General features: G+C 58.0%; 106 protein-coding genes, 3 tRNA genes, 1 pseudogene and 1 riboswitch (2 of these 111 only partly in view). Of the genes and pseudogenes, 49 read left to right on the forward strand and 61 right to left on the reverse strand.

Annotated features, from left to right (window positions below; all coding sequences use genetic code 11):
- The 8 genes from ACQZ6D_RS15165 to ACQZ6D_RS15200 form a co-directional block, all read left to right on the forward strand.
- Positions 1-95, forward strand: the 3' end of a protein-coding gene (locus ACQZ6D_RS15165) for a DUF2948 family protein (RefSeq protein ID WP_065703811.1). Its footprint begins 346 nt before the window's first position; the window shows 95 of its 441 coding nt (coding positions 347-441); its start codon lies beyond the left edge, outside the window; the stop codon is at positions 93-95.
- A gap of 131 nt (positions 96-226) precedes the next feature.
- On the forward strand, positions 227-1,525 hold the full coding sequence (gene hisD, locus ACQZ6D_RS15170; RefSeq protein WP_003515053.1) for a histidinol dehydrogenase: 1,299 nt from the start codon (positions 227-229) through the stop codon (positions 1,523-1,525).
- A gap of 3 nt (positions 1,526-1,528) precedes the next feature.
- A complete protein-coding gene (locus ACQZ6D_RS15175; protein WP_003515052.1) occupies positions 1,529-2,002 on the forward strand; it encodes a UPF0262 family protein in 474 nt (157 codons plus the stop codon).
- Between the two features lie 2 nt (positions 2,003-2,004).
- Positions 2,005-2,493, forward strand: coding sequence for an arsenate-mycothiol transferase ArsC (locus ACQZ6D_RS15180; protein ID WP_013635463.1), 489 nt, complete (start codon positions 2,005-2,007; stop codon positions 2,491-2,493).
- A gap of 210 nt (positions 2,494-2,703) precedes the next feature.
- Positions 2,704-2,922 (forward strand): translation initiation factor IF-1, encoded by a 219-nt coding sequence (infA, locus tag ACQZ6D_RS15185; protein WP_003493814.1) that lies wholly within the window; start codon positions 2,704-2,706, stop codon positions 2,920-2,922.
- A gap of 34 nt (positions 2,923-2,956) precedes the next feature.
- Positions 2,957-3,580, forward strand: coding sequence for a Maf-like protein (locus tag ACQZ6D_RS15190; protein ID WP_003515050.1), 624 nt, complete (start codon positions 2,957-2,959; stop codon positions 3,578-3,580).
- A gap of 3 nt (positions 3,581-3,583) precedes the next feature.
- A complete protein-coding gene (yacG, locus tag ACQZ6D_RS15195) occupies positions 3,584-3,811 on the forward strand; it encodes a DNA gyrase inhibitor YacG (protein ID WP_003515047.1) in 228 nt (75 codons plus the stop codon).
- A 148-nt stretch (positions 3,812-3,959) separates the two neighbouring features.
- The gene (locus ACQZ6D_RS15200) at positions 3,960-4,781 is read left to right on the forward strand and encodes a DUF6030 family protein (protein ID WP_448729796.1); all 822 of its coding nucleotides are present in this window, start codon (positions 3,960-3,962) and stop codon (positions 4,779-4,781) included.
- A gap of 27 nt (positions 4,782-4,808) precedes the next feature.
- Here the strand turns inward: ACQZ6D_RS15200 and galE are convergent, their stop codons facing one another.
- From galE to mscL, 3 genes are all read right to left on the reverse strand, one after another.
- Positions 4,809-5,840, reverse strand: coding sequence for a UDP-glucose 4-epimerase GalE (galE, locus tag ACQZ6D_RS15205; RefSeq protein WP_112154766.1), 1,032 nt, complete (start codon positions 5,838-5,840; stop codon positions 4,809-4,811).
- 326 nt (positions 5,841-6,166) lie between these two features.
- Positions 6,167-7,333: a pyridoxal phosphate-dependent aminotransferase gene (locus ACQZ6D_RS15210; protein WP_448729797.1), complete on the reverse strand. Its 1,167-nt coding sequence runs from the start codon at positions 7,331-7,333 to the stop codon at positions 6,167-6,169.
- 152 nt (positions 7,334-7,485) lie between these two features.
- The gene (gene mscL / locus ACQZ6D_RS15215) at positions 7,486-7,914 is read right to left on the reverse strand and encodes a large conductance mechanosensitive channel protein MscL (protein ID WP_003515034.1); all 429 of its coding nucleotides are present in this window, start codon (positions 7,912-7,914) and stop codon (positions 7,486-7,488) included.
- 216 nt (positions 7,915-8,130) lie between these two features.
- On the opposite strand from mscL, the gene ACQZ6D_RS15220 reads away from it, so the two are divergent.
- Complete coding sequence (locus ACQZ6D_RS15220) at positions 8,131-11,640, forward strand: PAS domain-containing hybrid sensor histidine kinase/response regulator (protein ID WP_003515030.1); 3,510 nt, start codon at positions 8,131-8,133, stop codon at positions 11,638-11,640.
- A gap of 55 nt (positions 11,641-11,695) precedes the next feature.
- On the opposite strand, the gene ACQZ6D_RS15225 is transcribed toward ACQZ6D_RS15220, so the two are convergent.
- The 13 genes from ACQZ6D_RS15225 to ACQZ6D_RS15285 all read right to left on the reverse strand — a co-directional run bounded on the left by ACQZ6D_RS15225 (position 11,696) and on the right by ACQZ6D_RS15285 (position 25,215).
- Positions 11,696-13,543, reverse strand: coding sequence for a methyl-accepting chemotaxis protein (locus tag ACQZ6D_RS15225; RefSeq protein ID WP_065703805.1), 1,848 nt, complete (start codon positions 13,541-13,543; stop codon positions 11,696-11,698).
- Between the two features lie 150 nt (positions 13,544-13,693).
- Entirely contained in the window at positions 13,694-14,395 is a 702-nt protein-coding gene (gene visR / locus ACQZ6D_RS15230; protein ID WP_003515015.1) for a transcriptional regulator VisR, read from the reverse strand.
- Between the two features lie 58 nt (positions 14,396-14,453).
- Positions 14,454-15,185, reverse strand: coding sequence for a transcriptional regulator VisN (gene visN / locus ACQZ6D_RS15235; RefSeq protein WP_003515014.1), 732 nt, complete (start codon positions 15,183-15,185; stop codon positions 14,454-14,456).
- Between the two features lie 372 nt (positions 15,186-15,557).
- Positions 15,558-17,240 carry a flagellar basal-body MS-ring/collar protein FliF gene (fliF, locus tag ACQZ6D_RS15240; RefSeq protein ID WP_003515013.1) on the reverse strand — a complete coding sequence of 561 codons (1,683 nt, stop codon included), beginning with the start codon at positions 17,238-17,240 and terminating at the stop codon, positions 15,558-15,560.
- A 131-nt stretch (positions 17,241-17,371) separates the two neighbouring features.
- The gene (gene cheT, locus ACQZ6D_RS15245; RefSeq protein WP_003515012.1) at positions 17,372-17,755 is read right to left on the reverse strand and encodes a chemotaxis protein CheT; all 384 of its coding nucleotides are present in this window, start codon (positions 17,753-17,755) and stop codon (positions 17,372-17,374) included.
- A gap of 14 nt (positions 17,756-17,769) precedes the next feature.
- A complete protein-coding gene (cheD, locus tag ACQZ6D_RS15250; protein ID WP_003515010.1) occupies positions 17,770-18,315 on the reverse strand; it encodes a chemoreceptor glutamine deamidase CheD in 546 nt (181 codons plus the stop codon).
- Complete coding sequence (gene cheY2 / locus ACQZ6D_RS15255) at positions 18,312-18,701, reverse strand: chemotaxis response regulator CheY2 (protein ID WP_003515008.1); 390 nt, start codon at positions 18,699-18,701, stop codon at positions 18,312-18,314. Before cheY2 ends, cheD begins: the two co-directional genes overlap by 4 nt.
- Positions 18,701-19,756 carry a protein-glutamate O-methylesterase CheB gene (gene cheB / locus ACQZ6D_RS15260; RefSeq protein ID WP_013635453.1) on the reverse strand — a complete coding sequence of 352 codons (1,056 nt, stop codon included), beginning with the start codon at positions 19,754-19,756 and terminating at the stop codon, positions 18,701-18,703. The genes cheY2 and cheB overlap by 1 nt, the downstream gene beginning before the upstream one ends.
- The gene (gene cheR / locus ACQZ6D_RS15265; RefSeq protein WP_019564320.1) at positions 19,753-20,661 is read right to left on the reverse strand and encodes a protein-glutamate O-methyltransferase CheR; all 909 of its coding nucleotides are present in this window, start codon (positions 20,659-20,661) and stop codon (positions 19,753-19,755) included. The genes cheB and cheR overlap by 4 nt, the downstream gene beginning before the upstream one ends.
- A gap of 13 nt (positions 20,662-20,674) precedes the next feature.
- Positions 20,675-22,942 (reverse strand): chemotaxis protein CheA, encoded by a 2,268-nt coding sequence (locus tag ACQZ6D_RS15270; protein ID WP_065703804.1) that lies wholly within the window; start codon positions 22,940-22,942, stop codon positions 20,675-20,677.
- 16 nt (positions 22,943-22,958) lie between these two features.
- A complete protein-coding gene (gene cheY1, locus ACQZ6D_RS15275; protein ID WP_003493773.1) occupies positions 22,959-23,324 on the reverse strand; it encodes a chemotaxis response regulator CheY1 in 366 nt (121 codons plus the stop codon).
- Positions 23,321-23,620 (reverse strand): STAS domain-containing protein, encoded by a 300-nt coding sequence (locus tag ACQZ6D_RS15280; protein WP_013635450.1) that lies wholly within the window; start codon positions 23,618-23,620, stop codon positions 23,321-23,323. The genes cheY1 and ACQZ6D_RS15280 overlap by 4 nt, the downstream gene beginning before the upstream one ends.
- Positions 23,620-25,215: a globin-coupled sensor protein gene (locus ACQZ6D_RS15285; RefSeq protein WP_236768914.1), complete on the reverse strand. Its 1,596-nt coding sequence runs from the start codon at positions 25,213-25,215 to the stop codon at positions 23,620-23,622. Before ACQZ6D_RS15285 ends, ACQZ6D_RS15280 begins: the two co-directional genes overlap by 1 nt.
- A 516-nt stretch (positions 25,216-25,731) precedes the next feature.
- Here ACQZ6D_RS15285 and ACQZ6D_RS15290 point away from each other — a divergent pair.
- The 13 genes and pseudogenes from ACQZ6D_RS15290 to ACQZ6D_RS15350 all read left to right on the forward strand — a co-directional run bounded on the left by ACQZ6D_RS15290 (position 25,732) and on the right by ACQZ6D_RS15350 (position 36,611).
- The gene (locus ACQZ6D_RS15290; protein WP_065703800.1) at positions 25,732-26,109 is read left to right on the forward strand and encodes a hypothetical protein; all 378 of its coding nucleotides are present in this window, start codon (positions 25,732-25,734) and stop codon (positions 26,107-26,109) included.
- 106 nt (positions 26,110-26,215) lie between these two features.
- Positions 26,216-29,134, forward strand: a complete 2,919-nt coding sequence (locus tag ACQZ6D_RS15295; protein WP_065658358.1) for a monovalent cation/H+ antiporter subunit A — start codon at positions 26,216-26,218, stop codon at positions 29,132-29,134.
- Positions 29,134-29,469 (forward strand): Na+/H+ antiporter subunit C, encoded by a 336-nt coding sequence (locus tag ACQZ6D_RS15300; RefSeq protein ID WP_003514993.1) that lies wholly within the window; start codon positions 29,134-29,136, stop codon positions 29,467-29,469. The genes ACQZ6D_RS15295 and ACQZ6D_RS15300 overlap by 1 nt, the downstream gene beginning before the upstream one ends.
- Positions 29,466-31,112 (forward strand): monovalent cation/H+ antiporter subunit D, encoded by a 1,647-nt coding sequence (locus ACQZ6D_RS15305; protein WP_003514992.1) that lies wholly within the window; start codon positions 29,466-29,468, stop codon positions 31,110-31,112. Before ACQZ6D_RS15300 ends, ACQZ6D_RS15305 begins: the two co-directional genes overlap by 4 nt.
- Positions 31,109-31,597 carry a Na+/H+ antiporter subunit E gene (locus tag ACQZ6D_RS15310; RefSeq protein WP_003514990.1) on the forward strand — a complete coding sequence of 163 codons (489 nt, stop codon included), beginning with the start codon at positions 31,109-31,111 and terminating at the stop codon, positions 31,595-31,597. Before ACQZ6D_RS15305 ends, ACQZ6D_RS15310 begins: the two co-directional genes overlap by 4 nt.
- Complete coding sequence (locus tag ACQZ6D_RS15315; RefSeq protein ID WP_003514989.1) at positions 31,594-31,875, forward strand: K+/H+ antiporter subunit F; 282 nt, start codon at positions 31,594-31,596, stop codon at positions 31,873-31,875. The genes ACQZ6D_RS15310 and ACQZ6D_RS15315 overlap by 4 nt, the downstream gene beginning before the upstream one ends.
- On the forward strand, positions 31,872-32,216 hold the full coding sequence (gene mnhG / locus ACQZ6D_RS15320; protein ID WP_003514988.1) for a monovalent cation/H(+) antiporter subunit G: 345 nt from the start codon (positions 31,872-31,874) through the stop codon (positions 32,214-32,216). The genes ACQZ6D_RS15315 and mnhG overlap by 4 nt, the downstream gene beginning before the upstream one ends.
- Before the next feature lie 414 nt (positions 32,217-32,630).
- Complete coding sequence (locus ACQZ6D_RS15325; protein WP_448729798.1) at positions 32,631-33,827, forward strand: tyrosine-type recombinase/integrase; 1,197 nt, start codon at positions 32,631-32,633, stop codon at positions 33,825-33,827.
- A 177-nt stretch (positions 33,828-34,004) separates the two neighbouring features.
- Positions 34,005-34,631, forward strand: a complete 627-nt coding sequence (locus tag ACQZ6D_RS15330; protein WP_448729799.1) for a hypothetical protein — start codon at positions 34,005-34,007, stop codon at positions 34,629-34,631.
- Between the two features lie 117 nt (positions 34,632-34,748).
- A complete protein-coding gene (locus tag ACQZ6D_RS15335) occupies positions 34,749-34,961 on the forward strand; it encodes a helix-turn-helix transcriptional regulator (RefSeq protein WP_448729800.1) in 213 nt (70 codons plus the stop codon).
- A 9-nt stretch (positions 34,962-34,970) separates the two neighbouring features.
- Positions 34,971-35,186 carry a hypothetical protein gene (locus ACQZ6D_RS15340; RefSeq protein WP_448729801.1) on the forward strand — a complete coding sequence of 72 codons (216 nt, stop codon included), beginning with the start codon at positions 34,971-34,973 and terminating at the stop codon, positions 35,184-35,186.
- Positions 35,183-35,338 (forward strand): annotated as a pseudogene (locus tag ACQZ6D_RS15345) (winged helix domain-containing protein); the annotation flags it as partial. The gene ACQZ6D_RS15340 and the pseudogene ACQZ6D_RS15345, both read left to right, overlap by 4 nt.
- Positions 35,307-36,611 (forward strand): hypothetical protein, encoded by a 1,305-nt coding sequence (locus ACQZ6D_RS15350; RefSeq protein ID WP_448729802.1) that lies wholly within the window; start codon positions 35,307-35,309, stop codon positions 36,609-36,611. The pseudogene ACQZ6D_RS15345 and the gene ACQZ6D_RS15350, both read left to right, overlap by 32 nt.
- On the opposite strand, the gene ACQZ6D_RS15355 is transcribed toward ACQZ6D_RS15350, so the two are convergent.
- The 5 genes from ACQZ6D_RS15355 to ACQZ6D_RS15375 form a co-directional block, all read right to left on the reverse strand.
- A complete protein-coding gene (locus ACQZ6D_RS15355; protein ID WP_448729803.1) occupies positions 36,579-36,812 on the reverse strand; it encodes a hypothetical protein in 234 nt (77 codons plus the stop codon). The two genes, ACQZ6D_RS15350 and ACQZ6D_RS15355, sit on opposite strands and share 33 nt — an antisense overlap.
- Before the next feature lie 6 nt (positions 36,813-36,818).
- Positions 36,819-37,277: a hypothetical protein gene (locus tag ACQZ6D_RS15360; RefSeq protein ID WP_448729804.1), complete on the reverse strand. Its 459-nt coding sequence runs from the start codon at positions 37,275-37,277 to the stop codon at positions 36,819-36,821.
- 782 nt (positions 37,278-38,059) lie between these two features.
- Positions 38,060-38,485, reverse strand: a complete 426-nt coding sequence (locus tag ACQZ6D_RS15365; protein ID WP_448729805.1) for a hypothetical protein — start codon at positions 38,483-38,485, stop codon at positions 38,060-38,062.
- Positions 38,486-38,947: a helix-turn-helix domain-containing protein gene (locus tag ACQZ6D_RS15370; RefSeq protein ID WP_448729806.1), complete on the reverse strand. Its 462-nt coding sequence runs from the start codon at positions 38,945-38,947 to the stop codon at positions 38,486-38,488. It abuts the gene before it with no gap.
- The gene (locus ACQZ6D_RS15375) at positions 38,937-39,413 is read right to left on the reverse strand and encodes a hypothetical protein (protein ID WP_448729807.1); all 477 of its coding nucleotides are present in this window, start codon (positions 39,411-39,413) and stop codon (positions 38,937-38,939) included. Before ACQZ6D_RS15375 ends, ACQZ6D_RS15370 begins: the two co-directional genes overlap by 11 nt.
- A 473-nt stretch (positions 39,414-39,886) precedes the next feature.
- Here ACQZ6D_RS15375 and ACQZ6D_RS15380 point away from each other — a divergent pair, with 473 nt between their 5' ends.
- The gene (locus ACQZ6D_RS15380) at positions 39,887-40,573 is read left to right on the forward strand and encodes an acyl-homoserine-lactone synthase (RefSeq protein WP_448729808.1); all 687 of its coding nucleotides are present in this window, start codon (positions 39,887-39,889) and stop codon (positions 40,571-40,573) included.
- Complete coding sequence (locus tag ACQZ6D_RS15385) at positions 40,566-40,787, forward strand: hypothetical protein (RefSeq protein WP_448729809.1); 222 nt, start codon at positions 40,566-40,568, stop codon at positions 40,785-40,787. Before ACQZ6D_RS15380 ends, ACQZ6D_RS15385 begins: the two co-directional genes overlap by 8 nt.
- 465 nt (positions 40,788-41,252) lie before the next feature.
- On the opposite strand, the gene ACQZ6D_RS15390 is transcribed toward ACQZ6D_RS15385, so the two are convergent.
- The gene (locus ACQZ6D_RS15390; protein WP_448729810.1) at positions 41,253-41,786 is read right to left on the reverse strand and encodes a hypothetical protein; all 534 of its coding nucleotides are present in this window, start codon (positions 41,784-41,786) and stop codon (positions 41,253-41,255) included.
- Between the two features lie 171 nt (positions 41,787-41,957).
- Entirely contained in the window at positions 41,958-42,239 is a 282-nt protein-coding gene (locus tag ACQZ6D_RS15395) for a DUF5334 family protein (protein ID WP_448729811.1), read from the reverse strand.
- A 724-nt stretch (positions 42,240-42,963) separates the two neighbouring features.
- Here ACQZ6D_RS15395 and ACQZ6D_RS15400 point away from each other — a divergent pair.
- Complete coding sequence (locus ACQZ6D_RS15400; RefSeq protein WP_448729812.1) at positions 42,964-43,563, forward strand: hypothetical protein; 600 nt, start codon at positions 42,964-42,966, stop codon at positions 43,561-43,563.
- 96 nt (positions 43,564-43,659) lie between these two features.
- Positions 43,660-44,364 carry a hypothetical protein gene (locus ACQZ6D_RS15405; protein ID WP_448729813.1) on the forward strand — a complete coding sequence of 235 codons (705 nt, stop codon included), beginning with the start codon at positions 43,660-43,662 and terminating at the stop codon, positions 44,362-44,364.
- 1,382 nt (positions 44,365-45,746) lie between these two features.
- Here the strand turns inward: ACQZ6D_RS15405 and ACQZ6D_RS15410 are convergent.
- From ACQZ6D_RS15410 to ACQZ6D_RS15435, 6 genes are all read right to left on the reverse strand, one after another.
- Positions 45,747-47,030 carry a hypothetical protein gene (locus ACQZ6D_RS15410; RefSeq protein ID WP_448729814.1) on the reverse strand — a complete coding sequence of 428 codons (1,284 nt, stop codon included), beginning with the start codon at positions 47,028-47,030 and terminating at the stop codon, positions 45,747-45,749.
- A 409-nt stretch (positions 47,031-47,439) separates the two neighbouring features.
- Positions 47,440-47,515: transfer RNA gene (locus ACQZ6D_RS15415), tRNA-Phe, on the reverse strand.
- Positions 47,516-47,800: 285 nt separating this feature from the next.
- Entirely contained in the window at positions 47,801-48,223 is a 423-nt protein-coding gene (locus ACQZ6D_RS15420) for a hypothetical protein (protein ID WP_065703798.1), read from the reverse strand.
- Between the two features lie 169 nt (positions 48,224-48,392).
- Positions 48,393-50,609 carry a 3-hydroxyacyl-CoA dehydrogenase NAD-binding domain-containing protein gene (locus ACQZ6D_RS15425; RefSeq protein ID WP_111790155.1) on the reverse strand — a complete coding sequence of 739 codons (2,217 nt, stop codon included), beginning with the start codon at positions 50,607-50,609 and terminating at the stop codon, positions 48,393-48,395.
- A gap of 186 nt (positions 50,610-50,795) precedes the next feature.
- Positions 50,796-52,004: an acetyl-CoA C-acetyltransferase gene (locus tag ACQZ6D_RS15430; protein ID WP_065703794.1), complete on the reverse strand. Its 1,209-nt coding sequence runs from the start codon at positions 52,002-52,004 to the stop codon at positions 50,796-50,798.
- Positions 52,005-52,036: 32 nt separating this feature from the next.
- On the reverse strand, positions 52,037-53,833 hold the full coding sequence (locus tag ACQZ6D_RS15435; RefSeq protein WP_065658363.1) for an acyl-CoA dehydrogenase C-terminal domain-containing protein: 1,797 nt from the start codon (positions 53,831-53,833) through the stop codon (positions 52,037-52,039).
- Positions 53,834-54,209: 376 nt separating this feature from the next.
- On the opposite strand from ACQZ6D_RS15435, the gene podJ reads away from it, so the two are divergent.
- The 4 genes from podJ (at position 54,210) to ACQZ6D_RS15455 (ending at position 60,592) form a co-directional block, all read left to right on the forward strand.
- Complete coding sequence (gene podJ, locus ACQZ6D_RS15440) at positions 54,210-57,983, forward strand: cell division protein PodJ (RefSeq protein WP_083211596.1); 3,774 nt, start codon at positions 54,210-54,212, stop codon at positions 57,981-57,983.
- Between the two features lie 263 nt (positions 57,984-58,246).
- The gene (locus tag ACQZ6D_RS15445) at positions 58,247-59,173 is read left to right on the forward strand and encodes a sulfite exporter TauE/SafE family protein (RefSeq protein ID WP_003514964.1); all 927 of its coding nucleotides are present in this window, start codon (positions 58,247-58,249) and stop codon (positions 59,171-59,173) included.
- Positions 59,170-59,994 (forward strand): TIGR02186 family protein, encoded by an 825-nt coding sequence (locus ACQZ6D_RS15450; protein WP_013635439.1) that lies wholly within the window; start codon positions 59,170-59,172, stop codon positions 59,992-59,994. Before ACQZ6D_RS15445 ends, ACQZ6D_RS15450 begins: the two co-directional genes overlap by 4 nt.
- Before the next feature lie 160 nt (positions 59,995-60,154).
- The gene (locus tag ACQZ6D_RS15455; RefSeq protein ID WP_003514961.1) at positions 60,155-60,592 is read left to right on the forward strand and encodes a universal stress protein; all 438 of its coding nucleotides are present in this window, start codon (positions 60,155-60,157) and stop codon (positions 60,590-60,592) included.
- 18 nt (positions 60,593-60,610) lie between these two features.
- On the opposite strand, the gene pdeM is transcribed toward ACQZ6D_RS15455, so the two are convergent.
- The gene (gene pdeM / locus ACQZ6D_RS15460; protein WP_025592414.1) at positions 60,611-61,339 is read right to left on the reverse strand and encodes a ligase-associated DNA damage response endonuclease PdeM; all 729 of its coding nucleotides are present in this window, start codon (positions 61,337-61,339) and stop codon (positions 60,611-60,613) included.
- A gap of 34 nt (positions 61,340-61,373) precedes the next feature.
- A complete protein-coding gene (locus tag ACQZ6D_RS15465) occupies positions 61,374-63,965 on the reverse strand; it encodes a ligase-associated DNA damage response DEXH box helicase (RefSeq protein ID WP_233284929.1) in 2,592 nt (863 codons plus the stop codon).
- A 50-nt stretch (positions 63,966-64,015) separates the two neighbouring features.
- Here ACQZ6D_RS15465 and ACQZ6D_RS15470 point away from each other — a divergent pair, with 50 nt between their 5' ends.
- Positions 64,016-64,519: an RrF2 family transcriptional regulator gene (locus ACQZ6D_RS15470; RefSeq protein ID WP_013635435.1), complete on the forward strand. Its 504-nt coding sequence runs from the start codon at positions 64,016-64,018 to the stop codon at positions 64,517-64,519.
- Between the two features lie 101 nt (positions 64,520-64,620).
- Positions 64,621-65,082 (forward strand): carboxymuconolactone decarboxylase family protein, encoded by a 462-nt coding sequence (locus tag ACQZ6D_RS15475; RefSeq protein ID WP_448729815.1) that lies wholly within the window; start codon positions 64,621-64,623, stop codon positions 65,080-65,082.
- Positions 65,083-65,108: 26 nt separating this feature from the next.
- Here ACQZ6D_RS15475 and ACQZ6D_RS15480 read toward each other — a convergent pair whose 3' ends face one another.
- From ACQZ6D_RS15480 to ACQZ6D_RS15490, 3 genes are all read right to left on the reverse strand, one after another.
- Positions 65,109-65,750, reverse strand: coding sequence for a YitT family protein (locus ACQZ6D_RS15480; protein ID WP_003514952.1), 642 nt, complete (start codon positions 65,748-65,750; stop codon positions 65,109-65,111).
- Positions 65,751-65,823: 73 nt separating this feature from the next.
- Positions 65,824-66,435, reverse strand: a complete 612-nt coding sequence (locus tag ACQZ6D_RS15485; RefSeq protein WP_448729846.1) for a YitT family protein — start codon at positions 66,433-66,435, stop codon at positions 65,824-65,826.
- Between the two features lie 134 nt (positions 66,436-66,569).
- The gene (locus ACQZ6D_RS15490; protein WP_448729816.1) at positions 66,570-67,511 is read right to left on the reverse strand and encodes a methyltransferase; all 942 of its coding nucleotides are present in this window, start codon (positions 67,509-67,511) and stop codon (positions 66,570-66,572) included.
- A 168-nt stretch (positions 67,512-67,679) separates the two neighbouring features.
- On the opposite strand from ACQZ6D_RS15490, the gene ACQZ6D_RS15495 reads away from it, so the two are divergent.
- Both ACQZ6D_RS15495 and ACQZ6D_RS15500 read left to right on the forward strand, forming a co-directional pair.
- Positions 67,680-67,946, forward strand: coding sequence for a DUF6460 domain-containing protein (locus tag ACQZ6D_RS15495; protein WP_003514949.1), 267 nt, complete (start codon positions 67,680-67,682; stop codon positions 67,944-67,946).
- 1 nt (position 67,947) lies between these two features.
- Positions 67,948-68,445 (forward strand): CAP domain-containing protein, encoded by a 498-nt coding sequence (locus tag ACQZ6D_RS15500; protein WP_065661379.1) that lies wholly within the window; start codon positions 67,948-67,950, stop codon positions 68,443-68,445.
- 124 nt (positions 68,446-68,569) lie between these two features.
- Here ACQZ6D_RS15500 and ACQZ6D_RS15505 read toward each other — a convergent pair whose 3' ends face one another.
- On the reverse strand, positions 68,570-69,661 hold the full coding sequence (locus ACQZ6D_RS15505; RefSeq protein WP_448729817.1) for a quinone-dependent dihydroorotate dehydrogenase: 1,092 nt from the start codon (positions 69,659-69,661) through the stop codon (positions 68,570-68,572).
- Positions 69,661-70,014 carry a DUF952 domain-containing protein gene (locus tag ACQZ6D_RS15510; RefSeq protein WP_003514946.1) on the reverse strand — a complete coding sequence of 118 codons (354 nt, stop codon included), beginning with the start codon at positions 70,012-70,014 and terminating at the stop codon, positions 69,661-69,663. Before ACQZ6D_RS15510 ends, ACQZ6D_RS15505 begins: the two co-directional genes overlap by 1 nt.
- A 244-nt stretch (positions 70,015-70,258) precedes the next feature.
- Here ACQZ6D_RS15510 and ACQZ6D_RS15515 point away from each other — a divergent pair, with 244 nt between their 5' ends.
- Positions 70,259-70,909, forward strand: a complete 651-nt coding sequence (locus ACQZ6D_RS15515) for a response regulator (protein ID WP_003514945.1) — start codon at positions 70,259-70,261, stop codon at positions 70,907-70,909.
- Between the two features lie 111 nt (positions 70,910-71,020).
- Positions 71,021-71,671 carry a S24 family peptidase gene (locus tag ACQZ6D_RS15520; RefSeq protein ID WP_003514944.1) on the forward strand — a complete coding sequence of 217 codons (651 nt, stop codon included), beginning with the start codon at positions 71,021-71,023 and terminating at the stop codon, positions 71,669-71,671.
- Positions 71,672-71,745: 74 nt separating this feature from the next.
- Here ACQZ6D_RS15520 and ACQZ6D_RS15525 read toward each other — a convergent pair whose 3' ends face one another.
- Together ACQZ6D_RS15525 and uppY are read right to left on the reverse strand one after the other, a co-directional pair.
- Complete coding sequence (locus tag ACQZ6D_RS15525; RefSeq protein WP_065658369.1) at positions 71,746-72,498, reverse strand: polysaccharide deacetylase family protein; 753 nt, start codon at positions 72,496-72,498, stop codon at positions 71,746-71,748.
- 27 nt (positions 72,499-72,525) lie between these two features.
- On the reverse strand, positions 72,526-73,821 hold the full coding sequence (uppY, locus tag ACQZ6D_RS15530; protein ID WP_065703913.1) for a Wzy-type polysaccharide biosynthesis protein UppY: 1,296 nt from the start codon (positions 73,819-73,821) through the stop codon (positions 72,526-72,528).
- A gap of 350 nt (positions 73,822-74,171) precedes the next feature.
- Here uppY and uppX point away from each other — a divergent pair, with 350 nt between their 5' ends.
- A complete protein-coding gene (uppX, locus tag ACQZ6D_RS15535; RefSeq protein WP_003514941.1) occupies positions 74,172-75,398 on the forward strand; it encodes a Wzx-type polysaccharide biosynthesis protein UppX in 1,227 nt (408 codons plus the stop codon).
- Between the two features lie 40 nt (positions 75,399-75,438).
- Here uppX and ACQZ6D_RS15540 read toward each other — a convergent pair whose 3' ends face one another.
- Positions 75,439-76,200 carry a transporter substrate-binding domain-containing protein gene (locus ACQZ6D_RS15540; RefSeq protein WP_019564339.1) on the reverse strand — a complete coding sequence of 254 codons (762 nt, stop codon included), beginning with the start codon at positions 76,198-76,200 and terminating at the stop codon, positions 75,439-75,441.
- A 170-nt stretch (positions 76,201-76,370) separates the two neighbouring features.
- Between ACQZ6D_RS15540 and ACQZ6D_RS15545 the strand changes: the two genes are divergently transcribed.
- Positions 76,371-78,308, forward strand: coding sequence for a glycosyltransferase family 2 protein (locus ACQZ6D_RS15545; RefSeq protein ID WP_162695629.1), 1,938 nt, complete (start codon positions 76,371-76,373; stop codon positions 78,306-78,308).
- A 135-nt stretch (positions 78,309-78,443) separates the two neighbouring features.
- Here the strand turns inward: ACQZ6D_RS15545 and ACQZ6D_RS15550 are convergent, their stop codons facing one another.
- The 4 genes from ACQZ6D_RS15550 to ACQZ6D_RS15565 form a co-directional block, all read right to left on the reverse strand.
- Positions 78,444-78,737: a hypothetical protein gene (locus ACQZ6D_RS15550; protein ID WP_065703781.1), complete on the reverse strand. Its 294-nt coding sequence runs from the start codon at positions 78,735-78,737 to the stop codon at positions 78,444-78,446.
- Positions 78,738-78,827: 90 nt separating this feature from the next.
- Entirely contained in the window at positions 78,828-79,514 is a 687-nt protein-coding gene (aqpZ, locus tag ACQZ6D_RS15555) for an aquaporin Z (protein WP_065703780.1), read from the reverse strand.
- A gap of 154 nt (positions 79,515-79,668) precedes the next feature.
- Positions 79,669-79,742 (reverse strand) — tRNA-Gly (locus tag ACQZ6D_RS15560).
- Positions 79,743-79,798: 56 nt separating this feature from the next.
- A complete protein-coding gene (locus tag ACQZ6D_RS15565) occupies positions 79,799-80,896 on the reverse strand; it encodes a 2'-deoxycytidine 5'-triphosphate deaminase (protein WP_111804437.1) in 1,098 nt (365 codons plus the stop codon).
- Positions 80,897-80,969: 73 nt separating this feature from the next.
- A riboswitch (SAM riboswitch) is annotated at positions 80,970-81,048 on the forward strand.
- Positions 81,049-81,090: 42 nt separating this feature from the next.
- Here ACQZ6D_RS15565 and ACQZ6D_RS15570 point away from each other — a divergent pair.
- Both ACQZ6D_RS15570 and apaG read left to right on the forward strand, forming a co-directional pair.
- Positions 81,091-82,275 (forward strand): O-succinylhomoserine sulfhydrylase, encoded by a 1,185-nt coding sequence (locus ACQZ6D_RS15570; RefSeq protein ID WP_003514934.1) that lies wholly within the window; start codon positions 81,091-81,093, stop codon positions 82,273-82,275.
- Between the two features lie 236 nt (positions 82,276-82,511).
- Positions 82,512-82,904: a Co2+/Mg2+ efflux protein ApaG gene (apaG, locus tag ACQZ6D_RS15575; protein WP_003514932.1), complete on the forward strand. Its 393-nt coding sequence runs from the start codon at positions 82,512-82,514 to the stop codon at positions 82,902-82,904.
- A gap of 38 nt (positions 82,905-82,942) precedes the next feature.
- On the opposite strand, the gene ACQZ6D_RS15580 is transcribed toward apaG, so the two are convergent.
- The 3 genes from ACQZ6D_RS15580 to ACQZ6D_RS15590 form a co-directional block, all read right to left on the reverse strand.
- Positions 82,943-83,932, reverse strand: a complete 990-nt coding sequence (locus ACQZ6D_RS15580) for an Hsp33 family molecular chaperone (RefSeq protein ID WP_003514930.1) — start codon at positions 83,930-83,932, stop codon at positions 82,943-82,945.
- A gap of 223 nt (positions 83,933-84,155) precedes the next feature.
- Positions 84,156-85,073, reverse strand: coding sequence for an ornithine carbamoyltransferase (gene argF / locus ACQZ6D_RS15585; RefSeq protein ID WP_174047376.1), 918 nt, complete (start codon positions 85,071-85,073; stop codon positions 84,156-84,158).
- A 54-nt stretch (positions 85,074-85,127) separates the two neighbouring features.
- Positions 85,128-86,330: an aspartate aminotransferase family protein gene (locus tag ACQZ6D_RS15590; RefSeq protein ID WP_174047374.1), complete on the reverse strand. Its 1,203-nt coding sequence runs from the start codon at positions 86,328-86,330 to the stop codon at positions 85,128-85,130.
- Between the two features lie 430 nt (positions 86,331-86,760).
- On the opposite strand from ACQZ6D_RS15590, the gene ACQZ6D_RS15595 reads away from it, so the two are divergent.
- Positions 86,761-87,294 (forward strand): GcrA family cell cycle regulator, encoded by a 534-nt coding sequence (locus tag ACQZ6D_RS15595; protein ID WP_003514924.1) that lies wholly within the window; start codon positions 86,761-86,763, stop codon positions 87,292-87,294.
- Positions 87,295-87,593: 299 nt separating this feature from the next.
- Here the strand turns inward: ACQZ6D_RS15595 and phoB are convergent, their stop codons facing one another.
- From phoB to phoR, 7 genes are all read right to left on the reverse strand, one after another.
- Positions 87,594-88,277, reverse strand: a complete 684-nt coding sequence (gene phoB / locus ACQZ6D_RS15600) for a phosphate regulon transcriptional regulator PhoB (protein ID WP_003493692.1) — start codon at positions 88,275-88,277, stop codon at positions 87,594-87,596.
- Positions 88,278-88,308: 31 nt separating this feature from the next.
- A complete protein-coding gene (gene phoU, locus ACQZ6D_RS15605; RefSeq protein ID WP_003514921.1) occupies positions 88,309-89,034 on the reverse strand; it encodes a phosphate signaling complex protein PhoU in 726 nt (241 codons plus the stop codon).
- Positions 89,035-89,132: 98 nt separating this feature from the next.
- Entirely contained in the window at positions 89,133-89,948 is an 816-nt protein-coding gene (gene pstB, locus ACQZ6D_RS15610) for a phosphate ABC transporter ATP-binding protein PstB (RefSeq protein WP_003514913.1), read from the reverse strand.
- 14 nt (positions 89,949-89,962) lie between these two features.
- The gene (gene pstA / locus ACQZ6D_RS15615; RefSeq protein ID WP_003514911.1) at positions 89,963-91,285 is read right to left on the reverse strand and encodes a phosphate ABC transporter permease PstA; all 1,323 of its coding nucleotides are present in this window, start codon (positions 91,283-91,285) and stop codon (positions 89,963-89,965) included.
- Positions 91,282-92,766, reverse strand: a complete 1,485-nt coding sequence (gene pstC, locus ACQZ6D_RS15620) for a phosphate ABC transporter permease subunit PstC (RefSeq protein WP_003514909.1) — start codon at positions 92,764-92,766, stop codon at positions 91,282-91,284. Before pstC ends, pstA begins: the two co-directional genes overlap by 4 nt.
- 274 nt (positions 92,767-93,040) lie before the next feature.
- On the reverse strand, positions 93,041-94,075 hold the full coding sequence (locus ACQZ6D_RS15625; RefSeq protein WP_111799289.1) for a substrate-binding domain-containing protein: 1,035 nt from the start codon (positions 94,073-94,075) through the stop codon (positions 93,041-93,043).
- Positions 94,076-94,270: 195 nt separating this feature from the next.
- The gene (gene phoR / locus ACQZ6D_RS15630) at positions 94,271-95,530 is read right to left on the reverse strand and encodes a phosphate regulon sensor histidine kinase PhoR (RefSeq protein ID WP_046205579.1); all 1,260 of its coding nucleotides are present in this window, start codon (positions 95,528-95,530) and stop codon (positions 94,271-94,273) included.
- A gap of 240 nt (positions 95,531-95,770) precedes the next feature.
- On the opposite strand from phoR, the gene ppk2 reads away from it, so the two are divergent.
- Entirely contained in the window at positions 95,771-96,652 is an 882-nt protein-coding gene (ppk2, locus tag ACQZ6D_RS15635) for a polyphosphate kinase 2 (protein ID WP_448729818.1), read from the forward strand.
- 61 nt (positions 96,653-96,713) lie between these two features.
- On the opposite strand, the gene ACQZ6D_RS15640 is transcribed toward ppk2, so the two are convergent.
- Complete coding sequence (locus ACQZ6D_RS15640) at positions 96,714-97,859, reverse strand: hypothetical protein (protein WP_019564345.1); 1,146 nt, start codon at positions 97,857-97,859, stop codon at positions 96,714-96,716.
- A gap of 255 nt (positions 97,860-98,114) precedes the next feature.
- Between ACQZ6D_RS15640 and ACQZ6D_RS15645 the strand changes: the two genes are divergently transcribed.
- From ACQZ6D_RS15645 to ACQZ6D_RS15660, 4 genes are all read left to right on the forward strand, one after another.
- Positions 98,115-99,077 (forward strand): NAD(P)H-dependent flavin oxidoreductase, encoded by a 963-nt coding sequence (locus ACQZ6D_RS15645; protein ID WP_065703777.1) that lies wholly within the window; start codon positions 98,115-98,117, stop codon positions 99,075-99,077.
- Between the two features lie 132 nt (positions 99,078-99,209).
- Positions 99,210-99,285, forward strand: a tRNA-Thr gene (locus tag ACQZ6D_RS15650).
- Between the two features lie 168 nt (positions 99,286-99,453).
- Entirely contained in the window at positions 99,454-99,612 is a 159-nt protein-coding gene (locus ACQZ6D_RS15655; RefSeq protein WP_003514897.1) for a YqaE/Pmp3 family membrane protein, read from the forward strand.
- 327 nt (positions 99,613-99,939) lie between these two features.
- Complete coding sequence (locus ACQZ6D_RS15660; protein ID WP_003514896.1) at positions 99,940-100,182, forward strand: DUF982 domain-containing protein; 243 nt, start codon at positions 99,940-99,942, stop codon at positions 100,180-100,182.
- Between the two features lie 66 nt (positions 100,183-100,248).
- On the opposite strand, the gene ACQZ6D_RS15665 is transcribed toward ACQZ6D_RS15660, so the two are convergent.
- The 6 genes from ACQZ6D_RS15665 to ACQZ6D_RS15690 all read right to left on the reverse strand — a co-directional run bounded on the left by ACQZ6D_RS15665 (position 100,249) and on the right by ACQZ6D_RS15690 (position 108,084).
- Positions 100,249-100,641 (reverse strand): PRC-barrel domain-containing protein, encoded by a 393-nt coding sequence (locus ACQZ6D_RS15665; RefSeq protein ID WP_003514894.1) that lies wholly within the window; start codon positions 100,639-100,641, stop codon positions 100,249-100,251.
- A 127-nt stretch (positions 100,642-100,768) separates the two neighbouring features.
- The gene (locus tag ACQZ6D_RS15670; RefSeq protein WP_003514892.1) at positions 100,769-101,650 is read right to left on the reverse strand and encodes a helix-turn-helix transcriptional regulator; all 882 of its coding nucleotides are present in this window, start codon (positions 101,648-101,650) and stop codon (positions 100,769-100,771) included.
- A gap of 102 nt (positions 101,651-101,752) precedes the next feature.
- Positions 101,753-103,942 (reverse strand): TonB-dependent siderophore receptor, encoded by a 2,190-nt coding sequence (locus ACQZ6D_RS15675; RefSeq protein WP_083211594.1) that lies wholly within the window; start codon positions 103,940-103,942, stop codon positions 101,753-101,755.
- 172 nt (positions 103,943-104,114) lie between these two features.
- Entirely contained in the window at positions 104,115-105,791 is a 1,677-nt protein-coding gene (locus ACQZ6D_RS15680) for an ABC transporter permease (protein WP_373465143.1), read from the reverse strand.
- A gap of 72 nt (positions 105,792-105,863) precedes the next feature.
- Positions 105,864-106,880 (reverse strand): extracellular solute-binding protein, encoded by a 1,017-nt coding sequence (locus ACQZ6D_RS15685; RefSeq protein WP_448729819.1) that lies wholly within the window; start codon positions 106,878-106,880, stop codon positions 105,864-105,866.
- Positions 106,881-107,034: 154 nt separating this feature from the next.
- Positions 107,035-108,084, reverse strand: coding sequence for an ABC transporter ATP-binding protein (locus ACQZ6D_RS15690; RefSeq protein WP_111790142.1), 1,050 nt, complete (start codon positions 108,082-108,084; stop codon positions 107,035-107,037).
- A 353-nt stretch (positions 108,085-108,437) separates the two neighbouring features.
- Here ACQZ6D_RS15690 and ACQZ6D_RS15695 point away from each other — a divergent pair, with 353 nt between their 5' ends.
- From ACQZ6D_RS15695 to ACQZ6D_RS15705, 3 genes are all read left to right on the forward strand, one after another.
- Positions 108,438-110,150, forward strand: coding sequence for a long-chain fatty acid--CoA ligase (locus tag ACQZ6D_RS15695; protein WP_003514883.1), 1,713 nt, complete (start codon positions 108,438-108,440; stop codon positions 110,148-110,150).
- Between the two features lie 127 nt (positions 110,151-110,277).
- Positions 110,278-111,903, forward strand: coding sequence for a glucose-6-phosphate isomerase (pgi, locus tag ACQZ6D_RS15700; RefSeq protein WP_038489735.1), 1,626 nt, complete (start codon positions 110,278-110,280; stop codon positions 111,901-111,903).
- Positions 111,904-111,993: 90 nt separating this feature from the next.
- On the forward strand, positions 111,994-112,863 hold the full coding sequence (locus tag ACQZ6D_RS15705; RefSeq protein ID WP_019564396.1) for an ornithine carbamoyltransferase: 870 nt from the start codon (positions 111,994-111,996) through the stop codon (positions 112,861-112,863).
- A 16-nt stretch (positions 112,864-112,879) separates the two neighbouring features.
- Here ACQZ6D_RS15705 and ACQZ6D_RS15710 read toward each other — a convergent pair whose 3' ends face one another.
- Positions 112,880-113,536, reverse strand: partial view of an esterase family protein gene (locus ACQZ6D_RS15710; protein WP_448729820.1) — the 3' portion only. The gene runs 72 nt beyond the window's last position; 657 of the gene's 729 nt are visible here — the last part of the coding sequence; the start codon falls outside the window, past its right edge — the gene reads right to left on this strand; its stop codon occupies positions 112,880-112,882.

Below are 113,536 nucleotides of genomic sequence, written 5' to 3' on the forward strand. Positions count from 1 at the left end.
TCGCACTCGATGTCGAATGCATCGAGGCGCAGCTGACGGATGTGAGCGGCGCCTGGGAAACTGCCGCCAAACCGCATCATCCCGATAGCGAATAAGCTCTCCACGCCATTGCAACGGTTGCCTTTCGTCACTGTTTCGATTTATGCCACATACCAGAGCCGCATTTTTCTGCGGTGAGTTCGTGCACCTCGCGGGATCGCCGCGAGGAAAATGAGAGGGTAATGGCGTGGCAATCTGGCTGGAGCGGGCATCGGCTGATTTCGAACAGAAATTCGCTGCCTTCCTGACAACCAAGAGGGAAGTTTCGGAAGACGTCAACGCGACCGTTCGCGACATCATCGATGACGTCCGCAATCGCGGCGATGCGGCCCTGGCCCACTACTCCATTAAATTCGACGGGATCGATTTCTCGAAGGTCTCGATGCGGGTGACAGCGGAAGAGATCGATGCGGCCGTCGCAGCCGTTGACAGAAGTGTCATCGAAGCTCTCGAACTCGCAGCCCGGCGCATTGAAAAACACCATGCGCGGCAGATGCCGAAGGACGATATCTACGAAGACGAGATCGGTGTGGGCCTCGGTTCACGCTGGACGGCGATCGAAGCTGTCGGCCTTTATGTGCCCGGCGGCACCGCGAGCTATCCAAGTTCCGTCCTTATGAATGCCGTCCCGGCCAAGGTTGCCGGTGTAGAGCGTATCGTCATGGTCGTGCCGGCGAATGGCGGCGTGATAAACCCCGCCGTTCTTGCCGCCGCGCGCATCGCAGGTGTTGAGGAAATCTACCGCATTGGCGGCGCACAGGCCGTGGCTGCACTCGCCTACGGCACGGAAACAATCACGCCTGTCGCCAAGATTGTCGGCCCCGGCAATGCCTATGTGGCGGCCGCGAAACGGCATGTCTTCGGAACTGTCGGCATCGACATGATCGCCGGGCCTTCCGAAGTGCTTGTCATTGCCGACAAGGACAACGATCCGGACTGGCTGGCCGCCGATCTTCTGGCGCAGGCGGAGCATGACCGTGGCGCGCAGTCCATCCTCATCACCGACAATGCAGAACTCGGCAAGGCGGTGGAGGCGGCGGTGGAACGGCAGCTGAAACGGCTGTCGCGCGCCGAGACGGCAGCGGCGAGCTGGGCGGATTTCGGTGCGATCATTCTCGTCGAAAAGCTCACCGATGCCATTCCCTTGGCCAACCGCATTGCGGCCGAGCATCTGGAGCTTGCCGTTGACGATCCGGACGCGCTGATGGCGCATATCCGCAATGCCGGCGCGATCTTCGTCGGGCGCCATACGCCTGAGGTGATCGGCGATTATGTCGGCGGCTCCAACCACGTTCTGCCGACGGCGCGCTCAGCGCGCTTCTCTTCCGGCCTTTCAGTGCTGGATTTCGTCAAACGTACCTCGATCCTGCGTCTCGGGCCTGAGCAGCTGCGGCAGCTTGCGCCGGCGGCGATCACCCTTGCCCGTTCGGAGGGGCTGGACGCGCATGCGCGCTCCGTCTCCATTCGCCTCAACCCGGAAAGTTAAGAGATGGCTTCAGGCGATTTCCGGCTCTGCGATGTGGTTCTGGACGATAGCATCGGCCGGTCCACGCCGGACGTGGAGCATGAACGCGCCGTCGCCATTTTCGATCTGATAGAGGAAAACACGTTCGAACCATTCGGCCATGAGGGCGGCCCATACCGGCTGCACATATCGCTGGTCGATGCCAAGCTGGTTTTCTCGATCAAGACCGAAGACGAGAAGGACGTCTCGACCCATATCCTGTCGCTGACGCCGTTTCGCCGCATCATCAAGGATTATTTCCTGATCTGCGAAAGCTATTACGAGGCGATACGCTCCTCCACTCCAAGCCAGATCGAGGCGATCGACATGGGCAGGCGGGGCATTCACAATGACGGCTCGCAGACTTTGATGGACCGGCTTTCCGGCAAGATCAAAATCGATTTCGATACTGCGCGCCGTCTCTTCACCCTTGTCTGTGTGCTTTATTGGCGGGGTTAGAGATGAGAGATCCCGCCACGGCTCCAAATGGGGGACAGGCTCCCAAATCGGTCCTCTTCATGTGCGGTATGAACTCCATCCGTTCTCCCATGGCCGAGGTCATCGCCAAACGACTGGTGGCACCCGGCATCTACATCCAGTCGGCCGGCGTGCGGGCGGGCGAGCGTGACCCCTTTGTGGATGCGGTGCTGGAAGAACAGGGATTTTCGCTCGGCAAACACAAACCGCGCACATTGGACGAGATCGAGGATGATTTTTTCGATCTGATCATTACATTGACACCCGAAGCTCATCACGCAGCACTTGAACTGACACGCTCGAACTCACTCGACGTTGTCTATTGGCCAACCATGGACCCAACCGTCATCACCGGCACGCGGGACCAGATTCTCGATGCCTATCGCGAGGTGCGGGACCATCTTGCCAGGCTGATTGCCGAACGCCTGCCAGGTAGGCCGCAGCCGGCGGCGGATACGCTTTCAAAAGACTGAGGTTGAGTGTCCGTTTCGATCGGACCAGATACTTCAAACGCCGCACAGGACAGGCATTTATTCGATCCGCACCTCTCACCTGGCGAAAATCGGTTCCGATTTTCGCCGTGATGCTTTAGAGGTTCACAAATGTGCCGGGATTGTGTAGTTTCCGCGCAATTTTCCCGGACACGACAGGTCCGGCACTATCAACAGGAAGAAAACCCTTACATGACAAAAGAAGAAGTCCTCGAATTCCCGGGCATCGTAACCGAATTGCTGCCGAACGCAACATTCCGCGTGAAGCTTGAGAACGAACACGAAATCATCGCCCACACTGCCGGCCGCATGCGCAAGAACCGTATCCGTGTTCTGGCGGGCGACAAGGTGCTGGTCGAAATGACGCCTTACGACCTGAGCAAGGGCCGCATCACCTATCGCTTCAAGTAATCCGTTTTCGGCATTCGGAAGCCCGGGCAGCGCAATGACCAACTCAAAACAAAAGCTCGTTCTGGCATCCGGTTCGCCGCGGCGTCTGGAACTGTTGCATCAGATCGGCATCGAGCCGGCACGTCTGATGCCGATGGATATAGACGAAACGCCCGTAAAGCTTGAGCATCCGCGCACGCTGTGCCGTCGCCTGTCGCTACAGAAGGCCGAGGCTGCGCATGCGGCGCTGAAGAGCGAGCAGACGTGGAAAGACGCCTATGTTCTCGGCTCCGACACCGTGGTGGCCGTGGGTCGCCGCATTGTCGGCAAGGCGGAATATACCGAGGAGGCTTCCGCAGCGCTGCATCTTCTCTCGGGGCGCAGCCATTGGGTCTATACCGGCATCTGCCTTGTGACGCCCGGCGGCAAGATCCGTCAGAAGGTTGTGGAAACCAAGGTGCGTTTCAAACGCCTTACTACGCGCGAGATCGACGCCTATATCGCCTCCGGGCAATGGCGCGGCAAAGCCGGGGCCTATGGTATCCAGGGCATTGCCGGCTCATTCGTGCAGAAACTGACCGGCTCCTACACCAATGTCGTCGGCCTGCCGCTGTATGAGACCATGTCGCTTCTTTCCGGTGAAGGATTCGAGGTGACGTCGGGCTGGCTCGAAGGATAGACCATGACAAAATCATCTCCTGAAGGTTCGGGAAATGTCACGCCGCTTCGGAAAACGAAGCCATGTCCGGAGTGCGGGCGGCCCTCGACACGGGAAGACTATCCGTTCTGTTCGGATCGCTGCCGCTCGCTCGATCTCGCCCGCTGGCTGAACGGTTCCTACGCCATTCCTGTCGCCGACGACGAAAGCAGCGCGGACGAGCAGGACTCGTTCAAAAATTCCTCCGAGTAACGTTGCGCCGCCGGAAAATCCGGCGGTGGAATACAGAATATTTTTAATGACCTTCAGCTCGCAGTATATTCACCGGGTTACCGACAGCCCGAAAGCCATATCAAAAACCGGTTGACGCCCCTCCCCCGGCAGCCATTAGGGTTCCCCGATGGACGCAAGCCTGCAAAAAAGAGTAAGGCCTGGCGCGCTGCTGTTTGCGGTGCTGGCAGTTTGTCTTGCCATATTGGCAACGGTGCTGCTTGCCAATGACAAGAAACATCTCAAAAGCCTGCTGAGCTATCTCAACCTTGCGCCTGCCACACGCTCCGCCGAGCAGCCAGCGCGGATGAAGCCCGTCAAGCGGCAAAAGGTTACCGCCCAAAAGCTCAATCTACCGCCGCATCTGCTGAAATTCGAGCAAGGCGGCGACAGGGCATCCTTTGCCCGCGACTTCGTTCTGTCCGGCAAGGACCTCTGCGACCGCTTTACCGCGGCGGGCTTTTCCAACCCGCAAGGCTGGCACGCAAGCCCGGTGAAGATCCGCGATTTCGAATGCATGGCCGATCTTGTGGTCGGGGACACGGCGAACGCGTCGGAACGGGCATCGCTTTTTCTCGACATCAGAGGCGAGGCGTCCGACGAGGTTCGCTCTATCAGGATGAAAGTAGTTGCGCCGCAGACACCTGATGGTGCCGTTATTTTGACAAAGCTTGAGGACGCGTTGGCGATGATCATCGAGCAGACCCGCTGGGCCGACCTTGCCAGCATGCTTGAGCCGGCACGCAGGCTGCAACCCTATCAGGCAGAGCATTTCGGTATTTCGGTCTCCCTAAAGCCGGAGCCGTCTGCGCCGCATCGGCTGAACCTGATTTTGCTGGCAACGGAACAATTGCCGGGACTGAAGCTCACGCGCAGCTTTTTCGACAGCGAGAAATGGCTTCCCGCTGCCACTCTTTCGGATCGACCGGTCCTCTATTTTTCCGTCAGGTAGAACCGCATCCCGAAAACCAACGGCTACTCAGCCTATCGCTGCCAGTTTATGCTGCCCAGGCAGAATCCTGTCGCTTCGCTGGGCTTGACGTTTGGCCTCCCACTGAAGGGCCGTGCGAACGATGGTTGTGAGATCATTGAAACGCGGCGACCATCCGAGTTCCGACTGGATACGGCTCGAATCCGCAACCATCGCGGCAATGTCGCCGGCGCGGCGGGGACAGTGGATAACCGGGAAATCGTTTCCAGATTCCCGCTGCACGGCATGCAGCACGTCCAGTACCGAATAGCCGACGCCATAACCGCAATTGAGCGTTCGTGTGCCGCCACCAGCACGCAGATGCGCCATGGCGAGCATATGCGCGTCGATCAGATCGCTGACATGGATATAGTCGCGAACGCCGGTGCCGTCAGCGGTCGGATAATCGGTTCCGTAAACCTCCACCTTGTCGCGCCGGCCGGTTGCCGCTTCGCACGCTACCTTGATGAGGTTCGCCACACCCGTGGGGGACGGCCCGGCACGGCCCTTCGGGTCGGCGCCGGCAACATTGAAATAACGCAGCGCCACATAGTTGAAATCATGCGCCTGCACGACATCGCGCAACATGATTTCTGAGGCGAGTTTCGACAGGCCGTAGGGATTTTCCGGGCTGAGAACTGCCGTTTCCGGCACCGGGCCATCAAAGGGTTGGTTCCCATAGACCGCGGCAGTTGAAGAGAAGATGAAATTGCGGATACCATGACCGACTGCCGCCGCAACAAGGGCGCGGGTTGTGCCGGTATTGTTTTCGTAATATTCCAGCGGCTGGCTGATCGATTCAGGGACGCTGACGGAGCCAGCGAAGTGGAAAATGGTCTCGATCTGGTTGTGTTCGAAAATCTGGCCGAGCAAGTCGCGATCGGCGACGTCGCCGAGATAGAAACGCGCCGCTGGCGCGACCGCCCAACGTGATCCGGTCGAAAGACGGTCGACAACAACGACGTCTTCACCGGCGTCGAGCAAAGCCCACACCATGTGGCTTCCTATATAACCGGCCCCACCGGTGACCAGAACAGCCATGACATTACTTCCCTGTTTGCTTTTGTTGCGTCCATCAAAGCCAATAATTCTTCATCATTGATTACTTGCACAGCAAATACCCCACCTATCCCTTGCCCCTATGAAAAGGTGGCTTACGATTGGTTAGCGCAATGAAGTGTGTTTTATTTATTAGATGAAAATGTTCTCATAAATGGAACACAAGGCGCATAGCACAGAAAAGCCTGCACGTCGATTGGTACGCCGTGAGGTTGTAGTTTTAGCGGCTCGCCATGATTCTTTTGGCAGAAAATCTGCCTGCCGCGGCCAAATTCGGCGCGGCAGGGCGGGCTATCGCAGGATTGCGGTTATCTGCCGAGAATATAGGACGCAAGCCGATCGGCTGCGTCTTCGATCTGCTTTGGGTTGCGCAGGAAGCAGGCACGGAGAAACAGCTCTCCGCCTTGGCCGAAGGCGGTGCCCGGCGCGAGGCCGACGCCGGTCTTGTCAACGATATCCAGAGCCGTGGCGCGGCTGTCGGTCACGCCGTCCACCTTGAGGAAGGCATAAAGAGCGCCATCCGGCTTCAATGTTTCCACGCGGTTCGTCGCGATCAGCGCATCGCAGAGAATGTCGCGGGATGTCAGAGCGCGTTCGTAGTTCTCGCGGACGAAACCGTCACCATGGTCGAGAGCCGCGACTGCGCCGCGCTGCATGAACTGCGCCACGCCGGAGGTGGAATATTGAATAAGGTTCTCGATCACCTGGCCGATTGCGGGCGGCGCCACAAGCCAGCCAACACGCCAGCCCGTCATGGACCAGTTCTTCGAAAAAGAATTGGCGAAGACGATTTTGTCATCCGGTTCCATCACGTCGAGGAACGACGGCGCACGGGTGCCGGTATAGTGATAAAGTGCGTAAATCTCATCCGCCACGATCCAGAGGTCGTGCTTGCGGGCGAGTGCCAGAACATCGCGAAGATTGTCTCGCGTTGCGGTCCAGCCGGTCGGGTTGGACGGCGTGTTGATAAAGAGCGCCTTCGTCTTACCGGTGATCGCACTTTCCAGCTTGCCGATATCGAGATCCCAGCGACCATCGTGGAAATCGATGCCGGCTGCGACCGCCTTTGCGCCCGCCACGCCGATGGCGGCAACAATATTGGGCCAGGTGGGCGTGAGATAGATCATCTCGTCGCCCGGCGAGGTCAGCGCCTGCACCGCAAGCGCAATCGCCTGCATGCCGGAACCTGTTACGTAAAAATGATCTGCGGATAGAGAGGCTGAAAAGTGACGCTCGTAGTAGCTGCTGAGCGCCTGGCGCAATTCGGGAATGCCGCGTTGCCAGGTATAGAAGGTCTCGCCATTGTTGAGCCCGTCGATGGCCGCCCTGTTGATGAAATCCGGGCTTGGCAGATCGCCTTCGCCGACCCAAAGCGGCAGAAGATTGTCCCGTCCCCGGGCATAATTCACGACCTCGACAATGCCGCTCTCGGGAGCCGCCAGAGAGCGCGCACTCAGACTGTTCAAAATGGACATTAAAGACACTCCGTTTGGTGTCTTCTTATCGCATCGAACGGGCGATATGCATGATATTCCGTGCAACAGTCATGGATTTTCTTTATGGATGGATGCCCGGCGAGAGGGAGCTGACCCATGGTCAGCAATATCGCGCCGGGACAATCTAAGCTTCAACGCGTCTTCAGCAGATCGCGGATTTCGGTGAGAAGCTTGACGTCTTCCGGCGGCGGAGCCGGTTCCGACTTTTCCTCGATCTTTTTCCGGTCGACAGAAGCGCGAAGCTTGTTGACCCCTTTTACCATCAGGAAAATGATCCAGGCGAGAATGAGGAAGTTGATGAGGACCGTGAGAAAGTTACCATAAGCGAAGACAGCGCCCTGATCGCGCGCGGCGGCAAGCGAGCTGGCGGTGACGCTGGAACTGAGTGGCAGGAAGTAGTTCGAAAAATCGAACCCGCCGAAAATCGCACCGACGATCGGCATGATAAGGTCGTTGACGACGGAATCGACGATCTTGCTGAACGCCGCCCCGATAATAACACCCACGGCCAGATCCATGACATTGCCACGGGCAATGAAGGTTTTAAATTCGTTAAGCATCAGATGGTCCCTCTCCTGCTTCGCGAGCTGAAGCTATGTGACTGTCCCTACGGGTTCAACCATATAGATTCCCTGTCCCATTTGGAATTCGTCAAGATTGCATTTATTAGGCTTTTTGCACGGTAGTCTTGAACTTTATGATCAGACCGCGCTCATTCTCAACGGCCCGGAATTCGCCTATGCTCGTTTTCAGGGATTGTTGCATGGGGAGGATGCGTGCTTCCTGGGTGGATCATATTCGGTTCGGCCTTCGCTTATGTCCTGCTGCTGTTTGCGGTTGCAAGTTATGGGGACAGGAACAGCCGGAAAAGAAACGCTCCCAAAAAGGGGCGGCCGTTCGTCTATGCGCTTAGTCTGGCGATCTATTGCACCTCCTGGACCTATTTCGGCGGCGTCGGGCTTGCGGCGGACAAGGGGCTGGAATTCCTTGGCATCTATACCGGGCCGATCCTTGCCTTCACCATCGGCATGCCGATCATTCGCCGCATCGTGGAGCTTGCCAAAACCGAAAAGCTGACGTCGGTTGCCGATTTCATTGCTGCCCGCTACGGCAAGAACTCCACCGTGGCGATGATTGTCGCCATCATCGCGCTTGTCGGCGCCATTCCCTATATCGCGCTGCAATTGAAGGCCGTCTCCAGTTCGGTGGCGACGATGGTCGATCCCGGCGATTACGGCATTGGCAGCGGCAACCTCTATTTCCTCGATCTGCCGCTGCTCGTCACCATCGTCATGGCGGGCTTCGCCGTCATGTTCGGCACCCGGCATACCGACGCCACCGAACACCAGGACGGGCTTATTCTGGCGATTTCAATGGAATCGCTCGTCAAGCTCGTCGCCATGTGCACCGTCGGCTTTTACGTTCTGTTCGTCCTCTTCGACGGCCCCTCGCATTTGTGGGAACTTGCGTCGGGCAATGAACGGGCCATGCGGGCCATATCCTATCACACGCCCATCAGCCGCTGGATCGTGATGACCCTGCTTTCCGGTTTCGCGATCATCCTGTTGCCGCGCCAGTTCCATGTCACCGTGGTTGAAAATCGCACGCCGGAAGAGCTGCGCATGGCGGGGTTCCTGCTGCCGCTTTATCTGATTGCGATCAACATCTTCGTGCTGCCGATAGCGCTTGCCGGAATTTTGACGCTCGGCGCCAATGGCAACGCCGATCTTTACGTCCTGCAATTGCCGCTTGCGCATCAAATGCCGGTCGTTTCGCTGATTACCTTCATCGGCGGATTTTCAGCGGCGACCGCCATGGTGATCGTTGCCTCGGTCGCGCTGTCGATCATGATTTCCAACGACATCGTCATGCCGATCTTTTTGCGGCAGAAGCTGTTGAACCGTTCGCCGCACCGGGACAACTTCGCCAAAACGCTTCTCAACATCCGCAGAACAGCGATCTTTGCGGTGATGCTTCTGGGCTACGGCTATTACCGTGCGGCCGATAGCGCCACCGGGCTTGCCTCCATCGGCCTCCTGGCATTTGCCGCCATCGCCCAGATGGCACCTGCCCTTTTCGGCGGGTTGTTCTGGCGGCGCGCCAATGCGCGCGGTGCGATTGCCGGTTTGAGTTCAGGCTTTTTCGTCTGGGCCTACCTGCTGTTTCTGCCAAGCTTCGGCGGGCCTGATAACTCAGAGGTCGCGGCCACCGTTCTCGGCTTCCTGTTTTCCGGCAGTACGGTCTTCAACGGTCCCGAGGCCGACCCTTTTGTGAACGCGGTCATCCTCAGCCTGCTCGTCAACAGCATGGCTTTCGTGCTTGGCTCGCTTTCACGCAACCCACGACCCGTGGAGCGCATCCAGTCCGGCATCTTCGTGAAGCGCCATTCGAAATCACAATTCGCCACGCGCGGCTGGAAAACCCGCGTCAGCGTCGGCGATCTCAAAAGCGCGATTGCCCGTTATCTCGGTGAAGAGCGCATGCTGCGCTCATTGGCGACCTATGAAAAGACGGCGGGCAGGAAGCTCAATGACGACCAGCCCGCCGACATGGCGCTGATCCATTTCTCCGAACAATTGCTGGGCAGCGCCATCGGCTCCTCCTCAGCCCGCCTCGTGCTTTCGATCATTCTCCAGAAGGCGGAGGACACCAGCGCCGACACGGCCTGGCTGCTGGATCAGGCAAGCGAGGCGCTGCAATATAATCAGGACATGCTGCAAACGGCGCTGGCGCAGATGGACCAGGGCATCGCCGTTTTCGACAGCTCGCAGCAGCTGACGATCTGGAACCGGCGCTTCCGCACCCTTCTCGATCTACCTGAGCAATTCGGGCAGGTGGGGTTGCCGCTGACGGACATCGTTTCCATGCTGCAGGAGCGCGGCGACATGCCGCCGGGCGACACGGAACAGCTGATCACCAGTTTCCTGACCATGGACCTGCCTTTCTCGCTGGTGCTTGGCGGCGGCGAGCGCATCATTGAAGTGCGCTCCAACACCATGCCGGACAAGGGTATCGTCGCCACCTTCACCGATATCACGCAGAGAGTGGCGAGCGATCAGGCACTGAAACAGGCCAATGAAACGCTGGAACAGCGGGTGGCGGAACGAACCGTCGAGCTTACCCGCGTCAACCGCGAACTTGCGGAGGCAAGGGCATCCGCCGACGAGGCGAACATCGGCAAGACACGGTTTTTTGCTGCCGCCGGCCACGATATCCTCCAGCCGCTGAATGCCGCGCGGCTTTATTCCTCCTCGCTGGTCGAGCGGCTTGGCGCCTCGGGGGAAAGCGATCTCGTCCAGAACATCGATTCGGCGCTCGAGTCGGTAGAGACCATTCTCGGCGCGGTGCTCGATATTTCCCGCCTCGACACCGGTTCGATGAAAGCGCGCATGACATCGGTGCCGCTGAACGAGCTGCTGAAACGCATCGAAACCGATTTCGCGCCGATGGCGCAGGAAAAGAACCTCGATCTCGTGGTCATGCCCACCTCGCTCACCGTCCGCTCCGACCCCAACCTGTTGCGGCGACTGATACAAAACCTCGTCTCCAATGCCATCAAATACACGCTGAGTGGCAAGGTCATCGTTGGCGCGCGCCGCCGGGGAGGCGATGTCGTCATTCAGGTGACGGATTCCGGAATCGGCATTCCCGCATCCAAATTCCGCACGGTTTTCAAGGAATTCGCCCGGCTGGATGAGGGTGCAAAAACGGCCTCCGGCCTCGGACTTGGCCTTTCCATTGTCGACCGGCTGTCGCGCATGCTGCACCATCCGGTACAGCTGATTTCCACACCCGGAAAAGGTACGACATTCCGTATCCACCTGCCGCGCGAGGCAGACCGCCTGACGCCAGCCAAGGCCGCTGGCGGGATCGCCAATCCGGTGGCGAGCGACCGGCTTGCCGGCGTCAGGGTACTCTGCATCGATAACGAGCCGAAAATCCTCGAGGGCATGACGTTATTGCTGACGGGATGGGGCTGTGAGGTCTTACCCGCAGGTTCGGTGGCCACACTCGAAGAACCGTTCCTGACAATGTCAGCGGCACCGGATGTCATCATTGCCGATTATCATCTCGACGACGGCGACGGTATCAGCGCCATCCGCCTGATCAGGACATTCTACGGCAAAACGATCCCTGCCCTGCTTGTGACGGCGGACCGCAGCCCGGAAGTGCGCAGCGATGCGGAAAAATATGGGATTTCCGTCCAGCATAAGCCGGTCAAACCGGCCGCGCTGCGGGCCTATATCAACCAGATATCCAGCACGGCCCGCGCGGCGGCAGAATAAAAAAGCTCCCGGACCTTGCGATCCGGGAGCTCTTTGACTTTCAAAAATTCTATTGTCAGGCTGCGCGGCTCAGTCGATCCTGGCCGGTCGCCGAGCCCTGCTCCATCTGAAAACGCTGAACCAGATCGAGCAACGCTTCCACTTCGCCCGACAGCACCCGGCTGGCTGCGCTCGACTGTTGGGCAAGCGCCGCGTTCTGCTGGGTCATCTGATCCATCTGGTTGACGGACCCGTTGACATTGTGGAGCGCGGAGGACTGATCCTGCGTCGCCGTCGCGATGGTTTCGACATGCTGGCTGACGGCGACAATCTGATGGCTGATGGCTGAAAGGACCGTGCCCGCTTCCTGCACCAGCTTCGATCCAGAGCTCACCTCATGCGTTGACTGGTTGATGAGCTGCTTGATTTCACGGGCCGCGTCCGCGGAGCGTTGTGCAAGTTCACGCACTTCCTGCGCCACGACCGCAAAACCTTTGCCCGCCTCGCCCGCACGCGCAGCCTCGATGCCGGCATTGAGGGCGAGAAGGTTGGTCTGGAACGCGATGTCATCGATGACCTCGATGATCTGCTCGATCTTGCGCGAGGCGTCTTCGATACGGCCCATGGCGTCCACGGCATTGCTGACGACCGAACCGGAACTGTCGGCGCTCTGTTTGGTGATGCGGACGGCCTCGTTGGCTTCGCGCGCCCGCTCGGCCGACGATCTGACCGTTGCGGTGATTTCCTCGACAGCGGCTGCCGTCTCTTCCAGCGAGGCGGCCTGATTCTCCGTGCGCTTCGACAGATCGACCGACGATTGCTCGATTTCAAAACCGCTATGCTGGATGACCAGGGTGCGCTCGCGGATTTGCCCCAGCGCATCGCGCAGGTTGAGAAGGGATTCGTTGAAGTCCGTGCGCAGACGATCCAGACGGCCGTTAAAGGGTGTCTCGATCGTGCGGCTCAGATCACCGCGCGAAAGCCTGCCGAGGCCGGACGCGATCTCGCTGACTGCGAATTCGATCTGGCCGTCCAGCTCCTGCTTCTCGGCATCGTTGCGGTGACGCTCCGATTCCGCCACGGACCGTTCCTCGGCGCTTTTGCCCTCGATCGCGAGTTTCTCAAGCGCATTCTCGCGAAATATCACGAGAGCGCGGGCGATGTTGCCGAATTCATTGGTATTGGTGGCATAGGGGATCGGCGTATCGAGATTGCCGTCCGAAAGGGACTTAACCGCATCGGTAAGCTTGCCTAGAGGCTGCAGGGTGCGCCGGATGACGAAATAGGCGAGCAATCCCACGCCGACCATGGCGAGCGCGCCACAGATCAGCATCAGGTCGCGCAGGCCGAAAATCTGGGCTTCGTAGACGGCCATGGGAACGCCCACGAAAAGAATACCGACGGTCGCTCCGGACTTGTTGAGAACCGGCATGTATCCGGTCATGTAATTGGTGCCGAAAAGCGTGGCGGCGCCGAAATAACCCTCACCCTTGGAAACCTTTTCGAAAGCGGGATGGTCGGTGGCGAGCTTCGTGCCCGCTGCTCTCTCGCCCTTTTCGTTCTTCAGATTGGTGGTCATGCGAATATAATCGCCGGCCTTGGCTTCAAAAACCGTCGCGATGCCGCCATTACCGGCAGCCGTGCGGTCGACGAGATCATTGTCGCGCAGTGTCCCGATGCTGGCGCGGCCGATACTCTTGAGCTCTCCATCCACCATTTCGAGGGCCACGCCGCCGACCTTCATCTCGTAAAGGATCGCCATGCCGCGCATCGCGCTGTGCGTGTCACGCAGCGCAGTGGTGATGATATTGTCCTTCAGGCGAATGTATGTCGAAAAACCAACTGCCGCGACGCTGAGCGCAATCAGGCCGATCGTCAGCACGACGACCTTACCCGCAACGGACTTAAAGAGCCGGTTGTGCATGAAACAGTTCCCCAAAACCAAACTTATAAAAGTTCTAGTTGGCAACTGTTAAAAAAACGCGAAGTACCGATAGCAGCTTTTAGGGTGGATTACACAAGCCGCGCCGGCGCCTGCCGGCTTACAGGGACGGGAAGCCCGCCCCCTCCCCAATCAATGGATATATCCGAGCCGGATGGCCTTTGCGATCGCCTGGATACGGTTGACGGAATCGAGCTTGATCGTCGCTGAACCCAGATAGGCGTTGACGGTGTGTACCGAAAGCCCGAGCTTCACCGCGATTTCTTCGCTGATACGGCCATCACCCGCCAGTTGCAGACAGGCGATTTCCCTTTCGCTCAACGCTTCAGACGGTGCCACCTTGCGCTCATCCAGCGCCAGCATATCGACCATGATCTCGCAGCATTTAATGTGCTGTTCGATGACGACCTCGTTGTCGAGAACGAGGTTGCTGCCACAGAAAACGATGTAGCCGTTGCCAATCGTGCCGAGCCGCACCGGCAAAGCCAGTCCCGCATAGGGCAATGTATCGTTCTCGATCCGGCGCATCAAAGCCGGCACGTCAGGAAGATCGGCAAAACCGCCGGCGTTCTTGTTACGCCAGATGACCGGCAGCAGCGATGTCTCGATATGATCCAAAAGAATATCGCCGACCGCGCGGATGAACTGCGCGCTCTGTTCGGCGGCATTCATGCCCCAGTTCTCCAGCTCGCAGGTCAGCTTCTTCTTGTTGGGGAAGCCGGAGGCGGCAGCCTTCGTCACCACGAAATTACGTGCGCCGACCAGTTTCTGCATGGCGACCAGCTTCGGAAACAGATCCGACCGGCTTGTCACAACAGGGCTGCGGTAAAACATACCGCTGCTTTGACTCGTACCCTCATTATCTTTCGTCTGTACCATGGGTCCCGACCATCTATACGAGGTTGTTGCGCACGGCGTAGGCGATTGCCTCCGAGCGGGTTTTCGTCGCGGTTTTCCGCATCACGCTTGTAATGTAATTATTGATCGTATTGCGCGAAATGCCAAGTATCATCGCAATTTCGTCGCTTGTCTTGCCTTCCGCGATCCAGAACAGGCACTCAAGCTCACGTTCTGTGAGGTCGATGTCACGCACGGCCTTTGCTTCGCTGGCAATGCCGAAGCTGACGCAATAGCCGGTCAGAAGCGCGATTTCGCGCAGACGGTCCGGCGAAGGAACCGAGTGTTCTGGAAACAGCAGCAGAAGCGAAAGACGGATGCGGCCCACACAGAAGGAAAGCGCCGAATATTGCCGGTCGATGCCGAAGGGGACAGAAACGTCGTCCGGAAGAACAAGCAATCGCGGCTGCAGAAGCGAAAGGCACTTTTCCATTTCGCTCGATCTGTTCTGGCTGTTGGCGAGTTCGGCACCAAGCCTGCGCACCAGATCGAAAGGCCAGTCGGATGTGATGATGAATTTCAGTCCGGTTTCTTCGAGAAGATCCTCCCGCGCCAGCAGATAATGCGAGGCGCCGGCGTAGGTTACGAGCAGATCCAGCGCGCCTGAAACGTTGCCGGCAGCGGCCGAGGCTGCGACGTTCTTGGCAAGCTGGTCGCGTGGCAAGGGCTTACCCATGCCCTCCATAGGCTTGGCAGACAGCCTGCGGATATCAACATCGACTTTCAATCGCCTACGCCCTCTTGCTCCCAATGGGGAGATTATACCTCGGGATGGAATCATTCCATTCGAGAAGCTTACCAAAATGGGATGGTGAGCCCCCGGAGACCGAATCACTTCATTTTATGGAACGGACTGGGATTTGCCATTACCTGACACCAGCCTTTCCACGTATTTCCTTGTTCGTCTATTCCTAAAAAACATACTGAAAAGCTGACCAATCCATAAACGGCATTCTCAGCCTATTCCCAGCAAACTGTATCGTTGCTGAATTTTTTGTAAACAGTGTCCCAAAGCGGGAATGCGACGGCGCGCGGCGCCAAGATACCAAAGAACCCGGAAATGCGCAAAAGGCCGGGATAACCCCGGCCTTTTTCAAAATCATGCAGCTTTTTCCACTGCCCATTTGCGAAGTATCTTGGCTGCGCGTTCTTCGCTGATTTCCACCATGCGGGAGAGCCTGCGCTCGGGTCCTTCGCGAACCCGGCGGTTGAAGGTGCCTTCGCTGTCGCCGCCTGCCAGAAGATCGTCGGTGCTGTCGAAGCCGAAATCCGCCCCAAACCCTTCCATGAGACCACCAGCACCCGCATCCATGCCGGGAGAGAAATCCGGCAGTTCGAGGCCTGCGGTCTCCTGGCTGATCTGGCCTGCTGCCGCGCCGTTGCCGGTGACCGTACGAACCAGAGGGCGTACACCGAGCCAGACCACGAGGAAAGCAACAGCGACGAAGGCGAGCGAGTTGATGATGCCTGCCGAATTGCGGCTGAGCACTTCCATGATGCCCGGCCCGCTTGCGGCTTCGTCGAGCAGCTGCGTTTCGAGGAAGTCCATCGCCGTCAGCGTGACGATATCGCCGCGATCGGAGGAAACCCCCGCAGCCGAGGTGACGATCTTCTGCATTTCGGCAAGATAGGCGTCGATCTTGGCCTGGTCGACGGGTTCGCCGACCATCTTGGCGATGCGACCCTTGTTGACGACCACGGCGACCGAAATCTTCTCGACGGTATAGCCATTCTTGACGGTGGCGACCGTTTTGGAATTGATTTCGTAGTTGGTCTGCTCTTCCTTCTTGGCAGACTGGTCGGAAGACTGCGGGCCACCTGCGCCGCCCTGGGGCGCTGCCTGCGGTACGTTCTGTTCCACGGTCGCGGCCGTATCGGGCTGCGTTTCCTGGGACTTCTGGTCTTCCTTAACGGTGCGGACGGAGCGCTCGACGCGCGATTCCGGATCGTAGACAGTTTCCTGAATCTGCCGGCTGTCGGTATTGAGCTGCGCCGTCACGCTGGAGCGGAAATTATCCATGCCGAGGAAAGGCGCCAGCGCCTTGTCGATATTGGTGGTGATTTCCTGCTGAACGTTCTGCGCCAGCGTCAGCGAGCGGTTCATGGCGGCGTTGGTGACGTCGTCACCGGAAGCGAGGAGCTGGCCGGTGGAATCGAGCAGCGTCACGTCATCGACTTCAAGGCCGGGAACGGCCGAGGCGACGAGATGACGGATGGAAGCGGACGCCTTGCGCCCGGCGGTGGCATTGGCTCGAATCATGACCGATGCGGTGGGCTTCTGCTCACCGCGGCGGAAATTACCGACATCCGGCATGACGATATGGACGCGTGCGGCCGCAATTCCGTCGATCTGCTGAATGGAGCGGCTGATCTCACCCTCAAGCGCGCGAACCCGGGTCACTTCCTGCATGAAGGAAGTCAGGCCGAGAGAACCGACATTGTCGAAAAGCTCATAACCGGCATTGGCACTGTCAGGCAGGCCGCGCTCGGCCAGAAGCAGCCTTGCCTTGCTGGTGAGGCCGACCGGAACCTGGAGGCTGGCGCCATCCGTTCCAACCTGAAAGTCCAGCCCCGCTTCGGCGAGTGCAATGCTGATCTTGTTGAGGTCGCTTTTTTCAAGTCCCACATAAAGGGTCTCGTAAGCGGGACGGTTCACGTAAAGTGCTGCTGCAAGGATAATGGCCATGGACAAAATGCCCACGCCGCCCAGCATCAACAACCGTGTCTGACCCAGCGCCGCGAAATTCTTCAAGACCTGAGGGATTTGATTTAACAGATTCATTCTGTTCCGCACCGTCATTCATAGAGTCCGAGACCTTTTGGCCCCGTAATGACAATAGGGTGCGAAGCTTGCGCGAGCGTTGCCTTTATCCGCAATCCGCGAAACGAAGGGAACCGCCAGATAAATGCTGTCTAGAACAGATCGAAGTCTCCGGCGACCTTGTCCAGCGGCTGCGAATGGCCGTGGCGGATGGCTGCGCCCAGCGCCTTTTGCATTTCGGCCAGCTTGACGAGGCTGAGCGCGGTCGAGACATCCACGATCCAATCACCGGGAATAGAGCCGGTGACGGTATCGATGAACTCGGCAAGGCCGCGGGTTTTCTGGACGGCAAGGTCGATGCCCTGCAAGAGCTTGACGCCATCGCTGGACAATTCGCCGCTTGTCGCTTCCAGCAGTTGCGGCTCGATGCGCTCGATCAGATAGGCGACATCGTGCAGTTCCGATACCACGCGCATCAGAACGTCGGGCAAGGCTTCTTCGAACGGAGTGGTGCCGGTGTTGTTTGCAATCTGCATTGGAAACTCCGTGACTAAAAAAATTCGATGTCGTTGGCGACGGGCTTGGGTGCCGGCACCGGACGCGTTTCCATGGCGACCGTCTTCTGGGTTTCCGCGCCGCTCAGCGGATGCTGTCGTGCACGGCCCGAAACCGGCCAGAACTCGATCTTGCGGCCATGATCCCCGCCCGTGGAGGAGCTGATGACCGGTATGCCTTCATCCTTCAGAAACTGCATGGCAAAGATGGCGTTCTGCTCACCGACATTGGAGAAGCTGGCAATCGTTTTTGCGCCGCCGAAAACCTTCGCCTCCAGCCGGTCGCGGCGTGCGCCCTTCTTCAGAAGACCGTTGATCAGCAGTTCCATAAGATGCACGCCATAACGCGTCGCATCCCCACCGGTCACGTTGCCCGTTCCCGGCAGCAGGAAGTGGTTCATTCCTCCAATGCCGGCAACGGGGTCTCTCAGACAGGCGGCCACGCACGAACCGAGTATCGTCGTCATGACCACGTCGGGATCGCTGACAACCTTGTACTCGCCCTGAATGATATGTACGCGCTTGGCCGCAGCTTCAATCATTTCAGCGATCCGAAAACCGCTTCGATGGCTGCGCGCATCTTGTCGATGGTGAAGGGCTTGGCCAGCACGTTGTTTGCGCCGAGCTGCGCTGCCTTCTGCACCAGCGCACGGTCGCCCTGTGCGGTGAGGATGATGAAGGCCGCCTTTTTGAGGGTCGGGTTGGCCCGCACGGCGTGCAGGAAACCGAGACCGTCCATCTTGGGCATGTTGAAGTCGGAGATAACGAGATGATGGGGCTGCTGCTCCATGATCTTCAATCCCTGCTCGCCGTCGCCAGCGGCAGTGATCTGCTTGAAGCCGAGCTGTGTCAGCGCATCGCTGAGCAGCAGCCGGCTGGTCACCTGATCGTCGACGATCAGAACTTTGATCTTTTCTGCGAGAGACATTAGTCAGCACCTTCTTTGCGGGCAGTGGTTAGTTTCAGGATTTCTTCGCCGATTGAGGCCAGCGGCAATTGCAGTTCAACGGCGCCAAGTTCAAAGGCCACTCTGGGCATGCCGTAGACGACACATGTTTTTTCGTTCTGGCCGACGGTTCGCGCACCGGCATGCCGCATTTTCAGCAGCCCGGCCGCGCCATCCCGGCCCATGCCGGTGAGAATGACGCCGACGGCGTTGCGTCCGGCAAGCTCGGCGACCGAATCGAACAGCACATCAACTGAAGGGCGATGGCCGTTGACGGGATCGCGCTCGATAAGCCGGCAGCACGGCGCGTTGCGATTGGAAATCTGCAAATGGCGTTCACCGCCCGGCGCAAGGTAGATCTTGCCGGTCTGCAGGCGCGCGCCATCCGTCGCCTCTTCCACGACGGGTGCGCAGATGCGGTTCAGCCGTTCCGCGAAACTCTTGGTGAAAGTCGGCGGCATGTGCTGGGTGATGACCGTCGGCGGACAATTGGCCGGAAACTTCTGGAGCACGGCAATCAGTGCCTCGACACCGCCGGTGGAGGAGCCGATGGCGACGACTTTGCGGCCGGCACGATAATCGCTGACCGGGGTCGGCTGGGCTGCGACAACGGGTTCCGGGCGCGCCGCGCGGTAAGCTGCGTGTTGCGACCGTGCGGCGGCCTTCACCTTGTCGGCCAAGTCGCCGAAGGGGCGCGCATCGCCTGGAGCCGGCTTGCCGACACAGTCGAAAGCACCGATTTCAAGCGCGGCGAGCGAGGCATCCGCGCCGCGGTGCGTCAGGGACGAGACCATGATGACCGGCATCGGCCGCAGTCGCATGATCTTTTCGAGAAACTCGAGGCCGTTCATTTCCGGCATCTCGATGTCGAGCGTCACGACATCGGGATTGAGCTGCTTGATGGCGGCGCGCGCTTCCATGGCATTGCCGGCCTGCCCAACCACCTCAACCTCCGGATCGGCCTTGAGGACGGCGGAAATCAGGCCACGCATGGTGGGGGAATCATCGACGACGAGGACCCGTGCGAGTGCGCTCATGCCTTCCTCCCGGACGTGTGACCAATGTAGCGGTAGGTGGTGATGCCGGTATTGTCGAACAGGTTCTTGGCGTCGCCGGACACTCTTTCGGAATGGCCGATGTAAAGATGACCGCCTTCCGGCAGCAGGCCTGCAAAACGCGTCCAGATACGCATCTGGGTCGGCTCGTCGAAATAGATGACGACGTTGCGGCAGAAGATGACGTCGAAATTGCCCTTGAAGGGCCATTGCGTCATCAGGTTCAGTTCATTGAAGGTGATGAGGCGCTTGACCTTGTCATCGATGCGGAACTTGCGGCGACCGCCAGCATCAACTTCCGTGAACCATTGCTTGCGCATGGCGGGAGACACGGTTTCGAGCGCGTTGTCGTCGTAAACACCGGCACGGGCCTGCGCCAGGATCTTCGGATCGATGTCCGTCGCCAGGATCTTGAAATCGTAGTCCGCCGCATTGGGAAACATGGCGAGCACGGTGAGCGCAATCGAATAGGGCTCCTGCCCGTCTGAGCAGGCGGCCGACCAGATGCGGACGCGCCCGCCAGTCTTTGCCCTTGCAATGAGGCCCGGCAGGACCTCGTCGCGCAGGTGTTCGAAATGGTGGTTCTCGCGGAAGAAGCGCGTGAAATTCGTCGTCAGGTGCGACAGCATTTCGCGGCGTGCAGCCGCTCCATCGGGCGATGACACCAGTGCGCAATATTCCCGAAACCCGGCCAGTCCGAGATTGCGGATATGCTTGGACAAGCGCGAATAGACCAGCGACGCCTTGGTGTCGTTGAGATAGATGCCCGCATCCGCGTAGATCATCGCAGCGATCTCCGACAAATCGCGTCTCGTCAGCGGATATTCGCCGCTGGCAAGAACGTCATCGGGAGACTGTCGCTGATCGCTGAGATTAAGTGCTGCCATTGGATATCCGCCTTCAACCCGTCGCCGCGAGTGACATTTCCTGTTTCAGTGGCTGCCCGCGCGAAGCGCTGACGATGGCGTCGACATCCAGAATGAGCGCAACGCGTCCGTCACCCAGAATGGTGGCGGCGGCAATGCCTGGAACATGGGTATAGTTGGCTTCCAAAGACTTGATGACGACCTGGCGCTGTCCCTGGATCGCATCGACCATCAGGGCGCGCTGGCCGCCGCCTTCCGATTCCACCAGAAGCGCCACACCTTCCACAGGATCGGCCTGGGTCGGACGGAAGTTCAGAACGCGTCCGACATCGACCAGCGGGCAGAAAGAGTTGCGGATGGAAATCAGCCGCTGGTTGGCGCCGAAGGAGTGAATGTTCTTCGCTTCCGGCTGCAGGGTTTCCACGATCGCCGTCAACGGAACGACAAGCGTCTGCCCGGCCACGGTTACCACCATGCCGTCGAGAACGGCAAGCGTCAGCGGCAGGCTCATGGTGAAGGTCGAGCCAAGACCGGGGCGCGAGGAGATGTTGATACGGCCGCCAAGCGCCTGAATGGAACGCTTGACCACATCCATGCCGACGCCACGGCCGGAAATGTCGGAAATCTTGTCCGCGGTAGAGAAGCCCGGCGCGAAGATCAGATTGTCGATCTCCTCATCGGTGAGGTTCGCATCGGCGGCAATGAGATCATTGTCGATCGCCTTCTGGCGAACACGCTCGCGGTTGATGCCCGCGCCATCGTCCTGAAGCTCGATCAGGATGCGGCCCGACCGGTGCTTGGCCGAAAGCTTGATGGTGCCTTCCGGGTTCTTGCCAGCGGCTTCGCGTTTTTCCGGCGTTTCGATCCCGTGGTCCACCGCATTGCGGATCATGTGCGTCAGGGGTTCGGCCAGCTTGTCGATGACCGTCTTGTCGACTTCCGTGTTCTCGCCTTCGGTAACGAGGCGGATCTGCTTGCCGATCATGTCGGCAACTTCGCGAACGATACGCGACATGCGCTGGAAGACAGGCTTCACCGGCTGCGCACGGATCGCCATGACGCTGTCCTGGATTTCGCGCGTCAATTGCTGGAGTTCGTCGAGACCCATGTTGACGGCAGACGTGCCACTCGCATCGTTTTCGATGACGCTCTGCGACAGCATCGCCTGATTGATGACAAGCTCGCCGACGAGGTTGATCAGGCGGTCAACACGGTCGAGATCGACACGGATGGTCTGGCCGGCGCTTGCATTGGCCGCGGCATTGGCATTCGCCTGCGCTGCGGCCGGCGCTGCCGCAGCCTCACGCTTTTCGATGGCGGCGTTGACGCTCTGGGCGATCTGCGTCGTTGCGACGGCAGCCTCGACGACTGCGGCAACGTAGGGCTCTTCCGCCCCGGCGGTCACAACGGCCGTTTCCCCTTCCGCATCACCGTCGAGAGCCGACAGGTCGAACGGAACCGGGATCATCGGCAGCTCTTCCGCATCCGCAGCGGTTTCCGAGAGAATCGGGGTGATTTCGAGATCGCAATCCCATTCGGCGAATTCGAAGACGCTGCGGATACCCTCTTCACCCTTGTCGGTCGAGATCGAAACCGTCCAGGAGAAATAGGACGCTTCTGGATCGAGCTTGTCGAGCGAGGGGAGTTCCGACAGGTCGCAATTGACGCTCATCTCACCGATGCGCGAGAGATCGCGCAGGAGAAGGGCTGCTTCATTGCCTTTCGAATAAAGCGATGCGTGCGGCTTGAAGGTTATCTGGAAAGACGGCATCTCCATCAACGGCGTCGTTTCATCGGCAAAGTCCGAGAAGGAGAACGGGATCGGCTCGAAACCGCTATCGTCCGTCGGCTTGGGCGCGACGGGTTCCGGCATCTTTGCGACAACCGGCGCTGCCACCGGCGCGGATGCGTGGACGGTTTCGCCGTTGGCCAGGGCTTCCAGTTCCTTGACGAGGCCACGGGTGCGGCTTTCGTCGACGCTGCCGCCGTCTCTTGCCGCATTGGTCAGGTCCGCCAGCACGTCGGCGGAACGCAGCATGACTTTCAGGACGTCCTGTGTCGGTTCCAGCTTGTTGGAGCGAACGCAGTCGAGGGTCGTTTCAAAAACGTGGGCGAAGGCCACGAGATCATCCAGACCGAAGGCACCCGCCCCGCCCTTGATGGAATGAACGGCACGGAAAACGGCGTTGACGGTTTCCGGATCACGGTCACCGTCATTCAATTTAAGAAGCCCCGATTCCAGTTCCGCGAGTTGTTCCTCGCATTCCTGGAAAAAGATTTCCTTGATTTCGTTCATATCCATCGTGAAATGTCCCGTATCAGGCAGTTACGCGTTCAATGGCATCGATGAGCTTCGCAGGATCGAACGGCTTGACGATCCAGCCGGTCGCACCGGCCTGACGGGCGCGGTTCTTCTTCTCTGCGTCGCTTTCGGTCGTCAGAACGAGGATCGGTATGGCCCGGTACTTCTCGTTGCGACGCACACCCTCGATGAAGCCGAAACCGTCAAGACGGGGCATGTTGATATCGGTCACGATAACGTCGGGGTTGCTCTGCTCCAGCACTTCGAGACCCTCAATGCCGTCTTCGGCCTGAATTGTCTCGAAACCGGCATTGTTGAGCGTGACCAGGAGCATGTTCCTGATCGTTCTGGAATCATCCACGGTAAGAACTTTTTTCTTCACTTCTTGATCTCCTTCAGGAGCAAATGATCGATTTCGACGCCTATCAGTTTCATGGTCTTGTCGAATGCATCGGACACTCTGGCAAAACCGAACGGCTTGCCGTCCTCTTCCCAGGACTTCGCACCGGCCATCAGGACCTGGGCGCAAAGCGCACCGATACGTTCCACCTCGGACGCATCCACCGACAAAGGTGCTCCTCTCAGCGTCATCAGCTTGCCGTGCAGCGCCGATGCCTCGTTGAGATCCAGCACCGGTGACAGTTTCAGCGTCGCCTCAGCTGCTTTTCTGGCTGCCATTACATGACTCCTTGGCGTCTGAATTGTTGGTAATCCTGGCCGTAATCCGTGCGGTTATCCGCACGGGCCACAAATGATGTGTCCTGCCGAGCCGTAGCGGCGACAGCTGCCGCCTGTCCCTGACGGGCAATGCGGAATTCGCGAATGGTGCGGCCGAGTTCCAGAATGACAGTGTGAAGCGTATCGGCCTCCGAGGAGCCATTGCCCATATCGGCAAGGTTCCGGTCAGCCTGTCTTTGCTGTTCACCGATGTCGGCAGCGACTGATTGCAATTCGCCGGCGTGCTCTGCCGCGTGCCGGGAGACCTCGGTGATCATGTCGTTGATGCCGGATACCTGCCGGACAACACCGCCGATTGCGTCCTGCGTGCGGTTGACCATGTGCACGCCGCCTTCGACCTGCTTTTTCGTGGAGCCAACGAGGCTTTTGATCTCTCTTGCAGCGTCTGCGGAACGCTGGGCCAATGCCCGGACCTCCTGCGCGACAACGGCAAAACCGCGTCCGCTGTCACCGGCGCGTGCTGCCTCGATGCCGGCGTTGAGGGCGAGAAGGTTCGTCTGGAAAGCGATCTCGTCAATCGTGCCGATGATCCGTCCGATCTGCTCGGCGGATTGCTCGATATCCGACATGGCGTTTATCGCCTCACCGATTGCCTTGCCGCTTTCGACCGCCGCCTCACGGGCATGGGAAACCGCCGTCTCCGCCGCCGAAATGCGGGCGCCGTTTTCGGCCACATCCCCGATCATCGTCTGGATCGCACGGGAGGTGTCGGCAAGGGCTGCGGCCTGCTGGCGGGAGCGCTCCGCCATGGAACGGCCAATGTCGGCAAACCGCGCGCTCAGCGCCTCGGCTTCACCGATGCTGTTTTGCGCCGATGTCAGTGACGCGCCAATCGTCTCGAGTGCCGCATTGAAAGTGGCAGCAACGTCGCGGTAGGCGTCGGGCACGTCGCCGCCGATGCGGGCCTGCAAATCGCCTGCGGCAAATGCCGTCAACGCTTCGCCCAGCAACCTTGCAGCTTCAGAGCGGTCATTGTCACGCTGTTCTGCCAGTTCCCGGCCATGGCGCAGGCGCAATTCATTGAAGCGCAACGATACGGCAATCTCGGTATCGACCATCACCAGACGGACGACGTTCTTGACGGCTTCCGCCAGTTCGCGGCTCTTTTTACGGTTGCCGGGCAGGATGGAGCGCGGCGCGTGCTCAGTCACCAGACCGCCCAGAAGATGTTCCAGAACGACGGCATGGCTGGCGATCTGCCAGCGAGGATCGAGACCCATGCGACCGGCATTGTCGGAAAGCACTTTCACCCGCTCGGCATAAAGCCCATCGAAACGCGCATCGGTCAGCACGCTCCAGTGCGAGGATTGCAAATCGTGCAGGCGGTCGAGCTGGTTTTCGCTTTCGAAAGACGGCGAACAGTCCGGCATGGACTGGAAACGGTTCATCACATCGCGCAGGCCAGCCTTAACGTAAGGCTCCAGCATGCTGCGATAATTGCGCAGGAAATCGGATTGCGTCTCGTCGAGGCCGGCAAAGCGCAACCGCCCCGCCAGGCTTGCGCCTGCCGATCTCCGCGCTTGTTCTGATGGCAAGTCCTGCCCCAACCGACGACCCCAATAATATGACGGCCGGTAAAACCCGGCCAAATGGCAAGGTTCAGAACGCCAGCACCCTTAAGGGGGATTTTTGAACGAACATACCCATCGCGGACGATGCGGCATCGACGCTTGCCTGACCTTCTTGAACCAAGAAACGAAATACCGGATCGGGCCCGGTACGGCAGTGCGGCGTCATGCCTGGAAGGGGAGATAACCCCATTCCGCCGTGGAAATACCATCAATCTTTATGGTTAATTCCTTGCTTGAAAGTTAAGAAACATCAGCACCGGCGTCAAACGGTAAAATTTGTAAAAGCTTTTAGCCATTGTCGCCCCTACTTTGCCGCAAACGGGCAAAAACGAAAAGGAATCGGACGCGACGGGCGGTTTTTCCAGCCTGTGCGCTGGACAAGCGTGTCCGCCTTCCCCTAAAACAAATCAACGGGATATTCGCTCAGCGGTGATGCTTTAGAGAGACCTTTACGATCAAGGAGACGCCAACTTGTTACGGATGGAGAAATGCCGCTGTTCAAGGCGCCATCCGCAAGTGTTGATCGGTCTTGTGGTTGCGAGCCTGCTCGTCATCATCGGCTTTCAGGCGCCATCCGGCATCAAGGCAATCTCAAAGATCAGCCGTCTGGAACGATTGCAGACGGCTGACCTAAGCCACTCCCCCTCGCTTCGCGATAAGGACTGCACCACCGGCGACGATCACGGCTGCAAGGCTCACAACGGTGCTCCGGGGCTTCGCCCCGTCGGTTTTCCCTCGACCATCCTGCGGATCGTGGCTGACGCCAAACCGGCCGTCACGCCTGTTGCCATCGCGCCACAAACTTTCCGAGACTTTGCGAACGTGGTTCCAAGAGCACCTCCGCATATTATCTCTTAGTCATTCCGGCGGTCCTCATCATTCGGTTCCTTGCGAACCTTGAGGGATCGGAGTCGTCGGAAACCCGCCGTAGGCTCCAATTCCAGAGAGAAAACCGCCGCCGCATATGACACTTGCAACCGTTCTACCATTTATTATCGCATTGCCGTTCGTCGGCGCTCTCATAACGGCCTTCATGCCGCGCGAAGGCGCGGCCGCAAGCGCGGCCTACGTAGCAAGCGCCGTAGCCCTCTTCGGCCTCGTCGGCAGCATCCTTCTTTATCCAAATGTCAGTGGCGGTGGCGTGCTGAAATACGATGTGGAATGGCTGCCACAGCTGGGGCTTAATTTTACCCTGCGGCTGGATGGCTTCGCCTGGATTTTCGCGATCCTCATTACCGGCATCGGCCTGCTCGTGGTTCTCTACGCCCGATATTACATGTCGGCCCAGGACCCTATTCCACGGTTTTTTGCCTTTCTGCTCGCCTTCATGGGCTCGATGCTCGGCATAGTGCTGTCCGGCAACGTCATTTTGCTGTCGATCTTCTGGGAAATGACCAGCATCTTCTCGTTCCTGCTGATCGGCTACTGGCACCAGAATGCCGGCGCGCGCGATGGCGCCCGCATGGCGCTGACCGTGACCGGCATCGGCGGCTTCAGCCTGCTCGCCGGGCTTCTGATACTCGGCCACATGGCGGGAAGCTACGATCTGGACAAGATCATCGCGGCCGGTGCCGATATCCGCGCCCATTCCCTTTATCTGCCCGCACTTATTCTCATCCTTGGCGGCGCGCTGACGAAAAGCGCACAGTTTCCGTTTCATTTCTGGCTGCCCAATGCCATGGCGGCGCCCACGCCCGTTTCCGCCTATCTGCACTCGGCCACCATGGTGAAGGCCGGGGTTTTCCTGCTGGCGCGGTTCTGGCCGGTGCTGGCAGGCACGCCGGAATGGTTCTGGCTGGTGGGTGCTGCAGGCGTCATCACCCTGCTGCTCGGCGCCTATTTCGCCATGTTCCAGCAGGACCTGAAAGGCTTGCTCGCCTATTCCACCATCAGCCATCTGGGGCTCATTACCACGCTTTTGAGCCTGGGCAGCCCGCTTGCGGCGGTTGCGGCGATCTTCCACATGGTCAACCACGCCACCTTCAAGGCATCGCTGTTCATGGCGGCCGGCATCATCGACCATGAAACCGGCACGCGCGACATGCGGCGGCTGAGCGGGCTTTACACCTATATGCCGGCAACCGCGACGCTCGCCATGGCGGCGAGCGCTGCAATGGCCGGCGTACCCCTGTTCAACGGCTTCCTCTCCAAGGAAATGTTCTTTGCCGAGGCCGTCGAAACCCACGCGGACTCGCTGCTGGACCGGGCTTTGCCATACGTCGCGACGTTGTCAGGCGCCTTCGCCGTCGCCTACTCGCTACGCTTCATCCACACGGTCTTCTTCGGCCCCAAGCCGGTTGACCTGCCGAACCCCAATCCGCATGAGCCGCCGCGCTGGATGCGTTTCCCGATCGAGTTCCTGGTTTTCGCCTGCCTGATCGTCGGCATCGTTCCGAGCCTGTCGATCGGCCCGTTCCTGCATTCGGCTGTGCTTTCCGTTCTCGGTCCGCAAACGCCCGTCTACAGCCTGTCGATCTGGCACGGTTTCAACCTGCCGCTCATCATGAGTATTGCGGCACTCGGCGGCGGCGTTGCCATCTATGCCCTGCTCGGCGGCTATTTCTCCCGCTGCGACGACGGCCCGCCGATCTTCCGGCATCTTCGGGGACAGCGCATCTTCGAGCGCATTCTCGTCACCGTGTCCTGGAAGTGGGCGCGGTGGCTGGAAAGCACGCTCGGCACCCGGCGCCTGCAGCCGCAGCTGAGGCTTCTGATCCTCGTGGCGATTCTTGCCGGTTTCTCGCCGCTTTTCCTCTCGGAATTTTCATTGTCGCTGCCGCGCGTGACGTCCTTCGATCCGATCTTTGCCATTCTGTGGCTGATCGGCATGATCGCCGCGCTGGGTGCCGCCTGGCAGGCGAAATATCATCGTCTCGCCGCACTCATCATGCTCGGCGTCTCCGGCCTTGTCACCTGCCTCACATTCGTCTGGCTTTCTGCACCCGATCTCGCGATCACCCAGTTGCTGGTCGAAATCGTGACCACCGTTCTGATCCTGCTCGGTCTCAGATGGCTGCCGAAACGCTTCGAGAAGGTGGACAGCAGCGATGAATTGCCGGCGCAGCTTCGCCGCGCCCGTGACTTCCTGCTGGCCGCAGCAAGCGGCATTGGCATGTCCGTCATCGCCTATGCGGTCATGACCCTGCCCGTGCCGAACGCCATCGCGACCTATTTCCTCGAGCGCGCTTATTCGGAAGGCGGCGGCACCAATGTCGTCAACGTCATCCTCGTCGATTTCCGCGGCTTCGACACGTTCGGCGAAATCGCGGTGCTGGCGATCGTGGCGCTGACGGTCTTTGCGCTGCTTCGCCGTTTCCGCCCTGCGCATGAAAGCATCGGGGTGCCGGAACAGCAGCAGATGCAAAACGCCTTCGATGCGGAGCGGCCCGACCGCAGCAAGGGCGATACGGTGCGCGATTATCTCTATGTACCGTCCATCGTCATGCAATGGATGTTCCCGGTTATCGTCACCTTTTCGATCTTCCTGTTCATACGCGGCCACGATCTGCCCGGCGGCGGCTTTGCGGCCGGCATCACCATGGCAATCGCGTTCCTGCTGCAATATCTCGCCGGCGGCGCGCGCTGGGCGGAGGATCGCATCCGCATCCTGCCGCTGCGCTGGATGGGCTTCGGCCTTCTGATGGCGGCGGCAACCGGCATGGGGTCATGGTACTTCGGCTATCCGTTCCTGACCTCTTATTTCCAGTACACGGAGATACCCTATATCGGCAAAATGCCGACAGCATCCGCCTTGCTGTTCGACCTCGGCGTCTTCTCGCTGGTCGTCGGCTCCACCGTTCTTATTCTTATAGCACTGGCACACCAATCGTTGCGTAACTACCGCGTTCGCACGCCTGAAGCCGCAAAAGCGGAGGACGTGTAATGGAACTCATTCTTTCAATCGGCATCGGCATCATGACTGGCTCCGGCGTCTGGCTGATCCTGCGCCCGCGCACTTATCAGGTCATCGTCGGGCTTTCCCTGCTGTCCTATGCCGTCAACCTGTTCATCTTCGGCGTCGGCGGCATCAAGACCAATGCGCCGCCGGTGCTGGTAAACGGCGTCGACAGTTCCACGCTTGCCGACCCCGTGCCGCAGGCGCTGGTGTTGACGGCAATCGTCATCGGCTTTGCGACGACTGCGCTGTTCCTCGTCGTGCTTTTGGCCGCCCGTGGGCTTACCGGCACCGACCATGTGGACGGGAGGGAATCGAAATGATGTCGTTCCCCTTCCACATCGTCATCGCGCCCATTCTGGTGCCGCTGATCACCGCAGCCCTCCTGTTGTTCTTCGACGAGCGCCAGCGCGTGGCGAAGGCCGCCATCAGCCTTGCCTCGACCGTGATATTGCTTGTTGTCGCCATCCTGCTGTTTCGCGAGGTGAACTCGACGGTCAATACCGAGATCGCGGCGGTGGTTTCGAGCGGGGTCTATCTGCTCGGCAACTGGCCGGCGCCCTTCGGCATCGTGCTCGTTGCCGATCGCCTCTCCGGGCTGATGGTGCTTTTGACGGCACTGCTTGCCATTCCCTCGCTGATCTATTCGCTGGCGAAATGGCATAAGGCAGGCGCGCATTTCCATTCGCTGTTCCAGATGATGCTGATGGGCGTCAACGGCGCTTTCCTGACCGGTGACCTCTTCAACCTCTTCGTTTTCTTCGAGGTTATGCTCGCGGCATCCTATGGTTTGCTGTTGCATGGCTCCGGTCAGCAGCGCGTCAAGGCGGGGCTGCATTACATCGCCATCAACCTCGTCGCCGCATTGTTCTTCCTGATCGGCGTTAGCCTCATTTATGGCGTCACCGGCACGCTGAACATGGGTGACCTTGCCCACCGCATCGACGGCCTCAACCCGGACCAGCGCATGCTGCTTGAAACCGGCGCTGCGGTTCTCGGCATCGCGTTCCTGGTCAAGGCTGGCATGTGGCCGCTGAATTTCTGGCTGCCTTCCGCCTATGGCTCGGCTTCAGCACCTGTCGGCGGGCTGTTTGCTATCATGAGCAAGGTCGGCATCTATGTCATTGCCCGCCTGTCCTTCCTGCTTTTCGGGCAGACGGCCGGGGAATCGGCCGGTTTTGGCCATGATGCCCTGCTTGTCGGCGGGATCGCCACCATCATCTTCGGCGCAATCGGCGTACTCGCCTCGCAGGCGCTTGGGCGGCTGGCCGGGTTTTCGGTTCTGGTGTCCTCGGGAACGCTTCTCGCGGCCATGGGCACCGGCAATCCCACGGTTGCAGCCGGCGCGCTCTATTATCTCGTCAGTTCCACACTCACCATCAGCGCTTTCTTCATGCTGATCGAACTGGTGGAACGCGGGCAGGATGCCGGCGCGAACGTTCTTGCCGTAACCATGGAAGCCTATGGCGAGGGCGAAGAGGAGGAAGAGGAAGAGGAAGTCGGCGTGACCATGCCCGGCACCATGGCGGTGCTCGGGGCGTGTTTTGCAGCCTGCGGCATTCTCCTCGCCGGTCTGCCGCCGCTCTCGGGCTTCATCGCCAAATTCTCCATGCTGACCGCCATTCTCAACCCTTCAGGGCTGGGGGCCAATGACAGCGTCTCCACCCTTTCCTGGTGGCTGGTCTTCCTGATTGTCTTTGCAGGTTTCGCCTCGCTGATCTCGATGACCCGCGCGGGCATCCGCACCTTCTGGGCCTCCCTCGAAGGCACAGTACCGCGTGTTCTCGTCATCGAAATAGCGCCCATCATGCTGCTGCTGGGACTGACACTCGCCATGACCGTGCAAGCGGGGCCGGTGATGCGTTACATGCAGGAGACGGCGCGTATTCTCGATCTGCCGGCCAGCTACATTCAGGGCGTCATTTCCGCCCCAAGAGCGGGAACCAATCCGGAGGCGCAGCCATGATAAGCCGTGTCCTGCCCTACCCGCTGCTGACGGTGTCGCTGATCATCTTCTGGATGACGATCAACAGCTTTTCAGCCGGACATCTGCTGCTAGGCACCGGTGTGGCCCTCATCGCCTCCTGGGCTATGGCGTCGCTCCGGCCGGCAAAACCGCGCATCCGCAACTGGCACAAGCTCGTCAAGCTGATCGCGATCGTGCTTTACGACATCGTCCTGTCCAATATTTCCGTCGTGAAGATCATTCTGTTCCAGCGCGAGAGAGATCGCAAATCCGGTTTCCTCGCGGTGCCGCTCGATATTCGCGATCCGATGGGATTGGCCGTTCTGGCGACAATCCTCACCTCGACACCGGGAAGCGCCTGGCTCGAATATAATTCCAGCCAGGGCACGCTTCTGCTTCATGTTCTCGACGATGAGGATGAGGCGGCCTGGATAAGCCTCATCAAGAACCGATATGAAAAACTTTTGATGGAGATATTCGAATGAGTTCGATTATCCTTTTCTGGTCCTTTTCGCTCGCGCAGCTGATGCTCGCCATTGCCATGACGATTTCCGTTTACCGCATCGCCATCGGCCCACGCGCCCAGGACCGGGTGCTCGGCGTCGACACGCTCTATGTCAACGCCATGCTGCTTCTCTTGACCTTCGGCCTGCGCACCGGCAACGACATCTATTTCGAGGCCTCGTTGCTCATTGCGATCCTCGGCTTCGTCTCCACCGTTGCCCTTTCCAAATTCATGATGCGTGGCGAGGTGATTGAATGAACAATGCCGCAGAATTTCCGCTCTGGGCCGCCATTCTGGTGGCGTTCTTCGTCCTTCTGGGCGCCTCGCTGACGCTGATCGGCACCATCGGCTTTGCCAAGCTCAACAGCTTCTACGAGCGCCTGCACGCACCGACGCTCGGCACCAGCTGGGGCACCGGCGGCATCGTCATGGCCTCCATCATCTATTTCTCCGTCTCCGGCGACCGTTTCGCCTTCCACGAGATCTTCATCGGCATCTTCGTGACGGTGACGACGCCAGTGTCGCTGATGCTGCTGGGGCGTGCCGCACTTTATCGGGACCGGGCGGAGCAGAATACGGATAACCGGGAGCATCTGTAGCACCGCGGACTCAGACAAGTTTTGCGTGAATTACCTTCCTGAAGGTCAAGGAAACTCTCCTGCGACGGGTCTTATCCGATGATCCACTTGCGGGCGGCTTTCCGATTGTTGGACAAGTAGGCAGACGTAACGCATCGAGTTACATCGTCCGCGCTAAAAAACTGATGACAACGGAAGCAATCTAATCTCGCCAGCGCGGAGGAGGCAACACGCATTCAATTCAGGAGAAAATGAAATTAAGAAGAATGGTGCCCGGAGGCTGCATTGAATTGAAGTATAGCGACGTTTAACGTCGTTTAGCTCCGTCTAACAAGCCTTGACTATCAAACATTCATGATGCCTAACGCCGTCGAACGGTGTATAAAATGATCCATCCTAGTCTAGCTGCTTCGGGTGGATTGAAAGGTGGATTGAATGCCCCGCACTTTGAACAAGCTTTCCGCCCTTGCGGTCAAGAATGCCGGTGCCGGTAAATACGCCGATGGTGGCGGCTTGTGGCTCATCAAGCGCGAGGATGGCGGCGGCCAATGGGTACTGCGTTTCACGATCCACGGCAGACGCCGAGAGATGGGCTTAGGCTCGATCGGTGAAGTCTCATTGAAAGAAGCCCGCGAGGAATCGGAACGCTGGCGTGCGGTTGCGCGGTCCGGCCTAGATCCGATCAGCCAGCGAGAGAAAAATAAGCGGGAAGCGGTCAAGCGCCTGCATCTCCTAAAGGACGTGGCCGAAGACGCCTTTGAGAGCCGCAAGGCCGAACTGAAGGGCGACGGCAAGGCAGGGCGATGGTTCAGCCCACTTGAGCTTCATATCCTGCCTAAGCTTGGCAAGACGCCAGTTGCCGAAATCGACCAAACCCAAATCCGCGACGTGCTTTCGCCAATATGGCACACAAAGGCAGAGACCGCCCGTAAAGCACTCAACCGTCTCGACATCTGCATGCGTCATGCCGCCGCTCTCGGCCTTGAGGTTGATATTCAGGCCGTCGCCAAAGCTCGGGCGCTCCTTGGTCAGCAGCGACACGAGGCAACAAACATCCCGGCGATGCCCTGGCACGAGGTGCCGACCTTCTACAAGCGCCTTTCCGATGGCTCCATAACCCATCTCGCCTTGCGCCTTCTCATCCTTACCGGCGTTCGCTCCGGGCCGCTGCGCTTCCTGCATGTTGACCAGATCGACGGCGACGTGTGGACGATACCGGGGGCAGCCATGAAGGGCAGGAAGGGGAAGACGCAGGATTTCCGCGTGCCGCTCACCCCGGAGGCGCTGGACATCATCAAAGCCGCGTTGCCGCTCTCCCGCGATGGATTCCTATTCCCCAGCATCAAGAAGGGCGTCATTTCCGACGCTACTATGTCGAGGCTTATGGAGCGTGATGAAATCGCTTACCGGCCGCACGGCTTTCGTTCTTCCTTGCGGGACTGGATAGCCGAAGCGACGGACACCCCGCACGATATCGCAGAAACCACGCTAGGGCATATCGTGGGCGGCAAGGTAGAGCGCGCATATAGGCGAACCGATTTTTTGGAGCAGCGCCGTAAGCTTCTTGAGCGCTGGGAAAAGCATGTGACCGGCAAGGGCGGGCAAGTCCTGCGGCTGGTTGCGGAGGGGTAGAGCTTTCGAATCCGCAGGGATAGGCCGGCCAGCCGACAAGCCAAACGCACCTTTGGTTTCCCTGCGGTATCTGGTGCTTTCGCGGAGTGCAGCGAATTGGCATATTATCCAGCAGTAAGTAGAAGTTCGTTTTGGTTCGACAGTAGCCGACCACGCGACGCCCCGGATGGCAACTATGTGTTTATCGGCACTGCTGTCGATATCCTTGGCCGCGCCATTTTTGCCGACTGGCAGGAAGATACGCCCCGGAAAGCGTTTGCGTCTGTAGGGAAGGATAAAAACGCGATCGATCGAATATCCCAGATTATGGACTTGCTGGGACCTGCCATAGCCCGAGGGCAGGTTAAATTTGCGCTCCGCGCGGCGAAGGGCGGTGACTTTAAACTGCCACGTGAGGAGCTTGGCATGCGAGAGGGCGCCTTTATTCAGTTCAGCCGTTCATCTTGGAACGTTGACGATTTCACGCCACTTTTTAAATTTGGGCAAATGTCAGACGGCATTTTTCGCCCTGACTATAGCGTTCCAGATTGGATTTACGTTGAGCGGGAGAGTCTAGAGTCATTTGCTGAACTCACAACCCGCGCTCAGCCCGTAAGGGAGTCTGATTTAACCCCGCCTGACACCCTTGTGGTTGAACGTGCTCAAAAAATTATAGGGATCAAAAAAGAAAATCCTACGCATTCAAAAGAGCAGATCAGGTTGGAATTGGGCTTATCAAAAACGGCCTTTATTAGCTCGTGGGCATATGCAAGAGAGATTCACCCGCCCTTAATGAAAGCTGGCGCTCCAAAAAAGAAGCGTTGATTTTCATATAGATAAATCCTCCCCCACCATTAATTTTAATCCCCCCCAAATATTTAAGCGGCTCCGTATTTGTCATCGTTCACCTCGTAGCAACAACGCCCACGAGGGACCAAAACGATGATTACCCAACAGGCCAACCAAAATGCCTCTGAAAGGCTGCTGACTGACAAAGAGGTTGGTGACCTTCTCGGCATGTGCCGCACATCCGTCTGGAACCGCGTGAAAGACGGAACGCTGCCGAAGCCGATCAAGCTCGGTCGTCTTTCCCGATTTTCGCATTCTGACATTCTCGGCTTCATCTCTGCCGCGAAACAGCAGCGCGCCGCTTGAGGGTTCCACATGAAAACGGAAAACCCGGCAGCGCTGGCAGGCGCAAAACCGGGTTTCAATATCAACGCTTTCACAGGGCTTGATACTTGGAACCCTACAGAAATCACCCCCGAAAATCAATCTGAATTGCTGGCGGTCAAGTCCGTCATGCGTCGGTGCCGCGTGTCCTTTTGGCATGCGAAGACCATTTGCCAGCTCACAGGTCTTGGAGGTCTGGCAGCATGACGAAACGCATCATAACGACCGCTCGTGTTCTCCCCGATGGGCAACCGTTCAAACTTGTCGGCCGCTATGGCTGGGCGCTTAAGAACCTCGTAGCCGCTGGCAAGCGCGGATGCACCCCCATTGACCACCCCGGCCCACGCTGGAGCGCATACCGCTGCGCAGGGTTTCGGACAAGGTGAAGGAATCGAGGACAGGCTGAACAAGGCAAAATCGGGCCTTGCTGTTGGCGCTATCATCGGAAGCGCGCTCCCCGGCGCCACGTCCCTCGTCGGCAATGTAGCTCGCCGCATCGTCTCCCCCGTTTCTGCGTCACCCGCGCGCCAATCTCTCGTCAATACGCTTGAGCGTGAGGGCATAGACGTGACGGCAGGACAGGCAACCGGTAGCGACGCCCTGCGATATGCAGAGAGCGAAATCGGAGGCGCTGCGGCTCGGGATTTGGTGGACCGCCAAGGCGAACAGTTTACCCGCGCGGCCCTTTCCCGTGCCGGCGTTAAAGCCGACCGTGCGACGCCTGAAGTTATCGACAATGCGTTTAATCGTATTGGGAACCAGTTCGATTCACTGGCAACGCGGAACACGCTCAAGCCGGATCGGAAGCTGCAAAACGATTTGGTGGATACCTGGCGCAACTACATGTCAGTCACACCGCCGAACGCCCGCGTTCCAATCGTGGCCGACATGATGAGCGATATCAACAACGCCCTGAAAAATGGCGGCTCGCTCGATGGAAAAACGTACCAGTCTCTGCGGTCCCGTCTCGATCGGGTGGCGCGCGGATCTAGCGACCCCGAACTAGCGAACACGCTTCGGGATATCAGATCGGCGCTTGATGACGGCATGGAGCGTTCGATCGCCGCAACCAACCCGAAAGACCTTGGCGGCTGGCGCACCGCCCGCAAGGAATACCGCAACATGCTTGTGCTGGAACAGGCAGCGACAGGGGCTGGGGAAAACGCAGCGGCGGGCCTTATCTCTCCTTCCGCACTCCGTAACGCCACACTGGCGAAGCAAGGGCGCAGGAACTACGCGCGGGGAAGCGGTGACTTTGCAGAGTTGGCGCGTGCAGGTGAAGGTGTGATGAAGCCGATGCCGCAATCAGGCACAGCCCCGCGAACGGCAATCCGCAACTTGGGCGCGGCTCTCCCCGCACTTCTCGGCGCTGGTGCTGGTGGCGCTGCCGGTGGCGGTCCCGGTGCAATGGCGGGTATGGTTGCCGGCGCGGCCCTACCCTCATTCGCTGGACGCCTCATGATGACACCCGCAGGGCAGACATATTTGAAGAACCAGCTTTTGAGCGGTTCGATAAGCCCTCAATTCAGGGCAAAGCTTGCATCGGCTATAAATGCAATCGACGCTTCGTTTCTGCCGCGCATCATGGAGGAAGGGCCGTCACAAGTCCCGGCTGCTGCCGCCGCTCGATAAGTGCATGTCAATGACAAAATATCCAAATAGGAGGCCGGTAGACGCTCCTAAAGCCAGTTGATCCCAATCAAAACCGTCTCGAAATTGCAGTGCCCAGCCAAGTGCAATCATCGCCCATACGGCCCACCACCATTTGCCCAGCGAATAACGTTGGCCGGGGCGCTCGTTCGGATCGTGTTCAATAATTGGTCGCTTGCTCATGGGTCATCATATCCATATCCAGCGGACAATTGCCACTGAAACGATTGCTCCCGTAAGAACAATAATCGATAGGATAAAGGCAAACAGTGCCGCAGCGAACGATTCTTGCCAATAGAATGGTTTGTAATAAGGTGAGAAATCTATCTTCCCAGCCCGAACATCTCTAACTTCCGGCATGGAGACGATGAAGGTAGACGCTGTGCACCCAAGCTTGCTTATGTCGATATTCCCGTAAATGTTCATCCCCTTTGAAAGCGTATCGTCGCTAAGAGTGGCGGCGCATCGGTAGCCAAGTTCACTAGTTGCACTCTCTTTTAGAGAGCCTTGGTATCTATCAAGATTGATCCAGGCATTCGCAACAAACCCGACGCAGCCAACAACGATGGATGCCTTAAATGCCCGGTAAAGCCATCGCTTAACCCAAGGCTTTTTTACGGGAACATCGATAAAGTGAGATTGCCTCATATAATCCCCCATAGATTGAGGGATTATGCCTTATTTCGCGTTGCTGTCGATATACCGGTTCCGGTGTTGATACACCGTGAAAACAGGAGAGCGCATCAAACCAGACAGTTCGAAAAACACTTTGTTGTCCGCAGCTTCTTTCGATATTTCATAACTTTTTAGTTATTTAATATGGGTGTGACAGGTTAAATTTAGCTATCAAGGTTATAGATCGAGAGGGAGCGATGCCGGTTTCAAAACTACTCTGTAGCCTCTCCCTCGTGTTTCTTTATGCGCTGGCCCTCTTCGCGTAAGCCACACCCCGCATAAATCCCCATAAATGGCCAAGGAAGCGATTTCTTCTTTGGCGGCCCCCTTTGCTAGATTTGCCGAAACGCGCGCAGGCGGGCCAGTATGGGGCAAGCAAATGCATTTGATTTCACTTCGTCGTTGGAAACCTGAATATCTACCGTTCCGCACCAAGTACGCGCCCACGCACGCGCGAGACATTACCCAATCGCATGGTTCGGTGAATACGTATTACCAAAAGTAATGATTTCAGGGTGTTATGTCTATTTAATTGCGCCAATCAAAGGGATAGCGATTTTAAAATGATGCCCTATCTCATTCCGCATCAAGTAAGCGCGCGCACGCGAAGCAATCGGCTGATGAAACAGCCGGATAACAGCCGGTGATGGCTCAATTAATAGGCCTACGTCGATTCAGATGACAACTCTCAGAGTGATTACGACAGGTCAGCCACCGCCATCACCGGTCCCGCCGATTGCGTTGTGAAGCCGACCTCATTCCAAAGGGGTTTCGGTGCTAGTGGGTGCTAGAATGATGTTAAGTCTTCCCCCGAGGATTTCTTCGGCGGAACCGGTATGCCTAATGTAAATTTCCAGCGTTCCGGTTTCATCGACTGGCAGTCTCAAGCCAGTAGGCGCAAGTACCGATGGCACCTCGGGATTTCCGACATGGTTCTGCCATGCTATTCTGTTGACCGTTTTCGTTCCCTGTGCTGTCTTAAAGCGGACGTCAGCCTCAAGGCTGGTTGTCCCGCTTTCCAGGTCTGACATCTCAATATACGTGGCTAGTGTAACTATTAACGGCGGCTTCTCATTGCCTGCCGGCGCCACGACAAGTTCTCCAGCGTAGACTCCAATTAGAAGAAATTTTCCATTGGCTTCTTGGCGGATGTCGTCACAGAAAACGATGTGAGCGTTCATTCAATTGCTAGCCCATCTAATTACGGGATTAACCTGAGACGTTTTCGCCTCGGTCACGGATGACGCCCCGGATGTTTCGACAGTGCTGTCGCTTGAATAGGTATCACGTATGGACGGTTTGCTATCAAACAAACCGATTATCGTCTTGCCTTGGGTCGAAGTTGGTAGCACCCTTATCAATTTCCATTCGCCGACTTGCTCCTTTGGAACAACGCGGTGGATAACGACACTTTCCATTGCGTGAGCTAGCTCCCCAAGCGAGCCAATTGTCAGATTATTGAAGCCAGATAGGCAACGGTTCACTCGAGATCGGTCTACGCACAGACGGTCAGCAATTTCCTGTTGAGTCATGCCATCGTTCTCTCGACGATAGACAAAAACTTCCTGCAGCTGCTCGCCAAACTCGGCTACCAGCCGACCGCCCGCTTCTTCGAACTCATTTACCTCAATCTCAAAGGACATCTTTAGGCTCCGCTCCAACGACAAGTTTTGGACTCAAGTCCATCCCGTTACGTATGTGCTTAACTTCGTTTCTGTAACCGTCGTGTAGTTTATATGTGTGGCAATTTTCCATCGAGTTTGCAGCTGCGATGAGGAACTTTCTGCGCTCCGGAAACCACCCAAAAAAGCGAACATCGTCTGATTTCAGCTCGAACACATCATCTTCTTCGGGGCGCATCAACCAGAAATCCTCGCTGTGAAACATCTCCTTTCCGGTTATAAAGCGCTCGAACAGAACTTTTGCTTGAACTAACGGTCTCACAGGGGCGCCTTCCCCCGGACGAGGAATAGCCGTTTGGTTTGCAAGCTCATTTTTGATCCAAGCACCTACATTTGCGGTAACCCAAATCTGTCGCACCTGCGGCACCAGTTTTGGAAAGGCCCGGCTCAAAACGCCGTCTACCTCTAATTGTTCCAATGTTGCCATATAAGTCAACATAATCCTATTAACAAGTGGTGAACTTTCAGAGACTGACGATCCTAGCCTAGACTCAACAATCGAGAGCACAAAGCCCGTTGAACACTTTTAGCGACAGATTTGGGTGGTTAGTCAATATATTTTAAGGGGCGCATATATCGTTTTTCGGCCTCAACGCTCAAAGCGTGTTGAAGGAATTGTCTGCATGGCCCACCCCCGAAACCGCGCCGCAGGCCCTAATGCAGTATGGGCTCACAGTCTCGTTTGACATACCATAAGGGTGTAGATCGTAGGGTGGGCTGTCCCGTTACCCGCCCTGCCTTTCGACATTTTTACAAGACCTTTGTACGCGAGTTCGTCCAGAGCATCGGCTAGCCGAAGCCATCCGCATAGGCATCATTCGCTGACAATAGGCAGAACGGCCTATTTACCCAAAAGCGCGCTGCATTATCCCTACCCCCCGTAAATCTGTGGGGGTTTTAATGCTTCGATATTTCAAGGGTTCATCGCTCCAAGCTTCTGGTTTTGCAGAGCGAGTTTGGCAATTCAGGCACAGGCATTTTGTCGAACGCTTCGGATGGGAGGCGCTTCGAAAATCGGACAACCGGGAAATTGATAACTTCGACACCGATGACGCCGTTCATCTAGTTCTGGAAGATGCAGGCGTAGTTCTAGGCTATTCTCGACTTCTAACCACGAGTGCACCGCACCTGCTTTCTGATGTCTATCCCGAAATCGTAGGCGATGCCGAATATCCGCGCCAGACTAATGTTTATGAATGGACGCGATGCGTTGCGGAACCAGGCGCAAGGTTATGTGGTGTAGAAGCCTCGCACATGCTGCTCACCGGCGTTGCCGAATTCTGCCTAAGTGCTGGCATTGGAGCTCTCATAGTTGAGACACATCCGAAGCTGGTCAATCTGCTGGTTTCGAATCTCTGGGGCGTGACACCCCTAGCAGCGCCGATGGTATACGATGGTGCGCTTGTTGTACCGATCCATGCTGTCCCCTCTCCCGCTGCACTGGCATCTCATCACCGCGGCGCTGGCATCGACGGCAGCGTTTTGGAATTGGCCGCTGACGCCTTAAATCCAGTGACTGGGCGGACCCTGACCACGTTTGTTGACTACGCGCATACTGCTCTTCTTGCGGAGGTGTCCTATGCGTGACCCGCTAACCGAGCATGCCGTCGCGCAATACATTGCTGAGCAGACAGACGAGTTGATCGCCCTAGTCAATTTTTGCCAGCCAAGCGACCGAGTACAGTTCCTCACCTACCTGCTGGATATGGTCCGTTCAGAAGCAAAACAAATTTATAAAGAGGCGCCGAAACGAAAGCCGATGCTTGTGTATTCTAGAACCGAGGCACCTGCTGGCGATTGATGTTAGAGTGAACGTTTGAAGAGATTGAGTGGATAACCCGCCGGCCAGCTTTTTTGCGTCAGTCTATGGGCCTGAAAGTACCGGCCCTCGCTTTTTTTCACTCAGTATGCAGGGGTAGAAAAACGTAGCTTCCGGCTTTTTTCCAGCGAGTCTAAAACTTGAGAAAACCTAATTCGGATAGCTACGCCTTTTCTCGGACGGCGGCTGGGTTGAAATGAATAACGGCCTTGTCAGGATTCGAGTTCGGGAACGAAAAAGTGAACTCTGGAGCGTCGGGATCCGGACGCTTCATCTTCGAAGGTTGTGTTTTTTTCGAGGGCTCGAAATATTCTCGGGAGACGTGGCCAAGTGAGGGAAGCACCGGCCTTCGGCCTTTGAACCAGTCGGATATGGAAACAATCTGAAGCGTGGGAAGGTGGCCTTCCAAACTGATAAGAGCGGGCGGAAAACGCTAAGAAGCATATTTCATATTGAGTATGGCGCCAGCAGTTGCAATGCACCGGGCCAAACTAACCACAGTGCCAGCAAAACAGAAATCAAAATAATGGCTAGGTTGAAAAACAGATCCATTACTGTGGAGAAGCCTATGGCGGACGGAATAACGAATTTCCATACCAAAAACCTGTACGGCTCCTTGATCTCTGGTGTTGTTCTTGTGTCATGAGGGTTTTGGTGAGTACTGGTCTGGTACGGGTGTGAACGGCAGAAGTATCCCACGTATCCAAATTCGCTCTCTTCGATCTCCACCAAGCGCTTCGTGCATGCACGTATTACTACCCTCGTGCGGAGCTCGATACACCAAACAACAATGGTAACAATCATCGCAGAGATCAACGACACGGCCGTCAGGTTTTTTGTTGTAAGCCAGCCGAACGCCGCGAGATATGTCCCGAAGTAAGTGTAACGGACGAGTACCAAAGAGTTCAAATGTGATGCAAGAAACCCGTATTCTAGTTTTAGCCCATCTAGGTTCGAAGTGCGGTCTTCACTCTGCCCCATCCCATCCCCCGGGTGTTGCCCAGCAACCACTCGTGATTGCACGGCACGAAACCTTTACGCAAGCGTGCGACAAAGCAGCTTTTTAATATTTGGAGCTGACGTTCACGCTGACCTTGCCCAATAATGAGCACATCCTGCTTGCCGCAAACTTGTTGCACATGATGAAGTCAGCTATTCGTCCTCCATTTCGAACGTTCGGTACTCACCGCTTTCATTGTCATACACTTCGACTTCGACAGACGACCCAGAGCGTCTAATTGATTGAACTTCGACATCACGATACGAGCCCGAGCCGTAATCATAAACCTCAATGTCGCGACCGGGGCGAACCAGATTACCGCTTCCTATTTCAACGTCGTTTCCGCTTTCCGTATCGACGCCATCCCAAGCGAAGGAAGTGGTATCTAGAGATAACAATACTGCGGTAGCAGCAAACAAAATTCTTACGCGCATTTGATCCTTTCTTCAGTAATAGCCACCGGGGCGAGCCCAAGCGCTGCGATTGCCGCATCGGTTGCCGGCCGCATCGTATTGCCAGTTGTATTGGCAGTTGCCGTGGTACGACCGAGGCGGAGGATAACCGCCACCCCCACAATTGTTATTTGCACACACGGCTACAGCAGTGCCCACGAGCGCTACTGCAACAAGCGCAGTTGCCGCTGCGTCCTGATTCTGAACCATCTGATGACAGTCAAAAGCTTGAACCCCACGGCGATTGAGTTCTTCCAGGATATCTTGCTGGAATACTGGATCTTGGCTCTGCAAGTATGTCCGACAGAGCGTCGGTTTGTCGATCGACTTTGGATTAGCGTTGAACGCTTCTCGCGAAGTTGTGCATGCGCTCAGGGCACACGACATGAACAGGGCGCCAAGCACCCGTAAGTAAACAATTGTCAAAATAGCCCCCAATAGCGTCCCCGTGGTTACAAAAACACGCAGAACGTTTAGAGTCGAGTCTACTCAACTGAATTTTTTATTGGTGAGGCCAAAAGGAATCATTGGTCTTTCAGAGCCTCGGAGTGAGGACTTATTTTGGCGTGCTGATTTGGTGCGTGTCTAAAACGTGGCCTGTGGAAACTAACCCGAAAATCGCCATACCTGAGACTATTGATTGCTGCTTCACGAACGCCGATCCAACCTCCGCGGCGAGTTCACGAAACCAAAGCGAGGAAATCTCATGGGACAGGCAACTGCGCATACTTCACGAAAGGAAAATCAGGTCCTGCAGGATCAACAGCGACTGACGTCCGAGTTTCAACCTCGAACCCAGACGGGCGCTGACGCATCCGACAAGGTGCTGCAACTCGCAGAGGCCATCGCTGCCTGCGTGCAAAAGCAAATGGACTACGAAAAGGCCTCGTTCGAACTCCCAAAAGACAGATTCGCATACAAGGGCAGGCTCGAAGACGCAAGGATGCACGAGTATGACCGTGAACTTGCAACAAGGCAGCTACTCTCTTTCGAGCCTGCAAAATCGATCACAGGCGCTGCGATTCAAGTAGAAGAGAGTTTGTCAGCGTTGGATTTGGTATGGGATCAAGTTCCGCGCGACGCGATTGGCTTTGAAACGAGACAGGATGTCAGGCGCCTCACTAGGTTGCTTTTCTCTGTTCGTGACTTCCTGCTCTCTCAGACGGATTCGGTTCCCGACCACTTCAAGCGAATGCCAGGTAATCCGTGGGTGCCAGTGGCGGCGCAAAAATATCAAGAGACGGAAAGTGCGATCGAAGCAAACCGCCGCCTCAATGCGGAGAAAAACAAAACTACTGGAAACTGACCGCCTGACTCTATAGCGATATCTTAGCCCGCCGTCGGCTTCCCGTGGCCGGCAAAAAAACTTGCGATATTGTCTACAAAAATCGGATGGCAAGAAGTGAGCGACTTGAATGACGCAATTAATAAAATGATGCGCGTCACCGCTTGGCGCCACTTTCCGCTCCTCGCGGCATTTGTGCTGCTTTTGGGGTTCATGACCGGCTTCTATTGGCGAGATTCGGTGAGGGCAGCGTTTTGCAGTTCAGAGCAAGAACATTGCACTCGCGAATGGATCTCGGCAACCGGAGGCTGGATCGCTGTTTTTTTTGCCTATCTTACGATACGCACAATGAACCGCCAAACCGCTGAAGCAAACAGACACCAGCGTGAGAATGTCGAGATTCAGATTCTTGACAAAATGGCTGCTGCCCGGCGAGTTGCCGAGCGATGTCAAAGTGCGGAACTGGAGTGCCGGAATATGATTGCGAACATTGATCATGTTTTCCAAAAGCAAATGCATCGAGATTTTCGCCCCCGAGCGTTCCACTGGTTTGTAAAGGAGCAAATCGACGCCAATGAGATTAGAATGGTTAATCTAACATCGCACTCCCCGCGCGCTAGCGTCGAGAAGTTTCTCGATATGTTTGAAGCTGAATGCACCGCTTATGAAACGGCCGTCAAAGAGGAAAATTGGAGGGCTGCTGACATGCGGTTGGCTGCGCTTAAATCAAAGGTGTCGATGGCGCAGAACATTTTTTCTGCCGCACGAAATGACGCTATACGTTTTGTCGAACGATGGAGAAGCCGAGTACCAGCCTATTGATCGCCGTTGGCGGCATTTGGCCATGGCGCCGAACCTGACAAAACCTGACATGCAGCGTTTTTTTTGAGGCAGTACCGGCCGAGCAGAATCCGCTGCCCCCACCTTTGGGGAGACCCGCATTTACGGGGAGTAGCGGGGAGGGAGGCAAGTCAGAAATCTACGTTCCCGCTTTTCACCCCATGAGTCAGTAAAATAGTGGGAAATACTGATGATAGCGTAAAATAGGCCGAAATAGGGGAAAGGTGCCTGCTGCTACGCTTGCCACACGGCAGATGAAGGAATTTTGTCACTCCCTAAAAGAGTCTCGAATTTTCGGGAGCCGCAAAAAAGCAGCGCCGCCCCCTGATAATACAGAGCGGAAACAGAACGCATCAGTTCTTGTGATAGGGATGATAATATCCATCGATTCTGTATACGTATCTTCCCACGTCTACGGATGAACTAGCGCAGAGAGAAATAGGCTGGCAGCCAGACGCCGGCCTTTTCTTTTGCTTGAATCCAGCATTCGGGACCAATACGCGCGCGCGCGGCATTGCCGGAAAAGCATCTAAACTCAACATCATAGCGGCTAAACTTGTGGAATTGGCCGTTTCGCGCCTGTTAGTAAATGTTACTAAAAGGCTGGGTAAGGTAGTGATGGCCGAGCGTGGAGAGCCGACGCCTACTTCAGGGAGCTTCAGTTTCTGAAGCAATTTGCCGTTGCTCAAAAGTGCCCTGCACCCTGAAAGCTCCAAATAACCGACGTTGCGCTGCCCATGACCACCACCGAGCAAGAGCGGGAGATTACGTTAAAAGCTTTTTCTCCAAGTCAGCTATTCTCTTCTCCAGCTTTGTAATCGTTGCGGAGTGAAGAGCTTGCCGAATTTCTTCCGTGGTTAAGTAGACATGCAAGCGGAAGTACCCACCCAAGCCAAGTTTTTTTGACCTCGGCACGTATATTTCAACGCCGTCGTCTGTCACGTGGAAAGCACTTGCGTCTAAAGTGCTGTCTGTAAGGGTGTGATACCCAACGACATTTCTGCCGTACCCGTTAGCTACTATTTTCACCTGCATGCCCCCCCAGGTCACTCATGCCAATGCTCCAGAATGCATGGTGCGAAAGGATGGCGCAAGCGCTTGCCCAAAGCCAAATTGCATGAGGCATGAGGCATGAGGCATGAGCAAAAGCGAAAACCCAGCCAGTTCGAAAGAGCTATCACGCACGGGTTAGCGTCACCGTGGCGCAAACTGATTACTCCCTTCACTTGGTCATATCTCGCGTGAGTTTTTTGAGCCAGAAAAGCGAACGTCGTTGAAAAGGGCAAGCTGCCAAATCCTGATGCACCACAACTCTGCGACCGCACTGGTCTCTCTTTTTCGTTCACCGGCCCAGCGTTTTCGGCCTAGTCCCAGTATCCCTGCTTTGGCGGCGGATCGCCTTCTGGGTCGAAGAACTCGTCGTCCTGTGGAAACAGGTTCTCCGACCTGAGATTTGCTGCAAGGGTCTCGGGTTCGTTTTGCGCCTCGAGGTGCGCCAATCGAGCTTTAGACCATTCGATCATACGCTGATATTCTGCCAGGGTGTCCCCTCCCGCTTTCGAAGCGCTTTCAATAACAGACTTGAGCTGCGCCGCCTCCTGTTGGTAATCCGCCAGATCGGCAAGAAACTTGATGCGCTTGGCTTCACGTTCCTCTCGCTTTTTGTGCAACTCGCGTCTATGCGCCAGATGCCTCCGGCGTCGTTCTTCCTTTTCACGCTCTTCGCGCCGCGCCTTGTCAAAGGCCAAATGATAAAGAATTCCGTCCGCAATGCCGTCGACCATTGTCTCAAACGATTGGTGCTTTCCATCGGACCATTTTTTCCGGGCCCCATCTGCCCAGTTATTGATCTCGAAGGTGAGTTTTCCAGAATAGTGGTAATCGAATTCCGGCCAGAATTTTTCCGGGAACAGCCATTGGCCTCTTTTACTGGCCATCGCCCGTTTCCGTTCGTAGTCTTGCTCTTTTTTTAGTTCAGCAGGTGAGGGCTCATGTTTCACCCTTTGCCTGCCTTCGCTAATTTCCAACGATATATCTTCGGGCGGAATACTGGCTTTTAAGCCGCGCTCCCCTTGGGTTAAGGAAATTCCGCGATGCTCCAGCGCGATAGCGAGATGATGAAGGAATGCAATGACGCGAGGCCTTGCGTCGCGGTGAATGCGTATTCCTGTTACGGCGACTTCGCCGTGTCGATCAGGCTGAGTTGCTTTGAGTTCGAGCACAAGGCCGGAGATTGAAATATGGGGTCGTCTAACTGGTTGGAACGCAGTTACCGACGCTGCGCCGGCCATATCTTCCCGGGGTTTCACGGCAGGGTTAGATGCCGCAGCAGGCTTAATCTTGACCTTCTCCACGGCCTTTTGAGCCGCTTCAATAGCGAAAGCGACATAAGGGTTTATTTGCTGCTTGGCTCCCCCGATATGGACAATGTGTAGTGACGGATTATCGAGTTTCCAAAGAGGAGTTTTAGTCGCTGGTTGTCCTGCCTCAATCTTTGCCCAATACCCGCGTCCGGGCACAGCAATGTGGTAGCGAGCGCAGGTTTTTGCTAAGCCGCGATCAGAAATTTCCAGTTGCTCTGCGAGTTTTGAAATAGGCGTGGACCACACCAAGTCATAGAGTTCCTGTCGTGTGAAGGTACGTTTCATTAGAAAATACCGGGTTCGATTCTCGACGTGGGCCTCAGACTACTCAGGCTCGTGTAAACAGCAACCACGTCTATTCGTCCTAGCCATGAAGGAAAGGGCTATAAACCGATAGCGACACCGTCACCTTTGAAGAAACGCAGCGGGGCCGTTTGAAGAAATATCAAAAGATATCCGTCGGAACAGAACAGCGCGCGAGAGCGCTAGACAGCTTGGCATTGCCGAAAGATGTCAGTGATGGCTCATGTAGAATAATGGTGAAGCAGAGAGGGGACTTCCAATGCCGAATAATCCGGCAATCACGGATTAGTGAGCGCCCTCCTACCGACCCGAAAAAGGTGGGCAGAAAGGTGGATTGAGACAGGCAATTAAAAGCCATCAGCTTGAAATAACTAATCTTTTCTATGGAAAATGGTGCCCGGAGGCGGATTTGAACCACCGACACGCGGATTTTCAATCCGCTGCTCTACCAACTGAGCTATCCGGGCACTTCAGGTCCTTGAAGAACCTCCGCTTTTGGCGGGCGGGGCCGTTTGGTGCCCCGAAAGTGAGCGGGGTTATAACATCTTGTTCGGACATGGCAAGCGCCATAGCGAAGTTTTTTGACAGTTTTTTCACGGCGCCTGTGGATGGCTGGAATACGTGCGCTGTGAAGGCCTTATCGTGGCTGGAAACGCGCTATCGGCAATCCGCCAGACCTGATCGACATCAGTCAGGTGGCGGGTTCAGGCGCTGCTGATCCGGGCGAGCGGCGGTTGGGCGGCTTGGGGCAATTATGCCCCTTCCCTGCGCCGTGCGGCAAGTCCAAGCGCAAAAGGCACCACAGCCACCAGAGCCGCCATGACGGGTGAGGACGCGAAGATGCGGCTGGCAAGCGAGGTAACGGCAACGGAGCGCACAACCATCATCAGGCGCGAATTCTCGTGGTCTTTCTCGTGCCTGAGATCTGCGGGTTTGTGGCGGGTTGGATGGGACGCCGATTCCAGCTTTTTCACATCGCGGCGCAGCTTTTCCAACTGTTTGCGGAGTTCGTCCAGTTCCGCGCGTATCGACTGGTCCACCGTAGCGGAAGCACGCGCCTCTTGGACAGTGGGCTTCTCTGCCTCTTTCTCCGCAGCTTCTTCATCAAGTTCAGCCAAGTGGTCGTCAAGGTCCGATGGTTTGTCGAAACCATGGGATCGCAGCGATGTCTTCATTGCAGTCTCCTGAAGTGTCCTGAATTGCGGCACCGGGCGCGCATCGCCCGTTCACGCCTTCTCAACGCCCCAGCCGGGCAAAGGATGCACATAAAGCGACGGTATCGGCACGATAGGCCGATAAAAAAACAGGCCCCGAAGGGCCTGTTCATTGGTGTGTCTTGAAGGCTTATGCCGCTTTCGCGGTGCTGCCATAGGGATCGAAGCGACCGTAGAAGGTCTCGCCCTTGGCCGCCATGTCCTTCAGAAGCGGCGTCGGCTTGAAGCGTGGGCCATAGGTCTCGCTCAGCTTCTCGGCCAGCGCCACGAAGGTCTTCACGCCCATGCCGTCGATATAGGAGAGGGCGCCGCCGGTGTAGGGCGCAAAGCCGAAACCGAGGATGGAGCCGACATCGGCCTCACGCGGGTCGGTGACGATGCCTTCTTCCACGGTGCGGGCGGCTTCCAGCGCCACGGTGACCAGAAAGCGCTGTTTCAGCACTTCCATATCCACATCCTCCGGCTTCTGCTGAGGATAGAGATCCTTCAGGCCGGGCCAGAGGGACTTCTTGGCAGGCTTTGGCGGGTAGTCGTAAAAGCCCTTGGCGTTCTTGCGGCCAAAACGGCCCTCGCCTTCCACCAGCTTCTTCACCAGTTCCATATGGCGCGGATCGACAGCCTTTTCACCGAGATCGGCAACCGTTGCTTTCAGGATCTTGTAGGAAAGATCGATTGCCACTTCGTCGTTCAGCGCCAGCGGGCCGACCGGCATGCCGGCGAATTTCGCGGCATTCTCGATCATGGCGGGCGGCACGCCCTCGATCAGCATGTCGTAGCTTTCCGCCATGTAACGCAGCACGCAACGATTGACGAAGAAGCCGCGCGTATCGTTGACGACAATCGGCGTCTTCCTGATCTTGGCCACATAATCCAGCGCGACGGCCAGCGCCTTATCGCCCGTTTCCTTGCCGAGGATGACTTCCGTCAGCATCATCTTCTCGACCGGCGAGAAGAAGTGGATGCCGATGAAATCCACCGGGCGCTTGGAGTTCTTCGCAAGCCCGGTGATCGGCAAGGTGGAGGTGTTGGAGGCGAAAATTGCGCCTTGCGGCAACACGGCTTCCACGGCCTCGATGACGGCCTTTTTCACGTCGCGGTCTTCGAAGACGGCCTCGATGACGAGATCGGCGTCGGAGAGCGCCGCGTAATCCGCTGTCGGGGTTACGAGGTCGAGCAAGGTTTTGCCTTCATCCTGCGTCAGCCTGCCCTTGCCAATGGCGGCCTTGACGCTTTCCTCGCAATGGCCCTTGCCCTTGTCGGCGGCTTCCTGATCGCGGTCCACCAGCGTGACGGGGATACCGGCTGCGGCAGTGACATAAGCAACGGCGGCGCCCATGAAGCCCGCGCCGACGACGCCGACCTTTCTGAACTCCGTCTTCGGCTGACCGGCCGGGCGGCGCGCGCCCTTGCCCAGTTCCTGCATGGAAACGAACAGCGAGCGGATCATGCCGAAGGCTTCCTTCGAGCGAAGGATTTCGGTGAAATAACGCTGCTCCACCTTCAACGCCGTATCGAACGGCAATTGCAGACCCTCATAGACGCATTTCAGGATAGCAAGTGCTGCCGGATAGTTGCCGGCGCTTTCACGGCGCAGGATCGCCGGAGCGGCCGGCCAGAGCTGGGCAGCGGCCGGCGTCCAGATGCCGCCGCCGGGGGCCTTGAAGCCTTTTTCATCCCAGGGGGCAACCGGCTTCAGGCCGTCCTTGATCATTTGCTTGGCAGCGGAAATGAGCTGATCCGGATCCACCACCTGATGAACCAGCCCCATGGCCTTGGCGCGCGCACCGGTCAGCGACTGACCGGTGGTCATCATCTGCAAGGCGGATTGCGCATCGGTCAGGCGCGGCACGCGCTGGGTGCCGCCGGCACCAGGGAAGATGCCGACCTTGACTTCAGGAAGGGCTATCTTGAGGCTCTTGGCATTCGACGCGACGCGACCGTGGCAGGCAAGCGACAGCTCGAAAGCGCCGCCCATGCAGGTGCCGTTGATGGCTGAGACCCAGGGCTTGCCGTTGGTCTCCAGCTTGCGGAACAAGCCGGTCATGCGGCCGACCAGTTCGAACAGCTTGGCGGCTGCCTGATCCGGGTCCTTCGCCTTCTCGTCATTGTAGAAGGAGAACATCGACTTGATCATCGAAAGATCGGCACCGCCGGAAAACGTGCTCTTGCCGGAGGTGAAGACAGCACCCTTGACGCCAGCGTCGGCGACAGTTGCGTCAACGATGGCGTTCAGTTCGTCCATCACCTCGGAAGTGAAGACATTCATGGACTTCTCCGGCATGTCCCAGGTGATAAGGGCAATGCCGTCTGCGTCCGTCTCGATGGTGAAATTGGTATAAGTGCTCATTTTGGGATTCCTCTTCCCTGAATTTCGTTTCGCCGAACTTCCCGATCCCTCATTCCCGTGCCTGTCACAGGAACCCAGTCAGCCCAAGTCTTTGGGCTGGAAGACTCTCGCGCGCCGCAGACGCGGCGCTGCTGGAATCCCTGTGACGAGCACAGGGTGAGGAGCCTGGGGTTAGCCCTCCGTAACTCAAACCCGCTCGATAACGGTCGCTGTTCCCATGCCCGCGCCGATGCAGAGCGTGACGAGCGCGGTGTTCAGATCGCGCCGCTCCAACTCGTCAAGCACCGTGCCGAGGATCATCGCTCCTGTCGCACCCAGCGGATGGCCCATGGCGATTGCGCCGCCATTGACGTTCATCCTTTCGTGGCTGATGTCGAAAGCCTGCATGTAACGCAGCACGACGGCGGCGAAGGCCTCGTTGAGTTCGAAAAGATCGATATCGGCAAGCGACATCCCGGTCTTTTTCAGAAGCTTCTCGGTCACATCCACCGGGCCGGTCAGCATCAGCGCCGGATCGGAACCGATATTGGCGAAAGCCCTGATGCGGGCACGCGGTTTCATGCCCATAGCCTCGCCGCCCGCCTTGGAACCAACCAGAACGGCGGCCGCGCCATCGACGATACCGGACGAATTGCCCGCATGGTGCACGTAGTTGATACGCTCCACTTCCGGGTGCGCCATGATGCCAACGGCTTCGAAGCCGCCCATTTCACCCGGCATCTGGAAGGATGGGTTGAGGGAAGCCAGCGCCTGCATGTCCGTACCGGGGCGCATATGTTCGTCGCGGTCGAGGATCGTCAGGCCGTTGCGGTCCTTCACGGGGATAACGGACTTGCTGAAATAGCCCTTTTCCCAGGCATGCGCGGCGCGCTTCTGGCTTTCGACAGCATAGGCGTCGACATCGTCACGGGAAAAACCGTATTTGGTGGCGATGAGATCTGCCGACACGCCCTGCGGCATGAAGAAGGCGGGGAAGTTGACCGAAGGGTCCATGTACCAGGCGCCACCAGACATGCCCATGCCGACGCGCGACATGCTTTCCACGCCGCCGGCTATGACGATATCGTCGGAGCCTGCCTTGACCTTGCCGGCCGCGAAGTTGATGGCATCGAGACCTGAAGCGCAGAAGCGCGAAATCTGCATTCCCGGTGCCTTGTTGGAATAACCGGCCTCGAAGGCGGCGGCTTTCGGGATGACTGCACCGGCATCCATGACGGGATCGACACAGCCCATGATGATGTCATCGACAGCAGACGTATCGAGCCCGTTGCGGTCGCGGATGGCTTCCAGCGTCTTGGCGGCAAGGCGAACGGAGGGCACCTCATGCAGGCTGCCATCCTTCTTGCCGCGTCCGCGCGGGGTGCGGACATGGTCATAAATGTAAACGTCGGTCATTAACTCTCTCCCTCGGCGCGTGACACGCCCTGTCAGAATGCTTCCGCAGCCAGTTCCATCATGGTGTCCGCGCCGGTTTCGATGCGAGCCTTGCGTAGCGCCGTTTCCGGCATGATGCGCTCCATATAAAACTTCGCCGTGACAAGCTTGGTCTTGAGGAAATCCTCGTCCGAAGTGCTACCTGCCGCAAGGGCTTCGCTCGCCGCCTTCGCCATGCGGGCCTGCATGTAACCCAGCACCACGATACCGAAGAGGTGCATGTAATCGGTCGAACCTGCACCGGCATTGTCTGGCTTGGCCATGGCGTTCTGCATGAACCACATGGTTGCGGCCTGCAGGTCGTTCAAGCCCTTCTTCAGGCCCTTGGTGTAGAGGCTAAGCTTTTCGTCAGCGCGGTTTTCCTCGCAGAAATCGCCGATTTCCTTGAACAGCGCCATGACGGCACGGCCGCCATTCATGCCGAGCTTGCGGCCGACCAGATCGAGCGCCTGAATGCCGTTCGCACCCTCATAGATCATGGTGATGCGGGCATCGCGGACATATTGGCTCATGCCATGTTCCTCGATATAGCCGTGACCGCCGAAGACCTGCTGCGCCATCACGGCATGGTCGAAGCCCTTGTCGGTCAGCACGCCTTTCAGGATCGGCGTGACGAGACCGAGCAGGTCATCTGCCGTCTGACGCTCTTTCTCATCGGTCGACCGATGGGCGATATCGGATTGCAGCGCGGTCCACAGAAGGAAGGCGCGACCAGCCTCGTTATAGGCCTTGATAGTCATCAGCGTACGGCGGATATCCGGGTGCACGATGATCGGATCGGCCTTTTTATCGGGGAATTTCGCACCGGAAAGTGAACGGCCCTGAATGCGCTCGCGGGCATATTCGACCGCATTCTGATAGGCGATCTCACCCACGGACAGGCCCTGAAGGCCGACGCCGAGGCGGGCTTCGTTCATCATCACGAACATGGCAGAGAGACCCTTGTTCTCCGCACCCAAGAGATACCCCGTCGCATCGTCATAGTTCATGACGCAGGTGGCGTTGCCGTGGATGCCCATCTTGTGTTCGATCGCGCCGCAGGTGACGCCGTTGCGCTCGCCGAGCGAACCGTCCTCCTTCACGAGGAATTTCGGCACGATGAACAGCGAAATACCCTTGGTGCCTTCCGGCGCGCCCTCGATGCGGGCAATCACCAGATGGACGATATTGTCAGTCATGGAATGTTCGCCGGCCGAAATGAAGATCTTCTGGCCGGAAATCTTGTAGCTGCCGTCGCCCTGCGGAACTGCTTTTGTGCGCAGCAGGCCGAGATCGGTGCCGCAATGGGGTTCCGTCAGGTTCATGGTGCCGGACCATGTTCCCTCGACCATCTTCGGCAGATAGGTTTCTTTCTGCTCCTGCGTGCCATGGACGAGGACGGCAGCGATGGCGCCCTGCGTCAGGCCGGGATACATCATCAGCGACAGGTTGGCGGACGACATATACTCGCCAATCGCCGCATGCAGCGTATAGGGCAGGCCCTGTCCGCCGAATTCCGGCGGTACGGCGAGGCCGATCCAGCCGCCTTCACAATAGGCGTCGTAAGCCTCCTTGAAACCATCAGGAACGGAAACCGAACCATCATCTGCACGCTTGCAGCCCTGTTGATCGCCAGACAGGTTCAGCGGGAAAAGCCGCTCCTCGGCAAGTTTCGCCGCCTCGCCGGTAATAGCCTCGATCATGTCAGGGGTTGCATCCTCGAAGCCGGGCAGGTTGTTATACCGCTCGAGGCCAAGAACGTCGTTCAGAATAAAAAGCGTGTCTTTAACTGGGGCCTTGTAAACAGGCATTACCGATGTTCCTCCGCATCGTGAAAGCCGGAGCCGATCCGGCCGATATGGGATGACAATATTTGACGTGCGCGTAAACGTCAAATAAATTCCGGTCGAATGTCATGGCCCTTTTTCCGCGCAATGCTTGGCCAGCCCCACGCGAAAGCGTTACGCGCCGCAAAAGTTAAAAAATTCCAACCATAGTTAACCACTTCTTTACCACGTTTCGTGAATTCTCCGACACGAGGTAACTGCTTCGTCAATCGAAGCATTTTCCTCCATGGGGGCAAATACCGGCTCTAGAATTGCTGCATGTTGTGCGACGGCATTATCAGGCGGGTAGCCGTTGCAACAAACACCGGGCACGCCGGACGGAAGCGAAGCGAGCGAGAAGATGAACGGATTGCGATCGAAAAACCAAAGCCCGAGCGACAGGTCGTCTCTTGATGCTCTCAATCGCACCATTGAAGGCCTTGAAGCCCGCATCGAAGGGCTGATGAGCCAGAAATTTCCGCGCGACCACCGCGCCACGACAGCTGAGCCGAAAAACGAGGCCCATGCCGCGCCGCGCGAGCCACGCGCCACCGTCACCCCGCCGCAACTCGACCCGGTCAACGAAATCCGCCAGCGCCAGCGCCTGCTTGAGGCAAGCTTCCAGCGCCCGCAGGAGCCCGTTGCGCGCCCGGAACGAACCATTACCAGACCGCTTGCGCCTGAATACCGGCCGAACGACGTGCAGAACGCGGCGGCCAACCCCGCACCGCGCGCGCGCTCCATCCCGCCCTATCAGGAGCAGCAGCGAAACGACGCAGCCTTGCAGGAGATCGCGCAAGCGCTCGTCAACCTGCGGCATGAGCTGAAGCACGATATCTCGGAGGGCGTGGCGCGCGAAGCGCAAGGGCTGCGAGCCGAAATCCGAAACATTCGCGCGATCGCGGAAGACCAGCAGTTCATCGGCGACCTGCGCGACGATATTGCAAGGCTTGCCGGCAGCATCGACCAGCTCGGCAATCTGGCCTCTCCCGATGCCTACGGGCTGCGCAATGAATTCGATGACCTGCGCCTCACCATCGATCAGCTTGCGCGTGAAGACAGCGTACATCGGATCGAAAGCCGCTGGAACACCGTGGAAGACACGTTGCGCGGCTTCGACACGGCCTCGCTGCAGGATGAAATCGTCTCGCTCGCCTATCGTCTCGACGACATCAAGACCCAGCTCGGCGGCATGAGCAACAATCCCGCCGTGCGCGTGCTTGAGGAAAAGCTGATCACCATCGCAAGCGCGGTGGAGCAGCTCGGCAAGCATATGCAGCCGAACGAGGCTGCCTTTACCGAACAGTTTTCCGGTCTGGACCAGCGACTGGATGAAATCAGCCGCGCCATTGCCGCTACTGGCGCCCGCTCCAACAATGCACAGGCCACCGACAACGCACTGGCACAGCGGCTGGAAACCCGCCTGAACGGCCTTGCCGAACAGCTCGGTGATATCAATCGTATTGCCGCCGCAAAGCCCGATCCTGCTGTGGATCTCACCGCCCGTCTTGAAACGCTGGCCGCCAAGATCGACGAATTGAGCACGGCGCGCGACGCGGCACAGCTGCACGAGCGGCTGGACCAGCTTTCCCTGCTTCTGGAGCGTTCGCAGCGCCCCTCACAGCAGGCGGAACTGACATCGTTCCTCAGCGACATTTCCCGCAAGATCGACGCGCTGGATCACGGCACCGTCAATGACGGCCTGGCGGAACGGCTCGACACGCTTTCTCGGCGCATCGAAGACCTTGACTATCGCTACAGCCAGCCGCAGCCCGTTGCTGGTTTCAACGAAGGCACTTTTTCGCGCCTGGAAGAACGGCTTGGCGATATCGCGGCCCGTCTGGACGAGACCGCCCATGCCGCACCCGCCGACAGCGGCGCTTTGCTCAGCCTCGAAAATCAGATCGCCCATCTCTCCTCGTTAATAAGCCAGCCGGGTCATCACCAGCCGGCGGGCATGTCGCCGGAACTCGATGCCCGCATGTCGGCGATCGAGGACTACATGGCGTCCAACGATGAATATATCATCGAAGCGGCTCGACAGGCGGCCGAGGCCGTTCTGGACGCCTTTACGCGCAACAATGTCTCCTCCGGCGCAAACCTCGCCGATATGACGATGCTGACCGATCTTGCCACCGATCTTCGCAGCCTCGAGGCGCTGAGCCGCAACACGGAAGAACGCACGCACCGCACCTTCGAGGCGCTGCACGAAACGCTGGTGCAGATTGCCGGTCGACTGGACAGCCTTGATAATCGCGCTCCCGCTCCCGCCTATCGCGAAGAGGCAGCGCCACGCAACGTCGCGCAGCATATGATTACGCCCGCCCGCGAAGACGTGGCCATGCCGGCCGCCATCTTCCCGCAAGAGGGCTACATCACCGAAGAACAGCTTATTCTCGAAGACACGCGCGATGCCGGCGAAAACGGCGCGGATGCGATGGCAATCGTGCCGCCCGCCGCTGCAAAACCCGCAAAAGCAGAGAAAAAGAGCCTGCTTGCCGGCCTGACCAAGCGTTTCAAAACCGGCACGGCGAAGACCGCCAAATCGGCAGAAGAACCCGTATCGGCAACCACCACCCGCACGCAGGTGGAACCCGCCCCCTCGCTCGATCCAATCGACGTGCTGCCCGCGGGCCAGGAGAACGAACTTCTGGAGCCCGGCTCGGGCGCGCCTGATATCAAGAAAATACTGGAACGGGTGCGCGCCAGCCAGGTCGCTTCCGCCGGCAAGGCGGCGGACGCAGAAGGCCGCACGGATTTCATCGCCGCCGCCCGTCGCGCAGCGCAGGCTGCCGCCATGGAAACCTCCCCGGAGAAGCTTGAAACCGGCAAGAAAAATCGCAAGCCCGACGCTTCGGCGCTTTCACGTTATCGTCGCCCGCTGCTGCTCGGCATCGGCGCCATTCTTCTTGCGATGATGGCCATGCCGCTCGTCAAGACGATGATGGGCGGCGCGGAAGCCCCGGCACCGGTCATCGAAGAGAAGATGGGCGATGCCCCGGTCTCCGCACTTCCCGAGACCGGCGACAAGGCCGTGACCATTCCGTCCGAACTGGCTATCGATCCGCAGGAGGCGGCATCCGCCGACAGCATCGAAAACGCAGCACCGTCGGAAAACACCATCGATCCGCGTACCATTGGCGGCGCGCCGCTTGCCAACGAACCGCCTGTTGCCGATGCGCCCGCTGTGGATGCGGCGACGTCAGGCACTGTCGCACAGAGTGAGCCGCAGGCACCGGTGCAGGCCGCTACCACGGCTGCTGCCGCCCAGGGCGCGATTGCGGTTCCCGCCGGTATCGAGCCAGCATCGCTGGCGGAAGCCGCAGCGAAAGGGGACACGCAGGCGCTTTACGAGATCGCAGCACGCTACACCGAAGGTCGCGGCCTTGCCGCCGATCGCGCGGAAGCCGCCAAATGGTACAAGCTGGCTGCGGATCGCGGCCTTGCTCCCGCACAATATCGTCTCGCCAACCTTTACGAGAAGGCGAATGGCGTCGAGCGCAACCTTTCCGAAGCGAAGCGCTATTACACGCTGGCAGCCGAACAGGGCAATGCAGGCGCCATGCACAATCTCGCCGTCCTGCTCGCCTCCGATGCGGCCGGCCAGCCGGATTTCACCACCGCCGCGCAATGGTTCATCAAGGCTTCCGAACTCGGCGTCCGCGACAGCCAGTTCAACCTTGCCATTCTCTACGCGCGCGGAAGCGGCGTGAAGCAGGATATCGAGGAATCCTACAAGTGGTTCTCCATTGCAGCCAAGGATGGCGACACGGACGCTGCCCAGAAGCGTGACGAGGTTGCGGGAGCGATGAACCCGCAGCAGCTTCAGAGCGCACGTGCGAAAGCCGACGCGTGGAAGGTCAAGCCGCTTTCGGAAGACGCCAACAGTGTCAACCCGCCCGAGGAATGGGCTGGCAAGGACGGCGTGAAGACTGCCTCCGTGGACATGGAAAAGGCTATCCGCAACATTCAGGCAATCCTGAACAAGAACGGTTTCGATGCCGGCCAGCCCGACGGCAAGCTTGGCAAGAACACGGTTACCGCCATCAAGGATTTCCAGAAATCCGTTGGCCAGACACCCGACGGGCGCATCACCAACGAGCTGGTCACAGCGCTGCTCGCCCGCAACAAATAACCGTTTCGCAACGGATGAGGCGGCCTTCCCGGCCGCTTCCCTACAGTTTGGCGCCGGAATGTGGCGCTGCTCCCACGCCTGATCGCTATCTTTCCAAATTATCAACGTATTTACCGTTGAATGTTGACACGTCGGACCCTCGCGGGCATGACGGATGAAGGCTGGGCATGCCCGGTCTTTTCAGACAGAAAATGTAAATCGCGGCGCGGCCCCACACCCGGACAAGCCCTGCCGCCCGGAACCATTTGCCCGAGGTCCGAGCCGTGACTGTCTATCTGCCGATTGCAGAACTGTCGGTGAACATTTTCATCATTCTCGGCATGGGCGCGGCCGTCGGTTTTCTTTCCGGCATGTTCGGCGTGGGGGGCGGTTTTCTCATCACCCCCTTGTTGATTTTTTACAATATTCCGCCCGTAGTGGCTGTGGCGACGGGCGCAAACCAGGTGGTGGCCTCTTCCGTCTCCGGCTCGATCACGCACTTCCGGCGCGGAACGCTGGATGTGAAGCTTGGGAGCGTCCTGCTGGTCGGCGGTCTTGTGGGCGCTACGGTGGGCGTGTGGATATTCTCCTTCCTGCGCAGCATCGGCCAGCTCGATCTCATCGTTTCGCTGCTTTATGTCATCCTGCTTGGCACTGTCGGCACCTTGATGCTGAAGGAGAGCATTTCCGCCCTGCGCCGTGCTGCCCGTAATGAGACGGTGACGCTGCGCCGCCCCGGCCATCACAACTGGGTTCACCGCCTGCCGCTGAAAATGCGGTTCAAGAAGTCGAAGATCTATCTCAGCATCATTCCCGTCGTCACGCTGGGTTTCGGTATCGGCATCCTGACCTCGATCATGGGTGTCGGCGGCGGCTTCATCATGGTGCCGGCCATGATTTATCTTCTGCGTATTCCGACCAACGTCGTTGTCGGGACCTCGCTGTTCCAGATCATTTTCGTTACCGCCTATACGACCATCGTTCAGGCCGCGACGAACTATTCCGTCGATGTGGTGCTGGCCTTCATCCTGATGGTCGCGGGCGTCATCGGCGCGCAATATGGCGTGCGCGTCGGGCAGAAACTGCGCGGCGAACAACTGCGCGCGCTTTTGGCGCTTCTGGTGCTTGCAGTCGCCCTTCGCCTTGCCGTGGCACTGGTTGTTCGCCCCGAAGACCTGTTCTCGGTCGCCGTCGGAGGGTTAGGTTATTGACCCACCGCCTGCTGCTTTGCGCCTTTCTGCTTATCGGTTCCTGCCTTGCCTTTACCGCTTCGGCGCAGACACCGCCGCTTGCCCTGCCTCCCGGCACACAGCAGCGGTCCTTGCAGGAAAATATCGAAATCGGCGCATCGACGACGGAGATTCCGATCACCTCCGATTTTCGCGGGGCGGATTTCACGCTTTTCGGCGCCCTTAACAACACCGACCAGTTGCTGCTCGCTATCGGCCAATATGATATCGTTGTTACCCTCGAAGGCCCCAGCGACTACATGACCGTGCGCAAGAAGGAGCGCGTGGCCGGTATCTGGATCAATACCAGCGCCATCACCTTCACGCCGCTGCCGGAATCCTATTCCATGGCCAGCACGCGCGATATCAGCGCCGTCGCTTCGCCTGGCACCTTGCGGGCAATGGGGCTGGGTGTCGAACATCTGTCGCTCAAAAGTGCGGTGTTTTCCGGCGTGCCCGACAATGTCTTCGATTTTCAGGAGGCCTATCGGCGCCTGCGGCTTTCAAGCGGCATCTATCGCAACGACACGACCGGCGTGCGGCTTGAACGCACCGGCCTGTTCTGGGCAACCCTGCGCCTGCCCGCCAACGTCCCGAACGGCGTGCATACGGCCCGTGCCTATCTCTTCAAGAGCGGCAATTTCATCGCCCAGCGCGAGCTGAAACTGCGCGTCGTCAAGACCGGCATGGAACAGGCAATCACCGATGCCGCGCATCAGACACCGCTTGCCTATGGCGCGCTGTGCGTTCTCCTCGCCGTCGTCACGGGCTGGAGTGCCAGTATTATTTTCCGCAAGGACTGAGTGTTTTTCATTCCCGTAAAAGAGCGCGTCTTTCGCCTTCGGCGTAAAAGATAGCGTTCGCTTCCTTCAATGGTTTGCGGTAAAATTCAAGACGTTACAACCACGTATGCAGCTTATGGCGGCAAGTGCGGTTGTGACCGGGATGAAAAGGAGAAATGTCATGTTCAAGCACATTCTCATTCCCACCGATGGCTCGCCGCTGGCGCAGATCGCAATCGACCAAGGGTTCGCTCTCGCCAGAGAGGCAGGCGCAAAGGTGACCGTCGTGACGGTGTCCGAACCCTTTCACGTGATTGCCAGCGATGTCGAGGACATTGCCGCCATTGCCGAAGAGGAATTCCACCGTTGCGAGGAGGCGGAGCATTTTCTGAGAGATACGCAGGCGCACGCCGCATCGATGGGGCTGGATTGCGAAGCCCTGCTGGCGCGGGCGGGACGGCCGGATGAGGCGATTGTCGAAATCGCCAACAGGACCGGCTGCGACCTCATCGCCATGGCTTCGCACCGGCGCAGAAGCTTCGTCGAGATGCTTGTCGGCAGCGTTACGGCCAAGGTGCTGAAAAACTCGAAGATACCGGTGCTGGTATATCGCCAATAGACGGGCGGAGCGATGCGCTCAGCCGAGCAGATTTGAAAACCGTACCGAATAGATGCGGTCCCGCCCCATCAGATGCGCGACGAGTGCAGCGTGGTCAAAGAGACCGCGCATGGCCTTGTGCCGCAAATCCAGTCCGCCGCTCATCACCCCGAAGGCCGGCATCAACAGGCGGGAACCATCGGTGGCGAAACAGGGGCGCCGCACCGTTTTTTCGCGACGGCGAACAGTGGCGGAGGGATGCAGATGGCCTGCGATTTCACCCGCGGCATCTCCTACCTTAGGCTCGTGGCGGAAAACGAGATTGCCATAAAACATCTCATCTACCGAAGACCCCGGCAGATCGACCGTACCATCCGGATCGTGATTGCCGTTGATCCATATCCAGTCACGGCCACGGGCCATCTCGCGGATCAGTTCGCGCAGCATAAGCGGCAGATGCTCGGACCCGACCCGATCGTGGAAATTGTCGCCCAGGCTGACGACGATCTTCGGATCGTAACGGCTGACAAGGGAAGACAGGATTTTGAGGGTAGCGATCGTGTCGTAAGGCGGCAGCATGCGCCCGCGCCGGGCAAAGGCCGCACCTTTTTCCAGATGCAGGTCCGAGACAACCAGCAGCGACAGATCGGGCAGGTAAAGCCCACCCAACGGGTCACACCAGGCGGCGACGCCGTTGATGGCAGTTTCGCTGCCAAGGCATTCGAAGCCATTGGAAAACCTGTCGCTCAATGTCAGTCGGCTCAGCACTTTTGTGGTCGTTCCTTCATTCCAGTTTGATGCTTCAGGACATGGCTTCGGCGATAAGCTCGTCTGCGGCCTCTGCCAGCACCTGATCCATCGCCTCGCCCGCCACCGTCTCGCGGCCTATTTCCAGCATGACAGGAACGGCAAGCGGCGAGACGTGCTCCAGTGCACGATGGGTGGTGTGACCCTTGATTCGCTTCAGCATATCGCCAAGACGGCCAATGTCCAAAAGTCCCGCCGCCGCATCACGTCTGGTTGCCTCCAGCAGAATATGATCCGGCTCATGGCTGCGAAGAACGTCATAAATAAGATCGGCGGAGACCGTGACCTGACGGCCCGTCTTTTCCTTTCCGGGATGGCGGCGTTCGATGAGGCCGGAAATGACGGCACAGTTGCGGAAGGTGCGCTTCAGCATGAAGGATTCGTCCAGCCACGCCTCCAAGTCGTCGCCCAGCATGTCCTCGTCGAGAAGTTCCGCCAACGACAGGCGGCGGGATTTGAGCCGCCTGCCAATATCCTCCATGGCCCAGATGGCGAGCGAATAATCGGTAGCAACGAAGCCCATGGGCTTTGCGCCCGCCCGTTCCAGCCGCCGTGTCAGAAGCATGCCGAGGGTCTGGTGGGCCAGACGGCCTTCAAAAGGATACATGACCATGAAGAAGCGTTTGCGGAAGGGAAATGTCTCGACCAGCAGCTCGTCGCGCTTGGGAATGATCGATTTTTCCTTCTGGATTGCCAGCCAGTCGCGCACCTGATCCGGCAGCGACTGCCAGCGGGCGGGATCTGACAGCATGGAGCGCACCTGGTCCGCAAGGTAGGTGGAAAGCGGAAACTTGCCGCCGGCATAGGAGGGTATCTTCGGGTCCATCGAAAAGGCCTGCGACACCAGGCATTCATTCTCCCGGATGCCTTCGAAGCGCAGAACCTTGCCGGCAAACAGGAAGGTATCGCCCTGCACCAGCTGCTCGAGGAAATATTCCTCGACCTTGCCGAGCGACATGCCGCCGCGTCCGACCGAGCCCTTGGCATTGCGCTTGACCATGCGGACATTGAGTTCCGCAGCCTCGACGATGGTGCCGAGGTTGAGGCGATATTGCTGCGCGACCGCCGGATTGGAGACACGCCAGCGGCCGTCCTTCATCTGGCGGATGCGGGCGTAACGTTCATAGGTGCGCAGTGCGTATCCACCGGTAGCGGTAAAATCCACAACGCGGTCGAAGGTAGAACGCGGTAGATCGGCATAGGGTGAAGCGCTGGTCACTTCACGATAGAGATCATCCGCATCGAAAGGTTCGGCGCAGGCCATACCGAGCACATGCTGGGCAAGAACATCCAGTGCGCCTTGCGCGATGGGGGGCGTATCCTGCGCGCCGATATAGTTCGCATCGAGTGCGGCCCGGCACTCCATCACCTCGAAACGGTTGGCGGGAACGAGGATTGCCTTAGACGGCTCATCCATGCGGTGATTGGCGCGGCCGATGCGCTGGGCAAGGCGGCTCGCCCCCTTTGGCGCGCCGACATGCACGACGAGATCGACATCGCCCCAGTCTATGCCAAGATCGAGCGTGGAGGTGGCGACGACGGCGCGCAATTTGTTTTCAGCCATCGCGGCCTCCACCCGGCGGCGCTGTCCGGCATCCAGCGAACCGTGATGCAAGGCGATCGGAAGATTATCGTCGTTTACATTCCAGAGTTCCTGAAAAATCCGTTCCGCCTGCGAACGGGTGTTAACGAAGATGAGCGTCGTCTGGTGCGCCTTCAGAGCGGGATACAAATCCTTCATGGCGTAGCGCGCGGAATGGCCGGACCATGGAATACGCTCCTCCGTCTGCAGAATGGCGATGTTTGGCTTGGCTCCGCCTTCCACTGTTATAAGACCTGCGGGCGGTTCTCCCTGCCCCTGCGGTGCCAGGTAACGGCGTAAATCCATCGGCTCCGCCACCGTGGCGGAAAGGCCAATGAAGCGGACATGCGGCGCGTGCCTGCGCACCCGCGCGAGCGCAAGCGACAGCAGATGGCCACGCTTGGAGGTGACGAGCGAGTGCAGCTCATCCAGCACCACATATTTCAGGTCGCGGAAAAAGCGCTCGGCTTCCTTGTTGGCAAGCAGCAGCGACACCTGTTCCGGCGTCGTCAGGAGAATATCGGGCGGTTTGACCTTCTGGCGCTGGCGTTTTGCCTGCGGCGTATCGCCGGTGCGGGTTTCGATTGAGATCGGCAGGCCCATTTCCGTGACAGGCTTGGTGAGATTGCGTTCGATATCCACCGCAAGTGCCTTGAGCGGCGAGATGTAAAGCGTGTGCACGCCGACAAAGGCGGAGCCCGGCGGCACCTTGCCGCGTTCAGCAAGATCGGTGAGCGACGCCATGAAGCCGCCCAGCGTCTTGCCGGCACCCGTCGGTGCAATCAGCAGCATGTTTTCGCCGCCACGCGCCCGAGCCATCAGCTCCAATTGATGCGCGCGCGGGGACCACCCTTTTTCGGCAAACCATTTCTGGAATGAAAGGGGCAAGGTGCCGACATGCGTGCCGGAAATGGGAGACTCAGCGTGTTTCACGCCTTCAAGGTAGTGAGAAACCTTGAAAAAAGAAGAGTGGAACAGAGCTGCTTGACAGGAATGCATAATCATGGATAAATAATATCCACGATACTAAAGCAAACCAAACGTGAGCAAATCGGATGAAACTCGGCGACGGCGTTGAACAGGCCATTCACAGCGTAGGCATGTTAGCGGGACTTTCCGAAGGCGGCGTGCTTTCGGCGGCGGCGCTGGCAGAATTCCATGGCGTTTCCACGAGTTATCTCTTGAAGCACCTGCAATTGCTTTCCGGTGCCGGAATAGTTTCCACTGTACCGGGGCCGAAGGGCGGTTATCGTCTGGCCCGGACAACCGACAAGATTACCCTGCTTGATATTGTTCTGGCCGTGGAGGGACCACAGCCTGCCTTTCGCTGCGCGGAAATTCGCCAGCGTGGGCCGAACCCCTTGCCGGGACGTTATTTCACCAAGCCCTGCGGCATCAACGCCGCGATGCTGAAGGCGGAGAAAGCCTATCGGGCGGAACTCGCTAAAACCAGCATTGCCGACATTCTGGGCGACCTTGCCGCCACTGACGACGGCGGCATTGCGGCACGCGGCTGCGCCTTTCTGGAGCTGAACGAGCGCAGGACGGCGACGCGCTAGAACCTAAAAAGACCCAACCATCTGAAATACCGGAGAGCTTCGCAGCTTCCCGGAACGATGACACATGCCCCTCAAACTGAACCACGAATGGAGAGAGACACATGAAAACCCGTTTGAACTATGCCAAGGCATCCCCCGAAGCCTTCAAAGCCGTGATGGCGCTCGAAACCTACGTCCAGAGCAGCGGCCTCGAGCGCCGCTTCGTTCATCTCATCAAGCTGCGCGCATCAATCATCAATGGCTGCGCGTTCTGTGTGGACATGCATGTGAAGGAAAGCCGTCACGACGGTCTTTCCGAACAGTGGATCAACCTGATGAGCGTTTGGCGGGAATCCCCGGTATATACCGAACAGGAACGGGCGTTGCTCGGCTGGGTGGATGCGGTAACGAAGATTGCCGAAACCGGCGCTCCGGATGACGCCTTCGAGGGCCTGAAGGCGCATTTCTCCGATGAGGACATCGTGAAGATCACCGTTGCCATCGGTGCCATCAACACCTGGAACCGCATCGCCGTCGGCTTCCGTTCGCAGCACCCGGTCGAAGCGGCAGCAAAAGCAGCCTGATCCGCTTTACCTGTACCGGACGACCGTTACATGGCGATGTAGCGGTCGTTTCTATGATTGATGGCGAGCGCGAGGTTCATGACCAGCGCGCCGAGGATGGAACAGAGGATGACGAAGGGTGTCGCCACGAAGAATGAGCACGCCAGCACCATGCCATCGAAGGCGAGCTGGACGAGACCGGCGCGCCAGCCGAAACGGTCCTGGAGATAAAGCGCCAATATGCCGAAGCCGCCGAGGCTAGTGCGATGGCGGAACAGTGCCAGCATGCCTGCCGCGACCGTCAACCCGCCGAAAAGGGCGGCCGCGACGGGATTGATGCTTTCGAACGCGAAGAAGCCCGGCATATATTCCGAAAGCAGCGCCGTCATGGCAATGGCGCAAAAGGTCTTGACCGTGAAGGCAAGGCCGAGACGGCGGAAGGCGAGATAATAAAACGGCAGATTGACGAGGAAGAACACCGCGCCGAAGCTAAAGCCGATCGAATAGTGCACCAGAAAGGCAATACCCACCACACCCCCGGTGAGGAGGCCCGCAGCGGAAAGCAGCGTCACGCCGAGCGAGACCAGCATGCTGCCCGCCAGAACGCCCTGGGCATCTTCCAGCAGCGAATGGCGATCGGGCGCGGAAGCCCAGATATTCACGCGCTTGCGCGTAGTCGTATCGCCCATGCCTGTTCCCCTGATTTTCCGGCCTTGATCGAGCTATTGCGCCCAAGCGCGAGAGATTTCAAGCGTACTTTCTTCAGCGCACAACGATGTATCTGTCCGAGCGGTGGTTGATGGCGAGAAACATGTTCAGCACGAAGGCGCCGACAATCGAATAGACGACGGTGGCCGGATCGATGACGAGGAAGGCGCAGAGCATCACGAATGCATCGAAGGCAAGCTGGATCAGGCCGGCGCGGATGCCGAAGCTGTCCTGAATATAGATGGCCAGAATGCCGATGCCGCCGAGGCTGGCGCGATGGCGATAAAGCGCCAGCAACCCGTAACCGAGGAGCAGGCCACCGAGCAGCGCCGCCCAGAGCGGGTTGATGCTGTCAATGACCATCCAGCGCGCTTCCACTTCCGTCAGCACCGAAACAAGACCGATGGCAATGAAGGTCTTGATGGAAAAGGCAAGACCGAGGCGGCGGAACGAGAGGTAGTAGAAGGGCAGATTGACGAGGAAGAACAGGAGGCCGAAGCTGATGCCGAAGGCATAGTGAATGAGGAAGGCGACGCCGGCGGTGCCACCGGTCAAAAGGCCGACCTTGTTCAGCAGATAAAAACCGAGCGCCGATACGATAGCTCCGGTAACGATGCCCTGCACGTCTTCCACCGGCGCATGTTTGGCCGGATCCGAACTCCACATGCTGTAAACGCTTCTCGTTCTGCTCACGCTTTTTCCCTCAGGTTTCCGCGCATTTTGCACTGCAACAAACACGCGATCAAGATGGATACGTAAGGACGACTGACCTATCGTGAAAAAGGCAAGAAACGAAATGTTCAGGCTTTGGCGCGGGCAAGAAAAAGAATGCCGGAAAGGGGTTTTCCGGCATCCTTGCGAATGGTGGTTTTGCGGATTTCGATAAGAGAAAAGCCCGCCCGCTCAAGAAGGCCGCTCACATAGCTTTTCGAATGTGCGTAACGCAGCGATTCCCGCAGCACGAAACCATCTTCATCACCTGCGTCCTCCACCGAAAAGGCGAAGAAACCGGAGGGCGCAAGCAGGGCAGAAACGAGGGGCATGACGGTTTCGAGACTGCCGAGATACATCATCACGTCGGCGGCGGCGACGAGGTCCGCGCGGTGGTGCGGCATTGCCGGCGCGAACAGTCCCGAGGCGTCAGCTTCCAGCGATAGATCGGCCTGGCCGAGACGGTCGTAAAGTCCTTTTTCCTCCGCCTTGGCGAGCATGTTCTGGGAAATGTCGAAACCTTCCAGCCGCTTCGCCAGGGAGCGGATTTCAACTCCGAGAAGGCCGGTGCCGCAGCCGACATCGACAATGGTGTCGAAGACGCCGCCTCCCGCCGCCTTGCCGATCAGTTCCGCCAGCTTTTGCGGTACGCTGTAATCCAGTTTCTCGACGAGCGACGTTTCGAAACGGTCGGCATAATCGTCGAACAGCCCTTCTACATAACGGCTCGGCGGCTGCTCCGGTGTGTCCGCGGCGCCGAGAACCGCGAGTTTCAGTTCGGCTGCAAACAGCCCTTCCGTATCCAGTTCGGCGACTTTTTCGTAAGCCGCCACAGCTTTGTCCGTTTCCCCCGCCTTTTCATGATATTCCCCGAAGCGAAACCAGCCCGCCGTCCACCGTGGCGCAAGTTCAATCGCCTGCTCCATGAGTTCGGCGGCGGCGGGATAATCACCGCTCTCCGCCAACATGCGGGCATAGTCCGCCCGGCGGTCGGCAATGACGTCACCGGAAGAAAACTGGTTTGGGGCCATTCAAGATTTCCTGAGAAGATGTCGGCTGTCATTTATCAAGCCATAAAAAAACTCAAGTCCTATTTCATGGCGCACTCATGGAATTGCGAATATGACGCGATATAGTGCACCGAAACTTGCATCGAAGCAGCGTGCTTCATATGTCAGGACAAAACAGGAGACTTGCTGATGGCCGGTGAGGTCAACAAAATGCTGGGTGATACGGTGGCCCGCACCGTGGTGAAGCTGCTGGTGGTTTCATTGCTCGTCGGCTTTCTGATGGCGATCTTCGGATTGACGCCATGGAATATCATCTATGGCGCACGCGACTTCGTGGTCGATCTGTGGCGCAGCGGTTTCCACGCGCTTGGCGCAATCGGCGACTATCTGATCCTTGGCGCGACGATCGTCATACCCATTTTCATCATCCTGCGCCTCCTGAGCTATCGCCGCTGACATGACCGACACATCTTTCCAGACGCTTACGCGGCGCGGCTTCGTGCTGATTTCCGCCGGTTCCGTTCTTTCCGCCTGTGTTTCCGTGCCTACAAACAAGGGCATGCCGTCAGGCACCCGCGATGAGACCGCTGCAGCGCTTCCAATGGTCAACGAGTTGCGCCGCTCGAAAGGGCTTTCGCCACTCTCCTTCAGTAGTGCGGCAAGTGGTGCGGCCGCTTATCAGGCCGGACGCATGGTCAAGGCGCAGAAGATGGCGCATCTGATCGGCATGACCGACAGTTTCCTCATCCGCATGAAGGACGGCAATGTGCCGCTACCGGCAGCGGAAAACGTGGCGGCCGGGCAGGACAGCGTGGAGCGTGTCGTCAAGGCCTGGATCGGCTCGAAACATCATCTCGAAAACATGCTCGGACCATATAATGGCCTTGGCGTCGCGGTTGCCTATGATGCCGCAAGCCGCAACCGTCCCTATTGGGCGATGGTGCTCTGCGCGTGAGATAACGGGGGGCGCCCCCTCCACCCTCATTCCTGTCCCTGTCACAGGGATGAGGCAGGAGAGCACACCACCACGATAAGCACTTATCTTAACCGACGCAGCGTCTCGACCGTTCAGGTCATCGTCATCCAAGCTTGCGGTCGGCCCAGCGGTCGACCGTGCTGTCGCGTAGGTCACGAATGGACTGCACACCTTCGCGATAGACCAGCTTCGACAGGCCTTTGACGATGGACGACGGCAGGCCGGGGCCTTCATAGACCATGCAGGAATAGAGCTGAACCAGATCGGCCCCTGCCCTTACCTTTTCCAATGCCGTTTCCGGCGAAGAAACGCCACCCACGCCGATGATGGGTAGATTGCTGCCGACGCGCCGGCGCATCTTGGCGAGAACAGTGGTCGAAAGCTCGAACAGCGGCTTGCCGGACAGTCCACCCGCCTCACCCTTATGCGGACCGGGCCGCAGGCCTTCACGCGAGAGCGTGGTGTTGGAGACGATCAGGCCATCGAGATCATGGGCCAGCGCCTCTTCCGCCACGTCATCCAGCCCTTCCTCGGTCAGATCGGGCGCGATCTTCAGGAAGATCGGAATGCGTTTGCCAAAGCGTTCGGCTTCTGCCCTGCGGCGCTCCAGCACGGCGCCAAGAAGTGCCGCGAGGCTTTCGCGCGCCTGCAAGTCACGCAGACCCGGCGTATTGGGCGAAGAGATGTTGACGGTGAAATAGGATGCGACCGAATAAAAGGCCTCTATGCCCTGCACATAATCGGCGATGCGGTCTTCGCTGTCCTTGTTGGCACCGATATTGACGCCGACGATGCCACGTAGCTGCGCCTGCTTTAGGCGCTCCAGCGCTGCGGCATGGCCTTCATTGTTGAAACCGAGGCGGTTGATGACGCCTTCATCCTCAACCAGACGGAAGATGCGCGGTTTGGGATTGCCGGATTGCCCACGCGGCGTGACGGTGCCGATTTCAGTAAAGCCGAAACCGAGCCTCAGAAGTGGTCCCGGGACTTCCGCATTCTTGTCGTAACCCGCCGCCATGCCGAGCGGATTGGGGAAAACGAGGCCTGCAACGGTCTGCTGCAGCCGCGGATCGTGCGGCACCATGCAGGTGGGCAGAAAGCCACTTTTCAGCGCCGCCACGGACAGACCATGTGCCTTTTCCGGATCGACAAGAAACAGGCCCTTGCGGCCGATTGAGGAAAATAATCCGCTCATCACAAAATCTCCGGAAACTGGTGCTGGCCATCGTGGCCAAGTGAAAGCGGCGTTTCCCAAAGCACGGCGGTCAAGGGAAGAGACGCATAGAGATGGGGGAAAAGATCGCCGCCTCTCGAGGGTTCATAAACCAGCTTGTCGCCAAGTGCTGCACCATCAACAGCGATCAGAAGCAGGTCGGTCTGGCCGGAAAAATGCCGGGCGGCAGTCTCGGCCGCCTGCTTTGCCGTTGAAAAATGAATGAACCCATCCGTCAGATCGATGGCGGCGCCTTCGAAGACGCCTTGTGCCCTGGCTGCATTCCACAACGTCTCCGGCACGATTTTATAAATGATCGCGGGCGTTTCGTGCATGGGGCTCTCCGAAGGCTTTCCAAGGCTTTTCAGTCTGGGCGGTTTGCCGCAAAGCGGGTCGATTGTCCACAGTTTCCACGGCATTTTTATTGGCGCGACGGCTGTTCCCAAGCTTTTTCTTGTAATACGCAACCGATTAGAGCAACCTTTCAGCAGAGGAGCCGGAAGCAGTCTAGACTGCCGGCAAACGGGAGTGCGCCATACCTTTCAAAGAACCGCATAACGCCCTTGGGAGGGGGCCAGAATGTCGGAACTTGTCATTATCATCGCAGACGACCACCCGCTTTTTCGCGGTGCCCTCAAACAGGCCGTATCCGGTCTCGACGGGCAGCAGACAATCATGGAAGCCGGGGATTTCGAGGCTGCCAGAAGTGCCGCGACGGCATGCAACGACGCCGATCTGATGCTTCTGGACCTCGCCATGCCGGGTGTCAGCGGATTTTCGGGCCTGATGGCGCTGCGGGCGGAATTTTCCAGCCTGCCCATCGTCATCGTTTCGGCAACGGACGACGCGACCACTGTTCGCCGGTCCATCGAACTCGGCGCTTCCGGTTTTATTTCCAAATCCTCGGGCATCGACGATATCAGGGATGGCATTCGCGCGGTTCTTGAAGGCGATGTGTGGATACCGGCAAGCTGTCAGGGCGAAAAGGAGCATGATCCTGACGTGGCTGATCTCATCGGCCGGCTCAGAACGCTGACGCCGCAACAGAGCCGGGTTCTGGGCATGCTGGCCGAAGGCCTGCTGAACAAGCAGATCGCCTATGCGCTGAATGTTTCGGAAGCCACCATCAAGGCGCATGTCTCCGCTATTCTGTTGAAGCTTAAGGTCGATAGCCGTACACAGGCGGTGATACAGCTCAGCAAGATAAACACATCGGCCATGGTGGCATAATCGAGGATTTTATTCCTTTCTTTTCTTTACTCCTGACGGGATATGGTCTAGATTCCGCGGAGTAAACGACAGGAGCTTTTCCGCCACGGGCTCCACCTGCGGGCTTTCATCATGCTTTCACACGAGACGATCTGGAGCGCCATCGATACGCTTGCCAAACGTCACCAGCTGACGCCTTCGGCCTTGGCGAAGCGTGCCGGTCTCGATCCCACCTCGTTCAACAAATCGAAACGTTTCGGCCCGGATGGCCGCAAACGCTGGCCTTCGACGGAATCGGTATCCAAGGTGCTGGAGGCGACGGGGGCAAGCGTCGACCAGTTTTTTGGTTATGCTTTCGGCAGGACGCAGACAATGCAGCCTTCCGGTGCGGACAATGCCATCCCCCTGCTCGGTTTTGCGCAGGCGGGCTCCGGCGGCTTTTTCGACGATGGCGGTTTTCCGGCCGGTCAAGGCTGGGATGTGGTGGAGTTCCCCTCTTCTCCCGAACGCAAGCAGGGCGTCTACGCGCTGGAAGTACAGGGCGAAAGCATGATGCCGCTTTACCGCGACGGCGATATCCTGATCGTGGAGCCGGGCGCGCAGGTTCGGCGCGGCGACCGCGTTGTGCTGAAAAGCCGTGACGGCGAAGTGATGGCCAAGGTGCTGGCGCGGCAAAGCCCCAAGAATATCGAGCTTCTTTCGCTCAATCCCGAACATCCGAACCGCAGTTTCGACATGGCCGATGTGGAATGGATCGCCCGCATCATCTGGGCCAGCCAATAGACACCCGCCATTGCGAAGACAGGCGTCCTACTTGCCCGGGCCCAACTCAGAGAGCAGGCGTCGATACTATCCCTTTACAGACCGAGTGACGTTGCCGCGGCATCAACCGTCATGATCTTCGCACCGCCGGAGGCTGCCCTGCGGACAAGGCTCTGAAGTTTGTCTTCCGGGCAACCGTAAAAGCTCGGCGTCTGCGAAACATCATGGGTGAAAATGATGAGCCAGCCGCCATTTTGCAAAACATCCTCGAGCCAACGATCGGCGGCATCGAGATAGTTTTGGTCCGCGCGCAACTCCACCCCGGCAAGATTGTACGGATCGATGCTGCCCCGGTTGATGCCAGGCATGATGCCGCGAGCGGTCTTGAACCTTCGTCGTAACAGGGGCTGCATGACGGGCGAGGCCATGCCGAAAGGAACGGAGAAATTCCGCCTGCCTCGGTTTTCGGCGAACGATGCCAGCACGGTTTCGTTGTGATCAAGATCCTCTTCAAGCCCGCGCCGTGAAAAGCTCGAGAGTTTGCGATGGGAAAAAGTATGGCAGGCAAGCTCGTGGCCGGCCGCTGCAAGTTCCGAACAGCCTTCGGTTGAAATCATGTCCTGCTGTTCATAGTGCTGGTCGATAAAAGTACCTGCGAGATAAAATGTCCCGCGAACACCCTCGCTTTCCAGAATGCGCGCGCCCTTTGTCCAGGCGGTCGCCGGCACATCATCGAATGTGAAGGAGACGATTGGTTCGGACGTTTTGATCAGCGACGCCGGTCCTGGAAAGTACTGCACCAGCCGGTTATTGATCCTGTCTGCAAATGTCCCGATTTTTTGTGTCATGCATAAGCCCCCCGGCCTGTCTGCAAATTACTGCCCCTGCTCAAGTATGTCGTACGCCTGATGCCTCAAACAATAGATTGCAATCAGTAGAGAAGACCAGATAGGCCCGGTTCCGGTAAAGAAATTACTCTCAAGACACGAAGAAAGCAGTGCATACACCCAAATTCGTGCAAAAAGCCGCGTTAATGCCGGATCGGTACCCTTGTTCACAGCTATACGAAAATCGTTTGCGGGTATGATGACGAGCCATATGACGATGAGAACAAAGGCCGGCAGGCCACCATTCAGCAGGCTTTCGACAAAGCCGTTATGGGCATGGAAGGCGGTGACCGCCCAGGTGCCGGCAGTATCGGCCTGCGCCAGAAGCCGGTCACTCGTCCAGAATGCCTGAAAACCCTGCCCGAAGATCGGCGATTGCGCAAACGTGTCGAAGGACAGGCGCCATATATCCGTTCGGCCGGTAAAGGTGGAATCGATCCCCAGACTATCGACCACATGCCGTATGCTCGGAAAATAGGTGGAGCCGACCGCGAGGATGTTGAGGAAAGCCAGAAGACCTCCGATCATCAGCAATGTCCGACCGGCATGTCTTTCCATGACCCAGACCAGCGCAACAGTGACGGGCAACAGCATCGCTGCGGTTTTCCCGTTGGTTTTCCAGAGGAAGAACCCTGCCAGAAGCGTGATGACAATGCCGCCAACCGTCGACCAGCTATTGCGCAGGTAAAGCCCGATCATGACGAGAATGATCATGGCCGGAGCGGCGGCATTCTTGTGATTGAAGATACCGCGCCAATCGCCGGCGAGCGCCGTTTCATCGAGATCGTAGGGCTGGTGGATCGAGCGCGAGCGCAGGAAGATCACCCCGAAGTAGCAGAGCGCCAGCAGGATGACGGCGAAGATGGCCATCATCCGGTCGAACTGCCGCCTGTCGCGCGGCATGACGACGAGGACGCTGGTGATGAAGCACAGAAGGCCCGTAAAGAGCAAACGTTGCAGCGAGGTGCCGGGCTGGGAGCCAAGCACCGAACAAATCACCAGCCAGGAAAACAACAGCATAATGGGCAGACGCGGCCGCAACAAAAGCCCCGTCAGCCGATGACGCAGGGCAAAAACACCCAGCATCAGCGCAATCACCAGCCCGGTCAGCTGGTTTGCGGCGGCGTGCGGCACGGGCGCGGCAGCAAGATTTTCGAAAGGCGCAACGGAAATCCAGATATAAAGCATCGTGACGACGAAAAAAATCGCGTCGCGACGGCCGCCCGTAAGCGACATGCTGTTGCTCTGTACAGGAATGGACTGCGTATCAGTAAAAGGCGGCATCGTCGGCCACATCGAAAAAGGATAATCGGATCATTGGCCTGCCTTGTGACGAACAACGAAACCCTTTTTTAAACCGGGCCATGTCCAAATAACCATAACAGTCATTATCATCATTATTATACAATTGCTTTAACCCTCTCTTACCTCAAGAAGGCTAAGACTGGGCAACTGCCATTCATAGAGGTCAACGGCCTTCGAATTATTGCCCCCTTGCCGGGTTTTTCAGTTCATCAATTTTAAGAACACGGCAGTTATCTTGAATTCGCCCGGCGACGCCGGAAAGCACGGAGAATAAGGTGTCGTTGAATACGCCGCGGTTCAGCCATCTAGTCAGACTGGGATTGACCTATATGGCATCCGGCGGGGCGCTTTTGATGTCCAGCGCCGCCCAGCTTTTGACCTTCGCCCTGCTTGCCCGCCATCTCGGCGTGGAACAATTCGCGCTCTATGCCTCGATCACGGCCGTGACCAATCTCGGCGTACAGATTTGTGGTTTCGGTTCGCAGGAATCGCTGATCCGCCGCGTGGCGCAGGATCGCAGCATGTTTCCCGTGATGCTCGGCCACAGCTATCTCTTGAGCGCCGCTACCGGCATTGTGCTGACCATCATCGGCATGGTCACGATCCCGGTGTTTTTCCCGACGTCGGAAACATTGCTGCATACCCTCATCACCACTTTCGTGATCCTGGTGACGAACCTCATCCTTCTGAAAGTCATTTCGCTTTCGACCCAAAGCTTCATCGCCCATTCCGACTTCGCCTCCGCCAACAAGCTGGAAGTGATGTTCGCCGTTGCCCGCACAATTGCCGCCGTGGTCGCCTGTCTCATCTTCAAGGTGGAGACGGTGGAGGCCTGGGCCCTGTGGAACCTGGCTGCCCATACGATTGCGGCAGTGATTTCGCTGAAGGCGATCGGCAGGCTCGGTCGGCCGGTTTTCCGGATCGTTCGCGATGAAATCCGCATCGGCATCCTGTTTTCCACCCAGTTCCTGTTCAAGGCCGTGCGTGGCAATGCCGATATTCTCGTTCTCGGTGCCGTTGCGAGCGCCGAGGTTCTGGGCAGCTACTCCATTGCCCGGCGAATTCTCGACAGCTCCTACCTCTCCGTCGAGGCTCTCAACCGGCTGATCTATCCGGGGTCGGCCTCAGCCGCCCTGCAGGGTATCGGAAAGACCATAGAGCGCGCTTATAATGTGCTGAAGGCAGCGCTTGTCATCGCAGTCGGCAGCGCACTTGTCATCTTCATCATAGCACCCTTCCTGCCGCTACTGTTCGGCGACGAATACGTCTCGCTGCCGATCATCACCCGTATCCTTTGCTGGGTCGTGCTGCCGATGGCCGTTGCGGCAACCGCGCTTGAGGCGCTTGGCGCTTCCGGACGGCAGGATATCCGCGCCAAGATATGGAACAGCGGCAATCTCATCGGCTCCGTTATCGTCGCCTTCCTCACCTGGTCCTTCAGCATTTCGGGAACGATCGGCAGCTATTTCTTCGTGGAAGCCGCCATCGCCGCCGCCGTTTGGATCGCGCTTTTGCGATTGCGGCGCAACGAAGAAGCCTTTGCGCCCGCCAAATAGAACGTCATCCGGGCCCCGATCCGAGTGAAACCGGATTTCTCTAATAAAGCCCGTAGGGGAAATAACGCCGGTAGATTTCTTCCAGCCGGCCATTGCGCGAAAGTGCGGCAAGCGCCTGATCAAAGGCCGGTACAAGCACATCGTCCGGATCAACTGCCATGATGGAAAGGCCTTCACCAAGAAATCTGTCGGATAAATAAGGTCCGCCGAAAAGCGCACAGCAAGCACCGGACGCGCTTCCCGAAACCCAGAAAGGCAGGCGCAGCCCATCCGCAAAAACGGCGTCCACCTTGCCCGTCTTCAACGCCTCATACATGGGTTCGTAACCATTAAAGCCTTCAGCCGAGGCTTTGGGAAAAAATGCCTTGAGCATCTGTTCGTGCCGCGAGCCCGTGACCACACCCACCTTCTTTCCCGACAGGGCATCAGCGCCGGAGCCAGTGAATTTCGCCGCCTTGTTGACGGCAAGACGCGCAGGCAACAGCAGATAGGGTCGCGAGAAGGTGAAACTCTTTCGCAGATCGGCGGTAGTGGCAATGCCGGAAATCACCGCTTCGCCCTCTCCCATTTCCAGCGCTGCCTCCAGCTCGTCAAACGGCAGTGCCTGCACCTGGCATTTGCTCTCAACCTTCAGCTGGGCACAGATTTCGCGCACCAGATCGACATGAAAACCGGCAAGCCGGCCTTCCTGATCGGTAAAATTAAAGGGTGGAAAATCGACCGACATCAAAAACCTGATCCGGGGCACGGAGGAGAGATCGCCACCCGGAAACCGCTCCTGCGCATCAAACAGCACCGGCATGCGGTTTCTGTCCGAGAGACCTTCCGCGTGAAGTTCTCCCAAATTACCACCGAATTGTAAAGCGACAGCTAAAGTAAAACCAATAACTATATTTCGCGTTACATTCATCATTCTCATCTATACTGTCCGTAGCAAGAAGCAGGGCGTTACCATGGCGGCGGCGGCGATGCATGGATTATTTTAGGCACTATACACGAGAATCGTTCCGCACGACGTCAGCGGGGCGAAAAATTGCGTTTTCGCTCATCGGCGACAATCCGCTTTGGACAGCGCCCGAACCGGACGAGCATGGGCCAACACGCTTTCTCTCTTCGCTGGGGTTCGGCAAGCCTTACATCGCTGCATTCGAAGAGCAGGCCCTCAAAAACGGCTCAACCGTGGAAGACGAATTGCTGGCGAGCGGCCTGGTCGATGCGGATGCGTATTACGGTGCTTTTGCCAGATTGTTGCGATTGCCGTTTCGACCGGAAATCGATCCGGGTCGTGTGGCAGACCTCAATCACCTGGACGCGCAACTAGCCGAACCACGGCTCCTGCGGTTGACACCGCTGAATGGTAAGCCAGTGTTGCTGATCGTGCCGGAACTGGCAAGGATGGAATTGCTGAAAGGCATCCTCGATCAGCGCCCGTATCTTCTCGAAGAACTTGCCGTGACCACGCCACAAGCCATGCGCAGCGCAATCTGGAAGGCGGGCGAAGCACGCCGCTGCCGAGACACGCGACATCAGCTTTTCAACGCCGCGCCGCAGCATTCCGCAAGGATCACGCTGCATGGCGAGCAGGGTTTTGTCAGCGGCATTTTCGTTACCCTGCTCGTTCTGTCGCTACTGTTTTATACGCAGGCGGCCCTGGCCTATATTCACGTCACCCTCACGATGCTTTATCTCTCCACCTTGCTTTTCAGGTTGTTTGCACTCGTCCATACGCCAAAAGGAAACGATGCGAAAACCGTCATACCACTCCAGCAGGACGGGGAGCTGCCGGTCTACACTATTCTTGTGGCGCTTTATCGCGAAGAGGCGGTCGTTGAGCAGCTCATTCATGCGCTGGAGCGGCTGGACTGGCCCAAATCCCGGCTCGATATCAAGCTCGTCTGCGAGGCAGACGACGTAGCGACGATCGAGGCCATCCAGCGGATAAATCCCGGTCCGCATATCGAGATCGTCAGCGTGCCGCCATCCATGCCACGCACGAAGCCCAAGGCCCTGACCTATGCGCTTTCCGGCGCGCGTGGCACTTTCGTTGCCGTTTACGACGCCGAGGACCGGCCGCATCCGCTGCAATTGCGCGAAGCCTACGCCGCCTTCCGCGGCCAGCCGGACGAGGTGGCCTGTGTGCAGGCGCCGCTTATTATCAGCAATGCCAGCTCCTCCTGGCTCAGCGCCTGTTTCGCACTGGAATATTCCGGCCTTTTCCGCTGCCTGTTGCCCGTTCTTGCAGCGTGCAAGCTGCCGCTGCCGCTTGGCGGCACCTCCAACCATTTTCGCACCGCCGTGTTACGCCGGGTGGGAGGATGGGACCCGTATAATGTGACGGAAGATGCCGATATGGGCCTCCGGCTGCACAGGCTGGGTTATCGCTGTGGTGTCATCCGGCGACAGACACTGGAGGATGCTCCGACCTCCCTTTCCGTCTGGCTGAACCAGCGCGCGCGTTGGTACAAGGGCTGGCTGCAAAGCTGGCTGGTCATGACCCGCTCGCCCTTCACGACCGCGCACCGCATGGGATGGATCGCCTATATCGTCTTTCAGCTGCTGATTGGCGGCATGCTTCTGTCGTCGCTGGCCCATCCCTTGCTGTTTGTTTCCTTCGCCTTCATGGCCATGGCAATCCGGGAAAACGGCGCGGATATGCTGCTTTCCTGGCAGGGCATTCTGTTTTTTATCGATACGCTGAATATTTTCGGAAGCTACGCCATATTCGTACTGATGGGCAGAAACAGGATGATAGCTCATGAGAAACAACAGGTCGGACGGCGCTGGTTGGCGATCCCGCTTTATTGGCTGATGCTGTCATTCGCCGCATGGCGCGCCGTGGTGGAATTGAAAACCAAGCCGTTCGTCTGGAACAAGACGCCGCATATGCCGTTCATCAGGAACAAGGCCTGACGACCGGATTTTATAAACGAATTCCGGTTCCGTCAGCGCCGCCACTGCGGATATTGCACAAACCAAAACGCCTTGCCGATCGAGGCTTCTCCATCGGCAAGCTTTATCGCTTCGCAAAAGATCGGCCGAGCAGCTCTATTTGGCAACAAGCTTGTTCTTGATGAGGCCTACAATGATCTGGACAATCAGGCCGCCGACGCCGCCGCCAACAAGCTGGCCGGCAAGAGCACCTATATCCATGCCGCCGGCGGCAGCAGTTCCCGCCGTCCCGAGCAGCGATCCGAGCACGGTTCCTCCGCCGATGCCGCCAATAGCGCCGGCAATCAGGTTGCCGAGCGCACCGAGATCAGAATCCTTGAGTATTTTTCCGCCGGCCGAACCACCAACCGCACCGCCGACAATTTGGGCCAATATCGAAGTAAGATCCATGTCATCCTCCTCACAGGTTTCCCCGACCATTCGGAGAAACAATGCTTCCCATTCATGTCTGTGCGGGCCGGAGAAAGCGGGCCTTGAGCCTTAGTCTTTCTCGCCGAAAAGTTTCCAGACCACGGCGCCGATTGCGCCGCCGAGGATCGGAGCGAGCCAGAACAGCCAGAGCTGTTGCAGCGCCCATCCACCAACAAACAATGCCTGTCCCGTCGAGCGGGCCGGATTGACGGATGTATTGGTGACCGGAATGGAGATCAGATGAATAAGTGTGAGAGCAAGGCCGATTGCGATCGGCGCAAAACCAATGGGAACCCTGCCATGCGTCGATCCCAGAATGACGATCAGGAAAAATGCCGTCAAAATGACTTCGATCAGCAGCGCCGACACGAGCGAATATCCACCCGGTGAATGTTCCCCGTAACCATTTGCGGCAAAACCGCCAATATCGGCACCGGCTTTGCCGGTAAGGATGACATAAAGCGCCCCCGCCGCGACAATCGCCCCTAAAACCTGCGCCACTATGTAAGGAACGAGGTTCGATGCCGGAAATTTGCCAGCAACGGACAGACCGACGGAAACGGCCGGATTAAAATGACCGCCCGAAATGCCGCCGACCGCATAGGCCATGGTCAAAACCGTGAGACCGAAAGCGAAAGCGACACCGAGAAAGCCAATGCCGAGTTCAGGAAAAGCAGCGGCAAAAACAGCACTGCCGCAACCTCCGAACACGAGCCAGAAAGTGCCAAGAAATTCCGAAAGAAGCTTGCGACTCATAACACTCCCCCAATAATGTTACGACCGCATCAACTATTACGTGCAATTTAATTGTAGTCAAGCTAAATCGCATAGTCGCACGTTTGCCGCAGCGATGGCGGTGACATGCGCGCTTTTGACCGGCCAGGAAGTTGTTTGGATTGCCTTGAAAATATGGAGCGGGTGAAGGGAATCGAACCCTCGTATTCAGCTTGGGAAGCTGCTGCTCTACCATTGAGCTACACCCGCGCCGCGCACAAGACATCGGACAGTTCTTATCGGGTGTCAAGCACCCGACAGGATCATTACTCGGTGCGGAAATGCTTGGAGAGCTTCAGGCCCTGTGCCTGATAGTTGGAGCCAAGGCCGCTGCCGTAGAGGCCATCAGGTTTTTGCAACATGTGCTCGTAAACAAGCCGGCCGACGATCTGGCCGTGTTCGAGGATGAAGGGCACCTCGTGGCTGCGCACCTCGAGAACGGCGCGGCTGCCCGTGCCGCCCGCCTGCGCATGGCCGAAGCCTGGATCGAAGAAGCCCGCATAATGCACGCGGAACTCGCCCACCAAGGGATCAAAGGGCGTCATTTCGGCCGCATAAAGTGGCGGTACATGCACGGCTTCACGCGAAACGAGAATATAGAACTCATCCGGATCGAGGATCAGTTCGGCACGGCCGCGGGCGTATAGAGGTTCCCAGAAATCGAGAACATCGTGCTGAGCCTTCTTGTCGACATCTACCACCGCTGTGTGATGCTTGCCGCGATAGCCGATCAGCCCTTTTTCGCCAAACCCCTTTAGGTCGATGGAAAGCGCGATGCCGCCGCCGGTCACATTAGGGGTTTCGCTGGCGACCAGCATCTCCGTCTCGTGCAATTTCAGAAGCTCGGCTTCGTTGAGCAACGAGTGGCCGATGCGGAAACGGATTTGCGAGAGGCGCGAGCCACGGCGCACGACGACCGGGAAGGTGCGCGGGCTGATTTCCAGATAGAGCGGGCCGGCATAGCCCGCAGGTATCTTGTCGAATTCCTGCGCATTGTCGGTCATGACACGGGTGAAGATATCAAGACGCCCCGTCGAGCTTTTCGGATTGGCCGAAGCCGACATATCCGCCGGCAGCTCGAGGCTCTCCATCAAGGGCACGATGTAGACGCAACCGGTTTCCAGCACCGCCCCCTCGCTCAGATCGACCTCGTGCAGGCTGAAGCGGTTGAGCTTGTCGATGACTCGGGTTCCGGGGCCGGGCATGAAACTGGCGCGCACGCGATAGGCTTTGGAGCCCAGTCTCAGATCGAGGCTCGCGGGTTGCACCTGATCGACATCGAGATCAGCCTCGCTTTTCAGCTTGCCGCCCGCAAACAGCGCCCTGATCGCGCCATCCGCCAAAATGCCCGTGGTTCTGGTCATGATCATCATTCCTTTTTACGGCGACAAAACCAAAAGGAAAGCATTGACGCAAGCCGGTAACGGCAGTATGGCAAGCTTATCCCGTGGTGATTTGGCCGGTCGGCTTGCAGCCACGTTAAACAAGTGGCTAAAAAGACCGGGTGCTAGGAACCGGTCTGCTTTTGCGACCGGTTTTTTTGTTTTGAGGTGATCACATGAGCAATAAATGGCGCCCGGCAACCCAGCTCGTTCACGGTGGTACGCTACGCTCACCCTATGGTGAAACGTCGGAAGCGATCTATCTGACCCAGGGTTTCGTTTACGAAAACTCCGAAGCCGCCGAAGCGCGCTTCAAGGGCGAAACGGATGGCTTCATCTATGCCCGCTATGCAAGCCCGACCAATGACATGTTCGAAAAGCGCATGTGCCTGCTGGAAGGTGCGGAAGACGCCCGTGCGCTTGCCTCCGGCATGGCCGCCGTGACAGCCGCCATCATGTGCCAGCTGCGTGCCGGCGATCACATCGTTGCTGCCCGCGCGCTTTTTGGCTCCTGCCGTTGGGTGGTAGAAACGCTTGCACCCAAATACGGCATCGAGTGCACGCTGATCGACGGACGCGATCTCAACAATTGGGAAAAGGCGATCCAGCCGAACACCAAGCTGTTTTTCCTCGAAAGCCCGACCAACCCAACGCTCGAAGTGGTGGATATTGCCGGCGTGGCGAAGCTCGCCAACCAGATCGGCGCGAAAGTGGTTGTCGACAATGTTTTCGCCACACCGCTTTTCCAGAAGCCACTCGAACTCGGCGCCCATATCGTCGTTTATTCGGCGACGAAGCATATTGACGGTCAGGGCCGTTGCCTTGGCGGCGTGATCCTTTCCGACAAGAAGTGGATTGAGGAAGAGCTGCAGGACTATTTCCGCCACACCGGCCCAGCCATGTCGCCGTTCAATGCCTGGACGCTGCTGAAGGGCATCGAAACCCTGCCGCTGCGTGTCAAGCAACAGACGGCCAATGCCTCGAAGATCGCCGATTTCCTCGCCGACAGCGGCAAGGTTGCCAAAGTGATCTATCCTGGTCGCGCCGACCATCCGCAGGCAGACATCATCGCGCGGCAGATGTCGGGCGGCTCGACGCTCGTGGCTTTCGAACTGAAGGGCGGCAAGGAAGCGGCATTCGCACTGCAGAACGCGCTTGATATCGTGAAGATTTCCAACAATCTCGGCGATGCCAAGAGCCTCATTACCCACCCTGGCACCACGACGCACAAGAACCTGACCGACGAGGCGCGTGCCGAACTGGGTATTTCCGGCGGGACCTTGCGTCTTTCCTGCGGTATCGAAGATACGGACGATCTGCTGGAAGATCTGGCGAAGGGTCTTGCGGCCGTTTCAGTTTAAGGATTCAATCGACATACCGCCATGGCCCGACTTCGCCGTCGGGCCATGGCACGCATCCCGCCTGGGTGAGAGCCCGCGTCGGGCAACCAATATTTACCTTTACCGTTATCCCTAACGGTGAAAAAACGGCGCAACAGAAGATGCACGTGGTCGTCAAGTCATTCATTTTCTTGACGATAGCCAGAACCTGTAGTGTAGGATGATGGCAGCAGGGAAAATATCGAGGTGTGGCGCGTATGTATCGTGCTCTGACAAGGGATATCGAGGTAACGGTCGATCCGTATTATCTCGAGGAGCAGTCCGACCCGGATGACGATCGTTATGTCTGGGGCTATAAAGTCGTGATCTCGAACAATTCCGATGTTCCGATAACACTCGTCAACCGCTATTGGCACATCACCGACCAGAACGGACAGGTGGATGAGGTCTACGGGCCGGGTGTCGTCGGCGAAAAACCGCATCTGAACCCCGGCGACAGTTACGAATATTCATCCGGCTGCCCGCTGGATACGCCGTCAGGCCTTATGTTTGGCCACTATGAAATGGAAACGGACAAAGGCGAGGTGTTCAACGTCACCATCCCCGCCTTTTCACTGGATTCACCCGGCCTGTTGCGGGTGCTGAACTGACAAAAAAGCCGCGCCATTCACAAGCGCGGCTCTCCTCGTCAGACGTTTTCAAACTCGCTGACATCGTAGCGATAGGTCGTGGAGCAGAACTCGCACGTCACGGCAATCGCACCGTCTTCCTCACTCGCCTTGATCTCTTCAGCGGTGAAACCGGACAGCACACCCTTGATCTTGTCCCGTGAACAGCTGCAACGGTCGAAAATGACCTGCGGATCGTAGATGCGCACGCCGCTCTCGTGGAAAAGCCTGTAAAGCAGACGCTCCACTGGCACCTGCGGATCGGTCAGCTCGTCGGTATCCACCGTATTCAGCAGCGACACTGCCTCTGTCCAGGCATCGTCCTCCGCCACTTCATAATCGCCCTCGTCGCCGTCACCGCCATGGAGATCGCGCATGCGCAAACGCTCGGGCGCCTGCGGCAGGAACTGGGCAATCACGCCGCCTGCACGCCAGCTATGGCGCGGCTTGCCTTCGCCGTCACGGTCGAAGAACTGGGCAACGCCGAGGCGCACGCGGGTGGGAAGCTGTTCCGACTGACGGAAATAAACCCCGGCGATTTCTTCCAGCGAAGAACCGTCCAGCGGCACGATGCCCTGATAAGGCTGCATGCCGACGCCCTGATCGATGGTGAAGGCCAGAATGCCGGTTCCGAGCAGTTGTTCGGGCGAGGTTTGCCCCGCAGCAACAGCTTCCGCCAGCCGCTCCTCATCGAAACGGGCATAAGCGCGCATGCTCTCGGGCGCGGTGAAATCCGCCACCAGAAGGTCAACCGGGCCGTCGCCCTTGGTCTGCACAGTCAGCTTGCCGGAAAATTTCAGGGATGTGCCGATCAGCGCCGTCAGAACCGTTGCTTCCGCGAGCAGGCGGGCGACAATCTCGGGATATTCGTGACGTTCGAGGATGGCATTCAACAGCGGCCCGACCTGTACGGCGCGACCGCGCACGTCCAGACCTTCGACCTGAAAGGGCACAACCTTGTCGTCGCCAGCTAAATCGAGATTGTCCAGTTCAACCGTTACATCTGCCATGTCATAACTCCTTGGCGCAGCCGTTGCGCCGCTACCGTCCAAAAGTCCGGCTTTTAAAATGTACTTTTTCAGCTTGTCGCACAGAGATCCGGGAAGCGAAACCGCCTCCGGGGAAAATCGTGCAAATCGTGAGGTGGCCCGCCAGCGAAAAGCCGACGAGCGTCTTCGAAGCCCCACAGATGGGAATGTGCATCGCCGAGTTCAAGCACCCGGCCGATAGCGGTCAGATGACGCCCATGCACCATGCAATAATGGACTTCTGAGCATGGAGCCGGTTTTCCGCCTCGTCGAAGACCACCGATTGCGGCCCGTCGATCACTGCATCCGTTACTTCCTCGCCGCGATGCGCCGGCAGGCAGTGCATGAACAGCGCTTCCTTGTTGGCCTTCACCATCAGCGCTTCATTGACCTGATAAGGCTGGAAGATATTGTGGCCGCGCGCCTTGTGTTCCTGGTTCATGGACACCCAGGTATCGGTGACGACGCAATCAGCGCCCGCCACTGCCTTGTCGGCATCGTGGTACAGCGAGATTTCGCCGCCATTGTTGCGTGCCCAGTTCAGGAACTTGTCGTGCGGTTCCGAACCCATCGGTACTGCCATCGCCATGCGGTAACCGAAACGGGCGGAGCCTTCCACGAACGAATGCAGCACATTATTGCCGTCACCCGTCCAGGCAATGGTCTTGCCCTTGACCGGGCCGCGATGTTCCTCGAACGTCAATATATCCGCCATGATCTGGCAGGGATGCGTGTCGTCCGTCAGGCCATTGATAACAGGCACGGTGGCGTGTTCGGCAAGCTCGAGCAGACGCGAGTGATCCGTGGTGCGGATCATGATGGCATCGACATAGCGCGACAGCACCTTGGCCGTATCGCCAATCGTTTCCGCACGGCCCAGCTGCATTTCCGTGCCCGACAGGAAAAGGGTCTCACCGCCGAGCTGGCGCATGCCGACATCGAAGGAGACGCGGGTGCGTGTGGACGGTTTTTCGAAAATCATTGCCAGCATCTTGCCAGCAAGCGGCTTTTCCGCCGTGCCGGTTTTGGTGGCAATCTTGCGCGTGCGCGCATCATCAAGAATTGTCCGCAGATCCTCCGACCCGACGGCCGAGAGGTCCAGAAAATGTTTTGGTGAACCCATTCTAATCTGTCCCATGCTTGCGAGCCCCTGAAGAGAGGCCCGCTCTTGATTTTTTCAGGCGCTTTTTGCCTGTTTCGCAACCGTCAGGGAGGCGGCAGCCGCGTCGATACGTGCAAGACCCTCGCGGGCCTCTTCGGCCGTGGTGACGAGCGGCGGCAGAAGACGGATGACATTTTCGCCCGCAGGCACGCCAAGCAGATGCTCTGCGCGCATGGCCTGCAACAATTCGCCCGAAGGAATCTTCGCCTTGATGCCCAGAAGCAGACCTTCGCCGCGAATTTCGTCGATCACGTCAGGATAACGGTCCTTGAGCGAGGCCAGACCCTGCCGGAAGACCAGCGCGACGTCACGGACCTTCTCGAGAAAACCTTCGGAGAGAACGACGTCAAGCACGGCATTGCCGACTGCCATGGCCAGCGGGTTGCCGCCGTAGGTGGTGCCATGTACGCCCGCCGTCATACCGGAAGCGGCATCTGCCGTGGCAAGACATGCGCCGAGCGGGAAACCGCCACCGATACCCTTGGCGACCGCCATGATATCGGGCGCAACACCGGTATGTTCATAAGCAAACAGCTTGCCTGTGCGGCCGACACCCGTCTGGACCTCATCGAAAATCAGCAGCAGACCGTGCTCGTCGCACAATCCGCGCAGGATTTGCAGGAATTCCTTGCTGGGCGAGCGAATGCCGCCCTCGCCCTGGATGGGCTCGATCAGAAGTGCTGCAGTCTCAGCCGTGATGACGGCCTTGAGGGCATCGACATCACCGAACGGAACCTGATCGAAACCTTCGACCTTGGGACCGAAACCTTCGAGGTATTTCTGCTGGCCACCCGCGGCGATCGTCGCCAGTGTACGGCCATGGAAAGCGCCTTCGAAGGACACGATGCGGAACTTCTCCGGATGGCCCTTGGTATAGTGATAACGGCGGGCGGTCTTGATGGCGCATTCCAGGGCTTCCGCGCCTGAATTTGTGAAGAATACCTTGTCCGCGAAAGTCGCTTCCGTCAGGCGCCTGGCGAGTTTTTCCTGTCCCGGTACTTCATAAAGGTTCGAGACGTGCCAGACCTTCTCGGCCTGCGTCTTGATCGCATCAACGAGGTGAGGATGGGCGTGGCCCAGCGAGTTGACAGCAACACCGGCCGCAAAATCCAGATATCGCTCGCCGCTTTCCGTGAACAGCCATACACCCTCACCGCGCTCGAAGCGCAGGGGGGCTCTTGAGAACGTATCAAACAATGGCGCGCCGGCTTCGGCCATGGCTGTATCACTCCTTGCGCAGATGCGCTGTCAAACTGTTGTCAATAGGCTTGCGGGGTTATCCCTCGCCTGAAAATCAAAATGCCGCCTTGCGGCGGCAGGGGCACTATTGTCACTTCGTTTGCCGATGTCAACAAAAGTCAGCGTTTCCCGGGCTTCTCAAGCACTAGTATGCGGCGGCGGGCCAGCCCCAAGGTGTTGCCTTTCAGACTCAATACGCCAGCAAGTTGGGGAAAACCGGAAAATCGATTCCAGATGATTCCCGCGACTCTTGCCACGGAGTCGGGCTGGCACTAGGTTAATCGCTAATTACTAGACTGCATTGCGGCGGAACTAGTCACCGAAAATCAGGCGGAAACCACGCTTGCGGCATGCGCGCGAGACGGAGAGGGATTCTGCCGAAAATACACGCGACAAGCGGAGAAGCGGCATGAACTGGACAGACGAACGAGTCGAAAAGCTCAAGAAATTGTGGTCCGAGGGCCTTAGCGCCAGCCAGATTGCAGCGCAGCTGGGCGGCGTCAGCCGTAATGCCGTGATCGGCAAGGTCCATCGTCTCAATCTGCCGGGACGCGTCAAGGCTGGCGGTCCAGTGACTTCGGCACGCTCCGCGCCGAAGCGCACCGCTGCCCCTGCCCCGCGTGCGACGACTTTCGCAGGTCGCGTCAACGCGGCACCGGCACGCATCCTCACCCGTTCGAACGCGGCAACGGCGCTGCACGAGGAGATCGATATCGAGACCGCGCAGGTTCTCGATTACGTTCCTTCCAAGAACGTTGTCACGCCGATTTCCCGTCGCCTGACGCTGACGGAACTGACCGAGCGCACCTGCAAATGGCCGGTTGGCGATCCGCTGAAGGACGACTTCCATTTCTGCGGTTGTGAAGCGCTGGAATCTTCGCCCTATTGCAAGTTCCATGCGAAACTCGCCTACCAGCCGGTGAGCGAGCGCCGCAAGGCTTGAGTGTTGCGGCACGCATTCAGCACTCAAAAATTACGGGCCTTCGGGCCCGTTTTTTTATGACAAAAATAAAGCGGCTTTCTGGGCGGCTTGATGGCAGGCCGCACCCTTTCCCCTTACTATTGGGCGTGACCCCTCAATCCGGATTTCAACGCGCAGCCGATCTTCTCCGGTCAAAACGGATAATGGCATCGAGTTTGGCGGATACTCATATAGAAAAAGCCCGAAATCGTTTCAGATTTCGGGCTTCCTGATTTTTTTGTGCACTACTTCGCCAGCGAAACTATCTGGTTCCGCTTCGCTCAGGCTTCCATCGAATATCCCGCACCACGCACCGTGCGGATGACATCCTGCATGTGCGAGAAGTTCAGGGCCTTGCGCAGACGTCCGACATGCACATCGACAGTACGCTCGTCGACATAGATATCATGACCCCAGACGCCATCCAGCAATTGCGAGCGGGAAAACACCCGACCCGGCGACGTCATCAGGAATTCCAGCAAGCGGAATTCCGTCGGGCCGAGACGCACTTCGCGGCTTTTGCGGTGAACGCGATGGGTCTCGCGGTCCAGTTCGATATCGCCGCATTTGAGCACCGACGACAGAACCTCCGGACGGGCCCGGCGCAACATGGCCTTGACCCGGGCCATGAGTTCCGGCGTCGAGAACGGCTTGACGACATAATCGTCAGCGCCCGTAGCGAGACCGCGAACCCGTTCGCTCTCTTCGCCACGCGCCGTCAGCATGATGATGGGCAGGCGTTCTGTTTCCGGCCGCATTCTCAAGCGCCGGCACAGTTCGATACCGGAGACACCGGGCAACATCCAGTCCAGGATGAGAAGATCCGGAATGCGCTCCTGCAGCCTGATTTCCGCCTCATCGCCACGGGGTATCGTGTCGACGTCGTATCCCTCAGCCTCGAGATTGTAACGAAGCAGGACGCTCAGCGCTTCCTCGTCTTCCACAACTGCAATCTTGGGCACCATATGCTGAACTCCGCAAGCTTCTGCTTGTCTGTTACTCGGTCACCGAACCAAGCGTGTTGGAACTGTCGTCCTTCGGACGCTCGCCCTCCGGCTGGCTGCCAGTGGTCATGTAATAGATCGTCTCTGCGATATTCGTCGCATGATCGCCGATACGCTCGATGTTCTTGGCGCAGAACAGAAGATGCGTGCAGGTGGTGATGTTGCGCGGGTCTTCCATCATGTAGGTCAGAAGCTCCCGGAAGAGCGACGTGTACATGGCATCGATTTCCTCGTCGCGTTCACGGATCGCATTGGCCTTTTCGGCGGAACGCGTGGAATAGACGTCGAGGACTTCCTTGAGCTGCACCAGCGCCAGGTCGGACAGATGCTCGATGCCGCGGGCGAGCTTGCGCGGAACGCCGGTGCCGGCGACAGCGATAACGCGCTTGGCCGTGTTCTTGCCAAGATCGCCGACGCGTTCGAGATCGGCGGCGATACGCAGGGTGCCGATGATCTCGCGAAGGTCTGCCGCCATCGGCTGACGCTTGGCGATGGTTACGATCGCCTTGTCGCCAATTTCGCGCTCAGCATGGTCGAGAATGGTATCGTCCGAAATGACCTTCTGCGCGAGCGCAGCATCGGAATTGACGAGTGCGCGCACGGCGTCACCGCACATCTGCTCGGCAAGACCGCCCATTTCGGCGATGCGGCGCGTCAGAAACTTCAGTTCGTCGTCATAGGCAGACAGGATATGCGAATGGGTCGTTGTCTGTGTCATGGTCTATTCCTCCGGCTTGGCCTGCATGCGCGTGCCCAACAGCGGGGCACGGCAGAGGCACCAGTCTTGTACGGTTACGATAAAGCACCGGCCGGGGATCAGCCGAAGCGGCCCATGATGTAGTCCTGCGTGCGCTGGTCGTCCGGATTGGTGAACATCTTGTCGGTTTCGTTTTCTTCGACAAGGTGACCAAGATGGAACATGGCCGTACGCTGGGAAACGCGCGCCGCCTGCTGCATGGAGTGCGTGACGATGACGATGGTGTAGTTGGTGCGCAGTTCGTGGATGAGTTCCTCGACCTTCGCAGTCGCGATCGGATCCAACGCCGAGCACGGCTCGTCCATCAGGATCACTTCCGGGCTGACGGCAACCGCGCGTGCGATGCACAGACGCTGCTGCTGGCCACCGGAGAGGCCCGTGCCGGATTCCAGCAAACGATCCTTCACCTCGTTCCAGAGACCCGCTTTCTGCAGGCTATGCTCGACGATCTGGTCCATATCCGCCTTGTTGCGGGCGAGACCGTGGATACGCGGGCCGTAGGCGATGTTCTCATAAATCGTCTTCGGAAACGGGTTCGGCTTCTGGAACACCATGCCGACGCGGGCACGCAGTTCCACGACGTCGATCTGCTGATCGTAGATATCGTCGGTATCGAGCGTGATCTTGCCGGTGACCCGGCAACCGTCGATCGTGTCGTTCATGCGGTTCAAGGTGCGCAGGAAAGTGGATTTACCGCAACCGGACGGGCCGATAAGTGCAGTCACCGTGTTTTCGCGGACATTGAGGTTCACGTCGTAAAGCGCGCGCTTTTCGCCGTAATAAACCGAAACATCCTTGCCGATCATCTTGTATGAGACTTCATTCATTTTCTTGTCCAGCGCCTTTTCAACTGCTGCTTCCGACAACATGTTCATTGCTCTAGCTCCCTCTACCAGCGCCGCTCAAAGCGGCGACGCAACAGGATTGCGCCAACATTCATGAGAATGAGGAACAGAAGCAGGATGATGATAGCGCCAGATGTCCGTTCGACAAAGGCACGCTCAGCTTCGTTCGCCCACATGTAAATCTGCACCGGCAGGGCCGTGGACGGATCCATAGGCGTTGTCGGATAGTTCGCGACGAATGCCACCATGCCGATCAGAAGCAGCGGCGCCGTTTCGCCCAGTGCGTGGGCGAGACCGATGATGGTGCCGGTCAGAATGCCAGGCATTGCCAGCGGCAGGACGTGATGGAAAATCGTCTGCATCTTGGAAGCGCCAAGACCGAGTGCGGCGGCGCGGATCGACGGCGGCACGGCCTTCAATGCAGCGCGGGTGGCGATGATGATCGTCGGCAGGGTCATCAGCGTCAGGACGAGGCCGCCGACCAGCGAGGCCGAGCGTGGAAAGCCCATGAAGTTGATGAAGACGGAGAGACCGAGCAGACCGTAAACAATGGAGGGAACAGCCGCCAGATTGTTGATGTTGACCTCGATAAGGTCCGTCAAACGGTTCTTGGGGGCAAATTCCTCCAGATAGATGGAGGCCGCAACACCGATCGGCAGCGACAGCACCAGCACGATCAGCATCATATAGAACGAGCCGATCAGCGCAACGCCAACACCCGCGGCTTCCGGACGGCTCGAAGCGCCGTTGACGAAGATGCCGGTATTGAAATGCTTGCCAAGCTGTCCGCTTTCCACGAGCTGGTTCATCCAGCCGAGCTGCTGGTTCGAGATACGGCGGTTTGCTTCATCCCCCGACATGTCGACCTGGCCCTTGAAGGCGCTGTCGACATCACCCGACGCCAGAAGCGTGACGCTGCGCGTGGTGCCGATGACGGACGGATCGGCGACGACGATATCACGCAGCTGGGTGCGTACGCTGTCGGAGATCATGACGTTGACGGCGCGAAGACCGGCCTTATCCGTCGGCGCGACGCCGAGAACCTTTGCCACCGCATCACGGGCGAGGACGGGGTAGTTGGCCGTCATCAGCTTTGCAGGATTGGTTGCGCGCTCGTTCTTTGGATCGATGATCAGTTCGGAAAACTCGACCGGAACGGTGATCATCGTCTGCTGGAAGGCGGTGTGACCCTTGGATACGACCGACCAGAGCAGCAGAAAGAGGAAGATGAGGCCGAACGAGATTGCTGCCAATCCATAGGCGCGGAAGCGGCGTTCAGCTGCATAGCGACGCTTGATGCCGATATCACGGCGCGTGGCCTTGTTCACGGCGGCAGCACCGGCCGCCGGAGAAACGATGTCGGTCATTCATATTGCTCCCGGTATTTGCGCACGATGTAAAGCGCGTAGATATTCAGGCAAAGCGTGATTGCAAAAAGAGTTATGCCCAGCGCGAAGGCCACCAGCGTTTGCGGCGAGGTAAACTCAAGGTCACCCGTCAGCTGGCTGACAATCTTGACCGTCACTGTTGTCATGGGTTCGAAGGGGTTGAGCTGCAGGCGGGCAGCGACACCAGCCGCAAGAACCACGATCATGGTCTCGCCGATCGCACGCGACGCCGTCATCAGCACGGCGCCGACGATGCCGGGAAGAGCGGCGGGAAGGATGACCTTCTTGATGGTTTCAGAGCGCGTGGCGCCGAGACCGAGAGAGCCATCGCGCAGCGAACGCGGCACGGCGGTGATGATGTCGTCAGACAGCGACGAAACATAAGGGATCAGCATGATGCCCATGACGAAGCCGGCGGTGATGACGCTCTGCGCCTGGATGAAGTTGGCGTAGTTGCCTGTCGCAAGACCGCTGATCTGCGTAGAAATGTCTCGCAGGAAAGGACCAACGGTCGTCAGCGCGAAGAAGCCGTAGACGATTGTCGGGATGCCCGCGAGCACCTCGAGCAGCGGCTTTACTATCGAGCGAAGGCGCGGCGTCGCATATTCCGACATATAGATCGCCGAAAACAGCCCGACCGGAACGGCGACCAGCATGGCGACGAAACCAATATAGAGCGTGCCGGCGAGCAGCGGGATCAGGCCGAACTGGCCGGAAGAGTCAGTCGCACCGGCAGCGGCAAAACGCGGATCCCATACCGTTCCGAAGAAGAACTGGTGCGCCGGAACCATGGTGAAGAACTGGATCGCTTCTGAAAGCATCGAAAGGACGATGCCGATGGTCGTCAGGATGGCGATGGACGACGCGACGACCAGAGCCGCGAGAATGACCCGCTCCACCCTGTTGCGCGCCCGAAAACGCGGCGCGATTGAACGCAGTGCATAAGCGGCACCGGCGAATGCGGCCAGCAGCACGGTGGCGATCATGCCCAGGCGGCTGGTGGAGGTCATCGCATTCAGCGTCTGGGCGGCATCGACCATGAAACGCTGGGGTTCGCCGGCAATTGCCACGCCCTTCGATGCCAGAAGCGATCTTACCGCAGCCGTATCCGCATCAACCTTTGCGGTTTCTTCCGGCGTCAGACGCTGAAGACCGCGGGCGATGGACGTTACCATGCCGTAGGTGAGGCTCTGCTGCGCTTCGGATTGGGAGCGCACATCTTCGGGAAATTCGCCACGCACCGCAGAGGTAACGATCAGCGGGCTGATAACAAGCCAGATACAGAGAATGAGCGCTGCGGGCAGCACCGCCCAGACGACAGCGTAGGAACCGTGATAACCGGCACGGGAATGCATGCTGGAGGGACGCCCACCAGACAAAGCAACGGCGCGGCGGCTGCCGAGCAGATAACTGCCGATGCCGATCAACACCAGTATCAGCAAAAGGATCGATGTGTTCATTAGAGTTCCCTCGTCGTGCCTCAAGAGCACGGTGCGATATCGGGCAAATCAAAAAGTCATCAAAACGAGACCGCTGGACCATCCAGAGATGCTTGCCGCCTGACTGTAACAAAGTCTGGCAAGCGTCAAGGTTGATACATCCTATCCATCTGTAATCCATCAACAATTATGTGGACGGCGATGGATGGGAACTGTCAACCGTAGACAGCCGCCTTAAGCACAACGGTACCGGAGCGGAGAGAGGGGTGCGGCAGGCCGCACCCCTCCTTGTTTATTACATCGAAGCGCCGGCAGCGAACTTGGAGCGAATTTCTTCGCGTTCTTTTTCCGGAGCTGCAACGAGGCCGTAGTTTGCGAGCGGGGAGTCGGGGCCGATCATTTCGTCAGAAACGAAGAACTCGACATATTCCTTGAGGCCCGGGATAACGCCCAGGTGAGCCTTCTTCACGTAGAAGAACAGCGGGCGCGAAACCGGGTACTTGCCGCTGGCAACGGTTTCCGTGGACGGAACAACGCCGCTGACGGTCGCAACCTTCAGGCGGTCAGCGTTGTTCTCATAAAATGCCAGGCCGAAAACGCCGAGGCCGGTCTTGTTGGCGTCGATGCGGGCAAGCGTCTCGGTGTAGTCGCCGTCGATGTCGACTGCAGCGCCGTCCTTGCGAACTGCAACGCACTTGGCAGCAGCCTGCTTGGCGTCGGTGATCAGCGCCTTGATGGCGTCGGTCGCCTTGGCTTCCTTGCAGCCGTCAGCCATGATCTTCTCTTCGAAGACTTCGCGTGTGCCGTGCTTGGAACCCGGAATGTAAGCGGCGATCGCTACATCAGGCAGTTCCTTGTTGATTTCCGACCACTTCTTGTAAGGGTTGGCAACGAGCTTGCCGTCCTTGACGATTTCAGCGGCGAGCGCGAGGTACAGATCCTTCGGCTCGAGCTTGATGTCCTTGTTGGAAGAGTCCATTGCGAAGACGATGCCGTCGTAGCCGATCTTCACTTCCTGAACGTCGGCAACGCCAGCGGCCTTACAAGCGGCAAGTTCGTCGCCCTTGATCGGGCGCGAAGCGTTTGCAATGTCGATGGTGCCTTCGCCGACGCCGGAGCAGAACGCCTTCAGACCGCCGCCCGTGCCGCCAGACTCAACAACTGGAGCCTTGAAGTTCGGGAAAGTCTCAGCAAAAGTTTCGGCAACGATCTTGGCATAGGGCAGAACCGTGGAGGAACCAGCAACCTGGATCTGGTCGCGAGCAGCGGCGGCGCCAGCGAAGGCGACAGAAGCCACCAGAGCTGCTGCGGAAAATTTAACGAAGTTCATTTGTCTCTCCCGTCGTGGGCTTGTTTGTGGACGCAGCCGATAGCGGCAGACGCTCTTAGCATGCGCTCGGCGGTCTCTTCTTAACCACCGTAACCACTTCCTTTTATGTCACTTCGGTGAAAGATTTGTGACAGCCTAAATTATTGATTTTATTTATAAAATTTTTCGAAGCTGAAGACTGTAACGTACTCTATGTCAGAATCTGACGGTAAAGTCAGTGCCATTGCCCAGTTCCGATTTAATGATGAGGCGGGCGCGGTGGCGGGTGAGGATGTGCTTGACGATGGCAAGCCCGAGGCCGGTCCCTTTTTTGGAGCGACTGTCAGCGACACTGACGCGGTAAAACCGTTCCGTCAGACGCGGCACATGTTCAGCAGGAATGCCCGGCCCCTTGTCAATGACGCTCACCTCCACCGGCTTACCGGGTTCGGCACGCAGCCAGACATCCACGACCTTGCCTTCCTGGCCATATTTACAAGCATTTTCAACGAGGTTCTGAAACACTTGCACCAGCTCGTCGCGGTCGCCCTGCACTTCTGCCGGCCGGTCGGGCAGATGCAGCGTAATAACCACATCCAGCTCGTTGGCGAGTGGCAGCAACGCATCCCGGACATGGCCGATGACTGGGACGAGATCGACCTTCTGGTCCGGCGCAATATTCGCCCGCAATTCCAGCCTTGAAAGCGACATGAGGTCATCCACCAGCCTGCTCATGCGTGTGGCCTGATCGAGCATGATGGCGAGGAAACGTTCCTGCGCTTTGGGGTCGTTGCGGGCCGGCCCCTGCATGGTTTCGATGAAACCGCGCAGCGAGGCGAGCGGGGTGCGCAATTCATGGCTTGCATTAGCGACGAAGTCGCTGCGCATGCGGTCGATGCGGCGAAGCTCCGAAACATCGCGGAACGACAGGATGTAGAACGGTGGACCCGCTGCCTCTCCCGCATCCGCCCGGGCAATGCGGACGATGAAGACCCGCTCTGAGGGAAAACGCTCGGAATGCTCGACCTGGTTGGGCTGGCCGGTGGTGATGGTTTCGCGAATGACATCCAGCAAGCCCGGCGAACGCAGCCGGGCGGAAATATGTGCGCCGGCCGGAAGCTGGCCAAAGGCGCGTTCCGCCGCGCCGTTCTGATAAAGCACGCCTGCGTTTTTATCGAGGATGAAGACCGGCGTATCCAGAACGGCCAGACCCGCCCTCACCCCGGAAATGACGTTTTCGCCGGGCACATCAGGTTCTTCCGCCTCAGCAGCTGCGGTTTCATCCTTAGCCGGCTCCTCCGGCTTTTGCCGAGCGGTCAAAATAGCGATGACGGCGCAGAGCCACAGGACGGCGGGCATATAGGGCGTTTGCAACTCAGAAACGGCAGCGACGGCAAGCATGCTGACGACGAGAACAGGCAACCAGTTTCGGCCAAGCTTTTTCGCAAAAAGCTTCAATCCACTCTCGCCTTTCATGACTGCCATTTCAGCACACTTTCCACTTTCACCTGACAGCGCATCGGAGTCTCATAGGCCAGCTTCATGACAGAGATTCATCATCGCGTATTTTCCACAGCGTATATGCGCAAAATCTGCGCCGCAATCGTCACTGCGGTAGCACTCCGGCTAACCAATCCTCTTTCACTTGAATTATGCGGGTGGATATGAACTCATTGGCAGCGAGTTGCCTTTACACAACAACATCAGGAGGAAAGCATGGGCGAAGAAACGAAGAAGCGATCGGTGGAGATCACCATTGGCGGCAAGCTGCGCAGCTTCGACATCGACGATCCGGTTCTTCCCGACTGGGTGGAGGAGAAGAAGCTTTCCGCCGGAGATTTTCCTTACGATAAAAAGATGAAGCGGGAGGAATACGACGCCACCCTCGAGGCGCTGCAGGTGGAGCTGGTCAAGGTGCAGTTCTGGCTGCAGGCCACCGGCAAACGGGTGATGGCAGTCTTCGAAGGACGCGATGCCGCCGGAAAGGGCGGCGCGATCTTTGCGGCCCACGCTTACCTCAACCCCCGCTATGCCCGTGTCGTGGCGCTGACCAAACCAACCGAGACCGAGCGTGGCCAATGGTATTTCCAGCGCTATATCTCGCATTTCCCGACGGCTGGAGAATTCGTCCTCTTCGACCGTTCCTGGTATAACCGCGCCGGGGTGGAGCCTGTCATGGGCTTCTGCACCCCGGAAGAGCACAAGCGCTTTCTCAAGGAAACACCACGCCTCGAAAAGATGCTGGTCCATGAGGGTGTTCATCTGTTCAAGTTCTGGCTTGATATCGGCCGCGAAACGCAGATCGAGCGCTTCCATGACCGTCGCCACAGCCCGCTGAAATGCTGGAAGCTTTCCGACATGGATATCGCCGCGCTGACGAAGTGGGACGACTACACACAAAAGCGCGACGAGATGCTGGAAAAGACCCACGCCGATGTCGCCCCGTGGACGGTGGTGCGCGCCAACGACAAACGCCGTGCGAGGGTGAACCTCATTCGCCACATCCTCAATACGCTTGACTACGACGGCAAGGACAAAAAGGCGATTGGCGAAATCGACGACAAGATCCTGGGATCAGGACCGGGTTTTCTGAAATAAGACTGGGAGACGTCAACAAGCGCCCCGGCTGCGGCGCTTGTTCCCTCTTCTTGCTGGATTCTTACTGACCCGGCAAAATGCGCACGGAGTACAGGTTCACCGGGCGGGCATTACCATCGATATCGCTGTTGATGAAGATCTTGCCGGGCGCATTCGGGGCAAGCGAACGCTCGAACGTCGTGTTCAGCAGCATATCCGCACGCTCGGCCGTGGCCGTGAAACGGTGACGGGAGCAATCGCCCAACGTGGCGAAATCGCATGCTACGGAAACCTGCGTTTGCCGATCGCTGGAGGATTGCAGCGTGATCGAGATGGTCGAGGATTTACCCGCCATGTCGCGCATCACTTCCACCGGAACCTCGACGCTGATTGCGCCGTCCTGAGAGACGCTTCTCGACGTCACCCGTATCGCCTTGCCGGCGGGTGTGGCGATGTTCTCGACACTGGCGCGGGAGCCTGCCGAAACTCCGGAACTGCCGCGCTCCGCATTAAATACTTCCACCCAGTCGTCAGAAAAACCGCGGCCGGCGGAAAGGCTCGGCGCGGGCTCAGTACCGTTGAAGTCCTCCGCCTGGACTTGTGCCGGCGGATTAGGCACGCTGGTATCGCGCTGCTCCGGCGTGAGCAGCAGGCCGGAGGAATAGACCCACCAGGCGCCGAAACCGACAAAGGCCAGAAGCGATACGAGCATGAAAAGCCGGGCGAAAAGTCCGCGACGCTTGCGGCGGCCAACGGCACCTTCCGGACGAAACGCGAGCGAGGCGTCACCTGCGCTGGAGCCTCTCCTTGGCGGTTTTCCATTACGACGTCCAGCACTCAGCGGCTCCGGAGAGGCAGCGACGCCAGGCCGCACGTCGCGCGTTTCGCCACGCAATTCCGGCTCGACTGCCATATCGCCGTGATGCTGCGATTGTGAGACGGGATCGACCGAGGGGCCGTCATGCGCCGCACTTTCCGGCACAGGCGGCCGCAACTGCTGCTCCACCCTGTCCAGAAGACGATTCCGCTCTTCATTCTCTATAACATGGATAAGGCTTTCGAGCCGCTGGCGCTGCTGGCCCACAATCTGCGGGTCGTCTATGCCCTGCTTGCGCAGGCCCGCTTCCAGTGCCTGACGGGACGATTGGTAAATTCGTGCACGAACTTCGGCGTTCGATCTGTCCGATTTTTCCAGAGCATTTCTGATTGCCGTTTCCAGTCCGCTCACGACCGATCCTTATTCTACTGCTCTTCGCAAAAAATATGTGGCAGTGCGCCATTGGTTTACGATTCGGTAACGGCTATGCCGCGCCTCCGCAAGCATCGTTTGCGATAAAGACCGGATTGCCTTGGGGAAAATCGATCCATTGTGGCGCTGTGAGCGCAGGTCTGCCGGGCCAGTACGACGCTGTTTTCGCTTTCAATCCGCTGCCGAACACGATATTGACTTACGTGCGCGTAAACGTAATCCGTGGGAGGAGACATGCTGCCGTCCGTGCTGAAAGACAATCTGCGTCTTCCGGTCATAGCGTCACCGCTATTCATTATTTCGCATCCGCAATTGACGCTGGCGCAATGCAAGGCGGGTGTCATCGGCGCTTTCCCGGCGCTGAATGCGCGGCCCGAAAGCCAGCTGGACGAATGGCTGGCAATGATCACCGAGGATCTGGCCGCCCACAACAAGGCTAACCCCGAGCGCCCGGCTGCTCCTTTCGCCGTCAACCAGATCGTACATATGTCCAACCGGCGGCTGGAACACGATCTCGGCCTTTGCGTCAAATACAAGGTGCCGGTGGTGATTTCCTCGCTTGGTGCAGTACCGGAAGTCAATGCGGCCGTGCATTCCTATGGCGGTATCGTGCTGCATGATGTCATCAACGATCGCCACGCCCGCTCCGCCATCCGCAAGGGCGCGGACGGGCTGATTGCAGTGGCAACGGGTGCCGGCGGACATGCGGGCACGCTTTCGCCCTTCGCCCTGGTTCAGGAAATCCGCGAATGGTTTGATGGCCCCCTGCTGCTGGCTGGCGCCATCGCCAATGGCGGCTCCATCCTTGCGGCGCAGGCCATGGGCGCGGATATGGCCTATATAGGCTCCCCCTTCATCGCGACGCAGGAAGCCCGGGCCTCCGACGCTTACAAGCAGGCGATCGTGGAGGCACAGGCCAAGGACATCGTTTATTCGAACTATTTCACGGGCGTACACGGCAACTACCTGAAAAGCTCGATCGTCGCCTCAGGCATGGACCCCGACAACCTGCCCGAAGCGGATCCTTCCAAGATGGACTTCGAAACCGCCACCGGCGGCGCAAAGGCCTGGAAGGATATCTGGGGCGCCGGACAAGGCATCGGAGCGGTCAAGGTGGTGGAGCCGGTGGCTGACCTCGTCGATCGGCTGGCACGCGAGTATGAGGCAGCCAGACAGCGCATCTGCGCGAGAGGCTGAGGCCACCTATAAACAACGGGCAGGCTTTTTTTCGGATTTTTCGAAACCCGCGCATTCAAGGCTTGAAATCCGTCAGCATTGCCTGTATCAGCCCGCCATGAAGCTGATCCGTAACAAACGGGTCACAATCGGGCCGCTTTAGCTCAGTTGGTAGAGCACGTCATTCGTAATGACGGGGTCACGTGTTCGAGTCACGTAAGCGGCACCATTTCTTCCTAAAAAAATTCATTTCCGACACTTAGTTGCCTTTGGCGCGGCGTTGTCCACTGGCGGAAATCGTCATTTGGCGCTGCTGCTGCAATCATAAAACCTTTGAAACCAAACGGGCCTCCGCACGTTGAGCAGCAAGTCGCAATCAAATGGAAAGCCTGCCATCGTGGATGTCCTTCGTATTCTTATCGCCATCATTCTTCCGCCGGTTGGCGTGTTTCTCCAGGTCGGACTAGGCCTGCATTTCTGGTTGAATATCCTGCTCACGCTTTGCGGTTACATTCCCGGCATCATTCACGCGATCTGGGTGATCCTGCGCAAATGAGATTTGCGCGGCATATGACGGGACAACCATCAGATGCGCACAATATTTTAGTGCGTGATTAAATTCGTAATTCCGACTGGAACCTCATCTTCTCCCTCACGTTATGGTGATGACACCAGCTAAGGAGAAAATCATGAACCAGATCATCTACATCGTGGGCCTCGTCGTCATCGTTCTGGCGATTCTTTCGTTTTTCGGCTTTCGTTGATCACCGTTGTCAATTCGATCGCTTGCGCTTATTCTAATCAGCGGTAACACACGGCTGCGTTCATGGGTTGCTTTGCTGTCGGGTGTATTTCGGGATCGCGTTGCTCTGGGAGGTGCACGATGAAGAACGAGAGATGGACAGAGCCTGTCGAGGTCAATCTCGAGGCGAAGGGCAAAAGCGTTATCGCCGGCCCGTTCGAGGCACTGATGTTATTGACGGAAGGCTGGCCCAAAATTCGCGGATTGAGTTTCGTGAGAGCCAGAAGCGCCTGCCGCGCTGCGCTTGATGGACGCAAATCGCCGGAGGAAGCGCGAAAGTGCTTTACCGATGCGGTTTCCGAGATGCAGAAAAATCCGCACTGACCATATTCAGACGACAAATGGCCCCTCGAAAGGGGCCATTTTCATGCTTGCCATATTTCGTTCGATCTACATCCAGTAAGGTGCGACGCCGTAGTAGTCGTAAACCTTGCGGTCTCGCGCATGCAGCAGGTCATCATCGTCCAGGTTGGCGAAGTGAGGCGCATTTTCGATCTGCTCTTTGGTAAGATCGATGCGATAGCCATCAAGCTCTTCGTCATAATGGAGCTTTTCCCACGGCAGCGGATAATAGTCGTCGCCGATTCCGAAAAAGCCACCGAAGCTCAATACCGCGTAGGCGACACGGCCGCCGCGTTTTTCCAGAATGATCCGCTGGATCGAGCCGATATGCTTGCCATCGGCGCCATAGACGCGCGTGCCTTCAACCTTGTCGCTGGCGATCAGGCTCGGTGTGTCTTTGACGTAAGGGTCCTGCCCGGCACGGGGTTCTTGATGCAACATAACGTCTTTCCTCCTTGGATTTTCCTCGTGAGTATTACACTTGGTAAACCCCTCCACCGGAAATTCGTTCCGAAGCTTTTCGCGCGCTGCGGACTGAAGACGCGGATCAGGAGGCGCGGAAAAAGCCCTATTGGCGGATTTTTTGCCAGACGGAAGGAGAAACGCCGACCATTTTACGGAAGACGCGGGAAAAATGCGCCTGATCCGAAAACCCGGCTGCGATGGCGATGTCGGTCAGCGCCATGTCGGTTCGCATCATCAGGTCCTTGACCCGATCGATACGCGCCTGCATCTGCCATTGATGCGGCGGTACGCCTGTCGACGCCTTGAAGGCGTGGCTGAAATGGGATTGCGACAGGTTGGTGAGTTCTGCCAGTTCCTCCAGCCTTATCGACCGCAGGCAATGTTCGCGAATGTAATCGGTCGCCGCCCTCAACTGCCAGGAGGCCAGCTTGCTGCGTTTTTTGACCGGCTCCCGCTTCACCTTGAGGAAATCCGTCAATAGCGCCAGCACGAGGCTTTCGCCGTATAGATCGTGCAAAGGGTCTGGATTATCACATTCTGCGGCGATCAGCCGCGCAAGCACCAGCAGGCGCTCATCCTCGAACATCAGGTGCGGATCGAGCAACCCGTGCGGATCGAACCCCTGCACCAGCCGCGCCCCCAGCAATCCCGCATCGAAGTGCAGATCGAGATGGCGCACGAAGGAAACATTGCTGAGTTCCGCATGTACGTCCAGGTCGGCCGGTACGAAGGAAATGCGGTTCGCTTCGGATGACGCGTAATTGTCGCGGCGGCTACGATTCATCATGAACCGCCCATCATCCGTCCCATCCATATCAAGCAGGAAAACGAAACGCGGGTCCTTGCCGACATAGCGGCCACCCGCCTTCGATGCGCAACGCACGTCCCAGAGATCGGCGACGATGCCGTTCCACACCCGCGAGCGTGGGCCGCCGATGACGGCAAAGCCCTCGATCTCATTTTCCATCCGAACGCGGAAAGCCATGGCCTCTCGATCCCGCAAGGCGCAAAGGCGCCCCTATAAACATGATAAGATTATTCATATTTATAGGGGCAAACTATTTTCCCCGCAACTGCCAGCTACCCGTTACCACTTCTTGGAAAGCTTGAAGGTGATGGTGCGGCTGTCACCCCAGCCGCAAACCGAGACGCCGGCGCAACTCTTGACGTATTCCTTGTCGAAGACATTCGCAACGTTGACGGATGCCGTCCAGTCGTTCTTCTCGTAGCGGATCGCGGCATCGAAGACCGCAGCATCCGGAACACGCAGCGTGTTTGCCGCATCTGCCCAGGACTTGCCCTGATAACGCACGCCGCCGCCAATGCTGAGGCCTTCAAACGTATCATCGGTGAAGGCGTAATCCACCCAAAGCGACGCGGTGTGAGCAGGCACGATCCACGGCGATTTGCCGATCAGGTTAGGATTGGCGTCCTTGGTGATATCGAGATCGGTATAGGAATAGGAGGCGATGGTTTTCCAGTTGTCGGTGAGATTGGCCTTCGCCTCCAGCTCAAAGCCGGTGGACTCCACCTGTCCGAACTGGCCGCTCGTCGTTACGCCGCCGGCGGTATAGGAAACGATGGCGTTGTCCTTCACAAGCTTGAAGACAGAGGCGGTGATGCTGCCATCGAAGAAGGTCGGCTCGTATTTGATACCGGCCTCGAACTGATGTCCTTCCTCGGGTACGGCGGAGCTGCCATCCGCAAGTGTATCGATGAGCGGATTGAAGAAGGTGGCCGCCGAGACATAGGGCGTCAGGCCATTGTCGAATTCATAGGCAAGACCGGCGCGACCGCTCAGCGCATCGTCATTTGAGCGGCGAGACACACCCGCTGGCAGCCTGTTGTTCAGTTCGGTATCGACGTAATCGTAGCGCCCGTTCAGCGTTACCAGCCAGCCATCGCCGAAACGCAGCTGATCCTGTGCATAGATGCCGATCTGCTGCTGCGTCACGACGTTATTGGCGTAGACGAAATTCGTTCCCTGCGTCGAACCATAGACCGGTTTGAGCGCACCGATCGCATTCGATCCGCAGCACGCCTGCACCTGATCCAGCTTGTAGTATTTATAATCGAGACCGAAGAGCAGCGAATGGCTGACAGCACCGGTATCGAACTGGCCTTCGACGCGGTTGTCGACGCCGAAACTGTCGACCTTCGACAGGCCGTCATAACCAAAGCGGGTCAGCATATAGTCATTGGTGGTGGCATCGAGGATTGGCTGGCCATTGGCGTCAGTATTGGCCCAGCCGCCCGCATAGGGTCCGGTTTCATGCTTGTAGAGGTGGCCGTAGCGTGCGTTCTGGCTGATCTTCCAGCCATTGTCGAATTCGTGGCTGACTTCGTAACCCACCATGGACTGGTAGACGCGACCATTGTCGATATCAGGCTCGCCATAAAAGGCCTTGCGGTCGAGCTTGCCGAAAGGTGCGTCAACCACAGTGCCTACATAGGGCAGGAAGCCATTGCCGACATGGACCTGATCCAGCGCCGAGAAATAGCCGTAGAGCGTGGCACTGGTCTGAGCATCCGGCTCGAAGGTGATCTGCGGCATGATGAAGCCACGCAGATCCTCGGAGTAGTCGGTGTAATTATCGCCGCCCGAGACCTTGCCAGTGACGCGGTATTTCCACACACCCTCACCATCGATCTTGTCGCCGAGATCGAAACCGAAGAAAGCATTGCCGAAATTGTTGATGCCGATTTCCGTTTCGCGGACCGGCTCATCCTGCGGGCGCTTGCGAACCATCTGCACGATGCCGCCGGGATTGGCGCCGCCGTAGAGCACCGAAGCCGGTCCCTTCAGCACCTCCACCCGCTCCAAACCATAGGCATCCATCTGGAAACCGCCGAAACCGTAGCTGAACAGGTTCAGCCCATCCAGAAACACGCCGGTCTGGGTTGCCTGGAAACCGCGAATGTAAAACCAGTCCGTATCCGGATCGGTGCCGAAAGGTTCCGCCGTTACGCCGGGCGTGTAGCGCAGTACCTCGTCGATCTTGGTCACGACACCGCGGTCATCCATTTCCTTGCGGCCGACGACCGATACGGACTGAGGAATGTCCTTCGTTTCCGTCTCAGTTTTCGAACCCGTCGCGCTTTTCTTCGCAACGTACCCCCGGACCGGACCAGTGGCGTTTTCCGCGCCCTGCCCCTCGACGGTAATCTCACGCAGGACGGTCGTCTGCTGTGCGTGACCTACCAATGGCGCCATCAAAACAATGGCAGCCGTTCCCAAAGCCAGGCGGCCCAAAAACATCTCATGCAAATTTTTCAAGATATGCCCCGAAACAGATCACGGCCGACGTTTATATACGGCAGGCCGCAGCACCTCAATTAAGCTGAGTATTTACATCAGGATTAAGGCCGGATGCTTGTCGTTTTCTGGGGAGATTTGAAGCTTATTGGCTTCTCGCACAGTTTTGCGCCTGTCATTTATGGTGCAGGCGTCAGCTCTTGCGCCGCCCGATCCTTGCAAGCTGCATGACCGGCAGGATGCCGACGACGACAATCGCCAGTGCCGCAATCGACGCTTCCTCATAGGTGCCACGCGCCGCCTCACCGTAAAGATGGGTCGCGAAAGTCTCGAAATTCAGCGGCCGTAACAGGAGTGTGGCGGGAAGTTCCTTGACGCAATCGACGAAGATCAGCAAGGCGGCGGCGGCCAGCGATGCCTTTGAAAGCGGCAGATGGATCTGTCTGAATGTCTGTGTTGCGGATCGTCCCAGTGTTCGCGAGGCGTGATCGAAGGATTGCGGGATACGACTCAGGCCGGCATCGACGCCGCCAGCCGCAATGGTGAGGAACCGCGCCGAATAGGCGTAAATCAGGGCCGCACCGCTGCCGATGAAAATGAGGCCGGTGGATATGCCGAACCAGTCGCGCATGGTCTGGTCGACAAACCGGTCGAAGCCGCCAAGCGCAATCAGCACACCTATGGCGATGACCGTGCCGGGGGCCGCGTAACCTACCGTGGAAAGCCGGTAGGACCAGAGCGAGAGGCGTCCCGGAGCAAGGCGCATCGCGTAAGCGACCGCAAGGCCGAGGACGAGGGTGATCGCCGTCGCCAGTCCGGCAAAGAGGATGGTATTCAGAGCCTCATCGGCAAAACGGGACGACAGTCCGCTGAACCGGAAACGCTTCCATGCCTCGGTGACGAGATAGCTTGCCGGCGCCACGAAGCCGATCAGAACCGGCAGGCTGCCGAGCGCAAAGGCACCGCAAGCTTTAAGACCGGTGAGACGCACAGGCTCCAGTTCCCTGCTTTTCTGCGCCGACACGGTATAACGCTGCTTGCGCCGCGCCCATCGTTCAAATGCCACGAGGGCAACCACGATGAATAACATGGAAAGCGCGATCTGCGCCGCACCGGGCAGGTCGGATTTCGTGACCCATGTGGTATAGACCGAAACGGTGAGTGTTCGGACACCAAGGAATTCCGATGCGCCGATATCGTTCAGCGCTTCCATCAGGGCAAGGCTGATGCCGACCGCGACGGCCGGGCGCGCCAAAGGCACCGCAACCTTGAAGAAAGCCGCGCGTCTGGAAACGCCAAGCGTGCGCGCCGCTTCAAGCAGGTTGCCCGCCTGCGTGAGGAACATGGCGCGCACGGGAATATAGACATAGGGAAACAGCACGAAACCGAGCAGGATGATGCAGCCCGTCATGGACCTTATGTCCGGCAGGCGGAATTCACGCGGGCTGGAATAGCCGAGCAGCCAGCGGATCGCCCCCTGCACCGGCCCGATCGGATGCAGGATATCGAGATAGGCGTAAGCGACGATATAGGTGGGCATGGCGAGTGGCAGCAGCAGCGCCCATTCCAGTATTTTGCGGCCGGGAAAATCATAGGCCGTAACCAGCCAGGCGGCAAATGTGCCGATAACACCGGCCAGCAACCCGACGCCGAGCATCAGAACGGCGGTATCCGGCAAAGCCGTCAAAATCACGCTGGAACCGAGATGGGACCACAGGCCATCAGACCCCTGCACCGCCTGTGAGACGAGTGCCAGAACCGGCAGCATGGCGCCACAGACCGCTGCCAGAGACAGGCTCAGCCACCAGAAGGAGGATGAAAACCTTGGTCTTGCGCGGGGCATCAATGGCTGGACGGCGTCTGGATTCATGAGCTTCTTGAAAATACAGGGAAGGCGCCCGCGGATGCGAACGCCTTCCAACTTGTTGTCGCCAATTGGCCTTTACTGGTCGAAACCGACCTTGTCGACCAGCTCGCTCGCCTGTTTGCGATGAGAGACGATCTCCGTCAGCGACTTGTTGTCAACCTTCAGGGTGCCGAAGGAGGCAACAATGTCGTTGAGTGCTGCGCCGTGCCTGACCGGATATTCGAAGTTGGCTTCGGCATAGATCTTCTGGGCTTCGTCCGAAACAAGGTATTCCAGAAGCTTGACGGCTTCGGCCTTGTTCGGAGCGTTCTTGGCAACAGCCGCACCGCTGATGTTGACCTGCGTGCCACCATTCTTGAACGTCGGCAGAACGACCTTGATCGCGTCGCCCCACTTCACCTGCTCCTCGCCGCCCTTGCCCGAGCGCATCAGGCCGACATAATAGGAGTTGGCGATGCCGATATCGCAAATGCCGCCGAGGATATCCTTGGCAACGTCACGGTCGCCGCCGCCTGCCTTGCGGGCCAGGTTTTCCTTGACGCCGGCAAGCCACTTTTCGGTGTCCGCTGCGCCATAGTGAGCGATGTAGTCGGCAAAGAGAGCCGTATTATAGGGATGCTGGCCGGCGCGAATGCAGATCTTGCCCTTCCACTTCGCATCTGCCAGGTCTTCATAGTTGAAGGAGGCAAGGTCTAGATCCTTCGCCGCATAGAGAACGCGGGCACGCATGGAAAGTGCGAACCAGTGGCCCTTGGCGTCGCGAAGTTCCGCCGGAATAGCCTTGTTCAGGGTTTCGGATTCAACCGGCTGAGTAACACCCTTTTCCGCGAGATCGACGAGATTGCCGGCATCCACCGTCATCAGCACGTCGGCAGGTGAGCTTGCGCCCTCGCTCAGAACGCGCTCTGCAAGGCCATCCTTGAGGAATACGGTGTTGACCTTGACACCGCTGGAGGCCGTGAAGGATTCCAGCAGGGGCTGGATCAGGGCCGGCTCTCTCGTGGTGTAGATGTTCAGTTCAGCAGCGCTGACTGATCCCGCTGCAAAAGTGACCGTGCTGGCAAGCAGGGCAAGTTTGGCAAATTTCGTCATGGTGTGTCTCCCTCTTCGATGGCGCAATATAGGGGGAGCAAACATCATACATGACGTATCAAATCAAGTTTTATTTGGCCGGTTTCAGACGGGTTTCTATCACCAACAGTTGAAAATGGAGCGAAAATAAACATGCAAATCCGCTCATTCAACTTCAGGTAAATATCAGGACACCCTTCGGATCGATGCCGAAGCGCACGGCCTTGGTCTTGGCGGGTGTGCGCTGCATCGTCCTGACGCGCAGGTCGGCTGGAAGGCCGGGAACGGCTATGCCGAGCTGTTCGATCTCGCCGAGGAACACACGACTTGATATCTCGCCGGCAATGCCGTCTTTCGCAGCGCTGCCCTCGATGATCGAAATCGCATTGGGGCGAACATAGGCGGTGGCGGCAAGACCTTCCGCCAGACCGGACGCATCGCCCAGAGGCCCGAGCGGCGTTTCCACCCGCCCCTCCCTCACCCTGCCCTCGATCTTGTTGAAGGCGCAGAAAAAATCGGCGGCGTAGCGGCTTTTGGGATGATCGTGGATTTCGTAGCCCGTGCCGCTCTGGATGATACGACCGCGCTGCATCAGCACCACACGATCGCCGGCGGAAAGCGCTTCTTCCGGATCATGGGTGACCATGATCGCCGTCGTGCCCAGTTGCCGCAGGACGCCCAGCGTTTCCTCGCGCACAGTGTCGCGCAATCCCCGGTCCAGATTGGAAAAGGGCTCATCCATCAACAGCAGGCCCGGTTGCGGGGCAAGGGCGCGGGCGAGGGCTACGCGCTGCTGCTCACCGCCCGAAAGCGTGTGCGGATAGCGCTTGGCCAACTCCTGCAGATGAACGTGCTCGATCATCTCCGCAGCGCGGCGGCGGGCCTCGGCCTTTGGCAATGACCTGAGACCAAACATCACATTCTGTTCGACGGTGAGATGCGGGAAGAGCGCATAATCCTGAAAGACGAAACCGATATTGCGCTTTTCCGGTTCCACGAAACCAGCCGGACCAGCAACGACTGCGCCATTCACACAAACGCTGCCATGATCCGGCGTTTCCACACCCGCTATAATGCGCAGCAGGGTCGATTTTCCACAGCCGGAACGTCCCACCAGACAAATGATTTCGCCGCGTTCGACGGTCAGATCGATATCGGACAATACATCCGTATCGCCGAATCTTTTTCCGACCGATTTCAGTTCAAGCGCTGCGTTGCCTGCCATTTCCAATCCTGCCCTGCTTTGCGAATTATGTTGATCGCTCAAATCAGGATTAAAGTCAAAAGGCGGGGGAAATAGGTTTCCACTCACGAGGTTGCGAGATGTTCGGCACGAATATTGACGTTTACGTTAGAGTTAAATAGGCTTTGCCGATACGATGGACGTCAGGTGATTAGACGTCTATCATTCGTCATCGGGGAGCGGAGGAGCAGTCGATCCGGTGACGCCACATGCGGTTCCCTCAATCCGGCCATTGCGCCGGTTGATTGGGGGTCTCATGATGATCAGGCAGCTTATAGCGCCTTTCATGCGTTCCATCGAACGCACGGCGCGACAGAGACTCTGGGAGGAGAAGCATGAGTGAATTGTCCCTGGGACATCCGGAAAATGTCAGCGCAGAGAAGCGCTGGCTGGCATCCTACCCGCCGGGCGTACCTTCCGAAATCCCCGCATCCGCCAATACCTCCCTTGTCGAACTTCTCGAAAAGAGCTGCGCGAAATTTGCCGACAGGAAGGCCTTTTCCAGCATGGGAAAGTCCCTGACCTACCGGGATCTGGATATTGAAACCCGCGCGGTGGCCGCATGGCTGCAATCCAGAGGGCTGGAAAAAGGCGACCGGGTTGCCGTGATGATGCCGAATATCCTGCAGAACCCCGTCGCCGTATACGGAATTTTGCGGGCAGGCATGATCGTGGTCAACGTCAATCCGCTCTATACGCCGCGCGAGCTGGAACACCAGCTGAAGGATTCCGGCTCAAAAGCGCTTTTCGTACTGGAGAATTTCGCCCATGTGGCGCAGCAGGCGGTGCCGAAAACCGCCGTCAGACATGTGGTCGTTGCGGCCATGGGTGATCTCCTCGGCCTCAAGGGACATATCGTCAATCTTGTGGTTCGCAAGGTGAAGAAACTGGTGCCGGCCTACGCTATTCCCGGCTCCATCAGCTTCAAGGCCGTGTTGAAGGAAGGTCAGGGTTTTTCCCTGAAGGCGGTCCGCCTCCTGCCGCAGGATATCGCATTCCTGCAATATACCGGCGGAACGACGGGCATTTCCAAAGGTGCGATCCTCACCCACGCCAATCTTCTGGCCAACAAGGCCCAGATCAGCCTGTGGCTGGATGCCGCTTTCACCCAACGCAAGGACCGTCCAGAAGTCCTCAACTTCATCTGCGCGCTGCCCCTGTGCCACATCTTTGCGCTGACGGTGAATTCGCTGATGGGCATTGCGCTTGGCGGCCATAACCTGCTGATCGCCAATCCACGCGATATTCCCGGCTTCGTGAAGGAGTTGTCGCATTATCGACCGCATATTTTTCCGGGTATCAATACGCTGTTCAACGCGCTGATGAACAATGAGGATTTCCGCAAGCTCGATCTGTCCTCGCTCATTCTCGTTCTCGGCGGCGGCATGGCGGTGCAGCGGCCGGTGGCCGAGCGTTGGCTTTCCATGGTCGGTTGCCCGATCGCCGAAGGTTACGGGCTATCGGAAACATCGCCCGTTGCCACCGTTAACAGACTCGATGCCACGGAATTCAGCGGCACCATCGGCCTGCCAATTTCCTCTACGGAAATCGACATTCGCGACGAGGAAGGCAAAAGCCTGCCGACCGGCGAGGTCGGCGAGATCTGCATTCGCGGGCCGCAGGTCATGGCCGGTTACTGGCAGAGGCCGGATGAAACCGCGAAAGCAATGACCGAAGACGGCTTCTTCCGTTCAGGCGACATGGGCTTCATGGACGAGCGCGGCTACACCAAGATCGTCGACCGCAAGAAGGACATGATCCTCGTTTCCGGTTTCAACGTCTATCCGAACGAGATCGAGGAAGTGGCCGCCAGCCATCCCGGCGTACTGGAATGCGCGGCAATCGGGGTTCCCGACGAACATTCCGGCGAGACCGTCAAGCTTTTCGTCGTCAAGAAGGATCAGTCGCTGACGGAAGCGGAACTCAAGGCCTTCTGCGCCAAAAGCCTGACAAACTACAAACGGCCGAAAATCATCGAGTTCCGAACGGAGCTGCCGAAATCGAACGTCGGCAAGATCTTGCGGCGTGAGTTGCGCAATCTGAACTGAAGGACGAGAGCCGGGTGACCGGCTCTTTTCTTTTCTCCCAGTCCATTTCTTTTACCGAAGTCGCCTTGATTTGGTCGCCTGAAAAAGAATAGTTTCCTCATCCTTCCAGGAAGCCGAGGAGCACGAGATGCAGGCCACCATCGAAAAACTGAAAGCAACGGCAAGCAGCACAGCCGCAACCGATCTGCGCGCTGCTTTTGCGGCCGACGACAAACGATTCAGCCGTTTCAGCGCCAAATTCGATGACCTGCTGATGGACTATTCCAAATGCGCTGTTAATGACGAAATCGTCACGCTTCTCGAACAGCTGGCGCGCGACGGTGGCGTCGAGGCAAAGCGCGAGGAGATGTTCTCCGGCAAGGCGATCAATTTCACCGAAGATCGTGCCGTGTTGCACACCGCACTACGCAATCGCTCCAACACGCCGGTTCTCGTTGACGGCAAGGATGTGATGCCGGATGTGAACGCCGTTCTTACCGCCATGGGCAAGTTTGCCGACGCCATTCGCTCCGGTTCCCTGAAAGGTGCGACCGGCAAGAAGATCACCGACATCATCAATATCGGTATCGGCGGCTCCGATCTCGGCCCCGTCATGGCGACGCTGGCGCTTGCGCCTTTCCATGATGGTCCGCGTGCGCATTTCGTCTCCAATATCGATGGCGCGCATATTGCCGACACGCTGAAGCTCGTTGATCCCGAGACCTCGCTCTTCATCGTCGCCTCCAAAACCTTCACCACAATCGAAACGATGACGAATGCCGCGACCGCGCGCCGTTTCATTGCCGAAAAGCTGGGTGAAGAGGCTGTGAAGCACCATTTCGCCGCCGTTTCGACAGCATTGGAAAAGGTTGCCGCCTTCGGCATCGAGAGCGATCGCATCTTCGGTTTCTGGGACTGGGTTGGCGGACGTTATTCGATCTGGTCGGCTATCGGCCTGCCGCTGATGATCGCCATCGGGCCGGAGAATTTCGGAAAGTTTCTGGATGGCGCGCATGCCATGGACAAGCACTTCCGCGAGGCGCCGATCCGTGAAAACCTGCCGATGCTGCTCGGTCTCATCGGATTTTATCACCGCAACGTGCTAAACTATTCCACACGGGCGATCCTGCCCTATGACCAGCGCCTGTCGCGTTTCCCTGCCTATCTGCAGCAACTCGACATGGAATCGAACGGCAAGGGCGTGACGATCGACGGGACACCTGTCGAAGGCCAGTCCGGCCCGGTCGTCTGGGGCGAACCCGGCACCAACGGCCAGCACGCCTTCTACCAGCTCATCCACCAGGGCACGAGCGTCATTCCGGCGGAATTCATGATCGCCGCCAACGGTTTCGAACCGGAACTGCGCCATCAGCACCAGCTTCTCATCGCCAATTGCCTGGCACAGTCGGAAGCTCTGATGAAGGGCCGCACGCTGGCCGAAGCGAAAGCCCAACTCACCTCCAAGGGCATGGAAGACAGCCAAGCCGATTTCATCGCGCCGCACCGCGTTTTCACCGGCAACCGCCCGTCCATTACCTTCGTCTACGACAAGCTGACGCCATTTGCGCTTGGCCGTCTGATCGCGCTCTACGAACACCGCGTCTTCGTGGAAGGCGTGCTGTTCCGCATCAACTCCTTCGACCAGTGGGGTGTGGAGCTTGGCAAGGAACTGGCAACCGGCCTGCTTCCCGTCGTTGAAGGCAAGGAAAGTGCAGCCGGCCATGACAGCTCGACACAGGGTCTGGTGAAAGCGCTGTCGGGACTGGCGGGGTAAAATCCTTGCTCCCTTGATAATTACGAAAGCCGGAAGGAAACTTCCGGCTTTTTCAATTCAGCATCGATGGAACGCCGATTGGAGGCACATATGGCACTGCGGCAAGGCAAGGATTTTCTGGCGTTTCATGACCTGCCTGAAGATGCGGTGCTGTCGATCATAGACCGTGCAGGCAGTCTGGCGCAGGACTGGTCAAAGGGCACGATGCCACAGCTGCTCAAGGGAAAACGCATCGGGCTGATCGTCGACGACACCGGTTGGCGCAACACCGCTGCCTTCGATCTCGGCATTCAGGCCATGGGCGGTATTTGTGTCACCGTCCCGATCAGCTTTAATGGTCGCGAAGAAATTGCCGACCTGGCGGGCTATCTCGACAACTGGTTCGATCTAGTCATTATCCGCACGAAAGAACTCTCGACCCTCCGGGCGCTTGCGGGCGAAATGCGCGCACCCGTCATCAACGCGCGGACCAAGTCCAATCATCCCTGCGAGACGCTTGGCGATCTTGCCCACATCAAAAGCTTGAGAGGCCGGGTCGACGGTCTCAAGATCGTCGGCGTCGCGCCGGATGCCAATATTTTGCGCTCGTGGGTCGAGGCCTCGATTTCCCTGCCAATTCAGGTCGCACAAGTTTACCCCGAACAATGGCACGTCACCGATGCTGCGCTCATCAACCCGAATTTCCGGGCCAGCTCTGATATGGCGGAGTTGCTCGACGCGGATGTGGTCATTACCGATTCCTGGCCCGCCGGTTCGGATCATATCCTGATCGACTACCGCATATCCGCATCCCTTCTCGACAGGATGCAGCCCGAGGTGATCTTTTTACCCTGCCCACCGGTCGCCCGTGGTCAGGAAGTGACGGCAGATGCAATGACCCATCCGGCCTGTCAAAGCCGGCCCGCAAAGGCATTTCTTCTGCACGCGCAGAATGCTCTGATGGAATTTCTCCTCGCCTGAGACGGCGCCGGTCGCCTCAGATATACAGCGCCGCCATCTTGCGCCAGGGGCCTGCCCGATGGGCACGTCCCTCCCAGACATGCAACTGATGCCCTATCTGCTTGTCGTTAAGAACCCGGCTCAGGTGATGATTGTTGTCCAAAAACGGATCGGCATCGCCGATGGTGAAAACCATGTCGATGCGGCGGAGGTTTTCAAGCCGCCAGCCGCAGGCGAGGTCCGGCAGAAAGTGGCTCGGCATGTGGAAATAGACATCGTCATCGTAGTAACCGTCGAACAGATCGCCGAAGGTTTCCACCTTCATCGTCAGATCGTAGCGGCCGGAAAAGGCGACGAGCTTGCGGAAAAGATGTGGGTGACGAAAGACGAGGCTGGCGGCCTGAAACGCGCCGAGACTGCAGCCCTGCACGATGGTATCACCATGCGGGTTTTTCTTAGCCATCAGCGGCAGCACTTCATTGAGAATATAATCTTCGAAGGCGGCATGGCGGCGAATGCGCTCGGCCGGGTGATTATAGGCCGCATAAAAGGTCTCTTTGGCCAGCCCCTCGATACAATAGAGCTGAAGATAGCCGGCCTCCACTTTATCGGCCAGACTGTCGACAAGGCCAAGTTCCTCATATTCGAAGAAGCGCCCGTCGCGTGTGGGAAACATCAGCACCTTGGCGCCAGA

Source organism: Agrobacterium sp. 22-3639C2, assembly GCF_053522105.1.

What these genes read in the sequence shown, in the direction of transcription:
- apaG (WP_003514932.1), top strand. Translation starts at nt 82,512, where the DNA reads ATGTATCGTGCTCTGACAAGGGATATCGAGGTAACGGTCGATCCGTAT.
- podJ (WP_083211596.1), top strand. Translation starts at nt 54,210, where the DNA reads ATGAACGGATTGCGATCGAAAAACCAAAGCCCGAGCGACAGGTCGTCT.
- mnhG (WP_003514988.1), top strand. Translation starts at nt 31,872, where the DNA reads ATGAACAATGCCGCAGAATTTCCGCTCTGGGCCGCCATTCTGGTGGCG.
- ACQZ6D_RS15270 (WP_065703804.1), bottom strand. Translation starts at nt 22,942, where the DNA reads ATGGATATGAACGAAATCAAGGAAATCTTTTTCCAGGAATGCGAGGAA.
- ACQZ6D_RS15420 (WP_065703798.1), bottom strand. Translation starts at nt 48,223, where the DNA reads ATGAAGACATCGCTGCGATCCCATGGTTTCGACAAACCATCGGACCTT.
- ACQZ6D_RS15660 (WP_003514896.1), top strand. Translation starts at nt 99,940, where the DNA reads ATGAAGAACGAGAGATGGACAGAGCCTGTCGAGGTCAATCTCGAGGCG.
- ACQZ6D_RS15390 (WP_448729810.1), bottom strand. Translation starts at nt 41,786, where the DNA reads ATGGGGCAGAGTGAAGACCGCACTTCGAACCTAGATGGGCTAAAACTA.
- ACQZ6D_RS15355 (WP_448729803.1), bottom strand. Translation starts at nt 36,812, where the DNA reads ATGAGCAAGCGACCAATTATTGAACACGATCCGAACGAGCGCCCCGGC.
- ACQZ6D_RS15545 (WP_162695629.1), top strand. Translation starts at nt 76,371, where the DNA reads ATGGATTATTTTAGGCACTATACACGAGAATCGTTCCGCACGACGTCA.
- ACQZ6D_RS15365 (WP_448729805.1), bottom strand. Translation starts at nt 38,485, where the DNA reads ATGAACGCTCACATCGTTTTCTGTGACGACATCCGCCAAGAAGCCAAT.
- ACQZ6D_RS15525 (WP_065658369.1), bottom strand. Translation starts at nt 72,498, where the DNA reads ATGACACAAAAAATCGGGACATTTGCAGACAGGATCAATAACCGGCTG.
- galE (WP_112154766.1), bottom strand. Translation starts at nt 5,840, where the DNA reads ATGGCTGTTCTGGTCACCGGTGGGGCCGGTTATATAGGAAGCCACATG.
- uppX (WP_003514941.1), top strand. Translation starts at nt 74,172, where the DNA reads ATGGCATCCGGCGGGGCGCTTTTGATGTCCAGCGCCGCCCAGCTTTTG.
- ACQZ6D_RS15570 (WP_003514934.1), top strand. Translation starts at nt 81,091, where the DNA reads ATGAGCAATAAATGGCGCCCGGCAACCCAGCTCGTTCACGGTGGTACG.
- ACQZ6D_RS15380 (WP_448729808.1), top strand. Translation starts at nt 39,887, where the DNA reads ATGCTTCGATATTTCAAGGGTTCATCGCTCCAAGCTTCTGGTTTTGCA.
- fliF (WP_003515013.1), bottom strand. Translation starts at nt 17,240, where the DNA reads ATGAATCTGTTAAATCAAATCCCTCAGGTCTTGAAGAATTTCGCGGCG.
- ACQZ6D_RS15580 (WP_003514930.1), bottom strand. Translation starts at nt 83,932, where the DNA reads ATGGCAGATGTAACGGTTGAACTGGACAATCTCGATTTAGCTGGCGAC.
- ACQZ6D_RS15310 (WP_003514990.1), top strand. Translation starts at nt 31,109, where the DNA reads ATGATAAGCCGTGTCCTGCCCTACCCGCTGCTGACGGTGTCGCTGATC.
- ACQZ6D_RS15400 (WP_448729812.1), top strand. Translation starts at nt 42,964, where the DNA reads ATGGGACAGGCAACTGCGCATACTTCACGAAAGGAAAATCAGGTCCTG.
- ppk2 (WP_448729818.1), top strand. Translation starts at nt 95,771, where the DNA reads ATGGGCGAAGAAACGAAGAAGCGATCGGTGGAGATCACCATTGGCGGC.
- ACQZ6D_RS15480 (WP_003514952.1), bottom strand. Translation starts at nt 65,750, where the DNA reads ATGGGCGATACGACTACGCGCAAGCGCGTGAATATCTGGGCTTCCGCG.
- ACQZ6D_RS15670 (WP_003514892.1), bottom strand. Translation starts at nt 101,650, where the DNA reads ATGGCTTTCCGCGTTCGGATGGAAAATGAGATCGAGGGCTTTGCCGTC.
- ACQZ6D_RS15565 (WP_111804437.1), bottom strand. Translation starts at nt 80,896, where the DNA reads ATGACCAGAACCACGGGCATTTTGGCGGATGGCGCGATCAGGGCGCTG.
- ACQZ6D_RS15505 (WP_448729817.1), bottom strand. Translation starts at nt 69,661, where the DNA reads ATGAGCGGATTATTTTCCTCAATCGGCCGCAAGGGCCTGTTTCTTGTC.
- cheY2 (WP_003515008.1), bottom strand. Translation starts at nt 18,701, where the DNA reads ATGTCTCTCGCAGAAAAGATCAAAGTTCTGATCGTCGACGATCAGGTG.
- ACQZ6D_RS15315 (WP_003514989.1), top strand. Translation starts at nt 31,594, where the DNA reads ATGAGTTCGATTATCCTTTTCTGGTCCTTTTCGCTCGCGCAGCTGATG.
- ACQZ6D_RS15475 (WP_448729815.1), top strand. Translation starts at nt 64,621, where the DNA reads ATGAAAACCCGTTTGAACTATGCCAAGGCATCCCCCGAAGCCTTCAAA.
- pstA (WP_003514911.1), bottom strand. Translation starts at nt 91,285, where the DNA reads ATGACCGACATCGTTTCTCCGGCGGCCGGTGCTGCCGCCGTGAACAAG.
- ACQZ6D_RS15225 (WP_065703805.1), bottom strand. Translation starts at nt 13,543, where the DNA reads ATGCACAACCGGCTCTTTAAGTCCGTTGCGGGTAAGGTCGTCGTGCTG.
- visR (WP_003515015.1), bottom strand. Translation starts at nt 14,395, where the DNA reads ATGTTTTACCGCAGCCCTGTTGTGACAAGCCGGTCGGATCTGTTTCCG.
- ACQZ6D_RS15540 (WP_019564339.1), bottom strand. Translation starts at nt 76,200, where the DNA reads ATGCCGGTGCTGTTTGATGCGCAGGAGCGGTTTCCGGGTGGCGATCTC.
- ACQZ6D_RS15200 (WP_448729796.1), top strand. Translation starts at nt 3,960, where the DNA reads ATGGACGCAAGCCTGCAAAAAAGAGTAAGGCCTGGCGCGCTGCTGTTT.
- ACQZ6D_RS15395 (WP_448729811.1), bottom strand. Translation starts at nt 42,239, where the DNA reads ATGCGCGTAAGAATTTTGTTTGCTGCTACCGCAGTATTGTTATCTCTA.
- ACQZ6D_RS15360 (WP_448729804.1), bottom strand. Translation starts at nt 37,277, where the DNA reads ATGAGGCAATCTCACTTTATCGATGTTCCCGTAAAAAAGCCTTGGGTT.
- ACQZ6D_RS15210 (WP_448729797.1), bottom strand. Translation starts at nt 7,333, where the DNA reads ATGTCCATTTTGAACAGTCTGAGTGCGCGCTCTCTGGCGGCTCCCGAG.
- cheB (WP_013635453.1), bottom strand. Translation starts at nt 19,756, where the DNA reads ATGAGCGCACTCGCACGGGTCCTCGTCGTCGATGATTCCCCCACCATG.
- aqpZ (WP_065703780.1), bottom strand. Translation starts at nt 79,514, where the DNA reads ATGAGTCGCAAGCTTCTTTCGGAATTTCTTGGCACTTTCTGGCTCGTG.
- argF (WP_174047376.1), bottom strand. Translation starts at nt 85,073, where the DNA reads ATGGGTTCACCAAAACATTTTCTGGACCTCTCGGCCGTCGGGTCGGAG.
- ACQZ6D_RS15175 (WP_003515052.1), top strand. Translation starts at nt 1,529, where the DNA reads ATGGCTTCAGGCGATTTCCGGCTCTGCGATGTGGTTCTGGACGATAGC.
- ACQZ6D_RS15455 (WP_003514961.1), top strand. Translation starts at nt 60,155, where the DNA reads ATGTTCAAGCACATTCTCATTCCCACCGATGGCTCGCCGCTGGCGCAG.
- ACQZ6D_RS15190 (WP_003515050.1), top strand. Translation starts at nt 2,957, where the DNA reads ATGACCAACTCAAAACAAAAGCTCGTTCTGGCATCCGGTTCGCCGCGG.
- ACQZ6D_RS15680 (WP_373465143.1), bottom strand. Translation starts at nt 105,791, where the DNA reads ATGAATCCAGACGCCGTCCAGCCATTGATGCCCCGCGCAAGACCAAGG.
- ACQZ6D_RS15305 (WP_003514992.1), top strand. Translation starts at nt 29,466, where the DNA reads ATGATGTCGTTCCCCTTCCACATCGTCATCGCGCCCATTCTGGTGCCG.
- ACQZ6D_RS15325 (WP_448729798.1), top strand. Translation starts at nt 32,631, where the DNA reads ATGCCCCGCACTTTGAACAAGCTTTCCGCCCTTGCGGTCAAGAATGCC.
- ACQZ6D_RS15625 (WP_111799289.1), bottom strand. Translation starts at nt 94,075, where the DNA reads ATGAACTTCGTTAAATTTTCCGCAGCAGCTCTGGTGGCTTCTGTCGCC.
- ACQZ6D_RS15370 (WP_448729806.1), bottom strand. Translation starts at nt 38,947, where the DNA reads ATGTCCTTTGAGATTGAGGTAAATGAGTTCGAAGAAGCGGGCGGTCGG.
- ACQZ6D_RS15290 (WP_065703800.1), top strand. Translation starts at nt 25,732, where the DNA reads ATGGAGAAATGCCGCTGTTCAAGGCGCCATCCGCAAGTGTTGATCGGT.
- pgi (WP_038489735.1), top strand. Translation starts at nt 110,278, where the DNA reads ATGCAGGCCACCATCGAAAAACTGAAAGCAACGGCAAGCAGCACAGCC.
- ACQZ6D_RS15665 (WP_003514894.1), bottom strand. Translation starts at nt 100,641, where the DNA reads ATGTTGCATCAAGAACCCCGTGCCGGGCAGGACCCTTACGTCAAAGAC.
- phoU (WP_003514921.1), bottom strand. Translation starts at nt 89,034, where the DNA reads ATGACACAGACAACGACCCATTCGCATATCCTGTCTGCCTATGACGAC.
- phoR (WP_046205579.1), bottom strand. Translation starts at nt 95,530, where the DNA reads ATGAAAGGCGAGAGTGGATTGAAGCTTTTTGCGAAAAAGCTTGGCCGA.
- ACQZ6D_RS15335 (WP_448729800.1), top strand. Translation starts at nt 34,749, where the DNA reads ATGATTACCCAACAGGCCAACCAAAATGCCTCTGAAAGGCTGCTGACT.
- pstC (WP_003514909.1), bottom strand. Translation starts at nt 92,766, where the DNA reads ATGAACACATCGATCCTTTTGCTGATACTGGTGTTGATCGGCATCGGC.
- ACQZ6D_RS15495 (WP_003514949.1), top strand. Translation starts at nt 67,680, where the DNA reads ATGGCCGGTGAGGTCAACAAAATGCTGGGTGATACGGTGGCCCGCACC.
- ACQZ6D_RS15385 (WP_448729809.1), top strand. Translation starts at nt 40,566, where the DNA reads ATGCGTGACCCGCTAACCGAGCATGCCGTCGCGCAATACATTGCTGAG.
- ACQZ6D_RS15515 (WP_003514945.1), top strand. Translation starts at nt 70,259, where the DNA reads ATGTCGGAACTTGTCATTATCATCGCAGACGACCACCCGCTTTTTCGC.
- ACQZ6D_RS15695 (WP_003514883.1), top strand. Translation starts at nt 108,438, where the DNA reads ATGAGTGAATTGTCCCTGGGACATCCGGAAAATGTCAGCGCAGAGAAG.
- ACQZ6D_RS15705 (WP_019564396.1), top strand. Translation starts at nt 111,994, where the DNA reads ATGGCACTGCGGCAAGGCAAGGATTTTCTGGCGTTTCATGACCTGCCT.
- pstB (WP_003514913.1), bottom strand. Translation starts at nt 89,948, where the DNA reads ATGAACATGTTGTCGGAAGCAGCAGTTGAAAAGGCGCTGGACAAGAAA.
- cheT (WP_003515012.1), bottom strand. Translation starts at nt 17,755, where the DNA reads ATGCAGATTGCAAACAACACCGGCACCACTCCGTTCGAAGAAGCCTTG.
- ACQZ6D_RS15435 (WP_065658363.1), bottom strand. Translation starts at nt 53,833, where the DNA reads ATGCCTGTTTACAAGGCCCCAGTTAAAGACACGCTTTTTATTCTGAAC.
- ACQZ6D_RS15295 (WP_065658358.1), top strand. Translation starts at nt 26,216, where the DNA reads ATGACACTTGCAACCGTTCTACCATTTATTATCGCATTGCCGTTCGTC.
- infA (WP_003493814.1), top strand. Translation starts at nt 2,704, where the DNA reads ATGACAAAAGAAGAAGTCCTCGAATTCCCGGGCATCGTAACCGAATTG.
- ACQZ6D_RS15490 (WP_448729816.1), bottom strand. Translation starts at nt 67,511, where the DNA reads ATGGCCCCAAACCAGTTTTCTTCCGGTGACGTCATTGCCGACCGCCGG.
- ACQZ6D_RS15470 (WP_013635435.1), top strand. Translation starts at nt 64,016, where the DNA reads ATGAAACTCGGCGACGGCGTTGAACAGGCCATTCACAGCGTAGGCATG.
- mscL (WP_003515034.1), bottom strand. Translation starts at nt 7,914, where the DNA reads ATGCTTAACGAATTTAAAACCTTCATTGCCCGTGGCAATGTCATGGAT.
- ACQZ6D_RS15510 (WP_003514946.1), bottom strand. Translation starts at nt 70,014, where the DNA reads ATGCACGAAACGCCCGCGATCATTTATAAAATCGTGCCGGAGACGTTG.
- ACQZ6D_RS15550 (WP_065703781.1), bottom strand. Translation starts at nt 78,737, where the DNA reads ATGGATCTTACTTCGATATTGGCCCAAATTGTCGGCGGTGCGGTTGGT.
- ACQZ6D_RS15595 (WP_003514924.1), top strand. Translation starts at nt 86,761, where the DNA reads ATGAACTGGACAGACGAACGAGTCGAAAAGCTCAAGAAATTGTGGTCC.
- ACQZ6D_RS15500 (WP_065661379.1), top strand. Translation starts at nt 67,948, where the DNA reads ATGACCGACACATCTTTCCAGACGCTTACGCGGCGCGGCTTCGTGCTG.
- ACQZ6D_RS15340 (WP_448729801.1), top strand. Translation starts at nt 34,971, where the DNA reads ATGAAAACGGAAAACCCGGCAGCGCTGGCAGGCGCAAAACCGGGTTTC.
- uppY (WP_065703913.1), bottom strand. Translation starts at nt 73,821, where the DNA reads ATGCCGCCTTTTACTGATACGCAGTCCATTCCTGTACAGAGCAACAGC.
- ACQZ6D_RS15485 (WP_448729846.1), bottom strand. Translation starts at nt 66,435, where the DNA reads ATGTGGAGTTCGGATCCGGCCAAACATGCGCCGGTGGAAGACGTGCAG.
- ACQZ6D_RS15465 (WP_233284929.1), bottom strand. Translation starts at nt 63,965, where the DNA reads ATGATTATGCATTCCTGTCAAGCAGCTCTGTTCCACTCTTCTTTTTTC.
- ACQZ6D_RS15520 (WP_003514944.1), top strand. Translation starts at nt 71,021, where the DNA reads ATGCTTTCACACGAGACGATCTGGAGCGCCATCGATACGCTTGCCAAA.
- cheR (WP_019564320.1), bottom strand. Translation starts at nt 20,661, where the DNA reads ATGGCAGCACTTAATCTCAGCGATCAGCGACAGTCTCCCGATGACGTT.
- phoB (WP_003493692.1), bottom strand. Translation starts at nt 88,277, where the DNA reads ATGGTGCCCAAGATTGCAGTTGTGGAAGACGAGGAAGCGCTGAGCGTC.
- ACQZ6D_RS15280 (WP_013635450.1), bottom strand. Translation starts at nt 23,620, where the DNA reads ATGGCAGCCAGAAAAGCAGCTGAGGCGACGCTGAAACTGTCACCGGTG.
- ACQZ6D_RS15430 (WP_065703794.1), bottom strand. Translation starts at nt 52,004, where the DNA reads ATGACCGACGTTTACATTTATGACCATGTCCGCACCCCGCGCGGACGC.
- ACQZ6D_RS15410 (WP_448729814.1), bottom strand. Translation starts at nt 47,030, where the DNA reads ATGAAACGTACCTTCACACGACAGGAACTCTATGACTTGGTGTGGTCC.
- cheD (WP_003515010.1), bottom strand. Translation starts at nt 18,315, where the DNA reads ATGATTGAAGCTGCGGCCAAGCGCGTACATATCATTCAGGGCGAGTAC.
- yacG (WP_003515047.1), top strand. Translation starts at nt 3,584, where the DNA reads ATGACAAAATCATCTCCTGAAGGTTCGGGAAATGTCACGCCGCTTCGG.
- ACQZ6D_RS15685 (WP_448729819.1), bottom strand. Translation starts at nt 106,880, where the DNA reads ATGACGAAATTTGCCAAACTTGCCCTGCTTGCCAGCACGGTCACTTTT.
- ACQZ6D_RS15690 (WP_111790142.1), bottom strand. Translation starts at nt 108,084, where the DNA reads ATGGCAGGCAACGCAGCGCTTGAACTGAAATCGGTCGGAAAAAGATTC.
- ACQZ6D_RS15590 (WP_174047374.1), bottom strand. Translation starts at nt 86,330, where the DNA reads ATGGCCGAAGCCGGCGCGCCATTGTTTGATACGTTCTCAAGAGCCCCC.
- ACQZ6D_RS15645 (WP_065703777.1), top strand. Translation starts at nt 98,115, where the DNA reads ATGCTGCCGTCCGTGCTGAAAGACAATCTGCGTCTTCCGGTCATAGCG.
- ACQZ6D_RS15425 (WP_111790155.1), bottom strand. Translation starts at nt 50,609, where the DNA reads ATGAGCACTTATACCAATTTCACCATCGAGACGGACGCAGACGGCATT.
- ACQZ6D_RS15180 (WP_013635463.1), top strand. Translation starts at nt 2,005, where the DNA reads ATGAGAGATCCCGCCACGGCTCCAAATGGGGGACAGGCTCCCAAATCG.
- ACQZ6D_RS15375 (WP_448729807.1), bottom strand. Translation starts at nt 39,413, where the DNA reads ATGGCAACATTGGAACAATTAGAGGTAGACGGCGTTTTGAGCCGGGCC.
- ACQZ6D_RS15300 (WP_003514993.1), top strand. Translation starts at nt 29,134, where the DNA reads ATGGAACTCATTCTTTCAATCGGCATCGGCATCATGACTGGCTCCGGC.